Here is an 81289-nt window from a genome sequence, read left to right as displayed (position 1 = left end):
ACAGATGAGGCGGTTATGAAATCAACTTTCTTGGCTTTAAGAGAAGCTACTAAGAAATGGTCGAAACCTATTCATAATTGGGGCTTGATTTTAAATCAATTTTTAACTATTTTTGAACAAAGGGTTCAACTTTAAAAAAGTTAAACCCTCGGTAATTTTAACTTACACACTTTACGGGATAGTGTCGATTTCTTATCGTGTGGAGCGGAATGATTTATAAGAAAAGGAGATTTAATAAAACTAACTTTATCACTATTATATTTTATAGGATAATTCCAAACAACACTTTGTCATGTTGTATTACTTTAATGTTGTGAATTGCTTTCAGTTTTCATTATCTTTGCGATAGTTCACAACTTTCAAATATGAAAAATAGAATTTCAAAGCTCTTCAATATACAATACCCTATCATACAAGGTGGTATGGTATGGCATAGCGGTTGGCGGTTAGCCTCTGCTGTTTCTAACGCTGGAGGTCTCGGACTGATAGGTGCAGGAAGTATGTACCCTGATATCTTAAGAGAACACCTCCAAAAATGCAAAAAAGCCACCAACAAGCCTTTTGGCGTTAATATTCCTATGCTTTATCCTAACTTAGATGAAATCATCAATATTATTATGGAAGAGCAAGTTAAAATCGTATTTACCTCAGCAGGAAATCCGAAAACTTACACCGAAACTTTACAAAAAGAAGGTATAAAAGTAGCTCACGTGGTTTCTTCTCTAAAATTTGCAATAAAATGCGAGGAAGCTGGTGTAGATGCTGTTGTTGCTGAAGGATTTGAAGCTGGTGGACATAACGGAAGAGACGAGACTACCACTTTCTGCCTTATTCCTAATGTGAGCAAACATATCAGCACACCCCTTATTGCCGCAGGAGGCATCGCGACAGGACAACAGATAAAAGCCGCCATGATACTCGGAGCGGACGGTGTACAAATCGGTTCTAGATTTGCAGCCACAACAGAGGCAAGTTCCCACGAAGCCTTTAAACAGAAAATAGTGGAGGCTAAAGAGGGCGATACTCAGCTTACTTTGAAAGAACTCGCTCCCGTTAGGCTATTAAAAAACAAATTCTTCTACGACATAGAAAAACTTTATGATAATGGAAGAGATATAGAAACTCTGAAACAAGCCTTAGGTAGAGCAAGAGCCAAGAAAGGCATGTTCGAAGGTGATTTAGACGAAGGCGAACTAGAAATAGGACAAGTTTCTGCCCTCATAGACGACATTATCTCGGTAGATGAGGTATTTAAAAGGCTTATAAAAGAGTTCAACGAATGTAAAGAGCCTTTCTTATAGTAAATTTAAAGCTACCCTAAACAGGTAGCTTTTTTTATTTTTTAGCTAATCGTGCTTTAATATTTTGTATATTTTCTTTTGCAGTAGCCTCTAATACTAGACTTGCACTCATTAGAATTCGGTCAGGCATAATGCTATCAAAATGCTCTGCACCTTCCCAAGATACTTTTTTAATGAGAGCCAACGCATCAGTACTCCTTTCTGATAACTGTTTCAAAAACGTATCTAGTTTTTCGTCCATAGAAGTTATACTTTCCGAAATATGATGGTAGATGTGATTTCTTTCCGCCCATTCGGCACTTCTAAACTCTGTATCTAGAGACATTGCAGAAAATTGTGATTTTCCTATCTTTCGCTCCACAAACGGACCAATAACAAATGGACCAATACCTAAATTGATTTCTGTAAGTGCTAAAGCTGCCTCTTTTGTAGCGAAACAATAGTCTGCCGCACAAGCGATGCCTACGCCACCGCCTGTAACTTTGCCCTGCACTCTTACAATTATTATTTTACCGCAATTTCTCATTGCATTTAATACTTTAGCAAATCCTCCAAAAAATCTTTTAGAAGCCTCTATATTATCAATCTCTAGTAGTTCATCAAAACTCGCACCTGCACAAAATGCTTTTTCTCCGTGAGATTTAAGTAATATTGCCTTTACTTCTTCTTTCGTTCCTTCGGATAAAATCGTTTGAGCTAATTGTTCTAAAATATGCCCTGGCAAAGAGTTGCTTTTAGGCGTTCCAAAAGTGATGTATGCAATATGATTTTTTATTTCTGAGTTTACAAAAGCTTCCATTTTTTATTGACTTTAGATTTATATTCTACGCTCTGCTAATTTAAGAAAATTTATTTTGTAAATTGCGGTTTCATTTTTAATAGACCTTCAGAAGTGGCTAAATTAAAAACAGTATATTATTGTCAGAATTGTGGTTCGCAACATTCCAAATGGCACGGACAATGCCAAAATTGTGGACAATGGAACACTTTAGTGGAAGAGATTGCAGAGAAAACAACCTCTAAAAATTATGCAGGAGATTTTGGAAGACAGCACCTCATCAACATCATAGAAGTAGAAACACAAGCTGAACAACGCATTAAAACTCCAAGCGAAGAACTTAACAGAGTTTTGGGGGGTGGTATTGTTTTAGGTTCGGTAACTCTTATCGGAGGCGAACCAGGTATAGGGAAATCTACACTACTATTGCAATTAGCCCTTAAAATGAAGAAAAAAATCCTCTATGTTTCGGGGGAAGAAAGTGCCTCGCAAATTAAAATGAGAGCAGATAGACTAACGGAGCTCCAAAATCCGAATTGTTTTTTATACACCGAGACTTCAATAGAGAAAATCTTACACGAAGCCAAAAAACTTCAGCCTGATTTTATGATTGTGGACTCTATACAAACTTTACACTCGCAGGTGATGGAGAGTTCCCCAGGCACAGTGTCTCAAATTAGAGAATGTGCTTCGGAAGTTATAAAGTTTGCAAAAGCGACTAACACGCCTGTTTTTTTAGTGGGACATATTACTAAAGATGGACAAATAGCTGGACCAAAAGTGTTGGAACATATGGTAGATGTAGTTCTTAATTTTGATGGTGATAGGAACCATTTGTTTAGACTTTTAAGAGCGAATAAAAACCGTTTTGGTTCTACTGCTGAGATTGGTATTTATGAAATGATTTCAGCAGGATTGAAAGAAATTAAAAATCCTTCGGAAGTGCTTATTACCAAAAAATCCGAAGAGTTTTCAGGTAATGCGGTGGCAGTAACACTAGAAGGTAACCGCCCTATGTTGCTAGAAATACAAGCCCTCGTAAGTACAGCGGTATATGGTACACCACAGAGAAGTTCTACGGGTTTTGATGCTAAAAGGCTCAATATGCTTTTGGCAGTTTTGGAGAAACGTTCTGGTTTTCAACTCGGGGCTAAAGATGTATTCTTAAATATTACAGGAGGTATCAAAACAGACGACCCAGCTTTAGACTTAGCCGTGGTTGCCGCTATCTTATCTTCCAACGAGGATATTGCAGTGTCGGAGCATTATTGTTTTGCTGGGGAAATTGGTCTTAGTGGAGAAATTCGTCCTGTGCCACAAATAGAAAAACGCATCTCCGAAGCCGAAAAATTAGGCTATCATAAGATATTTGTTTCTAAACAAAATAAGATACCAAAGAAAAAACACAATATAAAAATTGTGGAAGTTTCTAAAATAGAAGACTTTCACGAAGAGATATTTTAAGCATTCATCTTGTTTAAAAACCTTACTTTTGCCTAAATAAAAGAAAATGAAAAAAGTTTTTTTTCTGCTTATCCTTAGTCTTATAATGCACTCTTGTGCTAGAGTAGGTGCTCCTGTGGGCGGTAATAAGGATACTTTAGCCCCTCGTTTTTTAGGAGCTAATATAGACAGTTCTAGAACCAAAGTACCTGTACTTATAAGAGAATTAAGATTAGATTTTGACGAATATGTTAATTTAAAAGATATTCAGAAGCAACTCATTATTTCACCACCTATTAAAAATATAAAGAAGATTATTCCCTCTAATCTTGCCAACAAATATGTATTGATACAGTGGGGAGATACTCTACAAGCTAATACGACTTACAGCTTTAATTTTGGTAATGCCATTGTGGACAACAACGAAGGTAATATTTTACCCTATTTTAATTTTGCTTTTTCTACTGGGGAAAAATTAGATAATCTCTACCTTGCAGGAACGGCACAAAACGCTCTATCTACGCCTAACAGTGAAGCTCAATCTAAATCTAATATAGTAGTGGGGCTTTATAAGGCTTCGGATAGCATCAATTTTAGAGAAAAACCTTACTACATTACTAAAGCTGATAAAGACGGCTATTTTGAGTTGGAGTATTTAGCTCAAGGCAAGTATAAAGTCATCGCTTTTGATGATGAAAATATGAACTCTGTATATGATAAAGGCAAAGAAAATCTAGGTTTTATTAAAGATGAACTTAATGTTACTAAAGGTGTTTCTGGGCTTAAACTCACGCTTTATCCACCTAAAAAAGAGGTGAAATATAAAGAAATAAAAGCCATAGATGGAGGTCTCCTGCTCCTTTTTGAAGGGAAACCCGAAAAAGTAGAAGTGAAGGAAATTACAGGTCTGGTACAAGATTATAAAGTTTCTCATCAGAAGTTTTCAGATTCCGTAAGGGTTTGGTTTGATGCCCAAAAGGAAAATTTAAGCTCCAACCAAGGGACTAATCTTAAATTCAGTTATGATACCAAAGTTAAAAAAGATACCGTCCAGATATTCTATCGCTACAATCCTAAGGAGGAATTTACTCTTAAAAATAATGAAGGGGCTTTACTACCACCTAATCGTCCGTTTAGAATTACGGCTAATATGGAGTTAAAAGAACTCAATACACAACAATGGGAACTAAAGGTGGATTCTGTCAGTCAGCAACCTTTCAAAGCTAAAATAGCCGAAACTTCACCCAACACCATCATTATTGAAAGTGATTTTCAAAAAGAAAAAAAATATCGCTTATTTATTCCGAAGGAAAGTGTAAGCTCTTTCTATAAGTCTAATGCTAAACCTTATGTTTTTGAATTCGAGGCAGACACACCCCAAAACTATGGTTCTGTAACAATAAGACTTAAAAATAAGCCGTCTGCTCCCTTTTGGATAGAGCTTCTAGACCAGCAAAACAAAGTATTATCTAGTAGAAAAACTACCGAAGCGGAACATAAATTTACAGAATTAAAACCTGATACTTATTATATAAGAATTTTGGTAGATAATAACGGTAACGGCATTTGGGATACCGCCGACTTAGCGACTAATACTCCTGCCGAAGATTACTTTGTTTTCCCTAAGAAAATAGAAGCCAGACAGCTATGGGATTTGGTAGAAGATTGGGAACTTCCCAAACAAGAGGTATCAACAACCGAAAACAACAATAAATAAAACCTAATGAAAAAAATATTTAAAATAGCATTGTGGGCGATATTAAGCCTGTTACTGATACAACTTATCCCAATAGACCGTACCAATCCTCCAGTAAACGAAAAGGGTAATTTTGTAAATGTAGAAAATACACCTAAAGAGGTAGAAGTGCTTTTAAAAAAGGCTTGTTACGACTGCCATTCCAACGAAACTAAATACCCTAGCTATGCCTACATTGCACCTATATCTTGGAGCATAAAACACCACATTAACGAAGGAAGAAAGCACCTCAACTTCTCCGTGTGGAATACTTATAACGAGTATCTAAAAAAAGGAGCTTTGGAAGGAAGTATAGAAACTATAAAACGCCACGAAATGCCACTAAAAGGCTATGTAGCACAACACCCAGAAGCACAACTTTCTCAAAAACAAAGACAGCTTCTGCAAGATTATTTCCAAAAGCTACTAGATGAGGAGGTTTATAAAAAATAATGTATTAGTCTTCTAACTCGATAGGATTGTAACCCTTCTTTTCCGACTCATCTCTTTTTTGTTTTTCTCTCAATGCAGTAGTTTGTTCAGGCGAGAGAACTACACCGTCATTTTTCATTGATTGTAATAGGTTCTTCCTAAAATTATCTTTCGTATCCTCTAATTCCTGCTTTGTAACAGATATAGAATTATCATAGCGTTTTTTGTTTATACCTACTATCTTTCCTTTTAAATCTCGACTAGGTAATGATTTTACTAACTCAAAATCATACTCACCTTTTTTGTCCGTCATTTTTATAATCAGACCTGGTAACCCTCCAAACTTATAAGGTCCATAAGGGAAAGGAATTTCAGTAGAGTACCAAGCAATCCAGTCTCTACCCTTAAATCTTAACTCTGCTTTTTTACAACTAAAAGAGTTAACTATCTTTGTTTCATCAACTAATTTCCAACTATTGATTTTAGGCTCTTGATAAGAAAGAACAGAAGTTCCTACAGTTCCATAGAAAATAGTTTTATCATTTTCTTGCACGACTAGAAATTTAGAATTTGTTTTTGGAAATGACTTACCACTAAAATTAATAGAATTTGAGCCACCTCTGATAGCTGTATTCATCTCACTAGTAAAAATAGAATCATACTTTAGTAAATTTTCACTAATAAAAAATGAGCGACTATCACTAACTTGAAGAGAAAATAACTCTTGATAAAGATTTTCAGGATAAAGATTATTAGGTTTCGACTTCAATAGATAAGTAAAACTTCCGCGTAATGAATCGTTTTTATATACTTGTGCATCAATGCATGCAAATAACAACAGTGTTATCGTGAAAATGTATTTTTTAAACATAAAATTAAACCCTTAATTGTTACAAAAATATATTTTATGAAAATAATCAAATACAATAATAGTTAATTTACTTTTTGTGAGTCTTTTTTGTTGAAATTCCAAATCACTAATCAGGATAGTATTCTGTTAAAAAAAAACGTTAATTCCCTAAACCTATTTTTTAACCGAGTTTTATTAACTACCTTTGTGATTGTAAAAAATAATCATTTATATCTATGAAAAAATATCTTTTGTTAGTACTTTTTGCCATTTTAATGGTATCTTGTTCTAAAAATGAAGTTCAAATTTCAGGAACGCTTAAAAATGCTTCTCCTTTAGATAGGATAGAGCTCATCAATGTATCTAGTGCTAGCTCGTTGCCTATTATGAATATAGGAGTAGATGCTAAAGGCAATTTTTCCGCAACGCCAAAAATAGAAGAAGACGGCATCTATCTAATAACCTACGCAAGACAGATGAATTTTATTTATCTTAAAAAAGGAAATAATATTAAAATTACGGCTGACGCTACAGAATTTCCTAGAAAAATGAAAATCTTAGGAGATGGCGAAAAAAATAATGAGTTCCTTACTCAAATGCAATCTTATATAGAGGACTACATGAGCAAAATAGATATGCAACTTATGTCTAAGTCTGAAAAAGAGTTCATTGCAGCAGTAAAAAAAATACAAACAGATGTAGATAAGAAAATAGAAGAGGTTAAGTCTAAAACAAAACCAGACTCCGAAGTGGTAGAATGGAAATCAAGTGAGATGAAAGTAACCCTTCTAATGATTACCGAACAATATGCGGCTATGCATGGTGCGGCTACTGGAAACCCTAATTTCAAGCCTTCGGCTGAATTTACAAAATATCAAGACGGTCTAAAAGGAGATGAGAAGAAATGGATAAAAACCTTGCCTACTTATAGAAGCTACCTACTCATTAAGAATCAAGAAGGTTTTACTAGCTTTATGAATACGCTTCAAAACAAAGAAATCTCTACTACAGAAGCCTTTGTTAAATATCTAGAAGGCAAGAAAGATATTGACCAGTACACGAAAGACCACCTAATTGCTTTCGTTGCAACACAATACGATTTACAACCTCAACATCCAAGAATTAAGCAAGTAATGGAAGTGGTTAATAAATCTATCAAAGACAGCCAGATAAAAAAAGAGTTAGAAAAAGTTAAACTCGCTATACAAGGTATTGAAGTTGGGCAGAAAGCTCCTAGCGTTGATTTAGTTAATAATAAAGGAGAAAAAGTGAGTTTATCTAAATATGAGGGTAAACCAAGCGTTTTAATATTTTATGCTTCTTGGAATCCTTATGTATCCGAAAGCCTTACTCCTTCTGTAAAGCAACTTGCAACTCAATATGGAGGTAAGGTTAATTTGGTAATGATAAATTTAGATGATACTGAAGACCAGTTCAAAAAGACCGAAGCAGCTATGTTTAAAGGATTAAAAGTGGAAAGTTTGTATGCTAAAAACGGTATGAACTCTGAAGCTGCTGATAAATTTGGTATTTATGGATTTAAATTACCGAGTGCTGTGGTAATAGATAAAGACGGTAAAGTGGCTAGCCCTGCAGCTATAGGTAATATAGATATGCAGATAGTAGATGCTTTAAACAAGCTATCTCAACCTACTGCAAAGAAGTAAAAGAATTTTATTTAAAAATAGGCAAAATCGGGCTATCTCTGTGAGATAGCCCGATTTTGCTATATAAATACATGACAAAAATCATTGGTCAAAAATTCATTGATTTTCAATAAATTAAATACAATACACTTTCTTTATTTAGAATTATCCTAAATAAATTTTGTGTAATTACTCAGATATTATACCTTTGTCAAAACTTTTAACAATTCTAAATAAAGTATAATGAAAAAACAACTTTTACCTCTTATAATGTTAGTCTCGGCGGCTTCATTCGCACAAGAAACCGATTCTATAAAATCTAGAAATATAGACGAGGTTGTTATTCAATCTCAAACTATTTTCACCAATAAAGATAAGAACGAAAAAGCGAGTTCTTTTATCTACATTGGTGCTAAAGAATTACAGAAATATAACTACTCTGATGCTAACCGTGTACTTATGGGTAAAACAGGGATACATGTGGTAGAAGAGGAAGGTTTTGGGTTGCGTCCTAACATTATTATTAGAGGTGCTTCTTCGCTTAGAAGCTCGTCTATCAATTTAATGGAAGACGGTGTTTTAGCAGCACCTGCCCCTTATGTTGCACCTGCGGCTTACTACTTCCCTACCATGGGAAGAATGGCTGGCGTAGAAATTCTTAAAAGTAGTGGACAAATTATGTATGGTCCCAATACCATCGGAGGGAGTATGAACATGCTTTCTACTCAAGTACCTAATAAATTTTCAGGCTTTTTAAATGCTTCTTACGGTAATTTCAACACCTATAAAGTGCATACTCATGTAGGAGATAAAATTGGCAAATTCGGATATTTAGTAGAATATTTCACCAATAACTCAGATGGTTTTAAAGAACTTCCGAATGGTAAAAACACGGGGTTCACACTTAATGATGGTATGATAAAGTTGCTGTATGACAATTCTAATGCAGCTATTCCTAATAAACTTCAGTTTAAGCTTCAGGCTTCTAGACAAAACTCTAACGAAACCTATATGGGAATTTCTAAAGAGGACTTCAGTAAAAATGCTTACCAGCGTTACTTATCATCAGAGTTAGATAATATAGAAATCAATCAGCGACAATACTTACTGTCTTATCAAATAGAACCTAGCAAAGAACTTCACTTAAATTTTGATGCTTATAGAAATGAGGTTACAAGAAATTGGTACAAAGTGAATGATGTTAAAGCTGGAGGTAATAAAGTAGGGCTTTCTAACGCTTTAGAAATGGCTGATAACTCTAACGAAATGTTAGCTTTAAAAGGAGCTTATAATGCAGATAATACCATCTATATAAGACATAATAATAGAGACTATATTTCACAAGGACTTCAGTTCAATGGGCATTATCATTTAGGAAAAACGGGAATGGTTCGCTTTGGAGCGAGATACCACTACGACAGCCAAGACCGTTTTCAAGCAGATGATGAATATCTTTCTACATCACAAGGTTTAGCACTAAAAAAACGAGGAAGTGCAGGCTCTCAAGATAATAGAATAGAAGATGCTAATGCTACAGCATCTTATGTTCAATATCAGCAAGAGTTTGGAGCTCTTGTTGCCACTGCAGGGGTAAGATATGAAAATATCACTCTAAGACAAAGAAACTATGGGCGTTCTGATGCAGATAGAACGGGTAAAGATTTAAAAACTACGACTAACAAAGTAGAGTCTTGGATACCAGGGCTATCCTTACTTTATAAAATAAATGATGGTTTAAAAGTATTCGGTAGTGTTCACAAAGGGTTTTCGCCTCCAGGAATTCAACAAGGACAAAAAGAAGAAAGAAGCTGGAACTACGAACTAGGAACAAGATTTAATAACAACTTTGTAGACGCTGAATTGATAGGCTACATCAACGATTATTCTAACCTACTAGGTGCAGATACCAATGTTATGGGTGGCAACACAGGGCAAGGCGATTTATACAATGCGGGAGAAGTATTGATAAGAGGTGTAGAAGCACAATTAAGATATACTATCAGCGGAAAAGATAGTGAAATTAATTTCCCTGTTTCTGTCAATTATACTTACATAGATTCTTCCTTTAAGAAAGATTTTCAATCTCAAGTATTTGGAACAATTAAAGAAGGTGATGCTCTACCATTTATTCCTAAAGAGCAATTAAGTATAGAAGCAGGAGCTAACATCAAAAACTTTAGACTTTCTGCTATCTGGAGATACAGAGGTGATTTTAGCAATAAGGTTTGGCAAGGGTCTATACCAGAGGCGAACCTAGTTCCATCTATGAACATACTAGACGCCTCTATTTCTTACAAGGTAAACAGAAATGCAACTGTTTATGCTAACGCTCAAAATCTACTTAACCAAACCTATTTATCCTCACTTAATCCTTCAGGATACAGACCAGGTATGCCAAGATTTGTAAATGTAGGTGTAAGAATCAGCTTATAATAAAACGCACTAATCTAATATAGTTTTTCATTAAAAAGGAAGATAACTCTATGGAGTTACCTTCCTTTTTTTGATTGAATCTAATCTAATGTCATTTTATCAAACTCCCAAGAATTTCCATTGAAGACATTGAGGTCTACTTTTACATTGATGCCTTTTACAATGCCTTTTTCTGTAAACTGCCAAAACAACCAATTATCTTCTTCCGAAGGTACTAAAACATGATTGTAATTAGCTAGCCATAGAGGATAACCCTCAAAATCACCTCTTAAATAGTCTTTATAAAAATGATAATAGGTGTAGATAATAGGTTTAGTTCCGTAGGCTTCTTCTACTATTTTAAGCCAAGTCTTTATGTCTTCTTTATACTGTTTTACAGATTTTCTTCTAGGTATTTTTTCTATATCTAGCACTGGGCGAAGATCTCCTTTTTCTAGCTTCACTTGGTCTAAAAAATTATTAGCTTGTAAAATAGGATCCTCATCTGGGCGATAAAAATGATAAGCTCCTCTTGTATAATTATATTTTTTTGCTTGAGTCCAAAAGTATTCAAAATGTTTGTCCTTAGAAGCATTTCCCATGGTAGCTCTTAACACAATAAAATCAATATTTATAGCATCATTTGCAATACTTAAGCTATCCCACTCTATATCTTCTTTTCTTTGATAATGAGATATATCCATACCAAATACCTTATCCTGATACTCAGTAATGATGGTGTTTATTCGTTTAGTTTCTGTAATGGAATTCTCTAGTTTTTTATGTTGATGCTTTTTAAAATACATAGCATAATAGAAAAAGACTTTATTTTTGATATAAATACCTGTACCAATAAGGGCTACAGACATTACAAGTAGTAATATCCACCTGTAAATCTTTTTTTTGTTTCTCTTGCTTATGTTATTTTTTTTTCTAACTTTGGAGTTATATCTTCGTTTTGGCATAACACTTGCAAAACTAAGTATAAATTTGTTATAATTTACAAACTTTAAAAATCATTAAAAATTTATGAAAAAAATTTTTCAAACAGCAGCATTAGCTATTTTAGTGTCTTTTACGGCAGTTTCGTGCAAGAAAAAGCCTAACGACGCAGAACTTTCTACCAAAGCTACAGAAGTAGTTAAAGCAAACCCTCAGGCTTCAGTTGAGGTAAAAGATGGGCAAGCTCATTTAAGTGGTGTATTTGCTAGTCAAGCAGAAAAAGACCAAATGATAGCGTCTTTAAAAGCGATACCTGGCATTAAAGATGTTCATGATATGACCACCATAGCAACGCCAGAGCCTGCAGTAGCAGTAAATCAAGTAGATGCAGTAGTTTTACAAAAAGTAAAAGATGCTATTAAAGATTTCCCTAGCGTAAAAGTAGAAGATGTAAATGGTGAACTTACACTAACAGGAAATGTATCTTCTTCAGATGCTAGAAAGATAAAAGAGTCTGTAGATGCTCTTAAAATAGGAAAATACAATAACCAACTTACCGTAAAATAATTAAAATACCATGTCATTAACTGATAAATATTCAAGTGTAGTAGCTGCTGCACAAAACGCAGGAGTACAAGACTTATCTGTAAAAGAGCAAGACGGAATTCTATACATTAGTGGTAGTACACAATCTACAGCAACTAAAGATTTAGTATGGAATGCCCTTGGTGCTATTGACCCAAGTTTCACAGCATCAGATATCAATATTGATGTTCAAGTAAAAGGTCTAGAAGTAGGGGCTAGCCTTACTGTAATCACAGAAAGCTCTAACCTTAACCTTCGCAAAGAACCTTCTACAGAAGCTGAAGTTGTAGGTAAAGCAGCAAAAGGAGAAGCTGTAACTTTAGTAGAGATGACTTCCAACGATTGGTGGAAAGTAAAAACTAAAGATGGTGAAGAAGGTTACGCTTACACAAGATACCTTAAAGCATAAATTTCCCATTTTTATAGAAAAAGAAAGCAGTCCAAAAATTTGGACTGCTTTTTTATTTACCATCATGATTGACTATTTCCAAGTCCAAAAACTCCATTCTGTACCATTATATACACAAAGTTGTTCTTTACCTGGTGTATCATCAAAAGCCATCATACCAGGAGCTGGATTTGTGATGCTCTTCTGTACATCTCTAAACTTTGGTAATACCAATGCTTTAGTAGTACTTTCTAAAACTAATATTCCTTTAGCTGTACTAGAAGCAGCTCCCATAACAACCTGAGCTCCCGAATTCTCTACCCTACCAGTATTGGTATTAACAGGTATTGTGTTGGTATTATCTGCTAAATAACTCAAATTTTGCCAACTATTGCTAACCTTAACTTTTACAGCTTTATCACTCCTATCTAAAACAAAAGTTCCATTTGGCGAAAATGTATTGTCTGTTAAATTAGCCTCCGATACAGCATTAACCCACGGTAATATAATTCCTTTCTTTTCCGAATTATTAAACTCTAACAATACTGATGCTGTTGTAGAGCCTGTATTTAAATTTCCTGTGCCTATATTAACCTGTGCCTTCAAGCAAAAGCTTGAAACAACAGCTATCATATATATTATCTTTTTCATATTTATATTTCTCTATTTATTAAAGGCTTCTCCTTGAGGGCATCCTTGCTTGTTCATACATTTCCAAGCTCTGATAACACTAGGTGATGATTGTGTTTCCACATAGGCTTTTAGGCAGTTTTCGGTTGTATCGTACACCATCATACCTATAACAGGATTTACTATTGCTTGTATTTCAGTTGTACTCATTCTTGTAATTGTAAAGCCTTTGGTATTTGCTTCTAGTGCAATATGCCCTCCTTTTCTAGACATAGGCCAATTATCTGCATCTATATTACCTGATCTTCCTAAAGCAGTTATACCTACTTTAGTATCTAATGGGTTTAATACTGTTGTAGTATTCTTTAAAGTACAAAAGCATCTATCATTATTTGATACATCATAAGGCGCATTATTATTAACATCTTGCCCTACCGAAAGAGCATCTACATGAGCTACACCCTGTGTTCCAGAAGTATTATTGACAGCTGTATTTACTATTTCAGGCACACCAAAAGCTGAGCTTAGTTTTGATACAATATCTGTCCCCGTAGTAGATACATTTCCTTTCGCGTTGGCTATGATAGACCATTTTCTAGCAAAAAAAGGTGTTGTCATATCTGCTGCTGCTAGATGAGTCATATTCACATTATCTGAACCTTCTACTGCATCTGGACAACCATCTCCATCTGAATCTAAATCTAAATAATTTGGTAAACCATCACCATCTATATCACAATAAGGTCTAATTGCAAAAGCAACTCCTTGTCCTCCCTTTGCATTATTCATCCATTCTAATGTAACATTTAGCATAGTTGCTTCTGTAGTAAATAATGCATTACCATTAGCAGAACCTGTATTGTTCTGCTTTTGTGTATCTGTATACACCAATGTGTTTGTACCCGCACCTGTTATTGTATAAGCAAGCCCATTGTCTTCTAAAAAAGTAAATGGTGTACCGTTTGTTACAAAAGTAATTTTTTCACTTCCCAAATAGGTAGCCTCTATATCCATAGGAATGATTTGAAATTTTATCCTAGGATCTGAACTGGTAAATGTTATATTAAAAGATGCATTTCTATTAGGAGGATTCGCATTATCTCCTTTAGAATATAACCCTTCTTGAAAATTACTACCATCTAAATTATACAAATCTTTTATACCTGAACCTGCCCATGTATTTATATCGTTACCAACAAAAGAAGCATTCCCTGTAAATCCTGAAATAGTTGCAGTATAAGTTACACCATTTAAAGTAGTAGATCTGCTTATAGTACCAGTAGTACTATCTAATGTAGTGCCAGACCAATTAAAAAACACTAACTGCCCTTTGTATAAACCTTTCCCAGTAGCACTACTAGTAGGGTTATTGGGTAAATTACAAAAAGTTTTTTCAAGAGAATCAGGAATACCATCATTATCAGCATCTAAATCTATAACATCAGCAACACCATCACCATCTGTATCTACCCCTGGAACTGTAAAAGATTGGCTAGAACTAGAGTTACATACACCCTTACTAGCAACCACAGTATAAGTTGTTTCGTAAGAAATATTTGAAATAACTCCTCCCGCTCCTACTGTAGGACCACTTGGAGAAAAAGTATAGCTATAACTAGAATCGTAATTAGATATCGTTGCACTACCGTTATTATAATAAGTAGCAGGCGTTACTGAAACCACAGGTGTAGGAGGAACCACACAAGATACTTTAATTGCTACATATATCACTGCAGTTCTATTAGCTGGAGCATCATTAGGTGGTGTATAATTAATTGTTAATGTCTTAGTAGGAGCAGACGATTTTTTCCAGCTAATCCACTCTGTACCTTTACCATCTGAGCCACGATAAGTACCTGAAGAATAAGAGGAAGTTGTAATTGTGGCTCCTGCATATCCTCCTGCAACATTTCCTCCATTAGAAACTCCAAAAGCCACACTGCTAAAAGTAGCTCCACCATCCATAGATAAAGAAAAATCATCGTCCCACAACACTCCCGTTACAGTAGATTTATCAGCATCTGTAATTACCAATTCGTCTATCATAACTGCATTTGCGAAATTGAAGGTCACAGAGTTTAAATCATTATTGTAAGCAGAGCTTTCTATTTTAAGAACCTGAGTAGCAATATTAGCCCCATTGAAGTTATTTACTAACCCTCCCGAAGGTTGTATTAACCCTGAGTTGGCAGAAAAAATATTAGATCTACCATAGACAGCACCTCTCGTAACGCCTACATTTACTGCTCCTGTTATAGGGTTATTGGAAGCACTAGCCGTTGCAGTAGGGGTCCCTTCTGTACCTGCAGGTGGTAGCGTTGTAGAACCACTCCCCAAAATATCCCATGTAATCCAACTTTGTGCATTAACAGCTCCAAAAAATAATACTAAGAATAGTTTTAGAGTTAAATGTAAAGACTTTTTCATCTATATATAATTTATTCAACATTTATAACTATCAAAAACCTTGCCATAAAATAGAGATTATTTTTAAGTCTTCAAAAAAGTTTATATTTGCATTTTAACCTAAAAATCTTCACAGATGAAAGGACAAAACAAACTTTTTATAGCAATATTACTAGGACTTATTATAGGAATAGGATTAGGCGGATTTGTTCATTTGCAATATCAAGATAGTGCAGAAGGCTTTTCCAAAAACATAAAATTGCTAGGGACCATTTTTATCAGACTTGTTCAAATGATTATTGCTCCGCTTGTATTCACCACTTTGGTGGTGGGTATTGCCAAAATGAGCGATATAAAAATGATAGGCAGAGTAGGTACTAAAGCAATGCTGTGGTTTTTAACGGCTTCTTTAGTTTCTCTAATGATAGGGCTTGTATTTGTAAATTGGCTAGAACCAGGTAAAGTAACACAACTCCCAGTACAAGATGCAAGTGCGGCGGCAGAAATCGTAAATAACAGTAAAGGCTTCTCACTAGAAGATTTTGTAAAGCATATTATTCCTAAAAGTTTATTTGAAGCTTTTGCCACTAATGAAGTACTGCAAATCGTAGTATTTTCAATAATGTTTGGAGTGGCTCTTTCTCAGTTAGGAGAAGCTCATTCTAAACCAATTATAAAGGTTTTTGATATTTGCGCTCATGCTATTCTTAAAATGGTAGGGTATATTATGTGGGTAGCTCCATTGGGAGTACTGGGTGCTATTGCTGCAGTTGTTGCCACTAATGGTTTTGAGATATTTATGGTTTACGCTGTTTACTTAAGAGACTTTTTCTTTGCATTGGGTATCCTTTGGTTAGTTCTGTGTGCCGTTGGTTATTTAATACTTGGGAACAGATTGTTTGATTTATTAAAAAGAATTAAAGAGCCATTACTTATTGCATTTTCAACGACAAGCTCTGAAGCTGTTTTTCCGAAGCTTGTGGAAGAACTAGAAAAGTTCGGGGCTAATAATAGAATAGTCTCCTTTATACTACCTTTAGGATATTCGTTTAATTTGGATGGGAGCATGATGTATATGACCTTTGCGTCTATCTTTATTGCTCAAATTTACGGGGTAGATATGTCTATTGGGCAACAAATCACGATGCTTTTGGTTCTTATGCTTACTTCCAAAGGGATTGCAGGTGTGCCTCGAGCTAGTTTAGTAATTATTGTAGCTACCTGTTCTATGTTTGGAATTCCACCAGAAGGCATCGCTCTCATATTACCAATAGACCATTTTTGTGATATGGGAAGAAGTATGACCAATGTACTAGGCAACGCACTAGCAACTTCCGCTGTTTCTAAATGGGAAGGACAACTAGAAGCACCTACAGAAAACATATAAAAAGAAAAACACTTACAAAAAATAAATCCTTAAATTTGTATTTCTAAAAAGAAAATAATGATAAAAAAAGATAGAGTTTTAGCTTTTTTAAAAGAGGTTGAGGTAGATGACTTGGTGAATAACGTCCAAGTTATGGGTAATGATGTCTACATTGATTTGACGGCACATTCTCCAGCAATGCATGAGAAAAAAAAGCTAGAAGCAGCAATGAAACAGGCTTTTGCATCTGAGTTTGGGGAAGAGGTCGTTTTAAAGTTGAAAATCGTTTCTCCTGAACCATCTGAAGCTCAGCTTAATCAAATTAAAGGGAAAGAAATCCCAGGCATAAAAAACATCATCGCTATTGCCTCTGGTAAAGGTGGTGTAGGAAAATCTACGGTAGCTGCTAACCTTGCGATATCTTTGGTTAAAATGGGCTTTAAAGTAGGTTTACTAGATGCAGACATCTATGGCCCGTCTGTACCTACCATGTTTGATACCGAAGGGCAAAAACCTATTTCTGTTGAAGAAAATGGCAGAAATCTAATGAAACCGATTGAAAATTATGGGGTTAAAATGCTATCTATCGGTTATTTTTCTGGAGCTAATCAAGCGGTAGTATGGAGAGGTCCTATGGCTGCAAAAGCTCTCAACCAAATGCTAAGAGATGCTGCTTGGGGTGAACTAGATTTCTTATTGATAGACCTACCTCCAGGAACGGGTGATATTCATCTTTCTATCATACAAGAAGTACCTGTAACAGGAGCTGTTATTGTAAGCACCCCACAACATATTGCTCTTGCAGATGTTAAGAAAGGTATTGCAATGTTCCAAATGGAAAGTATCAATATTCCAGTTTTAGGTTTAATAGAGAATATGGCTTATTTCACACCAGAAGAATTGCCTGATAATAAGTATTATATCTTTGGTAAACAAGGAGCACAATATATGGCGGAAGATTTGGGCATACCTGTACTGGGCGAAATTCCTCTTATCCAAAGTATAAGAGAAGCTGGTGATATAGGAAGACCAGCAGCTTTGCAAGATGGTTCTAAAATTGCAGAAATCTATACAGAAACCACTCAGAAAATGGTAGAGAGCTTAGTGGAAAGAAATAAAAATCTACCTCCTACAGAAGCCGTTAAAATAACTACGATGGCAGGGTGTTCTCCAAAAAAATAATTACCATATTATATTTAAAGAATTAAAATAAAGATGGAAAATAATAGTCTAGAAGTAAGAGTAGAAAATGCACTAGAAAGCATTCGCCCTTTTCTTAACAAAGATGGTGGAGATATAGAGCTCATCAAAATAGAAGACACTGTAGTCTATGTGAAATTACTAGGTAACTGCTCTGGGTGTCCTGTAAGTTTCTCTACAATGAAGCTAGGCGTAGAAAATACAGTTAAAGAAAAGGTTCCTGAAATTACACGAGTAGAAAATGTAGAATAGTTTATAAATTATAAAAAAAGGCTTATCTGTAATAAATTAGATAAGCCTTTTTGTTTTGTAATTTAATTCTTGTTCTTCACATCCATATAATAAAACATTGGAATGATGAGCAATAAAATTATAGGTTGAATAACAAATCTACGAACATAAAAAGCTAAAAGCAATCCTGAGTCAAATTCCGTATAAACTAGATAGAGATAGATAGGAAAAGTAATTAAAAAAACTAATAACATTAAAACACAAGCTAACATTGTCTTTGTTTTATCTTTAAAAAGAAAATAAACAATGATTAGCGAAAAAAATAAATTAAGTATCAGCCTAAAAAGATGTCCTGAAACAAGTTTTCCCCACTGAAAAACAGGGAATACTTTAGCTCCATCCATAGTTTTGAAATAGATTAAAAAAGGGTCATAAAATAGAGTTTCTTCTAAAAAACGAACCCCTATCAAACCAATAATACCGAGTATAACAAATACAAGATTACCTTTGAACTTCATCTTTCAGTACAAAAAATTTAATCCAAATTATCCATAATACAACCACACTTCCGTAAATAATCGCAGGGAATATATAATCATGGGCAGCTTTACCATAAGATGGATATTCAAGTAGCACCACATTTATTCCAACAATCCTAAGTATATTTATGATATACAGAAATATAACTCCTGAAAAAACAAAAATAAAAGTCTTAAAACCTCTATAAAACGCAAAAATAAATGCTATAAAAAGTATTATTACAGATACAGCATTACAACCTTCTACCATTCTAGACACATACTCTCCACCTACATAATACCACAAAGTATTATGCTCTGGTTGAGGTATGGCTTGCGAAGGATAACCTATGTTATTCTGTATCAAAGTACATTGGTTGGCCACATGTACTGACAAGCCATCTAAACCTTCTTGAGTGTTCAAATAAAACTGATAAATTCCCAGCAAGGCTAAATAAACTAATAAAAATCTTAATAGGATTTTTAGTGTGGGTTTAAAATCTTCAAACATAATACACAAAGGTAAATATTATCAGACAAAAACCATTATATATCTTCAAAATTACATTGTAATCTTGAAAGTCAACCCAACTCTAAAATATAATAAATAAATGATTATCAAAATATTAAAATAAAATTTACTTTTAAAAAGTTTTTATTATATTTGGAAACTAGAGTTTATCTCCTAAACCAAAATTATGTTTCTAACAGAATGTTCACGAGATGCAATGCAAGGTTGGAGTGAGTTTATTCCAACAGATACAAAAATCAATTACCTTAATAGTTTAATGGAGGTAGGGTTTGATGTGTTGGACTGTGGTAGCTTTGTTTCTCCTAAAGCCATTCCGCAGATGGCGGACTCTGGGGAAGTACTGGATAATATAGATAAGTCTTTATCAAACACCAAACTATCCGTTATTGTAGCTAACATAACAGGGGCAGAAAAGGCACTTTCTCATGCCAATGTAGACATTTTGGGATTTCCTTTTTCTATATCCGAAACCTTTCAATTTAGAAATACCAATAAAGATCAAGAAGAAGCGTTTAATCAGGTAAAAACCATTTTAGAAATGGTAAAGACTGAGAATAAAACACTTAACCTCTACTTTTCTATGGCATTTGGAAATCCATACGGAGAAGATTGGAAATGGGAAGATGTTGCTTTTTGGGCGAACCGATTTTCGGAAATAGGAGTAAAAAATATATTACTTTCAGATACCACAGGGGTAGCCACTACGGAAAGCATTGCACTTTTATTTGATAAAATTCCTGCTAATCACCCTGATATTAGTTTTGGTGCTCATTTTCATAACAGATACGAAGATTCTTACATTAAACTAAAGGCTGCGTATGATAAGGGCTGTAGACGATTTGATTCGGCTATAAAAGGGATAGGCGGTTGCCCAATGGCTAAAGATGACCTCGTAGGAAATATGCCTACGGAACAACTTTTCAACTTTATGAATTTAGAAAAAATAGAGATTAAGCAGAATATGCTCCATTTTGAATCTGCTTGGAATATTGCCAAATCTATTTTCCATTTTTAAATATCAATCCATTTTTATCAAATAGAATTTGATTTTACCTCAAAAATTAAAATTAAAAAAGTTATTTTTGCAGGTATATTCTAAATATTATGGCTAAGCAAGAAGACGATTTTAAGAAAGTGGTATCCCACGCTAAAGAATATGGGTTTATCTTTCCATCTAGTGAAATATACGACGGACTATCTGCTGTTTATGATTACGGGCAAAATGGTGCCGAACTAAAAAATAATATAAAGCAATATTGGTGGAAAGCCATGACTCAGCTTAATGAAAACATCGTTGGGTTAGATTCTGCTATTCTAATGCATCCTACTACATGGAAAGCTTCTGGGCATGTGGACGCCTTCAACGACCCTTTGATAGACAACAAAGATTCCAAGAAAAGATTTAGAGCCGATGTGCTTATAGAGGACTATTGTGCAAAACTAGAAGACAAGGCTCAGAAAGAAATAGCAAAAGCTCAAAAAAGATTTGGTGCTGATTTTGACGAGGAACAATTTGTAAATACCAATCCTAGAGTTTTAGAGTATAGAGAAAGGCAGAAAAGCATTCTTACTAGAATGGCTAAATCTCTTGATAATAATGATTTAGCAGATGTAAAAGCCCTTATAGAAGAGCTAGAAATAGCAGACCCTGATACAGGCTCTAAAAACTGGACAGAAGTAAGACAGTTTAACCTAATGTTTGGGACTAAACTAGGAGCTTCCGCAGAAAACGCCATGGAGCTTTACCTAAGACCAGAGACAGCACAAGGTATTTTCGTAAACTTCTCTAATGTGCAGAAAACTTCTAGACATAAGCTACCTTTTGGGATTGCTCAAATCGGAAAGGCGTTTAGAAATGAAATTGTAGCGAGACAATTCATTTTCCGTATGAGAGAGTTTGAACAAATGGAAATGCAATTTTTTGTAGCCCCAGGAACGGAGTTGTCATTCTACGAAGAATGGAAACAAAAACGACTTAACTGGCATTTGGCACTTGGATTAGGTACGGAAAATTATAAGTTTCACGACCATGAAAAGCTAGCTCATTATGCCAATGCAGCAGCGGATATAGAATTTAAATTTCCATTCGGATTTAAAGAGCTAGAAGGTATCCACTCAAGAACAGACTTTGACCTTACTGCACACGAGAAATTCTCTGGTAGAAAGCTACAATATTTTGATCCAGAGAGAGGCGAAAGCTATGTGCCTTATGTGGTGGAAACTTCTGTAGGATTAGACAGAATGTTCCTAGCGGTGTTCTCTAGCTCTCTTAAGGAGGAGGCTTTAGAAGATGGCTCTACAAGAACGGTATTGTCTTTACCTCCAGCTTTAGCTCCTGTAAAAGCGGCTATTTTGCCATTGGTGAAAAAAGACGGGCTACCAGAATTTGCAGAAAAAATCTTCAACGAGTTAAAGTATGACTTTAATGTTATATTTGAAGAAAAAGATAGTATTGGTAAGCGTTACAGAAGACAAGATGCCATAGGTACACCTTTCTGCATTACTGTAGACCATGATTCACTTAATGATAATACAGTAACTCTTAGGGAAAGAGATACAATGAAACAAGAAAGAGTATCTGTGGAAGACTTAAGAAAAATTATAGATGATAAAGTGAACTTTAGAACACTTTTATCTAAAATTTAAAATAAACAATTTTTGCATAAAAGCCTTGCCTAAATAATTTGGTAAGGCTTTTTTGTTGTAAACTTAATTCACTACCTTTGAACTTTAATTTAATCTAAATTAGTTAAAATGCTAGACATTAAATATATAAGAAGTCAATTTCCTATTTTATCTCAAAAAGTTAATGGTAAAGATTTAGTTTATTTAGATAACGGAGCATCTTCGCAAAAGCCTATTTCTGTTTTACAGGTTTGGGAAAATTATTACAAAGAAATCAATGCCAATGTGCATAGAGGCATACATACTTTGAGCCAATTAGCAACCGAAGCTATGGAAGACGCTCGTAAAAAAGTTCAAACTTTCATCAATGCGAAGCACGATTATGAGATTATTTTCACTAGAGGAACTACGGAATCCATCAATCTAGTTGCTTACGCCCTTACACCTCATATCAAGCAGGGTGATGAAATCATTATTTCCTACCTAGAACACCATTCTAACATTGTGCCTTGGCAGATGCTGTGTCAAAGAACAGAGGCAATACTAAAGGTAATTCCTATAGATGAAAATGGCATACTGCAAATAGAAGTTTTAGACGAGTGGCTCTCTGAAAAAACAAAATTAGTGTCGGTAAATCAAGTATCTAATGCCTTGGGAGTTATCAATCCAATAGAGGAAATTATAGCAAAAACGAGACGATTATCAGACGCTTTAATATTGATAGACGGAGCACAATCAGTGCCACATTTTAAAATAGATGTTCAAAAATTAGACTGTGATTTTTTCGTGTTTTCAGGACACAAAATGTACGCTCCTATGGGAACGGGTATCCTTTATGGCAAAGAAAAAGCTCTTAACTCTCTAGCTCCATTTCACGGCGGCGGAGAAATGATAGCAACTTGTTCCTTTGAAGAAACCACCTATACCGAACTTCCATTTAAGTTTGAAGCGGGAACGCCTAATGTAGGAGGCAATATTGCACTAGGAGCAGCCGTGGATTTTATGACGACAATAGGTCATAACGATATACAAAATCACGAAAATCAACTAATGCGATATGCTCAAAACCAACTAGAACAAATGGAAGGCGTACATATCTATGCAGAAAAAGCGCCTAGAGTTGGTGCTATTTCTTTCAATCTTGATGGTATAGGCATAGCTTCCGATGTGGGTATGATTTTGGACAAAATGGGGATAGCCGTAAGAACGGGACACCATTGTACACAGCCTATTATGAAGTTTTTTGATATAGCTGGTACAGTAAGAGCTAGTTTTGCGGTTTATAATACCTTAGAAGAAATAGATATTTTTATAGAAGGATTGAAAAAAGCACAAAAGATGTTGCGTTAATTTAATAGTTAGTGTAAATTTCATGAAACACTCTTATGTCCTTAATAAAATACTAAATTTATTGTTTTTTTAATTAATTTTATATGGATTTACTTAAAGGAAGTGCATTGGTTGCATTTGTTGTTGGCTTTTGGGATAAAATAAAAACATTTTTATGGATGTTGCTTTCAACATTTATTCAGAAAGCAGAAATAAAGAATGATGATACACACAATGAAGTAATTGGTTATTTAATAAAAAATTTTAAAAAAGCTCCAAGTTATGACAAAGTCTACGGAGCAAAGTATGAATCTTTTAGGAATGGAAAATATGGTTACGTTCCTTTTGAGAAATATGGTGATAATTTGATGATATTTTTTTCAAATAAAAAATATTTTTTCAATCTCATAAAAATTCCATTTTTATTTACAAAAAATAGTGTGGCGTTTCTGAATGGTGAAAATTCAAATAATATTCATAATGATACAGACAAAACAGTTTCATATATAATTTCTATAAGAGGAACAGTAAATGTATCGGAAATAGTTGAAAGAGCTATACACTTTCGTAATAAAATAAGCTGGAATTTAGATGAACAAGAAGAAAAGAATAATCGATTTAATATTTATTATTTCCCAGAACGAGAAAACTCGGGAAATGATAGACATTATGGTGGTTATAACGGATATTCTTGGTTCAGACAAAATAACTATAAATTATTAGGCGTGACATCAGAAGAGTTAGGAAGAGAAATAAAAAGTAATGGTAAAGCTCTAGATAATTTGTTTTTCCCAGATGATGTTAAAGAATTAATTAAAATTATAAGCTTGTGGGTAAAAAGCGAAAACTGGTATAAAGAAAAAAGCATACCTTGGAAGAGAGGATGGCTTTTGTATGGTCCTCCAGGAACAGGAAAAACTACACTTGCAAGAGCGTTTGCTGAAGATTTAGATTTACCTATTCATTTTTTTTCACTTGCTCAAATGTCAAATAATGATTTGAATAAAGCTTGGCAAAGTATGCAATTGAATAGACCTTGTATTGCTCTAATTGAGGATATTGATAATGTTTTTAATAAGAGAAAAAACATTGCCCAAAATCCTGCATCATTTCTTTTAGGTGGCTACTCAACTCAAAATAATTCAGTTAATAACGGAATAGCAGCCACGGGGAAAGTGATTCAAACGAGATTAGAACACCTTTGACATTTGACACTTTGCTCAATTGCATTGACGGAGTTGACAAATCAGACGGTGTATTTACAATAATAACCACCAATGATATCTCAAAAATTGATGAAGCAATCGGTCAGCCAAAATTGTTAGAAGATGGTAGTCAAGTTTTTATTTCTTCAAGACCCGGAAGAATTGATAGAGCAATTGAATTAACTTATATGTCAAAAGAAAATAAGAAAAAAATGGCGGATAAAATTCTTTCTGAATTTCCTGAAAAGTTGCAAGAAATATATACTCATATTGAAAAAGATGAGCAGGAAACACCCGCGCAATTTCAAGAATACTGTGCTCAAATTGCACTGCAAGAATATTGGAAAACAAATTAAAAAAACTTCCGCTAACATAGTATTTGCAAAAAGGAGTAGGGAATGGTAGAAAATTTAGTAATATTTAATCACAAAAACACTTTTCTCAAAATGAGAATCACTCTATTTTTTCTCGCATTTTTTCAATCCATTTAAAAGCGGCGGGGCAGATTTCTATATTTTTAATTGTAAGATGATTGATTTGGTAAATCTTCTTTCTATCCGTATGGGGAAACTCTCGGCAGGCTTTGGGGCGTACTTCATAAATCATACAAGTATTATCAGAGAACAAAAACGGACAAGGCAATTGCTGTAATACCCAATCATTATCTTCGTCTATCCTTAGATATTTTTCTTCAAACTGAGTAGGTTTTAGTTTTAAAAATTTGGAAATTCGCTCTATATCTTGTGTTGTAAAAAGAGGACCTGTAGTTTTACAACAGTTGGCACAAGACAGACAGTCTATCTCATCAAACACTTCATCGTGAATTTCTTGGGTAAGATAATCTAGATTTTTAGGTGGTTTTTTCTTAAGTTTATCTAAGATTTTTTTATGTTCTTTATGCTTCTGTTGAGCATTTTGCCTATTAAGTTCCAAATCCATAGTGCAAATTTACTAAATTTGAACATCATAATTCATAGCATTGATATCAATAATGGAAAGCTTAATCATCAGAGAATATCAAGAAGGAGACAAAGATAATCTTCTCAGTATTTTAAAATTAAATATTCCTCATTTCTTTGCAGAGGAAGAACTAAATGATTTCAAAATATATCTCGAACAAAAAATTGAATACTACTTTGTGGCAGAATACAAGGGTAAAATAGTTGGTTCAGGAGGTATTAACTTAGAACATGCTTCTAAAATTGCAAAAATAAGTTGGGATTTTATAAACCCTCAATACCACGGTTTAGGTATAGGAAGAAAACTTTTAGAATACAGAATTGATATAATAAAAGTAATGCATAAAGATTATAAAATTATAGTGAGAACTTCACAATATGTTTATCCGTTTTATGAGAAGAATGGTTTTGTATTGGAAAGCATTATAAAAGATTACTGGTCACAAGAATTTGATTTGTACTTAATGCAATACAAATTATAACTTAGTTTAAAAACTTATATAAAAACAAATAATCCGCAAATCAGTTTGATTTGCGGATTATTTAGTAGCCCGTAGGGGAATCGAACCCCTCTTGCAAGAATGAAAATCTTGAGTCCTAACCGATAGACGAACGGGCCGCTACAATTTTATTAAGCTAGCTTGTTAACATGCTTAGTTAACTTACTCTTTAAATTAGCTGCTTTATTCTTGTGAATAATGTTTCTTTTAGCAAGCTTATCTATCAAAGAAATCACCTTAGGTAATTGCTCTGATGCAACTTTTTTATCTTCTTCATTTCTTAATACTTTCACAGCAGTTCTAGTAGTCTTGTGATAGTATCTATTACGAAGTCTTCTAACTTCATTCTGTCTTATTCTCTTAAGTGCTGATTTATGATTTGCCATAACTTTCTAAAAACTTGGTTGCAAAAATATGCTTTTTTTTTTAATTGCCAAAATTATTTTAAAAAAAATTAAATTTAGTAGCCTATAGGGGAATCGAACCCCTGTTGCAAGAATGAAAATCTTGAGTCCTAACCACTAGACGAATAGGCCATTTCAATTTTGGACTGCAAAAATACAGCTTTTTTTGAAATTACAAAATTTTTATCAACTATTTTATAACTTTTTCTACAACAATATTTTTAACACCTTTATTTTCAATAGATTTCATTTCAGAAATAGCTTCTTCCAAAGTAGAGAATTTACCATAGGTATAGTAAAATTTACCACCATTTCGGTTTCTTTCAACATTATTCAATGTTTTAAGTATATAAGAATCATTCCCTAATTTTTTGTCTGTAACAGCCACTTCTAAAGTATAATACCCTTGTGCTAACTTCTGATTAGGTACAAAACCTATAGCCACAGCATTTCTAAAGCCTGCATCTTTTGCTGTTTTCACATTAGCATCTTTTATAGAAGCATAATTCGTAGTCCCATAATAATATTTATAGAAATTACCTTCCTTCATTGTAAAAACATAATTAAGCCCTTTCAAAGCAGGATCTCCATCATTAAACTTATCAGCAGAGCTCATCAGCAGAACTCTAAAATCATTTTTTAGTGGTTGCTCTTTAGGTTTCTCTGGTACATCATTAAAACTAGGTCTTCCACTTGTCTTATCATGAAGCTTTTTATATGCTACTACTGCATTATATATACTTTGAACTATAGCTTTTTGTCCAGAATCTGAAGATAAATAGGCTGCCTCATCATAATTACTAATAAAACCCATCTCTATAAGTACCGAAGGCATTGCATTCAATCTTAATACATGAAGGTTTTTCTGTTTAACTCCTCTAGAAAATCTTTTATCTTTATTTACAAAGTTATCCTCCACAAAACTTCCGAAAATAAGGCTTCTTTCCAAATATTTTTGCTGTTGAAGTTTAAGAGCTATCAAGGATTCTGGCGTTTTAGGATCATAGGAAGCAAATGTTTGTTTATCTTCTTCATCTAGAAAAATAACATCATTTTCAGACTTCGCTACCTCTAAATTAGCTGCATTTTGATCTGGTCCTTGCACAAAAGTTTCTGTACCATAGGCACTACTTTTTGCAGCGTTGCAATGTATAGAAATAAACAAATCAGCCTTAGAACGGTTAGCTAAATTGGTTCTAGAAGTTAAGTTAGGATATATATCTTCTTTTCTTGTATAAATTATTCTAAGATCTTTATTTTTTTCTAGCATTTCACCTAACTTCAATACTACTGAAAGAGTAACATCTTTTTCTCTTACTGTCCCCAAATCACTATAACTTCTGTAAGCACCGTGGTCACTCCCACCATGCCCAGCATCAAGAACGATAGTGAATTTTTTCTGAGCCGTTATAGTTACGAATAAAACACTAAAAAAAAGTGCTAAATATTTTTTTATAGGAAATATATATTTAATCGTGTTCATTTTTGATAAATTTTACTAATTTTGAAGCCAAATTTTCAATATAAGGCATTGGCAAAAAACAGCTCCAAAAATACTTTACTTATTTTAATTATCCTAATTTTTAACAATTTTTTAGCACAAAATACCCCTCGTATAAACGCTAAAAATATTGAGGATAAATCTGTAAAAAAGGACAGCCTATCCCCTCGTAAAGAATCCCTCGAGGGTACCGTAAAAATGCAATCCGAAAACCAAAGGAATGATGTTCAAAAGAAAATGACTTACCTTAATAAAAAGGCTAAAGTACAATATTTGGATATGACTATAGAAGCAGATTACATATCCATAAATTGGGAGAACGGAGATATTTTTGCGAGAGGAGAGCAAGATGAAAATGGAAAAATTATAACCCCCGCCACCTCTACCCAAGCTGGTAAAAAATACGAATATAACGAGGTTAAATTCAACTTTAAAAATAAGAGAGCTATTGCCTACAATGCTAGAACCGAAGAACAGGAAGGCGTTATTGTAGCTCAAAAAACAAAAAAAGTAAACGACTCCGTTTTCTTTATGCGAAATGGGGTTTACACTACCGATGAGTATTTTTTAAAGAAAAAAGACAGCCTTGCAGACTACCATTTAGCAGCACCTAATATCAAATTGATTAAAGGAAAAAACGCCTCAAGGGTAATTACAGGACCTATACAAATGTACATAGAGCAAGTACCTACCCCTTTGGTAATGCCATTTGCAATACTCCCCTTTTCTGACAAAAGAACCGCAGGTATCTTAATCCCAAGTTTTGGAGAAAGGCAAGATGTGGGGTTTTTCTTGAACAACTTTGGTTATTACCAACCTATAGGCGAACATTTTGATTTAAAGGTATTTTTAGATTTTTACACCAAAGGAAGTTGGAACATACGCCCTGAACTAGGCTATAAGAAAAATTATAAATACAATGGTAATTTTTCAGCCGATATAGGCACCATTGTTCGTGGAATAAAAGGACTTAGCACCTACTCCAAATCTAATACATATCGTATTACTTGGAGACATACTCAAGATGCTAAGGCTAATCCGTTTTTTAATTTTTCTGCCTCTGTAGATATGGTTAGTAATCGTTTTTATAACAATACAATCAACAACAATTATATCTTCAATCAAGATGTTCTTAGAACACAACAGAACTCAGCTATTAGTATCACTAAAAGATTCCTTACCTTACCTATAAGTATTACAGGAAGTGCTTCTTACTCTCAAAATTTTGCTACAGGAGATGTTAACATCAGACTTCCTCAGCTTAACGTAATGGTAAATCAATTCTACCTATTCAAGCCTAAAACAGGCGTAAGAACTGGTCTTCTAGAAAATATTTATGTAAACACAAGTCTATCACTAGACAATTACGTAAACACCACCCAAAAACAAGCCTTCACAAAAGATATGTGGAGCAATATGCAAACTGGCATTAGAGTTCCTGTAGCATTAACTACTAACACTTCTGTAATGAAGTATTTTACTCTCTCTTTGGGAGCAAATTTCAATAATGTTTTAACAACAAAAACTCTAAACAAAAGCTACGACCCTATTAGCAATACTACAGTAAATAACTACAAAAATAATATTGCTGGATACTCTACTTTTTCCACTTCCGCCACTTTACAGACCGTAATTTATGGACAAGCCAACTTTAGAAAAGGAGCAAGAATACAAGCCATAAGACATATGATTTCTCCTGGAGTGACCTTTTCTTATACACCTGATTTTGGCAAGTCCAATTGGGGGTATTACCGAAATTTTTACGGAGCAGATGGTGCCATAAATTCCTACTCTATATTTGAAGGAAGTGTTTTTGGTGCTCCCTCCCGTGGGCTATCTCAAACTATTGGGTTTAACATCAATAATAACATTGAAATGAAAGTTCGGTCTAAAACCGATTCTACTGGAGTTAAAAAGATTAAAATATTTGAAAACATCAGTATTTCAGGGATGTACAACTTTGCAGCTGAAAAGTTCAAATGGTCAGCTTTCAATATCAGCTCTCAAAACTCATTCTTTGATAATAAACTGAATGTAAACTCTAGCCTTTCACTAGACCCTTACAAAATAGTATTTAATTCTGACTCCGACATCGGAGAACGAGTGGATAAGTTTGGGTATTTTAATCTTCAAAATTTCAACATTCAATTATCCTACCCTTTAAGCGATGCATTATTTAAGAATAAAGACAAAAACAGCCAACCAAAGTATAAAACCAAAGGCAGTATAATGCAAGAGAAATATTCTTTTGATGATGATAACTATGCTCATTTTGAACAACCTTGGACTCTAAATATCAATGCCAATTACAGCTACTCAAAGACTCAAACAAGATTTGGTACTAGAGTAGCATCTGTAGGGCTAGATGGCAATATCAAACTAACGCCATTTTGGACCATCAGCGGAAGTACTCATTACGATTTAATCAGTAAAGAACTAGCCTACGGAAGACTAGGTTTCTCTAGAGACCAAAGGAGCTTTACTATCAACTTTAACTGGGTTCCTTTTGGAAGATTTAAGGTATATGATTTCTTTATTGGCATCAAAGCCAATATATTAAGAGACGCGGTAAGATACAGAGGACGAAGCTTCCCTCAGCAGAGCGATTTTTAATTTTTTAAACACTTCTTTTAACACCAAGAAAAAAACTTTTATATTTGCTCTCTCAAAATTTAAACTAAGACCAAACATCATAAATATCATGAAAACAATTATATCAACCAATAACGCTCCTGCTGCCATAGGTCCTTACTCACAGGCTAATATGGTAAATGGTGTTTTGTATATCTCAGGACAAATCCCCATCAATCCTAGCAATGGCGAATTGGTTACAGGTATAGAGAATGAGGCTCATCAAGTAATGAAAAACTTAGAAGCCATACTAAAAGAGGCAGGAATGTCTTTCTCTAATGTTGTAAAGTCTACTATTTTCTTGAAAAATATGGATGATTTTAGTCTCGTTAATGATATTTATGCATCTTATCTAGACAGTGCACAACTTCCAGCTAGAGAAACCGTACAGGTAAGTAGGTTACCTAAAGATGTGAATATAGAAATTTCTATGATTGCACACCAATTTTAAATGGACTTTGTTAGAAATACCATAGGAGTTTTATTAGGTCTAACCGCCGCAGGGCTTATCATCACACTAGGAGTTAGGCTGAATCCTTCGTGGATAAATTATAGCACTTTTTCTCCCTTTGAACAATGGGAAAAGGTACTATATTCTGTAAAAAATGAAAACGGATTTTTTATTGCACTGCTTTTCTCCTCTGGTTTAGCTGCCACCATAGGTGGTGTAACCACAGCCATTGTTGTAAAATATGCCAAAGTGGCTTACGCTATTCTAATAGGCTTCATTCTTTTATTTCTAGCAATGCTAGACATCATTATTTTCCCATACCACCCTACTTTTTATAAGATAACTATATTTCTAGTATTCTTTCCATTCTCTTGGTTAGGAGGAAAAATAGTTGAAGTAATTTACAACAAAGGCAAAAAGAAGCGTAGAGCTAACACAAACTAAAAACTAGCCTTAACCTCCCCTAAAACCATAAAAATAATCAAATTTATCTTCGCTTTTTTCCTTAGAATTAGCTAAATTTGTAGAGTTATTTTTAAAAATATAATACAATGAGTTACATTTCTTACATTGAAGCAAGACAAATTTTAGATTCTCGTGGTAATCCTACTGTAGAAGTAGATGTATTCACGGAAAATGGTGCTATGGGTAGAGCGGCTGTTCCTTCTGGAGCCTCTACAGGAGAGCACGAAGCCGTAGAACTTCGTGATGGTGGTTCAGAATATGTTGGAAAAGGTGTTCTAAAGGCAGTAGAAAATGTAAGGGAAGTTATCGCTCCTGAACTTATAGGTCTTCCTGTTTTTGACCAGAACTTGATAGACCAAGTAATGATAGATTTAGACGGCACTGCTAATAAAGGTAAACTAGGCGCTAATGCTATACTAGGGGTATCTCTTGCTGCTGCAAAAGCTGCTGCTACCGAACTTAGAATGCCTCTTTATAAATATATCGGTGGTGTAAACGCAAACACACTACCTGTTCCTATGATGAATGTTATCAATGGTGGTTCTCACTCTGATGCCCCTATTGCATTCCAAGAGTTTATGATTATGCCTGTAAAAGCAGACTCTTTCTCACACGCTTTAAGAAAAGGAACAGAGATATTCCACAGTTTAAAATCTATCCTTAAAGGAAGAGGATTGTCTACAGCAGTAGGAGATGAAGGTGGTTTTGCACCTACATTCAACGGTACAGAAGATGCTCTTGACACACTTCTACAAGCAATAGAAAAAGCAGGGTACAAACCAGGTGATGACATTATGCTTGCACTAGACTGTGCTTCTTCAGAATTTTATGTAGATGGAACTTATGATTACAGAAAATTTGAAGGAGACAAAGGTGCTCACAGAAGCAGAGAAGAACAAGTATCTTACCTTGCTGAATTAACTCAAAAATACCCTATCATCTCTATAGAAGACGGTATGCACGAAGACGACTGGCAAGGTTGGAAAATGCTTACAGATAAAATCGGAGATAGAGTACAATTAGTAGGTGATGATTTATTTGTAACTAATGTAGAAAGACTTTCTAGAGGTATTAAAGAAGAGGTAGCTAATTCAATTTTAGTAAAAGTAAACCAAATCGGTTCTTTATCCGAAACTTTAGCAGCGGTACAAATGGCACAGCATAATAAGTACACTTCTGTAATGTCTCACCGCTCAGGAGAAACTGAAGACGCTACTATTGCTGATTTAGCAGTAGCTTGTAACTGTGGACAAATCAAAACAGGTTCAGCTTCTCGTTCTGATAGAATGGCTAAATACAACCAACTTCTAAGAATAGAAGAAGCTCTTGGAGAAACAGCAATATTCCCAGGTCTTGATGCCTTTAAAGTAAAAAGGTAATACATAAAAACAATCATTATTATAGCATTTATCTTTTGTGATAAGTGCTATTTTTTTTATATCTTTATCGCAAATTTCAATAAAAATCTAAAAAAATAATTGAATTATGTCTGACAATAAAGTTTTATTAAAGTACGATGGAAAGGAGTATGAATACCCTATCGTAGATAGTGTTTTAGGAGATAGAGGTATTGATATTTCTAAATTAAGAGATGAAACAGGACTTATAACCCTAGATAAAGGCTACAAAAATACAGGTGCTACTATTAGTGAAATCACTTTCCTAGATGGAGACCAAGGAGAGCTATTCTATAGAGGCTACCCTATAGAACAAATCGCAGAGAAGTCTAACTTTACGGAAGTGATGTACTTATTACTTCACGGAGAACTACCTACAGAAGAGCAATTCAAAACTTTTGAAGATAGTATCAAAAACTACAACTGGGTAGCAGAAGAAATGAAAAAGCTGATGGATGCATTCCCTCGCTCTGCACACCCTATGGGAGTTTTATCTTCTCTTACTTCCGCTCTTACAGCGTTTAATCCTAGAGCAGTAGATGTTAAATCTAAGGAAGATTTAGACCACGCTGCGGTGATGCTTATCGCTAAGTTTTCTCACCTAGCTGCTTGGACTTACAGAAAAAAACAAGGGTTACCTCTTAATCACGGAGATAATAAATTAAACTATGTAGAAAACTTCTACAAAATGTGTTTCCGTATGCCAAACCAAGAGTTTGAGATGGACCCTGTTATTGTAGATGCCTTAGATAAACTTCTTATTCTTCACGCAGACCATGAGCAAAACTGTTCTACTTCTACAGTAAGAATGGTAGGTTCTGCCCACACAGGTTTATTTGCTTCTATTTCTGCTGGTGTTTCTGCTCTTTGGGGACCACTTCACGGTGGAGCTAACCAAGCCGTGATAGAAATGCTAGAGATGATAGAAAAAGATGGTGGAGATGTAGAAAAATATGTAAAGAAAGCTAAGGATAAAGAAGATAGCTTCCGTCTAATGGGCTTCGGACACAGAGTTTACAAAAACTTTGACCCTAGAGCGAAGATTATCAAGAAAGCTGCTGATGATATTCTTGGTAAATTAGGTATACATGATAAAGCTCTGGATATCGCAATGCAACTTGAGAAAGTAGCTCTAGAAGACGATTACTTTGTAGAAAGAAAACTTTATCCAAACGTAGACTTCTACTCTGGTATCATATACAGAGCTTTAGGAATTCCTACTGAAATGTTTACAGTAATGTTTGCTTTAGGAAGACTACCAGGATGGATTTCTCAATGGAAAGAAATGAGACTTATGGAAGACCCTATCGGAAGACCTAGACAAGTTTACCAAGGTGCTGGAAAAAGAGATTACACTCCAATGAACCAAAGATAATAGTCGGTAAAATATCTCTAAAATATTAAATCTTTCCTTTTTTGTAAAAGGAAAGATTTTTTTATAATACCATAATACAAATTCTACTATTAGTTTTACACCAACTTTTTCAATTCAACTTTTTTGTTTAAATTGGTTGCGTTAAAAGAAATTCACTCTCTTTGAAATTCTTTATCTCCTTTGAAATATTGATAAACAAACTCAAAAAATAATTCTATATGAAATTAAATATAAAAAACGAAACAGGTAGATTAAAATCAGTTGTTTTAGGGCAGCCACATTCTAATGGTCCAATTCCTACACTAGAAGAAAGCTATGATGCAAAATCTTATCACTCGATAGAAAATAATATTTATCCTAAAGAGGAAGACATCATTAACGAAATGGACGCTTTTGAAGCTGTTTTAAGAAAGTATGATGTAGAAGTTTTTCGTCCAGAAATTATTCAAGATTATAATCAGGTTTTTGCTAGAGATGTTGCTTTCGTTATAGAAGACAGAATGATTATCTCTAATGTAATCCCTGACAGAGCTGATGAACAAGAAGCTTACCGTAAAATATTTGAAAAGGTAGAGTGGCGTAAAATCATTAACCTTCCAGACACAGCTCATATAGAAGGTGGAGATGTTATTGTATGGGATAACTTTATCTTCATAGGAACTTGTTTCAGTGAAGACTACCGAAATTTTAAAACCGCTAGAACCAACGAATATGCTATAGAAACTCTCAAAGAGTATTTCCCTAAGAAAAGAATTCTAGATTTTGATTTAAAGAAAAATGATAGAGTTCCATATCAAGGCATACTTCATTTAGACTGTACCTTTAATCCTGTAGGAAAAGACAAATGCATCATTTACAAAGATGGCTTTGTAGATGAGAGCGATTATCATTTAATCTTAGACATCTTTGGAAAAGAAAATTGTTTTGAGGTAACATCTGAAGAAATGTTTGCGATGTTCCCTAATATTTTCTCTATATCTCCAGAAGTAGTGGTTTCTGATAAAGCTTTTACTAGAATGAATAACCATCTTCGTGACGAGTGGGGACTTACAGTAGAAGAAATTCCTTACAGAGAGATTTCTAAAATGGGAGGGCTATTAAGATGCTCTACCATGCCTCTAGTAAGAGAGTAATATACTGCAAACAAACACTTTATGTTAAAAATCATATAAAGTCACGGGAGTTTGGCACTAATTATGCATAGAATAACAAAAAAAATAAGTCTATGAATTTACAAGTAAAATTGCAAAAATTAGCCAGCGAAGTGTCAAACCCCTGTGTGACTTTATCTCTAAACACACATAGAACTTACCCTGATAACAGGCAAGATGAAATAGTTCTAAAAAACTTGGTAAGAGAAGCCAAAAACAGGTTAGAGGAAAAGTTTAGCAACTCTAGAGAAATCAAAGAAGTTTTAGACAAACTAGAGGCTGTACCTGAAAAGATAAACCATGATTACAATTTAGATGGACTTCATATTTTTATATCTAAAGATACAGAAGAAATCATAAAAACAGCCTTCCCTGTAACCAAACACGAGACCTATGTAGACAATACATTCGCGATAAGACCTTTAATACTAGCTGTAAATAGAAGTTTTGAATACCTTATCGTAGTTCTAAAAAAAGATGGAGTACCATTATATAGAGCCACAAATGATGCTGTTTTAGAGGAAATTAAAAATGAGGATTTTCCATTCCATGAAACGCCACTTCATCCTAAAAATGATAAAAGAAAAAGTGATAGCAGCCATGTAGATGATTTGGATAGAGAATATTTTAATCATGTAGATAAAGTCATTTTAGAAGTTGCAAGAACTCATTCATTAAAAGTAGTAGTAATCTCTACAGAAGATAATTACAGTAAGTTGCAACAAGTTGCTGATAATAAAGATATTTATTTAGGGCATATAGATATAAATTATAATGAGCTAAAAGAACATCAAATAGCAGAAGAAGCTTACAAACTAGTACAAGAGCATAAAATCCAGCTAAGAAAAAATGCTATTGAAGAGCTAAAAGAAGCTATTTCTCAGTCTCATGTACAAACTGACTTACAAGAGATTTATCGTTCAGCGATAGATGGTAGAGCTGAGCTACTAATTGTAAGAAAAGATTATGAACAACCCGTAAGAATGCTTAATGATAGAGAATTTGAATTAGTAGAAGACAGTAAAGAGGTAGGAGTTGAAGACGACATTATATCTAATATTTCTTGGGAAGTTCTAAGTAAAGGAGGACGAGTAATATTTACTTCTGATTCATCTTTTGATGAGTTTGGAAATATAGCTTTAAAAGTAAGATATTAGTTTTAATTATAAAAATATAGTAACAAAAAAACGCTTCCAAAAATTGGAAGCATTTTTTTATTTTAGATGAATAAATCTTTATTCTTCTACTTTCTCATCATTAGCTACAGGAGCTTCTTCTTGAGCAACTACCTCTTCTTTTTTAGTAGCAGGAGCAGCCTTTCTACGACTTCTTCTAGTCGTTTTCTTTTCTGCTTCGTTAGGATTGTAAAGCTCATTGAAATCTACAAGCTCTATCATTGCCATATCAGCAGAATCTCCTTGTCTAAATCCAGTTTTAATGATTCTACAATAACCACCGTTTCTCTCTGCAATTTTAGGAGCAATAGTTCTAAAAAGCTCACTAACAGCATATTTATTTTGTAAATAAGAGAAAACTACTCTTCTGTTATGTGTAGTATCTTCTTTAGATTTAGTAAGGATAGGCTCTACATATACTCTCAAAGCCTTAGCTTTAGCTACTGTAGTATTTATTCTTTTATGTTCAATTAGGGAACAAGCCATATTAGAAAGCATAGCTTTTCTATGAGAAGCAGTTCTACCTAAATGATTGAATTTTTTTCCGTGTCTCATTTTAAGGATTATTTATCAGCGTCTAACTTATATTTACTTACATCAAAACCGAAGTTAAGTCCCTTAGAATGAACAAGCTCTTCAAGTTCGGTTAATGATTTCTTTCCGAAGTTTCTAAATTTCATCAAATCAGATTTACTATAAGAAACTAGTTCACCTAGAGTCTCTACTTCAGCTGCTTTCAAGCAGTTAAGAGCCCTAACAGAAAGGTCCATCTCTGCTAGTTTAGACTTAAGTAATTGTCTAGTGTGTAATGTTTCTTCATCATACTGAATAGATGCCTTTACCGCTTCCGTTTCCAATGTAATTCTCTCATCAGAGAACAACATGAAGTGGTATATAAGGATTTTAGAAGCTTCTATTAAAGCATTCTGAGGAGAGATAGAACCGTCAGTTTCTATATCTAGAATTAATTTTTCATAATCCGTTTTCTGCTCTACACGATAGTTTTCTACGCTGTACTTAACCTTCTTTATTGGAGTATAAATAGAGTCAATAGCAATAGTACCGATAGGAGCATTATTTGATTTATTTTGTTCTGAAGGAACATAACCTCTACCTTTATTGATGCTAAAATTCATTTCTAAATTTACATCTTTTGTAAGATTACAAATCACCAATTCAGGATTTAAAACTTCAAAACCAGAAATAAATTTACCTAAATCTCCTGCTGTAAGCTGTTCTAAGTTAGCTATTTTAGCTGTAACTTGCTCAGACGGAGCATTCTCAGACTTAGCCTTTAAGCGAAGCTGTTTTAAGTTTAAAATAATTTCTGTTACATCTTCTATAACTCCTGGAATGGTGGAAAATTCGTGCTCTACGCCTTCTATTTTGATAGATGTAATAGCATAACCTTCTAAAGAAGAGAGCAATACTCTTCTTAAAGCATGACCGACAGTTAATCCATAACCTGGCTCCAAAGGTCTAAATTCAAACTGACCTTGAAACTCTGTGGAGTTAAGTAGGATTACTTTATCGGGTTTTATAAAATTTAAAATTGCCATAGTTTTGGGTTGAGCAAAAATTTGATGATTATTTAGAGTATAGTTCGACGATTAGCTGTTCCTTGATGTCTTCAGGAATTTGGATTCTCTCAGGTACTCCTACGAAAGTTCCTTCCTTAGTTTCATCATTGAACTGTAACCAGTCATAATTAGCTTTTGCAGAAAGAGCAGCCTCTATTACCTCAAGAGATTTAGACTTTTGTCTTACAGCTACTTTATCACCTGGTTTTAAAGAGTAAGAAGGTATGTTTACTACCTCTCCATTCACAGTGATATGTCTATGAGATACTAACTGTCTTGCAGCAGCTCTAGTTTTAGCAAATCCTAATCTATAAACTACGTTATCTAATCTAGATTCACAAAGTTGAAGAAGAACTTCACCAGTTACTCCTTTGCTAGCGTGTGCTTTTTTAAACAAGTTAGAGAACTGTCTTTCTAAAATACCATAAGTATATTTAGCTTTTTGTTTTTCAGCTAACTGTACTGCGTATTCAGACTTTTTAGCACCTCTCCTTTTGTTAGGCCCATGCTGTCCTGGCGGCTGGTTTCTTCTCTTCTCGAAGTTTTTATCATCTCCATAGATTGCTGCACCAAACTTTCTAGCAATCTTTGTTTTAGGTCCAATATATCTTGCCATTATTTTTTAAAATTTCGGGTTATACTCTTCTTCTTTTCGGTGGTCTACATCCGTTGTGTGGCATAGGAGTCACATCAACGATTTCACTTACCTCTATTCCAGAGTTGTGAATAGTTCTTATAGCAGACTCTCTACCTGCACCTGGTCCTTTTACAAAAACTTTAACTCTTCTAAGACCAGCTTCGTGAGCTACCTGAGCGCAATTTTCTGCAGCCATTTGTGCAGCGAAAGGAGTATTTTTCTTAGAACCTCTAAAACCCATTTTACCAGCAGAAGACCAAGAGATTACTTCGCCGTTTTTGTTAGTTAAAGAAATAATGATATTATTGAAAGTGGCTTGGATATGAGCCTCGCCAATCGCTTCAACTTTTACTTTTCTCTTTTTAGTTACTTTAGTTTGTTTTGCCATAATTCTAACGATTATTTACTTGCCTTCTTCTTGTTAGCAACAGTTTTTCTTTTTCCTTTACGGGTTCTAGAATTGTTTTTCGTTCTTTGGCCTCTTAAAGGTAATCCCAGTCTGTGACGTATTCCTCGTTGGCATCCTATGTCCATCAATCTCTTGATGTTCAATTGCACTTCAGAACGCAACTCTCCTTCTACTTTAATGTTTTCAGAGATGTAATTTCTGATTGCAGCCAATTCATCGTCATTCCATTCATTGACTTTCTTGTCTTCGCTGATTCCAGCGTTCTTCAAAATTTCTGACGCGGTGCTTTTTCCAATTCCGTAGATATAGGTAAGCCCTATCACGCCTCTTTTGTTTTTTGGTAAATCAATACCTGCAATTCTCGCCATAATTTAATTTTGCTAAATTAGCCTTGTCTTTGTTTAAATTTAGGGTTCTTTTTGTTAATAATGTACAATCTGCCTTTTCTTCTTACGATTTTGCAGTCTGCACTTCTCTTCTTAATTGATGCTCTTACTTTCATAATGTTTTCTTTATGCTATAGCCTCTAGCTATATAAGCTCTTAAATTAATATCTAAATGTAATTCTTCCTTTAGATAAGTCATACGGAGAAAGCTCCAATTTAACCTTATCACCTGGAAGAAGTTTTATATAATGCATCCTCATTTTACCAGAAATATGAGCTATCAAAACATGCCCATTTTCTAGCTCTACTCTAAACATGGCGTTAGATAGTGCTTCCACTATCACGCCATCTTGTTCTATATGTTTCTGTTTAGCCATAATACTTCTTTCCTATTGGTTAGATGTTCTAGACAACTTAGACTGCATTAACCCATCATAATGATGATTCAACAAATAGGTATTGATTTGCTGTACTGTATCTAGGATAACTCCCACCATAATAAGTAGTGAGGTACCACCAAAAAATAGAGCAAATCTATCTGTTTGAACCAAACTTCCATACACTAAAGCTGGAAGGACTGCAAAGATAGCTAAAAAAATTGCACCTGGCAAAGTAATTTTAGATAAAATATCATCTAAGTAATCTGCAGTCTCTTGTCCAGGTCTTACCTTTGGAATTAAACCTCCATTTCTTTTAAGGTCATCAGCCATCTGATTTACTGGAATTGTAATAGCTGTATAGAAGAATGAGAAGATAATGATAAGTATAGCAAACAATAAGTTGTATTGCCAGCTAAATACATTTTTAAATCCAGCTAGGAAAGTGTTTGTTTCATCTACTTTAGTTAAAAGCCCTGGTACAAACATCAATGCTTGCGCAAAGATAATTGGCATTACTCCAGAAGCATTAACTTTTAATGGAATCCACTGCCTTGCTCCCTGCATAAGGTTTCTTGTATTTCCTCCTCTTGCTTGAGCTCTACTTACATACTGAATAGGTATTTTTCTTACCGCAACAGAAAGTACAATAGCCAATAGAATCACAACTAACCAGAATAAGATTTCTATCAATATCATGATAGTCCCCATACCTCCTTTACCTGTTTGAGCCGTTACCTCTTGTATAAAAGCCATAGGTAAATCGGCTAAAATCCCTACCATAATTAGTATTGATATACCATTACCTATACCTTTATCTGTAATTTTCTCTCCTAACCACATTGCAAATACAGAACCTGCAACTAAAATTACAATACTAGGCAACCAAAACATAATAGAAGAAGGATCTACATAGTACGCTGATGCAAACTGAGAGTAAGGTAAGAATAGCCCCGTGATAGAACCCAAATAAGAAGGTGCCTGAACTAAACATACCGCTATTGTTAACCAACGCGTAATTTGGTTAAGAGTATTTCTACCCGATTCACCATCTTTCTGTAATTTCTGTAAATACGGAATAGCCATCCCCATCAGCTGAACAATAATAGAAGCCGAAATATAAGGCATAATACCTAACGCCATAATGGAAGCACGGCTAAACGCACCTCCAGTGAATGACGATAGTAAACCTAATAATCCTGCTCCCTGTTTACTACCACCTTGATTTTGGTATTGCTCTAAAAGAGTTCCTACCTCTGTCATGTTGATAGCTGGTAGAGATATATAGGATGCGAATCTATACACCAATATCATCCCTAAAGTAAAAAGAATTTTATCCTTTAACTCTTTAAGGCTCCAAATGTTTTTAAGTGTTTGTATAAATTCTTTCATTGTAATAATTAAAGGGTAACTACTTTACCTCCTGCTTTATTGATTAGTTCTTCTGCAGATTTAGTAAACTTATTTGCAGAGATAGACACTGCAGATTTAAGCTCTCCTCTTCCCATGATTTTAATTAAATCATTCTTAGAAGCCAAACCATTTTCTACTAAAACCTCTTTAGTGATATCACCTTTGATTCCTTTAGTATCTATAAGAGTTTGGATAGTATCTAAATTGATACCTCTGTAGTCTTTTCTGCTAATGTTGTTAAATCCAAATTTAGGAAGTCTTCTTTGTAAAGGCATTTGTCCTCCTTCAAATCCTATTTTCATAGAGTATCCAGAACGAGACTTTTGTCCTTTATGTCCTTTTGTAGAGGTACCTCCTTTTCCACTTCCTTGTCCTCTACCAATTCTTTTAGAATTATGTGTAGAACCTTTAGCTGGTTTTATGTTATTTAAATTCATTTGTTTTAAATTTAAGATTGAAGATTCAAAACTAGGAGGTCTCATTCAATCACAAAACCTCCTGTTTATTATCTAAATTTCTATTTTTGAACTTCTACTAAGTGCTGTACAGCAGCTACCATACCTAATATAGCAGGTGTAGCCTCGTGCTCTACTACTTGATGTAACTTTCTAAGACCTAAAGCTTCAAGGGTTCTCTTTTGGGTTTTAGTTCTACCAATAGCACTTCTTACTTGTTTTACTTTAATTATTGCCATTTTTTCAAAATTAACCGTTAAAAACTTTACTCAATGTTACACCTCTCATTCTTGCGATTTCTTCTGGTCTTCTGATATCTAACAAAGCTTTGAAAGTTGCTTTTACCACATTGTGTGGGTTAGAAGAACCTTTTGACTTTGAAAGGATGTCATGTACACCAGCTGACTCTAGCACCGCTCTTACCGCACCACCTGCGATAAGCCCTGTACCGTGAGAAGCAGGTCTCAAGAAGATATTAGCTCCACCATATCTAGCTGTAGTTTCGTGCGGAATTGTATGATTTACAACAGGTACTTTTACTAGGTTTTTCTTAGCGTCTTCTACTGCTTTAGAAATTGCAGAAGCTACCTCTTTAGATTTTCCTAATCCGTAACCTATAACACCATCTTCATTTCCTACCACCACGATTGCTGAGAAGCCGAAAGCTCTACCTCCTTTAGTAACCTTAGTAACTCTATTAACAGCCACTAAACGATCTACTAACTCTAAACCTCCAGGTTTTACTCTTTCTATATTATCTAATCCTAACATAATTTTTTAACTTTTAAAATTTCAAACCTCCTTCTCTAGCACCATCAGCAAGAGCTTTTACTCTACCGTGATACACAAAACCATTTCTATCAAATACTACTTTCTCATACCCTGCAGCAATAGCTTTCTGAGCGATAGCTTTACCAACAGCCGTTGAAATTTCTACTTTTGTTCCTTTAGCATCAAAACCTTTCTCTCTTGAAGAAGCTTGTACTAAAGTTTTACCTTCTTTATCATCAATAAGCTGAGCATAGATTTCTTTATTACTTTTGAATACAGATAATCTTGGTGCTGCTTGAGTTCCGGAAACTTTTCCTCTAACTCTTCTCTTTATTCTTAATCTTTTCTGTTCTTTACTTAGTGCCATTTTCTTAAATTTTAAGCAGATTTACCAGCCTTTCTTCTAATTTGTTCTCCTACAAATCTAACCCCTTTACCTTTATATGGCTCAGGTTTTCTGAAAGATCTAATTTTTGCAGCTACCATACCCAATAATTGCTTATCATAAGACGATAAAGTAATGATAGGGTTCTTACCTTTCTCTGTTACAGTTTCTACCTGAACTTCAGAAGGAAGCTCTAGTACAATACCGTGAGAAAAACCAAGAGCTAATTCTAATCTTTGTCCTTGATTAGATGCTCTATAACCAACTCCCACAAGCTCTAACTTCTTAGTAAAACCTTCAGAAGTTCCAACTACCATGTTATTGATTAGTGCTCTATAAAGTCCGTGAAGAGCTTTATGCTGTTTAGACTCAGACGGTCTGTTAACTGTAAGTACACCGTCATTTTGTTCTATAGTAATACCTCCTGTAAGTTCCTGAGATAGCTCTCCCTTAGGTCCTTTTACCGTTACCACACCGTCTTTCTCAGTGATAGTAACTCCAGAAGGAATTGTTATAATTGCTTTACCAATTCTTGACATTTTCCTTTTATTAAAAATTAATATACATAGCAGATTACCTCTCCACCTACTTTCTCTAATCTCGCTTTTTTGTCAGTCATTACTCCTTTAGAAGTAGATATAATAGCTACACCTAAGCCATTAAGTACTCTCGGAAGTTCTGCAGAACCTTTGTACTGTCTTAAACCAGGTCTAGAAGCTCTTTGGATAGACTTAATTGCTGGTTTACCAGTTTGTTTGTCGTACTTTAAAGCGATTTTAATAGTTCCTTGAACTGCATTATCTTCAAACTTGTAGTTCAAGATATAACCTTGATCAAATAAGATTTTAGTAATCTCCTTTTTGATTTTCGATGCAGGAATTTCCACCACTTTGTGGCCTGCGCTTTGTGCGTTCCTTACTCTAGTTAGGAAATCTGAAATTGGATCTGTTACCATTTTTCGTTTTTTAAAATTATTGGTTTATGATAATCAGTATTTGAAGGCTTTAAAGTTAAAGGCAAAAGCTAAATATCTTCAAAGCCCTCAAACTTAATTATCTTGATTTGTTAAAAATTATTACCAACTTGCTTTTTTAACTCCAGGTATTAAACCTTGGTTAGCCATTTCTCTAAAAGTTACTCTAGAGATACCGAAAGTTCTCATGTATCCTCTAGGTCTTCCTGTAAGCTTGCAACGGTTGTGTAATCTTACTGGCGAAGCATTTTTAGGTAATTTTTGTAATGCTTCATAATCTCCAGCTTCTTTTAGAGCTTTTCTTTTAGCAGCATATTTAGCAACTAGTGCTTCTCTTTTGCGCTCACGCGCTTTCATTGATTCTTTAGCCATTCTTCTTAGTTCTTTTTAAATGGTAAACCGAAATGAGTTAATAAGGCTTTAGCCTCTTTATCTGTTCTAGCACTTGTTACGAAAGTGATATCCATACCTTGGATTTTTTTCACTTTATCAATAACAATCTCAGGGAAGATAATTTGCTCAGTAATACCTAAGTTATAGTTCCCTCTACCGTCAAAACCATCAGCTTTGATTCCGTTAAAATCTCTAATTCTAGGTAGAGCAGAAGACGTAAGTCTGTCTAAAAACTCGTACATTTTATCTGCTCTCAGCGTTACCTTAGCACCAATAGGCATACCTTTTCTTAGTTTGAAAGAAGCTTCATCTTTCTTAGAAAGAGTACCTACAGCTTTTTGTCCGGTAATTGCCGTTAATTCTTCCACTGCATAATCTACGATTTTTTTATCCGCAGTAGCAGCTCCTAAACCTTGGGATACAACGATTTTCTCTAATTTAGGTACTTGCATTACAGACTTGTACCCAAATTCTTCCATCATTGCAGGAACAATTTTCTCTTTATATAATTTTTTAGGTCTTGCTATATATTCCATCGTTCTTTATTATAAAGTTTTACCAGTAGTTTTAGCTACTCTTACTTTCTTATCTCCTTCCATTTTATATCCCACTTTAGTTGCTTTTCCGTTTTCATCCATCAAAGCTACATTAGATATATGGATAGAAGCTTCTTTCTCTACGATACCACCTTGAGGGTTTGCAGCTGAAGGCTTAGTATGTTTTTTAACAATATTTACACCTGCTACTACAACTCTAGGATCTTTACCTTCTTTTCTGATTACCTCAAGAACTTCTCCTTTGCTTCCTTTATTTTTTCCAGTGGTAACGATAACATTATCACCTCTTTTAATTTTAACTTTTGTCATTGTTTTAAAATTTTTAAAATTAAAGTACTTCAGGAGCTAATGAAATAATCTTCATATATTCCTTATCTCTTAATTCACGAGCAACTGGTCCGAAAACACGAGTTCCTCTCATCTCTCCAGCAGCATTTAAAAGAACACAAGCATTGTCATCAAAAGAGATGTAAGATCCATCTTTTCTTCTAACTGCTTTTTTAGTTCTCACTACTACTGCTTTAGATACTTGTCCTTTTTTAGCATTTCCTGTAGGAGTAGAATCTTTGATAGTCACTACGATTTTATCACCCACAGATGCATATCTTCTTTTGGTACCTCCCAAAACTCTGATTACTAATACTTCTTTAGCACCAGTATTATCAGCTACTTTTAATCTTGATTCTGTTTGTAACATTACTTAGCTCTTTCTATGATTCTTACTAATCTCCATCTTTTATTTTTGCTCAAAGGTCTTGTTTCTTGGATAAGAACAGTATCGCCTTCGTTACACTCGTTGTTTTCATCGTGTGCGGTATATTTTTTCGTTTTCAAAACGAACTTACCGTACATTGGGTGCTTCATTTTCATAGTCTCACTAACAACAATGGTCTTTTCCATTTTATTGCTCGAAACTACTCCGATTCTTTCTTTTCTTAAATTTCTTTCCATAATAAAATGAAATTCTTATTGTTTGTTAGTTAGTTCAGTTTCAAGTCTTGCGATAGTCTTCCTCAAATCTCTGATTTGGATAGGATTTTCAATTGGGCTAATTCTGTGAGCTAATTTAAGTTTCCCATAAGTAGCTTTCACTTCTACCAATTTACTTTTTAAATCCTCTACGCTTAGATTTTTAATTTCAGCTTTTTTCATTTCTAAAAGATTTATTGAGGTTTAACAAAATCGTTTGCTACTACAAACTTAGTAACTACAGGAAGTTTCTGAGCTGCAAGTCTTAAAGCTTCTTTAGCTACTTCGTAAGGAACACCTCCTACTTCAAACATGATTTTACCTGGCTTCACTACAGCTACCCAATATTCTACAGCACCTTTACCTTTACCCATACGCACTTCCGCAGGCTTTTTAGTAACTGGCTTATCTGGGAATATTTTAATCCACAGCTGTCCTTCTCTCTTCATATATCTAGTTGCAGCGATACGAGCTGCCTCTATTTGTCTTGCAGTAATCCAAGCACCTTCTGTAGCTTTAATACCGAATGTTCCGTAAGCAAGCCTATGTCCTCTGTTGGCATTGCCTTTCATTTTCATTTTATGAACCTTACGGAATTTGGTTCTTCTTGGTTGTAACATAATTTTATATATTAGATGTTAGATGTTAGATGTTAGATTGAAAAAAATTAAATTCAGCTCTTGTAACGGAAGATCTAATTTCTAATTTCTATCTTCTAACTCTAATTAAATTATTTTCTTTCTCTTCTTTTATTACCAGAAGATTTTTTCTGAGTACCTACTAATGGAGAAAGCTCTCTCTTACCATATACTTCTCCTTTCATTATCCATACCTTAACACCTAATCTACCATAAGTAGTGTGTGCTTCTGCGATATGGTAATCTATATCAGCTCTGAAAGTAGATAACGGAATTCTTCCTTCTTTGAAAGACTCACTTCTTGCCATTTCAGCACCGTTTAATCTTCCTGAAATTTGGATTTTAATCCCCTCTGCTCCCATTCTCATAGCTCCCGCGATAGCCATTTTAACAGCTCTTCTGTAAGAAATTCTGTTTTCAATTTGCTTAGCTACGCTATCTGCTACTAATACAGCATCTAACTCAGGTCTTTTAATTTCAAAGATATTGATTTGAACATCTTTACCAGTAAGTTTCTTTAACTCTTCTTTTAGTTTATCTACTTCCTGACCACCTTTACCGATGATAAGACCTGGTCTAGCAGTAGTGATAGTTACAGTAACTAACTTAAGTGTTCTATCAATATAAATTCTTGAAATACCACCTTTAGATAATCTTGCCTCAAGATATCTTCTGATTTTGTAGTCTTCTGCGATTCTGTCTCCATAATCGTTTCCTCCAAACCAGTTAGAATCCCATCCTCTGATGATACCTAGTCTATTACCAATTGGATTTGTTTTCTGTCCCATATCTTGATTATTGATTATCTGTTTTTGAACCTAATACTAATGTTACATGGTTAGATCTTTTTCTAATTCTGTAACCTCTACCTTGTGGTGCAGGACGCAATCTTTTCAATTGTCTTGCACTATCTACATATATTTCCTTAATGAAAAGGTTAGCTTCTTCTATATCAGCTCCTTCGTTTTTGTTTTGCCAGTTAGCAATTGCAGAAAGAAGAAGTTTTTCTAATTTATTAGAAGCCTCTTTTTTAGAATATCTAAGGATATATAGAGCTTTATCTACATTTTCTCCTCTAATGATATCAGCAACGAGTCTCATTTTTCTTGGAGAAGAAGGGCAATCATTAAGACGTGCTTTTACCACATCTTGATTTGCTGCTTTACGTGCTATTGCACTATCTTGTTTTCTTTTTCCCATAATGATTATCTGCTACCTTTATTTTTATTACCTGAGTGACCTCTAAAAGATCTCGTTGGAGAAAATTCACCTAACTTATGTCCTACCATATTTTCAGTTACATAAACAGGTATGAAAGACTTACCATTATGTACTGCTATAGTTTGACCTACCATGTCTGGAGAAATCATAGATGCTCTAGACCATGTTTTAATTACCGTTTTCTTTCCTGATTCTATATTCGCTTGAACCTTCTTCTCTAATGAATGGTGAATGAAAGGTCCTTTTTTAAGTGATCTTGCCATAATTATTTTCTTTTGGATACGATGTAACGGTTAGACACTTTATTTTTCTTTCTAGTCTTGTAACCTTTAGCTGGTTTACCGTTTCTAGATCTAGGGTGACCTCCTGAAGATCTACCTTCACCACCACCCATTGGGTGATCTACTGGGTTCATTGCTACAGCTCTAGTTCTAGGTCTTCTACCTAACCATCTGCTTCTACCTGCTTTACCAGATACTGTAAGCTGGTGGTCTGAGTTAGACACAGAACCAATCATAGCCATACATTCTACTAGAATCATTCTAGATTCTCCTGAAGGCAATTTAACGATAGCAAACTTACCATCTCTAGAAGTAAGCTGTGCAGAAGAACCTGCACTTCTTGCTAAGATAGCTCCTTGTCCTGGTCTAAGCTCTATACAAGAGATAACAGTACCTAGAGGAATATCTTTTAATTTCATTGCATTACCTACATCAGGTGTAGCTGTTTGTCCAGAAACTACAGTTTGTCCTACTTTGATACCATTAGGAGCAATCATGTATCTCTTTTCTCCATCAGCATACTCTAATAAAGCGATGAACGCAGTTCTGTTTGGATCGTATTCCACAGTTTTTACAGTTGCCTTAACATCAAATTTGTTTCTTTTGAAGTCAATAATTCTGTACTTTCTTTTGTGTCCACCTCCAGTGTAACGCATGGTCATCTTACCAGTATTGTTACGACCGCCTTTCTTTGAAATACCTACAGTAAGGCTTTTCTCAGGTTTGTTGGTAGTAATCTCTTCAAAATTGTTTACAATTCTGAATCTCTGTCCTGGGGTGATAGGTTTTAATTTTCTAACAGACATTACTATTATTTATAAATTATTAATTAGTTGCAAATACATCAATAAATTCACCTTCTACAAGCTGAACCATTGCTTTTTTCAATTTGTTGGTTTTTCCAACTTGAAGTCCTTTTTTAGTGTACTTAGCAGAAACTTTAGGAGCATAAATCATTGTTCTTACATCTGCTACCTTTACACCATAAGCTTCTTCTACCGCTTGTTTGATTTGGATTTTATTCGCTTTAGTATCTACTAAGAAACTGTAAACGCCTCTCAAATCAGACAAATTAGAAGCCTTTTCTGAAATAATTGGTTTTATGATTACTGACATGATTTATTTTCTTAAATTTTCTTGAAACTTTTCTACTGCACCTTCTAAGAATACAACCTCTCCTGCATTTACTAAGTCATAAGAAGAAATTTCATTGAAATTCATTACTTTAGCCTTAGGTAAATTTCTTGAAGACAAGTACACATTCTTGTTAGCTTCTCCTAGTACAAATAAAGACTTCTTACCTTCTAATCCTAATGCATTTACCACATTGATAAATTCTTTAGTTTTAGGAGTTTCAAAAGAAAAATCTTCTAATACCTTAACATTGTTATCTCTCATTTTTTGAGAAAGAACAGACTTTTTAGCCAATCTCTTAAGTGCTTTATTTAACTTAAATCTATAATCTCTTGGCTTAGGACCAAAAACTCTACCTCCACCTTTGAATACAGGAGACTTGATATCCCCGTATCTAGCAGAACCAGAACCTTTTTGCTTCTTAAGCTTTTTAGTAGAAGCTGTAATTTCACTTCTTTCCTTAGCCTTATGAGTTCCTTGACGCTGTGCAGCAAGATACTGCTTTATCTCTAAGTAAACCGCGTGCTGATTTGGCTCTATTCCGAAGATAGCCTCATCTAAAGACACTTTTCTTCCGGTTTCTTTCCCTTGAATATTTAATACTACTAGTTCCATCTTCTGATAATTACATAAGAATTTTTAGCTCCCGGAACAGCACCTTTTACCACTAAAAGATTTTGTTCTTCATCTACTTTTAACACTTGAAGGTTCTGAACAGTTACCTGCTTACCTCCCATTCTACCAGCCATTCTTAAGCCCTTAAATACTCTTGATGGGTCTGAACCTGCACCAATAGAACCTGGAGCTCTCAATCTGTTGTGCTGCCCGTGAGTAGCCTGCATTACACCGCCGAAACCATGTCTTTTAACTACCCCTTGGAATCCTTTACCTTTAGAAGTACCTGTAACATCTACATACTCTCCTTCTGAGAATAATTTAACAGTTACCTCATCTCCTACTTGCAAATTATCGAACCCATGGTGGAATTCGTGTAATTTAGCTTTAGGAGTTGAACCAGCCTTTTTAAAATGACCAGCCAATGCCTTACCGACATTCTTCTCACTCTTGTCATCGAAACCTAACTGATAGCCTACATAACCATCTTTTTCTACGGTTCTGACCTGTAAAACCGAACATGGACCCGCTTGAATAACAGTACAAGGAATGTTTTTCCCAGACTCGTCAAACAATGAAGTCATTCCGATTTTTTTTCCAATAATACCTGACATTATTAAAAATTAAAAATTAAAATTATTATTATTTAATTAAATTTCAATTACTTAAATCAAAAAATCAATATTTACCAATGAGGAAAAGACATACTTTTCCCAAAAATTGAGTGTGCAAATATACAAAGATTTTTTTTACTGACAAACAATAAGTTAAATTTTTACTCCAACCTTAATTTATTTATTATAAAAGATTTACCTCATCGCAAAAACTCCGCTTAAAGTTCAAAAAAATCATTTATTCTGACGTGTAATTCAATTACTAAATCTCACCTTTTATAATGTTTTAGAAATCCTTATATTTGTTGAATGGAAATAGTAATTATAGGTTCTGGCAATGTGGCGCTCCACCTCAATAATGCTTTTCATGAAGCAAACATAAAGGTTTCTCAACTATTTGGACGAAACGAGGAAGCCTTAAAACTCATGTCTGAAACCACACAAGTCCCCTATTCCATCAATACTCTACGAAATGCCGGCCTATACATTATTTGTGTAAAAGATGATGTTATAGCAGAAGTTTCACAAATTATTAAAAATGAAAACGCATTGGTAGTACACACTTCTGGCTCTATGCCTAAAGATGTTTTAGAAGGAAACTACAGAAAGGGATGCTTTTATCCATTACAAACTTTTTCTAAAAATAAAGTCTTGGATTACACAGAAATTCCGTTTTTCATAGAGGCTGAAAACCCACAAGATTTAGATATTCTGAAAAATTTAGCCCTCAGAATTTCCCCAAGAGTGCAAGAGGCAGATTATGAGAAAAGAAAATATATACACCTCAGCGCCGTATTTGCGTGCAACTTTGTAAACCACCTCTATGCTAGAGCAAAAGAGATAGCTGATAGCCAAAATATCCCGTTCAATTACTTCATTCCTCTTATAGAGGAGACTATGGACAAAATCTATTACCTAGATCCACGGAAAGCCCAAACAGGTCCTGCAGTAAGAAATGATACTAGAGTTTTAGAGCTTCACAAGCAATTGATAACAGATGAAACTCAATTAGAAATCTACAATTTAATGAACCAATCTATAAAAAAAATGTATGAGTTATAAACAAAATTTAAGTAAAATAAAGGCCTTCGTATTTGATGTAGATGGTGTTTTTACTGACGGTAGTATCTATCTAATGCCCGACGGCAGCATGTGCCGTACAATGAATGTTCTTGATGGCTATGCGGTAGTAAAAGCTGTAAAAAAAGGATACAAAATAGGCATCATTACAGGCGGAGACGACCCTATGGTAAAACATCGCTTGCATTATCTAGGCATCGTAGATTATTACCCTAAATCCTCAAAAAAAATCATAGATTATGAAGATTTCAAAAGCAAACACAATTTAAAAGACGAAGAAATTTTAACCATGGGGGACGATTTACCCGATATAGAAATGATGAAAGTTTCTGCTATAAGCACTTGCCCACCGAATGCGGTGCCAGAAGTAAAAGCTATTGCAGATTATATTTCGCCTGTTTATGGAGGTAAAGGTGCGGTAAGAGACGTTATAGAACAAGTATTAAAAACTCAAGGAGATTGGCAAGAAGACGATACTCGTTCAATATAGAAATCACCTTTTGAAACATGAATTTATAAAAAACTTTAAAGTAAGTTATCAGCTAAAATATATTTAATTTTAGACGAGACCTAAAAGAGTTACATTAAAGACATATATACTATAATTTATTAATCATAAATTTTATTTCTATGAAAAAAATTATTAACACACCAGAATCGTTTGTAGTAGAAATGTGCCAAGGTATGGCAAAAGCTCACCCTGAACTAGAGTTTGTAGAAAAGTATAAAATTATAAAGAAAAAAGAAATCAATCAAGAAAAAGTGACCTTGATTTCTGGAGGAGGCTCAGGACATGAACCTGCCCACGCTGGTTTTGTAGGCAATGGTATGTTAGATGCCGCTGTCTGTGGGGACATTTTTGCATCACCTTCTCAAATACAGGTCTTTAATGCACTAAAATTAACACAATCTAAGAAAGGGACTCTTATGATTGTTAAAAACTATTCAGGAGATTTAATGAATTTTAATGATGCCGCAAGCCTTGCAAAAGATGAGGGAATAGAAGTAGAGGCCGTTTATGTAGCTGATGACATTGCAGTAAAAGACAGTTTATACACTGTGGGAAGAAGAGGTGTCGCAGGGACAGTATTAGTTCATAAAATCGCAGGTGCTAAAGCAGAACAAGGTGCTAACCTTAAAGAGGTTAAAAGAGTAGCCCAAAAAGTGGCAGATAATGTGAGAAGTTTTGGTTTTGCTTTAACCTCTTGTACTGTTCCAGCAGCAGGGACACCAACCTTTGAGTTAGATAATGATGAAATGGAGTTTGGCGTAGGCATACATGGTGAACCAGGTAGAAAACGTGAGAAAATTTTAAGTGCTAATGAACTAGCTGAAAGAATAATTCCTGATATAATAGAAGATTTGAAGCTAGAAAAAGAGGAAAAAATTGTTCTTTTAGTCAATGGTTTTGGAGGCACACCATTACAAGAATTATATTTATTTAATAACTCTGTAACCAATGTATTAGAGAAAAAAGGCATCATCATTCATAAAACAATGGTAGGAAACTATATGACTTCTATTGATATGGCAGGTGCATCAATATCTCTTTTACGACTAGATCAAGAGTTATTAGAGTTATTAGATGCTCCTGTATCTACTCCAGCCTTAAACTGGGGCAATCAAATGTCGAATTATGAAAAATCATGTGTAGATGCTATTGAAGGACTCGCCAAAGTCTTGGGCAACGCACTACCTAAAAACAAAGATACCATTCAAAAAAACACTCCCTCTTTGGAAGAAGAAAAAAATAAAGAGACACTCTATCAGGTGGAGGGAACACCAGTCATCAATAATATCATTAACACACCTGGTATGGTGAAACTTATAGACAAAATGGCTGATATTATTATCGCTCATGAGGTAGATTTTTGTGAGGCTGACAGAAATGGTGATGGAGATTTTGGTATGAGTATAGCAAAGGGATTTAAACAATTAAAAAAAGATTGGGATACCAGAAAAAAAGGAAATATAGGTGAATTTTTAATGAGCTGCTCTGAAATAATTATGGAGTATTGCGGAGGGGCATCTGGACCTCTTTGGGGCAATGCTTTTAGATATGCAGGAAAAGCCTCTATCGGCAAACAAGAAATAGGCGTTAGCGAACTGGCTGAATTATTACAAGCAGCTGTCATTGGCATACAAGAAACAGGTGAGAGATCTTTTGGGAGAGGAGCAAAAGTGGGAGATAAGACATTGATAGATGCCTTAGTTCCTGCGGCTGATAGCCTAAAAGATTCTGCAGAAAAAAACATAGATTTAATAACTGCCATGAAACTTTCTGCCGATGCCGCAAAAGAAGGTGCTGAAAAAACAAAAGGTTTTGCAGCAAATCTAGGAAGAGCAGGAACCGTGGGAGATAGAAGTATTGGCTATCCAGATGCAGGGGCTTATGGCATTGGGGTTATTTTTTCAGAATTATATGAATTTGCTAAAGATTTTAAGTAAAAGCTCCTGCAGATTACATTTCCCTATTTATGGTGGTAAAGATGCCGTGAGAGATGTTATAAAAAGGCATTGAAAATTCAAAGAAATTCTCAAAAAGACGATACATATTTAATATAAAAAACATTCAACCCTACCTAGAATTTATATTTCTAAGTAGGGTTGAGTTTAGAATTAATTAGTATTCTGTTTAGCACTTTTCTTTTTGTTTCTCCCCCACCAAACTAGAAAACCTGTAATTGGTAAAGAAGCACAAACAAGACTAACAACAAAAGCCAATACCTTACTCCAGATACCAAATATAGCTCCTACATGAATATCATAATTAGCAGCAATAGCTTTCTCTCCCAAGTTTTTATCGCTATGACGATGCACTTTTAGTAGCTCTCCTGAATTTTCATCAAAAATCACCGAATGATTTTTATGGTAAGAATACGAAAGTTCTTTCACAAAAACTGAAAAGTTAGGATGCTCGTGGTCGTCCATATGTTCGTGTCCGAAATCTAAACTATAAGCATACGCATTAGGAAATAACGCCTCCACTTGCCGAGCCATTTTGTCCAAAGTATGTTCGTTTCTCATTTCCTTAGGTGCTACGGTTTTATATTCTGTAAAATAAGGATACTCCGTTTCTCCTCCCAAAAATACAACATAAATTAACGCTTGTACAAAAAAGAAAGAATAAAACACGCCCGTAACTGCAATAATGAGAGCCACCAAAGAGGAATAAAATCCTAAAATAGAGTGTAAATCATAGTTTTTTCTTCGCCACGATTTAATATTTTTCCATCGGAACCAAATGCGTTGCTTTCTTGCTTTTTTATTTTTTGGCCACCAGAGTATAATCCCCGAAATCAACATAAAAATAAATATCAAAACAGGAATCCCCACTACATAAGTTCCCCAATCTGATTTTAGAAGAAAGCTCCAATGGATAAGTTTAACAATATTAAAGAAACTGTATTTCTCATCGTAAACCTTTAAAACTTTTCCCGTAAACGGATTAACATAAGCCGTTTTATAGACCACCAACTCATTAAAATAATGCCAAGCCTTCGGATTTTTTTCATAATAGTTGAACTTATACGACTTGGTTTTGTCTAATGGTATTTCTGCCCAATGGATAGGGTAAGGTTCTTTGGTTTGTTCGTTTACCCTCTGTTCCAATACAGACAAAGAAAGCGTGGTTTTGTGTTGAATGTCTTTCTCGTTATGATAAATAACTTCTTTTCTTAGCAAGTTCTCTATTTCATCTTTAAATACATAAATAGCCCCAGTGATGGATACAATAAATACAACCATCCCAACCGATAATCCCAGCCACAAATGCAGTTTTCCTATAATTTTTTTGAAGGTATTTTTAGATGCTTTTTTCATTCTTAAAGTTTAAAAAGGAAAAGCTAACGAGTCTAAATCTCGCTAACCTTCCCCAAAAGTATATTGATATGAAAAACTATTTTTTAAAATTTATAACTCAGAGATAATCTATAGTTTCTAGGAGCTTCTGCTTGGTAATAATAGTAGCCTCCCCAGCCATAATAAGCCCCACTATACAGATACTCATCGGATATATTAAAGGCATTGAGTGTAATTTTCACATTTTTATTTCCCCAGAAAATACCTGCATCCCATTTACGATAATCTCCTAATTGAGCATCTCCTTGATTATCCGACCAGCTCCAAGTGGTTCTATCTCCCATAAAGGTAAAACCTAATGACGCTCCAAAACCTCGTAAAATACCGTCTTGAAATGCATAGTTCAGCCAAGTATTGAAGGTGTGTTTAGCATATCCCGCCACTTTATTCCCTACTTTTAGGCTAGGCACATTGGATTGGGTTACTTCATTATCAGTCCATGCATAGTTGATGATAGCATTCATACCTTTAAAAAGTTCTCCTTTAACATCAAATTCTAATCCTTTGGCAACGCCCTGCCCTTTGACGATAGAAAATCTTTCTGAAGGACTATTACTCGGGTCTGATATCAATTCATTATTTTTGGTAATCTTGTAGATGGAAAGCGTAGAATTCCACTTACCGCCAAACCAATCTTTTTTTATCCCTAGTTCTATATTTTCACCAGTAATAGGCTCTACTTTGCCACCATTACGAAGCACACCCGATTGTGGCAAGAACGACTGGTCGTACAACCCATATACCGTCATTCCTTCCAATACCGTAGCACTAATCCCAATTCTTGGTGTAAACCTCTGTGCGTTTTTCTCTGCTCCATACTGATTTTGCTTTATATCGGTATATCGTCCTGCAAAAGTCAGCCTCAATTTATCTTCCAAAAGTCCCACTTCATCTTGAAAATATAACGACGAATAAGTTTCTCCCAATTTACTTCCTATTTGGGCTAAAGATTTAGAATGGTCATATACAGGATAACTAATATTGCCATATACAGGATTGTTAATATCAAAAGGCTTAGTGGCATCGTCTAGATTTCCACCCTGACTCCAATCCGCCATATATTTTTTATCTGCCATATCCAAACCTGTCAGAACTTTATGTGTTACATTTCCCGTCCGAACCGTTCCATTAAGAAATACTTGAGCGAATTTCATTTCATTCAATCCTTTCCAAAAGGTTAGTCTTCTCACTACCTTATCATCATCAGTTACAGCAGAGGGCCAGATACTGCTCCCCATTTGGTCGTCCCTCATATAGGAAACTTGAGAGGTTAGTTTCCAATTGTCTGACAGCTGACTTTGGAGATTGATATTCAAATAATGTTCGTCTATTCTTGTAGGATCAATCCCTGGGTCTGTTAGTGTTTTATCTCTATCGTACTTAGCAAAACCTTTCTTAGAAAAGACATAAGCAGAACCTACTTCGGACATTTTAGCCTTTTGAAAAATGTACTCCGCCGTAAGAGAGGTTTTATCAGAAAGCAAATAGGTTATAGAAGGATTAATAACATAGCGGTCGTTAAACTCATGAGGTCTAAAAGAGCCTCTATTCTGTGCCATTGTATTCACTCTAACAGCTAGCTTATCCGAAAGTTTAGCATTTACATCTGCATCTGCCCTGTACAGATTAAAACTCCCCGTAGTCAGCGTAAATTGCCCCTTAGGATTATCCGAGAACATAGGTTTTTTGGTTACTATATTGTAAATCCCGCTTGGCTCTCCATTAGAAATCATAAATCCCGCAGGACCTTTCATAAATTCTATCCTATCCACATAACTCATATCCTCCGCTAAAGGTCCCCAATTAGAAGTTACATTAACCCCATTGATAAACGCTGCTGCTCTAGCCCCTCTCATATTAACTCTAGCATACATATCACCCCAATGTTCTAGCCTCATCGCTCCACTAATATTTCTCAAAACGCCATCACTTATACCCAACACTTGCTGGTCTGATAACGCATCTGAAGTAATTACTTGAATATTCTGCGGAATGTCTAACAGTGGTGTATCTAATCTTAACGAACCTGACACATCTTTAGCTGTATAGTTTTTATAATATTTACTTTTAATAACTACACCCTCTATACCCTTTTCTCGTATAGAATCTCTTTTCTGAGTTTGAGCATTAGAGAGAATACCTCCAACTAGTGAAATGCTTATAATAATTTTTTTCATTGCTAAAAATTTCGGCAAATATAATTATTTAGAATAAATAAAAACAAATAATTTTTATCATGTCTAATTTTATTTCTTAGAAATTTACTTATTATTGCGTACTACAAACCACATCTATGAAATTATATTTAGCATCACAATCTCCAAGAAGGAAAGAGCTTTTAAGCCAACTAGGTTTTGATTTTGAGATTGTTTCTATAAATTGTGATGAAATCTATCCAAAAGATTTAGAAATAGACAAGGTAGCTGGTTACCTTTCGGAACTAAAAGCCAATGCATTCCGCTCTCTTTCCGAAGGAGAGGTTTTATTAACTGCGGATACCATCGTTACTTTTGATAATAAAGTTTTAGGCAAACCAAAAAATGAAGCCGAAGCAAAAGAAATGCTCAAAAGCCTTTCAGGGAACAGTCATGATGTTTACACTTCTGTTTGCATCAAAACTACTACGGGGTCTTTAACTCTAACCGATAAAGCTACAGTGTACTTTTCTTACCTAACCGATGAGGAAATTTCCTACTATATAAAAAACTATAAGCCCTACGACAAAGCTGGAGCTTACGGTATACAAGAGTGGCTAGGTATGGCTAAAATAGAAAAGCTAGAAGGTAGTTTTTATACTATTATGGGGCTACCTACTCACTTGGTTTATCAACAATTAAGTGCTTTAAAACACTCTCTTTCTGTTAAAAAGTAGTATTTTTACACAAATTTTCTCAAAGCCTAACAATAAAAGAGGCTTTATGCAGTTAAAACATCAAATGAAAAAGTACAGCTATTTTTTAATTATATTGGCACTTACCGTTGCATGTTCTCCTAGAAAGAATACTTTTGTTAATAGGAATTATCAAAACTTTTATGCCTATTACAACACCCTATTCAATAGTAAAGACGCTTTAGAAAGTGAACTTAACACACGTAAAAATAGTCATCAAGATAATTTCTACCAACCTTATATTAAACTGCTCACTTTTGATAACGACCACGAAGTAGAAAGTGAAAAAAGTACATCGGACGCACAAAATGCTCCATTTGCGGCAGGAGCTTCCTCTATATCTTATAGCTCTCCTAACAGTAAGAAAGGAATGTCCGTTCTTGAAATATCAGAAGCTAAAGCATTAAAAACCATAGAACAACACTCTATGCTTTTCGATGGAAAAGAAAAAAACAAAAGAATATTTGAAGCTCAAATTATGCTTGCAAAAGCAAGAATGTATCAAGAAAAATACCTAGAAGCCTTAGATGCTCTTAATTATATTTTTTCTCACATGAAAGAGGACAAAAGATTGCCTCTCGCTAAAATATACGAAGCCAAAATTTTCTCTTTAATGAAAGACCATTACAAAGCTAATGAGATTTTTATGGCTCTGAAAGAGGAAAAACTAAGCAAAAACGATAAGAAATTATTAAGTCTTTTCTATGCAGAAACTTTACTTCAATCAGGGCAAAAAGAGGCAGCCGTAGAAGAGTTAACCCAAGCCTATGCTCTAAATAAAAACAAAAACTTAAGAAGTCGTATCGCCTTTTTAAGAGGACAAATTTTATCTAAATTAGGACGCAACGAAGAAGCTAGAGAAAGCTTTGTAACTGCTTATCAAAAGGCTAATAATTTTGAATTTGAAGTAAAATCTCAAATAGAAATAGCCAAGACTTTCAACAATTCTAAAAAAGAAGACTACGAAAGTCTGAAAACTTATCTAGAAAAAATATCCAAAAAAGGAACTTACGCTTCTAGAAAAAACGAGTTCTATTACGCTTTAGGACTTATGGCAATGAAGGCAGGAAAAGAGGAAGAAGCTAATAAGTTCTTCCAAAAGTCGTTGAAAGAAAAAGTTTCCGATGGACAAATACGAGGGCTTACCTACTATGAAATCGGAAAGAAATATTTAGAAAAAGAAGATTATCTAAGTGCTGGCGTTTATTATGACAGTGCCGTTACCCAAATGACTTATGCCCCTCAAAAAGAAGAATTAAAAACGCTTTCTACAGATATTAAAAAAATCTCTAAAAACTATTACCTCATCAAAAAGAATGATAGCATCTTGGCTCTTACCAAAATGAATGAGCAACAGAGACTTGCTTACTTTAATCAACAAATAGAAAAACTAAAGGCTAAAGAAGCTAAAGAGGAAGCAGAAAAATTAAAAGCCTCTAAAGAAAAAGAGTTTAAAGTGGCTGATTTTGCTTTAGATAATACCATTGGTAATAACACGAGAGGATTTGCTGATTTTGGTACTTCTACTAAAGGTTTTTACTTTGATAATCTTACAACCGTATCTAAAGGGCAAGCCAACTTTAAACAAATTTGGGGAGAAAGAGCTCTTGCTGATAATTGGCGTTATTCATCAAAAACCACTTCCATAGAAGACCTCAAAAACGAAGCTCTCGGTAAAACCGAGGTTAAAAATCCAAGAAGATTTGAACCTGAGTTTTATATAGAGAAAATTCCTACTAACGCTCAAGACATCGCTCAACTCAAACAAGATAGAGATACCGCGTCTCTAGGGTTAGGTATGATGTATGAAAATATTTTTTCTAATACCAAACTTGCCACTAAAACACTATTTGATCTAGTAAGCGCTCAGCCAAAAGAAGATATAAAACTTCAGGCGTTGTATCAAATATTTTCTATTAACTACGAGAAAAATCCGCAAGAGGCAGAGAAAGCTAAAAACATTATTATTAGTGAGTTCCCTTACACTCATTATGCAGAATTTGTAAAAAACCCTAAGCGTGGGGGCTTGGGTGTAGCTTCGTCGGAAGTAGAGAACATCTATAAACAAGCCTACCAACTCTACACAGAAGAAAAATATGAGGATAGCAAAGCTCTTATAGAAAAAACAATAGAAGCTTATCCTAAAGATGCTCTAGTACCAAAGTTATCTTTGCTTAATGCGTTTAATACAGGGAAAACAGTGGGTAAAGAAATAATGATTTTACAGTTGCAACAGATTTCCCTAAACTACGAAAAACTCCCCGAAGGCGAAAAAGCGAAACAAATGTTAGCTTATCTTAGTAGTGATTTAAAAACACCTATCACCGAACAAAGCAAGACAGCACAACCTAGCGTGAGTGTGACAGTAACTGACGAAACGGCTAAAGACCATGAAGAGGAAGCCCCTAACCTCAATCTAGCCCCTTCTACCGTTCCACCACAAATTAATCTTAACGAACTTAGAAAACAAAAATTACAAAAAGAAGCTATCAAAGTTAGTCCTAAATAAGATACCTACTTTGCTTTCCGTTTTACACCCTGAAAATCTTTTAAATAAAAAGGTTCAAAGTAAGCAACATCTTCCCATTCTTTGTTCATAGCCTTTTCTAAGGCTTTCTTGATAAGGTATTCTGCTGAAGGGTAAACCTCTGACTTATAAGAAGCATTGGGTAAGTTTAAAACCTCTTGTGCCTTGGCTGCCCCATCTCCTACGAAAAGAATTTTGTGGTCTTTATAATCTTCAAATGAAAACTCATCTAAGATTTTAGCTTCCGTTTCTGAAACTACTGCTCCTGTATTGCCATCAAATACCGAAGTATAAACTTCCATTCTTCTAGCATCTACCATGGGGATTATAAAATCAAATCCTTGACCTATAAAAGGTTCTACCATTGTTTCTAAAGAGTTTACAGCAACTAACGGAATTTTAAGCCCGTAGCAAAAACCCTTAGCCGAAGCTGCCCCTATCCTTAGCCCCGTGTAAGACCCAGGTCCCATACCTAATGAAACAGCTTGTATGTCTTTTAATGTAAGTTCTGCTCCCTCCAAAGCCCATTCCACGAAAGTATGCAAACTTTCACTTTGTTTATAATTTTCGGATACTTCTTCGCATAAGCAAAGTAACTCTTCTCCTTTAGAGATAGCAACAGAACAATTTTTAGATGATGTTTCAAGATGTAAAATAACCATCGACTATTTTTCCTACAAATATATGAAATGTCTTTGTGAGATATAAAAAAGAGTTACCCTTTATATAAAAGCAACTCTTTTTTGTATTATAAATATATGATAAATTACAGTGCCTTTAAGAAGTACAGAACACCAACCGAAAACATATTTTGGTTGGTATTAGGCACATAAGTTCTAACCATTTTATTATGTGTCACATTAGCATTAGAAAAATATCCAAAAAATTTAAAATCTTGGCTTGCAATAGGCTTATACTCTAAACCTATCATATTAGTTTGATTCTGCCTTAAGCCATTGCCTAAACCATTTTCAGACCTATCATTTGCTCTTTCGTAAATGCTTTTGCCTGTAACAATAAATTTTGGAGTTATCTTATAATCTAATCTCAGTACAGCCGTTTGGAACTGAATGTTTTTAGAGAAATAAGGTTCATAATCTGATACTATAGCGGCTCTATATTGGTTAATAACAGAAGAAGCAATATTAGTATAATCTACAGCCATATTGGTATGATGTAAATCTAAGTAGACTTCTAAGTTATCCGTAACCAATTTATTCCCTAATGCCACTTGGAAATTTTGCTCTCCTTTAGCAATTTGAGAAGTTGCTACCGAATAGAACGTTTTAAATGTTTTATTAAAAAAATCACCTCTCCAAGTTAAGTTAAATCCCAGCGGAATTTTAGCTGCTTCCAACCCATTAGTAATGTAAGCTCTCTGCTTATGTAATGTTGAGAAGTTGTGATTACTGGTATTAAAAGCTTGAACCCTTATACTATTGTTTTCATCTATCTGGTAGGCTAACTTAGCACCCATTGTAAATATATTCTGTTGCTTATTGATATAGTCAGAGTAGACATATTCAAAGGTTGGATTATTTTCAAACTCCCAGCTACCAAAATCATTAGCTTGCTTACCCAAAACTATATTCCATTTATTTGTCTTACCAAATTTATAATCTATATAGGCAATATCTAAAGAGCTAGGTGCATTATCTAAACTCAGTTGAGCTTGAGTTCTGTTTAGTCTATATCTTACTCTATACTTTAAATTTTCTACCACATTCCCCTGTACTTCCATTCTTGCCTCATTCAACCTAAGAGCATCTTGATTTTGATGAACATCTGTAAACTCTAATGCACTTCTAAAAAGAATATTAACTTCGGTATTCTTGGTAAAGTTTTTGAGAATATTAGTAGAATCTGCTTGTCCAAATAAAAAGCTTACTGGACAAACGAGGAGGAATAAAAGCTTCTTTTTCATATTTAATTATTTTATTGTTGTCTTTCTTTCTTTTCCTTCATTTTTTTCTTGAGCCATTGGCACCACTCGTCTATTCCATCACCATTAAGAGTACTAATAGGAATTACTTCTATATCACTATTAACCTCTCTTGCATCTTTTGTAACTGCTTCTACAGAAAACGGCACATATGGCAACAAGTCTGATTTTGAAACTAACATCAATTCACTTGTAAGAAACATTCGTGGATATTTTTTAGGCTTATCATCTCCTTCTGTAGATGCAAGAAGTGTTACACGATAATCTTCTCCTAAATCAAAAGCGGAGGGACATAGTAGGTTACCCACATTTTCTATAAACAAAATATCTACGCCCGATAAATCTATGTGATCTAGAGCTTGGTAAATCATCTGTGCTTCTATATGACACATACCTCCTGTAACAATTTGTAGTGCATTTATACCTACTTCTTTTAGTCGCACAGCATCTCTTTCTGTCTCTGGGTCGCCTACTAGAACTGCTAGATTAAGCTCTTTTCCGAGGCGTCTTCCTGTTTCTTGTAATAATGTAGTTTTACCACTCCCTGGAGAGGAACAAATATTTACCACAAGCATGTCTGTTAGTCTTTCTTTGATAGATTTAGCCACAAAATCGTTAGCTTTAAGTAGATTTAAGGTTGTATTATCACACTGTACAGAACCGACAGCCATTCTATTACTTTTAGGTTTTATATTACTCATAACTATTGTTTAAAAAAATTCAACTTCACTAATTCTTAATTCTTCACCTTGTTTTATCGTGCGAGAAGGTGTCCCACAATCACATACAAACTTATGCCTCTTTACTTCAAAATCTTTATCACAGTTATTACAATAGGCTATTATAGGAAGTAAAAACACTTCCAAATCTATATTTTCTAATCGTGGATCTTCTATAATCATAGCTTCAAAGGCATTTTGAATGAGTATTGGCTGAACATTAGAAAGTAATCCTGCCTCTACCTTTACCTTAGAAATCTCTTTAAACCTATCTCCGTAATGTTCTTCTAAGTTTCTAACTATATCTTTAACAATCGGGACTTCATGCATCTTTCTTATTCTTTTTTGAAGTAGAACTTATGGTTTTATTTTTCTCCTTTGAGACAGTTTTTGATGTTTTTTTAGTACTAGTCTTCGTTTTAGGTTTTGCCTTAGACTCCTTAACCTTCGTTTCCTTTGCCTCTATCAGAACCTGCTTTACTTTAGAATCACCCTCTACATTCACATTTTGTTTATTTTTATACTTAACAAACTCCCATGCCATAGTTGCTAGACTATTCATCCATTCGTATAATGCTTCACCACTATCTCCTAAAGCTCGTATCATTAGTGCATTTTTAGCACAAGAAGTGAAGCCGTAGGTAACGTCCGTAAATTGTTCAAGCAAAATTTCGTCTAATTCTTTTTTAAACTCATCTGCAAAAGAACTTACGATAACTAAGGTAGCTTGATGAGTATATCCTTCAAAAAAAAGCATATCTTCTATAGGCTGTTCCTCTGGCTCTATTAATTGATTATCAAAAAGTATTAATTTAGAATCCCTATAAATTTTGGTTCTTGTATGATACTTCTTAAATAGAAACTTTTCTCCTGAATAGATTCTGCCTCCACTAATAATATCACCCCAAATTAGATGAGAGTCTTCTTCTAAAGTGATTTCATTATTGGCATAAAAAATTGATTTTTCATAAGGTATGGTAGGATGTGGCAAAAACTGAAATACAGCTCCAGATTTTAGTTTGAACTTAAAAAATTGTTCAGCTCCTTTACCCTTAGGCATTGGATGTATTTTATTGAACGATTGCGTAAAGAGCTTAAACTCTGTATTCTCCCCACAAATTACCTCCATATCCAAACTATCCCCATCCATCACTCCTGGAGAAGAGCACATCTGTATTACTTCTAGGTGATTAGTCCTCTGAGAGTTACCATAATGAACTAGCTTATACGGGATGTCAAAGTAGCTATCCACCAAAAAAGTTTTGGCTCCCTGCTTATTACAACTTATCTTTATCTTACTTTTGATAGAATTATCCTTATTAATATTCATCCCTGTATAGTATTTATTTATAGATATATTTTAACACTACGCTTCTAGTAATGCATATTTTTTAATCCATTCAATTACATCATCTACCCCTTCCTTCGTTTTCAAATTACTTTTAAGATAAGGCTTCTCCCCTCTCATTTTTTTTGTATCTCTCTCCATAACTTCTATACTAGCACCAACATACGGAGCTAAGTCTACCTTATTGATAAGTAATAAGTCTGAACGAGTTATTCCTGGACCTCCTTTTCTTGGAATTTTCTCACCTTCAGCCACATCTATTACGAATATAGTAACATCTGCTAAATCTGGACTGAAAGTAGAAGCTAAATTATCTCCACCACTTTCTATAAAAACAATCTGTGTATCAGGGTGATTTTTAACTAAATCTTCTACTGCTTCTAAATTCATTGAAGCATCTTCTCTAATGGCTGTATGAGGACACCCTCCCGTTTCTACCCCACGAATACGCTCGGCTGGAAGTTTAGAGTTTTTAATCATAAACTCAGCATCTTCTCTTGTATAAACGTCATTAGTTACAACGCAGATACTGTAATCCTCACTCATCTTTCTAGTGAGTGCTTCTATTAGAGCGGTTTTACCAGAACCTACTGGTCCTGCAACTCCTATTTTAACGTATGGTCTACTCATATTTTAATATTTTTTTATTTAGGAAATATAAATTCTTGTATACAGTTTCTCGTGTTGCATACATCTTATTTCTTGACCTATGCAACATAGCCCCATCATATCTTCATCTAAATCATCTTGCTTCTGCACCAAACTTTCTATTTCCTCTTTTAAGTCAAATAATATCTTCTGCCCTACTGTTTGACTAATAGGAACAATCTTAGCACAATTAGTTACTATACCATTTAATGTATTGTAATAAAATGCTCTAAGTGCATCTTCCCTTTCTATCCCTGAAAGTTGAGCATAAATACCAAATGCAATAGCGTAATGTCCATTAATCTTATTACTTTGTATTGCATCTAAGTATTTTTGAGCAAAAGGATAGGACTTAAGCTCTAAAGCTAGTTTTAAAAACCTTATGGCTAACTTATGACTGGCATTCCTTATCTCATAAGGTGCTTTAAGAGCGGTTAATAAATCATCTAACTCTTCTATTTTTTTCCACACTTTTCTTTTACTACATATCTTCCAAGCCTTGTTTAAAAAAGCCGCATCATTATAAAATACGCTATATTTTAGCATATTAGTAGCATATTTTTTAGCAGTTTCATTATTATTAACCAAGCCTTTATCTACATAAGTTTCTAATCCATAAGAATGAGTAAAACTTCCTATGGGAAACATAGAGTCATTAATCTGTAAAAGTGTGAGTAATTGTTGCATTTTTTATCTCTTTATTTGATGAATGGTAAGCATATTGGTTTGTAAAAGTTTCTTAGTTTCTATATCAATAGAATACTGACTCCTTTCCAAAAAATTAAATAAAGGTGCTTCATAGGCTACATTTACCTGATTATCATCGTCTATATAGATTGGAAGATGCATATTGCCTATTTCGAAACAAACAATCCCCATCTCTTTTATATTTCTAGGCTTCACTACAATACACTCACATGGTTTAATAACCACCTCTATATAAGACTGTTCATCACTCCAAAGAATATCTCCATCTTGAAGTGGAACTCTACTATTCTTCCGAATAGCTATTTCCTTTCCACCTACGGTTTTTCTCCTCATAATGGTTTTAGATGTTTCGTACCACTCTATCTGCAGTATATCTTTCACCAAACCCTCAGTGTTTACTCCTTTCTTTACCTCTTCTATAATAACCATTCTATTACAAAGTATTTTTAAAAATAATGGTAATATCTCTATTACCATTATTTTCATTTACTTAATTTTGATTTTTAGAACAATAAATACCTTTGTGCCATAGGAAGCTCTTTTAGAGGCTCACAAGTTTGCACTTTACCATCTACTTTCACTTCGTATGTTTCTGGATTAATTTCTATATTAGGTGTAGCGTTGTTATGAATCATATCTTTCTTTTTAACATCTCTACATCCTTTAACTGGTAAGCATTTTTTCTTAAGCCCATAAGAATCTATTACCCCACTATCCACAGAATACTTAGACACAAAGTTAAAAGAAGTCTCTGTTAAAGCATCTCCAAATGCACCAAACATTTTTCTGTAAATAATCGGCTGTGGTGTAGGTATAGATGCGTTAGGATCCCCCATTTTAGAGGCTACTATCATACCTGCTTTATAGATAATTTCTGGTTTTACACCAAACATTTCTGGCTTCCAAAGAACTAAGTCTGCTATTTTTCCAGGTTCTACTGAGCCTACATACTCTGATATACCATGAGTTAAAGCTGGATTTATAGTATACTTAGACACATATCTCTTCACTCTGTAATTATCGTTTCCTTTTTTATCTTCTGGAAGAGCACCTCTTTGAATCTTCATCTTATGTGCAGTCTGCCAAGTTCTACAAACGACCTCTCCAACTCTACCCATTGCTTGAGAGTCTGAACTCATCATACTAATTACACCCAAGTCTTGTAAAATATCTTCCGCTGCAATAGTAGAAGGACGAATTCTTGAATCTGCAAAGGCCAAATCTGTTTTACTATTAGGGTCTAGGTGGTGACAAACAATAAGCATATCTAAATGCTCTGCCGCCGTGTTGATAGTATATGGTTTTGTAGGGTTAGTAGAAGATGGTAAAATGTTAGGATACATTGCTATTTTCATAATATCAGGAGCGTGTCCTCCTCCAGCACCCTCAGTATGGAAAGTATGGATTACTCGACCATCAATAGCTTTTACAGTATCTTCTAAGTAACCTGCTTCATTTAAAGTATCTGAGTGGATAGCCACCTGCACATCATATTTATCCGCAACGGATAATGCTGCATCTATAGCTGCAGGTGTTGAACCCCAGTCCTCATGAATTTTGGTACCACAAGCTCCTGCTTTAATCATTTCAGCTTGTGCTTTAATATTAGTTACATTCCCCTTACCAAAAAAGCCAGTATTAACAGGTATCCCTTCTGAAGACTGCAACATCCTCTTAATAAAATGTTTACCTCCTGTAACTGTAGTTGCATTGGTACCATCGTTAGGTCCCGTACCTCCTCCTATTAGAGTTGTAACTCCACTATATAAGGCTGTATCAGCAATTTCTGGACAAATGTAATGGATATGGGTATCTATTCCTCCTGCGGTTACAATATATCCCCAACCACCATGTACCTCTGTTGCTGGACCAATAATCATATTAGGAGACACACCATCTTGAGTATCTGGGTTACCTGCCTTACCTACCCCCACTATTTTCCCATCTTTTATTCCGATGTCTGCCTTCACAATTCCCCAGTGGTCAATAATAACAGCCCCTAGAATACACATATCTAAGCAATCTTTATCCGTTACCGTTGATGATTGCCCCATCCCGTCACGAATAGTTTTACCTCCTCCAAATTTATTTTCTTCACCATAAGTTTGAAAGTCTTTTTCTATTTCTATAAATAGTTCCGTATCTGCTAGACGAATTTTATCTCCCACAGTAGCTCCAAAAAGAGATGCATAAGTTTCTCTTTTTACATAAAGGGCTCCGTTTTCAAACTTAACATCTGTACTATTTTGAGCTAACAAAGGACTTATACCCATAAGTGAAAGCCCTGCTGTAGCCACACCCACCACTTTAATCCACTCTCTTCTTGACCAGTTATCTCCTGATTCTAAGTTGTGGTCTGGTTCTAGATTGATTTTCTTATCTTCTGTTGACATATTTTTCTACATTTAAATGATTTGAGGTTAGGCTATTTTATAAAACCTTCTTTCTTTGCCTTATCTAAAGCCTTGTCTTTTGAGCCTTCCAACTTCCCATTAACCAAACCATTATGCCCGTAAACCACTTTATTACCTCCTAGTTCTACTAAAATCACTTGTTTCTTTTCTCCTGGCTCAAACCTAACAGCCGTACTTGCCGGTATGTTAAGTCTCATCCCATAAGCTTTTTCTCTATCAAAAGAGAGTTTCTTATTCACTTCAAAAAAATGGTAGTGAGAACCCACTTGTATAGGGCGATCTCCTTCATTTTTAACTTCAATAGATACTGTATTTTTACCTTTGTTACAAACAATATCTTCTTTTCTTAGGATAATTTGCCCAGGTATCATGCCTGAACTTTGACTTACTTTTTTTGCCATTATCTTATAGGGTCATGAACGGTTACTAATTTATTTCCATCTGGGAACAAACATTCAATTTGAACATCATGAATCATCTCTGGAACACCCTCCATCACTTGATCTCTCGTTAAAAGTTTAGTCCCCCAGTCCATCATCTCTGCTACGGTCATTTTACCGTCTCTAGCCGCTTCCATCAATTCGCTTGAAATATAAGCAATACTTTCTGGATAGTTCAGTTTCACTCCACGTTTTAAACGCTTTGCCGCCAACTCACCTGCTTGGTGAAGCAACAATTTTTCAACTTCTCTTGGTGTTAATCGCATAGTTAACCAATATTTATTGTATTATTTTTTATTAATATAACCCATTATAAATCTTATATTTACATATAAGTCCTACAATAATATTCTTTTTTTTTCAGGAAACCAAGTTTTTGAAGGCTTTATTTCCTAAATATGATAAAACTCTTATTTTTTAATCAGCTATTTAATCTAATTAAAAATCATAAGCTATAGTAAACTTAAAGTTTCTATCTCTCCCCGGATAAACCTGCATTACAGATTGATACATTTCTACCGCAGGGTCGTTACTGTACAAATCATTTCTAGACAGAGCACTTCTCATATATAGATTATTAAATAAGTTTTCTACATTAAGTGACACTTTCACATTATTCTTTGCCCTGTAATATACCGCCCCATTCACTAGTACATAGCTAGGCAAAGTTTGGTCGTTATATTGATTTTGATATATTTTATCATTATAATAAACTCCTAAACCTAAGCCTAACCCTTTTATATGCTCTTGAAACTCATAATTTACCCAAGAATTAAATGTATTTTTAGGTACCCACGGTAACGAGTTACCTACAATATCATTATTTTCATTCCCTTTGGATATAAACTTTGTATCTGTATAAGCATATCCTGCTTTAATATAAAGCCCTTTAGTTGGTGTTACCTCAGCATCTACTTCTAGACCTTTAGACTCTGCCCCACCCATTTGTGAGAGCACATAATGTCCCACTATAACATTATTTTTTCTGATAAAGAAGCCCGACATAGATACATTAAACAAGTTCTTTTTCTCTAACTTTAAACCTGTTTCTGCCTGAAAACCTCTCTCTGGAATAAATCTATTCCCCGTTCTATGATCATGAGAACGAGTAGGTTTAAAAAAGTTAGATGCTGACGCATAAATACTCAATAAGTCTTTTACTGGCTGAACTGAAAGCCCCACTCTATAAGATACATTATTAAATTGGTCTCTATATTTATTCTGAGGCTCGTTTATTCCTCTTCTTCTAGAATAGACTCCATCAAAATAATCATACCTTACTCCTAGGAGCATTTTTATTCTATCCGAAAATTCTACCCAATCATGAAAATAGGTTCCTAAGAGAAATTCATTCATTTGAAATATCCTTGCGATGTTTACTTGTCTCTCACTATAGTTGCTTATTTGGCTTGAAATAGGCACGTCTATTGGTTTTTCTAAACTAGAGATATCTCCGTACAATGTTTTTCTATTAAGAAAAGAAGCTACACTCCCCACAAGAGCTTTATGTTTGATACCGTAAGTGTTAAACTTAAAATTAAGTGTCATTTGATTGCTCCACGGCTTCGTAAAATGATTAAAATGAAACGGACCATTATAACGTGAATAAGTCATTTTTTGAGGATTGATGAATATAACCTCATCTGCTAGATAGTTAATATTATCGTCATAGTAAGATAGTGTATTAACAAACTTGGTATCCTTAGAGAATGAATGTTTGAATGATAATTGAATTTCCTTTTTTTCATTAGTTACAAAATCATTCGGATTATTAAAGTTCATAGATGAAGATAACCCTTTTAATATATGACCTTGATTATCTGCAGGAACACCAGCATCTGCTGCATAATTATCTTTATTATATTGTGCAAATAGCTCTATCTGTGTTCTACTATTAAGTAGGTACTGTAAAGTTAATGAAGCATTATTTGCATCTCCCTTTACATTTCTCCAGCCATCTGTTTTATTGCTACTCAAATCAAAACGGTATCTCATTTTTTTAGACAAAGACCCACCCACTCCAAATAGAAAATTATAAGTGTTGTAACTTCCTATGGAAGCCGATGCATTTCCTCTAAAACTTTCGGTAGGCTTTTTACGAATAACATTAATAATTCCCCCTAGTGCAGAATGCCCAAATAACTCTCCAGATGGTCCTTTAAGTACTTCTATTCGCTCTACACTAGCAATATTAGTAATGGGAGCACTCTGTGTTATATTATGTCTTTCGTCTCTAACGCCATCATATAGCAATACAAAATTATCAAACCCTCTGATATTGAAAAACTGAAAGGCTCCAAATTGATTAACAGGATTGATTCCTACAAAATTTCGTGCTGCATCTTCCATTGTTTGCACATCCATTTGTCTCATTAGTTCATTATTCAAAACACTAACCGACATGGGTGCTTCTAGGTTTTTAATATCTAGCTTATTTACTTGAAGTTTTCGCTCTCTATTCATAACTATTTCAGGAATAGAAACTGTATCATTCCATACCAGCTGAAAATCTTTGGTAAGCACTCCTGTAGCTGTTTGCTCCAACACTAAAGTTTCCGTCTGATAACGAGATGCTGTTACTGTTAAGTGATAGGTTTTATCCCCTGATAAGGTAATTCTGTATCTCCCCATTTCATCCGTTAAAGATGTTTGATTCTTAACGGATACTTTAGCGCCACTAATAGGCACTCCTTCTGGGTTAGTAATTACCCCTTCTAAAACTGTTGTGGTTTGAGCATAAGCTCCACAAAACGAAATCGCTGCAATAAAATTAAAAATCCTATTCATTAATATATGGTTTTATTATATTGATTTACATTACAATTATAGTTTCTTGTTTACTACTAAATAACCATTATTTTCTTCTTTTATATAGAGAAAGTCCACTCCAAATATGAGTTTTAACATTTCCAAGTCTGGCTTTGTATCTGTATTTTTAATAACCTTTCCACAATGCATATAAAACACCTCATCCGCATACTGAAAAGCCAATGCTGGATCATGCATTATCGCAATCACAGTATACTCTTTCTGTGTTAGATTTTTTAAAAAGGTTAATAAATGTTGTTGATAGTAAATATCCAAATGGTTAGTTGGTTCATCTAAAAGAATAATTTTAGGATTCTGAACCAAAATTCTCCCAATAAGAACCATCTGTTGCTGCCCTCCCGAAAGAGTATTAAATGATTTATGAAGTAATTCTGAGATTTTTAGTTGCTCTGCAACTTCTAAAACTCGTTTCTTATCATTTTGTGTATAGTTAAATCTTGAGAAAGCCGCCCTCCCCGTAAGCAATATATCATTAACTGTTAGCGGAAATGTTGATTCAAATTTTTGAGGTAGCACACCTATCATTTCAGCTTTTTCCTTTCTAGAAATACAACTAAAATCTTTACCAAAAAACTCTATTTCTCCATTATATTTAGAAATGAGTCCTGACAAGATATTAAACAATGTAGATTTACCACTACCATTAGCTCCTAGTAAAATAGATAGCTGATTTTTCTTAAAAGACACATTAGCTTTGCTTATAACCTCTCTATCTCTATAAGAAAACTCTAAATTTTTCACATAAATAGCATCTGTAATCAACTCCAATTCAGCTTATTTTTTTTCATTAAATAAATAAAGAAAAGTCCTCCTATTATCATTGTAAATATCCCAATAGGCACCTCAAATTCAAATAAAGATCTAGAGATATTATCAATAATCAACAAAAAAGCCCCTCCAAAAAAAATACTCCCTTTAACAACCTCTTTATTATCTGCCCCTAAAATCATTCTTACGATATGTGGAAGAAATAGTCCATACATACTAATAATCCCAGCTACTGCCACAGATGTTGCTGTCATTAAAGTAACCATAGTTATTAAAAATACTTTATCAAAAAGAGGATTAACTCCAACAGATTTAGCTGCTACATCACCTAATGCCAACAAATTAAGTCTCCACCTAAATAGATAGATACCTACAATACCTATAATAATTGGAATATAAGACTGTTGTACCTCTGCCCATGTTGCTGCATGAAGATTCCCCATTGTCCATTGAACTATTGCTGATAACTGATAAGGGTTCGCTAAGTATTGTACCACACTAAGCAGAGCTGTAAACATTCCTGAGATAATCATTCCTGAAAGAACCACTGAAACTATGCTTGCACCCTCTCTACCTTTAGCAATTAGAAATGTGGTTATCACAGCTACAGCACCCATTATAAAAGCTAAAAGATTAATATACCAACCTAAAAACATAGCCAATGCAGCACCAAAAGCTGCCGCTGATGAAATTCCCAAAATATACGAGTCTACGAGTGGATTTCTTAAAACTGCCTGTAATACAACACCCGAACTAGACAATGCGCTACCTATCATAAATGTAAGCAACACCCTCGGAAGTCGTATATTAAAAATAATATTATTGGCTATGTTGAGTTCCTGCTCTTCTACATTTGTTAAGTTTAGTGCAATGTATTTTTTGTATAAAAGAATCACATAGTCAACAAAGCCCGCTTGCTGACTGGCTCCCACAAACAAGGATATAATGATGATAGGAAAAGGTAATACATAAAATAAAATACGAACAACTTTATTACTCAAATCAATGATTATTTAATTTTTTATACAATTTATCCCCTTTATCTTTCCCATAGAGTGTTTGTAGTATATCTTCCACCTCCTTATCCAAGCCTTCTTGAGTTAATTCCCCATAAGCCCAAAAATTTATCTTCAAAGTGGTAAGTAGTACCTTAAGAGTATGCGGATTATAATAAAACATTGGCATTAGTGTATATATCTGCCTTTCTTTTATTGCGGTTACCCCTTCCAATTGTTTCTTATCGTAAAAAAGATTAGGACTATCATTCCACATAATTACCATATCTGGATTCCAACTTACAAAAGTTTCAGGGTTAATATTCGGTTGGTCTATAGGTGTTGTGCATACATTTTTAACTCCCGCTAACTCAAGGCAAGTATGCATCATACTATTGGTGCCTGTAGTAGAAAATATACGCCCATTAGCCCAAGCAAAATAAGCTGTCTTGAGAGCTTTACTATTTTTACTTCTCCTATTTTTAATAGACTCAAATTTTGCCTTTGTAAAATCCACCAAGCTCTTACTTCTTTCTTCCTTTCCCAAAAGTTTTCCTAAATCTTGTAGCTCCTTTAAAATATCATCATAAGTCTCCGACTTTACATTATAAACTGGTATATTAAGTTTACTAAGATTTTTCACAAAACTCTCTGAACTTCCTGCTAAAACTACCAAATCAGGGTTTAAAGCAACTATACTTTCTATATTTGAAGATTTTTTAGTTCCTGGCGTTGCCATTTTCTTTTCTAAAATTCGTTCATCTATGGCTGCATAATATTGGTACAATTCCTTATCAGAATACACTTCTACAGGCACTCCCACTAACTTTTCGCTCGCTCCTAACATGTAAACAGCATCTAACGAAGGGTCAAATAACACTACCACCCTTTCCGCTGGCTCGCTAAGTTCTAGCTTATTACCCGTAAAATCAGTAACCAATATTTGTTTTCCTTCCTCTCCAACTTTATCTTTATTTTCCGTACAGCCTAAAAAGAAAAGAAGGAAAACAGAAACAATATACTTTAAAAAACTCATAATTACATAATATATATGACTTAGCCACAAAGTTAGCACTTATTATTTTTATGAATACTGATTATTATCAGGAACATGGACTAACCCATCACCAAAATCCTCTTCTAATCTAGTTATTAACCTTGCGTTATTAGCTTTAACTTTCAGTTCTTCCACAAAGAAAGACGTTTCAAAAAACTGACGATGAACCCCTTCCAACAAACTCATAAAATAATCTCTTCCCACTTTATTATTGTGCAAATCCATTGCTTTCTCTAGCGGTTCATTAGGAAAAAGTTCCTCGTGCATATCTGTAAAGGCTTCGCAAAACGCCAAAGCCTTCTGTGGAGAAGACACTTTACAACAATACATCAGAACTAAACAATTCCAAAAGGCGTGACGAAAGGCATTCCCTTTACCATTAGTACCTGCTGTAAGAGGATATTTTTTCTGAGCGATACGATATGCCTTTAGACTCGCATAAACAGCCAAAACAAAAAACAACGGTTGCCTTATAAACAACCCTAAAACCTGTAATATTTTTAGGAAAGATAGTTGCCTAAAAGCACTTAAAAACAACAAAGGAGTTTTCATAATATATTTAAATATTAAAAAATAAACCTCGTTAATTTCTAAAAGTTAACGAGGTTTATCGAAAATATAAACTCTAATTCTATTTATTCATTAAGAGATTCACGGTTTTAGAAACTAGTACTTTCGCTTCTTTCCTGTTTACTATGAAATCTACAAACCCTTTTTCTTTCAGAAATTCCGAAGTTTGGAAGCCCTCTGGCAAATCTCTCCCTATGGTTTCTCTAATAACTCTAGGTCCAGCAAAACCAATTAAAGCTCCAGGTTCAGCCATAATCACATCTGCCGTCATCGCAAATGAAGCTGTAATCCCACCAAAAGTAGGGTCGGTAAGATAAGCAATGTAAGGCAATCCTGCTTCCGAAAGATGCACCAGCTTAGCTTGTACCTTCGCCATTTGCATTAGAGAGTGAGCTGCTTCTTGCATTCTTGCACCTCCCGACTGGCAAATAAGCACATACGGAAGTTTGTTTTTAATAGCGTAATCTATCGCTCTAGTAATTTTTTCTCCCATTACAGAACCTAAAGACCCTCCAATAAAAGCGAAATCCATACAAGAAACCACCATCTCCGTACCGTTTACTTTACCTACTGCGTTTCGGATAGAGTCGTTAAGTTTAGTCTTAGCTTTAGCTTCCTTAAGACGGTCAGTATAGGGTTTGGTATCTTTAAACTTAAGGATATCTATACTTTCTACCTTAGCATCTAACTCTTTAAATTTACCTTCATCAAAAAGAATATTGTAATACTCTTTACTTCCTATCCTTACATGGAAACCATCCTCTGGAGATACAAACTGATTGGCCTTAAGCTCATCATATTCTATAATTTTCCCTGTAGGTGTTTTGTGCCAAAGCCCTTTAGGAATGTCTTTTTTCTCCTCTGTAGAAGTCGTAATATTTTTAGCCTTTCTTCTGAACCAATCAAATGCCATAAGCGTTTTGTTTAAATTAAGTTTGATTTCATAACACCGTGTAGGAGTGTTTAATCATATCATTTACATTCCCACACGGTAAAATTGATGTTGCAAAAATACAAGATTTTTTTATTTCAATGTATTAACATTGTTCAAATCTTCAAATGCCTGCTCTAGACGGCTTCTGAAAGTTTCTTCTCCTTTTCTTAGCCAAACTCTAGGGTCGTAGAATTTCTTATTAGGAACATCGTCTCCCTCAGGGTTTCCTATTTGAGTTCTTAGATACTCTACTTTGTTTAACATATAATCTCTAATACCTTCGGTGTAAGCGAACTGAAGGTCAGTATCAATATTCATTTTGATAACACCATAGTCTATCGCTTCTCTTATTTCTTCTAACGAAGACCCAGACCCTCCGTGGAATACGAAGTTAATAGGCTTTTCTACTGTACCGAATTTCTCTTGTACATATTTCTGTGAGTTCAATAAAATCTCTGGTGTTAATTTCACATTACCTGGCTTATATACACCGTGTACATTACCAAATGCTGCTGCAATAGTGAATTTATCAGAAATTTGCTTTAAGATTTCGTAAGTGTAAGCCACATCTTCTGGCTGAGTGTATAGCTTAGAGTTATCTACATCGGTATTATCTACACCATCTTCTTCTCCTCCTGTAACGCCTATTTCTACCTCTAGCGTCATATCCATTTTAGCCATTCTTTCGAAATACTTAGCTGATATTTCTAAGTTTTCCTCCAAGGTTTCTTCAGAAAGGTCTAACATATGAGAAGAGTAAAGCGACTTACCATTAGCTTTATAAAACGCCTCTCCTGCATCTAGCAACCCATCTATCCAAGGTAATAATTTCTTAGCACAGTGGTCTGTATGAAGGATAACTGTAGCTCCGTAAGCTTCTGCCAAAGTGTGGATATGTTTAGCACCTGCTACCGCTCCTAAAATAGCCGCTTTTTGTCCGTCATTACTAAGACCTTTACCTGCGTTATATACCGCACCACCGTTAGAAAACTGAATGATTACAGGTGCATTAAGTTTAGCCGCTGTCTCCATAGTGGCGTTGATGTTACTAGAACCGATAACATTAACCGCTGGTAAAGCAAATTTATTTTCTTTAGCGTACTGAAAAATCTCGCTAACCATTGAACCTGTGGCAACTCCTGCCGGAAAAAGTTTACTCATAGTGTAATGTTTTTACTTTTAATTACTGATTTATTTTTAATTACTTTTTAATTTCGTTTATCTTTCCCCCACAATAGCTTTTGGCGAAGCGTTTCGTAGAAATTGATGCTTTTAGTCATCATTAGTGACACTTCAAAATTGGCTTTCTTCACTATAATTTCATCATCTATGCCTACATTATAAAGCCTAGAATCTAAGGAAAACAAAAACTCTGGCACTCTACTTTCTACCGTGAGTTTTATTTCCACATCATCTTTAAGAATAATAGGTCGCACATTGAGGTTATGCGGAGCAATAGGTGTAAGTACAAAATTATCCGCTCTTGGTGAAATAATAGGTCCACCACAACTCAAATTATAAGCGGTAGAACCTGTAGGCGTAGAAACCACTAAACCATCTCCCCAAAATACAGTAAGAAACTCATCATTGATATGAGTATCTATTGTAATCATAGAGGTAGTTTCTTTTCTTGTGATACTCAAATCGTTTAGAGCATAAGGGAAATCTATCACGGTATCTTTAGTAGAAACTTCTATCACAGACCTTCTACTGATTAGCATTTCTCCTTTTAGGATTTTATCTATATTGAGGAAAATTTCTTCTTTTGAGAAACAAGCTAGAAAGCCCAAACGACCTGTATTCACTCCAATCACTGGAATTTCTAGGTCTTGTATAAAGATAAGGGCATTAAGAATGGTACCATCACCACCAAAACTGAAAAATAAGTCTACTCCCGCATTCTTCAGACTTTCCTTATCATTAAAAGTTCTAAAGTTTTTAGAAAAAGCCAAATCTATTGATAAACCTTCGTGCAACACAGACTCTACCCCTCGTTTCTCTAACTCCGAAATAAACTTACTCAAATAAAGAAATGTATCTAAATCTTTCTTTTGGGAGTAAATGGCCGCTTTCATAGATGACTTTCTGAATTAAACTAAATTTGACCCTCCAAAAATACGATTATTTTTTTAATGATTCCTACAAAAAATAAGGCGTTTTCCTTGCGGTTTAAACTTTTTCTCTCATCTTTGTAACAAATCGTAGATGTAACGCTACTTATTATCCAACTAATTAAAACTATACACCAATGACAAGAATTTATTCACTATTTTTATTCCTGTTTTTCAGTGCCGTACTTTGGGCTCAAACCAGTATCTCTGGAAAAATCACCAATACAGAAGGACAGCCTGTCCCTAGTGCCAGTGTTACCGTGGAAGAAATAGGAAAAAATGCCATTCTTACCTATGCTCTATCAGACAGCAAAGGGGGTTACAAAGTAACCATAAACTCCTCCATAGACAAGGTAAAGCTTACTGTAAAGGCATTTAATCATCAAACCCAAGTTAAAGAAATTGCTAATAAAAGCCAAACGCTTAATTTCAGTCTTTCTCAACAAGCTACGGAAATAAAGGAAGTAAAACTAAAGACGAGAATGATTACCAAAAAAGGCGACACTATTTCTTACGATTTAAAAGCCTTTGAAAGTAAAAACGACCGTACTCTAGCCGATGTTCTAAAGAAAATACCAGGTATAGAAGTTAACAAAGATGGTACTGTACTCTACCAAGGTGAAGCCATCAATAAGTTTTATGTAAATGGTAAAGACCTTATGGAAGGTGGCTATGGAACCATAAACAACGCTCTCCCAAAAGACGCCGTACAAAAGGTAGAAGTAATGGAAAACCATCAACCTGTAAAGATTCTACAAGATAAAATACCTTCAGAGAAAGCCGCCATCAACATCAAACTTAAAAATAAAGTTACCATGACTGGTAGAGGTGAGGTAGGCGTTGGAACTTCCCCTTTATTATGGAATACCAAACTTACACCTATGTTTTTTGGACAAAAGAACCAATGGGTAGTTAATTACAAAGCCAACAACACAGGCGAAAGTGTAGAAAAAGAAGGAAGAATACTCTCTTTCGGTAATCGTTGGGAAGGCGTAAGACGCAATGTAGACCAAGAAAGCTGGATTGGCGTAGAGACCGCTGCAATCCCTGATGTTCCTGAAAGACGCTACCTCTTTAACAATGTGCATTTCTTCTCCGCTAACCTACTTACCAACCCTTTCAAAAACAAAGAATGGGAGCTAAAGGCTAACGCCAGCTACACGAATAACGCCGTAGAAAGAGAAGATTTACAAGAGGTAACCTATGGCACCGAAACTTTTAGTGCTAGAAGACTTAACCACTTTTACACCAATCAAGCGAAAGGAGAACTCATCTTCACTAAAAATGCTAAAAAAGGGTTTTTTAAGAATGTAACGACTTGGAACAGCTTCTGGAGCGATAACAATGCTGATGTAAATAAAAAAGAAATCACAGGAAGTAGATCTGCTATGCAGAATATTTATGCCCCTACCAACTCATTCCAAAACTCTTTAAGTTCTATTATTCCAGTAGGAGAAAAGTTGGTGAATGTGATGTCTTTCATTAGTGTTAAAAATGACAGACAAACATTAGAATCTAGCCCTAGCAGCTACTCTCAAAAACTTTTCAATAGCCAAAATTATCAAAGGCTACAACAGAACCTAAACATCAAAAGTACCGAAATCAACCACAGTGCTTCCGTAGGGTTTAGTGCAGGAAAATGGACTTTAACCCCAGAGGTAGGTTTAGACATCAATTTCAACCAAATGGAGTCGGAGCTTTATGGCATCAATGGTAGTACGCTGTTCCCTTATAACATCAATTACCAAAACAATATGCAGTGGAACGAGCTAAGACCTTCCACCAAACTTTCGGCAAACTATAAAGGCGAACGCTTAAATATCTACCTTAATGCACCTGTTAATTTCTATGGCATTTCCTACAAAGATTTCTTAAGAAATGGTAGAAATAGAGAGATTAACAAGACGGTGTTTGAGCCTAGTTTCTTTATGAACTACGATTTTGCTTCGTTTTGGAAGATTCGAGGCTACGGAAGCCTTAATTACAGCTTCGGAAGTTTTGGGTCTATTTACGAAGGAATTATGATGAACACGCCTGACTTCTTTGTAAACAGAGCGCCACAATCTAATGTAATGCCTGAAAATCTTTCCAAGAGCATCGGTTCTACACTAGAGTATAGAAACCCACTTAATAATTTATTTTTCAACCTAAGATACAGCTATGGCACTCTTAAAAGAAATCTCATTACTTCTGTAACTAGAAATGCAGCCTCATTTATTTCTGAAGTCAAAGAGTTTGATAATACGGCGACCTCTCAATCACAAAGTGCAGAGATAGGAAAGTATTTTCCTAAGTTCAAATCTAACCTATCTTTCAGCTTTAGAAATAGTGATTCTGAGAATATTTCTATGCTTAACAGCAACCTCATCTATAACAAAAATAACAGCCAATCTTTAGGAGCTAAGTTTAACAACACATTCTTCTCTTGGCTTAGTGTAGATTACAACATCTCTATGGGCTGGAACAAAAACCAAAATGCACAGACCAATACTACTTATAAGTTTTCTAACTGGTCGCATAATCTAGCCGCCTATATCTATCCTCTGGACAACCACACCATAGGTCTAGTTTGGGACGACAACACCTATAAAACATTGGGCGAAAGTGCCTTTAGAAACAGTTTCTACGACCTCTCTTACCAATACACTTGGGCTAAAAAGAAGATAGATTTTGAGCTAAAATGGCTTAACATTACCAACAACAAATTCTATGAAACAGTTACCATAAGTACCCAAGACAACAGTATCCGTAGAAGTTTAGTTTATATAAGACCTAGCCAAGTGATGTTTACCGTAAAGTTTAACTTTAAATAAACATTTATACCATCTTAAACAAAGAATACTGCCCTACTTTTGGGGTAGTATTTTTTTATTTTTAACATAAAACATATCCAAAAACTTGCATACTTCCGCAAAAGGTAATAAGTTTGCTTCAGTTTTATGACACACGATACCAACTACATACAAACAAATGTAAAAAAGTACCCGAATTATTTGGCTGTTCCAAATAATTTCGTAAACACACACACACACACACACACACACACACACACACACACACACAAATAGTTTCGTGGG

89 protein-coding genes, 2 tRNA genes and 1 pseudogene are annotated in these 81289 nt (G+C 34.6%); 31 read left to right on the top strand and 61 right to left on the bottom strand.

Annotated features, from left to right (window positions below; genetic code table 11):
- Positions 1–135 (top strand): annotated as a pseudogene (locus GXW81_RS10420) (IS256 family transposase); the annotation flags it as partial.
- 230 nt (positions 136–365) lie between these two features.
- The gene (locus GXW81_RS00455) at positions 366–1301 is read left to right on the top strand and encodes a nitronate monooxygenase family protein (protein WP_161530745.1); all 936 of its coding nucleotides are present in this window, start codon (positions 366–368) and stop codon (positions 1299–1301) included.
- A 34-nt stretch (positions 1302–1335) separates the two neighbouring features.
- Here the strand turns inward: GXW81_RS00455 and GXW81_RS00450 are convergent, their stop codons facing one another.
- Complete coding sequence (locus GXW81_RS00450; RefSeq protein WP_161530744.1) at positions 1336–2100, bottom strand: enoyl-CoA hydratase/isomerase family protein; 765 nt, start codon at positions 2098–2100, stop codon at positions 1336–1338.
- A gap of 93 nt (positions 2101–2193) precedes the next feature.
- Between GXW81_RS00450 and radA the strand changes: the two genes are divergently transcribed.
- From radA to GXW81_RS00435, 3 genes are read left to right on the top strand one after another with little or no spacing between them, the layout of a single operon-like run.
- Complete coding sequence (gene radA, locus GXW81_RS00445; protein WP_079206950.1) at positions 2194–3543, top strand: DNA repair protein RadA; 1350 nt, start codon at positions 2194–2196, stop codon at positions 3541–3543.
- Positions 3544–3589: 46 nt separating this feature from the next.
- The gene (locus tag GXW81_RS00440) at positions 3590–5239 is read left to right on the top strand and encodes an Ig-like domain-containing protein (protein WP_161530743.1); all 1650 of its coding nucleotides are present in this window, start codon (positions 3590–3592) and stop codon (positions 5237–5239) included.
- Positions 5240–5245: 6 nt separating this feature from the next.
- Positions 5246–5710, top strand: coding sequence for a heme-binding domain-containing protein (locus GXW81_RS00435; protein WP_161530742.1), 465 nt, complete (start codon positions 5246–5248; stop codon positions 5708–5710).
- A 4-nt stretch (positions 5711–5714) separates the two neighbouring features.
- Here the strand turns inward: GXW81_RS00435 and GXW81_RS00430 are convergent, their stop codons facing one another.
- Positions 5715–6560 (bottom strand): GLPGLI family protein, encoded by an 846-nt coding sequence (locus tag GXW81_RS00430; protein WP_161530741.1) that lies wholly within the window; start codon positions 6558–6560, stop codon positions 5715–5717.
- Between the two features lie 215 nt (positions 6561–6775).
- Here GXW81_RS00430 and GXW81_RS00425 point away from each other — a divergent pair, with 215 nt between their 5' ends.
- On the top strand, positions 6776–8206 hold the full coding sequence (locus tag GXW81_RS00425) for a redoxin domain-containing protein (RefSeq protein ID WP_161530740.1): 1431 nt from the start codon (positions 6776–6778) through the stop codon (positions 8204–8206).
- A 222-nt stretch (positions 8207–8428) separates the two neighbouring features.
- Complete coding sequence (locus GXW81_RS00420; RefSeq protein WP_161530739.1) at positions 8429–10618, top strand: TonB-dependent receptor domain-containing protein; 2190 nt, start codon at positions 8429–8431, stop codon at positions 10616–10618.
- Between the two features lie 80 nt (positions 10619–10698).
- Here GXW81_RS00420 and GXW81_RS00415 read toward each other — a convergent pair whose 3' ends face one another.
- Positions 10699–11562, bottom strand: coding sequence for a glycoside hydrolase family 25 protein (locus GXW81_RS00415; protein ID WP_409258617.1), 864 nt, complete (start codon positions 11560–11562; stop codon positions 10699–10701).
- Positions 11563–11626: 64 nt separating this feature from the next.
- Here GXW81_RS00415 and GXW81_RS00410 point away from each other — a divergent pair, with 64 nt between their 5' ends.
- Both GXW81_RS00410 and GXW81_RS00405 read left to right on the top strand, forming a co-directional pair.
- The gene (locus tag GXW81_RS00410) at positions 11627–12106 is read left to right on the top strand and encodes a BON domain-containing protein (protein WP_161530737.1); all 480 of its coding nucleotides are present in this window, start codon (positions 11627–11629) and stop codon (positions 12104–12106) included.
- Positions 12107–12116: 10 nt separating this feature from the next.
- On the top strand, positions 12117–12533 hold the full coding sequence (locus GXW81_RS00405) for an SH3 domain-containing protein (protein WP_004918173.1): 417 nt from the start codon (positions 12117–12119) through the stop codon (positions 12531–12533).
- A 72-nt stretch (positions 12534–12605) separates the two neighbouring features.
- Here the strand turns inward: GXW81_RS00405 and GXW81_RS00400 are convergent, their stop codons facing one another.
- On the bottom strand, positions 12606–13163 hold the full coding sequence (locus GXW81_RS00400) for a hypothetical protein (protein ID WP_161530736.1): 558 nt from the start codon (positions 13161–13163) through the stop codon (positions 12606–12608).
- 12 nt (positions 13164–13175) lie between these two features.
- Complete coding sequence (locus GXW81_RS10415; RefSeq protein WP_260393509.1) at positions 13176–15569, bottom strand: hypothetical protein; 2394 nt, start codon at positions 15567–15569, stop codon at positions 13176–13178.
- Between the two features lie 115 nt (positions 15570–15684).
- On the opposite strand from GXW81_RS10415, the gene GXW81_RS00390 reads away from it, so the two are divergent.
- Genes GXW81_RS00390 through GXW81_RS00380 form a run of 3 tightly spaced genes read left to right on the top strand, consistent with a single transcriptional unit; the run spans position 15685 to position 18366 of the window.
- Positions 15685–16935 (top strand): dicarboxylate/amino acid:cation symporter, encoded by a 1251-nt coding sequence (locus GXW81_RS00390; RefSeq protein WP_161530735.1) that lies wholly within the window; start codon positions 15685–15687, stop codon positions 16933–16935.
- Positions 16936–16992: 57 nt separating this feature from the next.
- Complete coding sequence (locus GXW81_RS00385; RefSeq protein ID WP_161530734.1) at positions 16993–18096, top strand: Mrp/NBP35 family ATP-binding protein; 1104 nt, start codon at positions 16993–16995, stop codon at positions 18094–18096.
- A 33-nt stretch (positions 18097–18129) separates the two neighbouring features.
- Positions 18130–18366 carry a NifU family protein gene (locus tag GXW81_RS00380; protein ID WP_004918179.1) on the top strand — a complete coding sequence of 79 codons (237 nt, stop codon included), beginning with the start codon at positions 18130–18132 and terminating at the stop codon, positions 18364–18366.
- Between the two features lie 62 nt (positions 18367–18428).
- On the opposite strand, the gene GXW81_RS00375 is transcribed toward GXW81_RS00380, so the two are convergent.
- Positions 18429–18863 carry an exosortase F system-associated membrane protein gene (locus GXW81_RS00375; protein ID WP_154137802.1) on the bottom strand — a complete coding sequence of 145 codons (435 nt, stop codon included), beginning with the start codon at positions 18861–18863 and terminating at the stop codon, positions 18429–18431.
- Positions 18847–19374 (bottom strand): exosortase family protein XrtF, encoded by a 528-nt coding sequence (gene xrtF / locus GXW81_RS00370; protein WP_154137801.1) that lies wholly within the window; start codon positions 19372–19374, stop codon positions 18847–18849. The genes GXW81_RS00375 and xrtF overlap by 17 nt, the downstream gene beginning before the upstream one ends.
- 187 nt (positions 19375–19561) lie before the next feature.
- On the opposite strand from xrtF, the gene GXW81_RS00365 reads away from it, so the two are divergent.
- The 5 genes from GXW81_RS00365 (at position 19562) to GXW81_RS00345 (ending at position 24910) form a co-directional block, all read left to right on the top strand.
- Positions 19562–20410: a hydroxymethylglutaryl-CoA lyase gene (locus GXW81_RS00365; protein ID WP_161530733.1), complete on the top strand. Its 849-nt coding sequence runs from the start codon at positions 19562–19564 to the stop codon at positions 20408–20410.
- 89 nt (positions 20411–20499) lie between these two features.
- Positions 20500–22041, top strand: coding sequence for a glycine--tRNA ligase (locus tag GXW81_RS00360; RefSeq protein ID WP_013447069.1), 1542 nt, complete (start codon positions 20500–20502; stop codon positions 22039–22041).
- A 108-nt stretch (positions 22042–22149) separates the two neighbouring features.
- Complete coding sequence (locus tag GXW81_RS00355; protein ID WP_161530732.1) at positions 22150–23370, top strand: aminotransferase class V-fold PLP-dependent enzyme; 1221 nt, start codon at positions 22150–22152, stop codon at positions 23368–23370.
- 83 nt (positions 23371–23453) lie between these two features.
- Positions 23454–24554: an AAA family ATPase gene (locus GXW81_RS00350; RefSeq protein WP_161530731.1), complete on the top strand. Its 1101-nt coding sequence runs from the start codon at positions 23454–23456 to the stop codon at positions 24552–24554.
- Positions 24551–24910, top strand: a complete 360-nt coding sequence (locus GXW81_RS00345; RefSeq protein ID WP_161530730.1) for a hypothetical protein — start codon at positions 24551–24553, stop codon at positions 24908–24910. Before GXW81_RS00350 ends, GXW81_RS00345 begins: the two co-directional genes overlap by 4 nt.
- Positions 24911–25007: 97 nt before the next feature.
- Here the strand turns inward: GXW81_RS00345 and GXW81_RS00340 are convergent, their stop codons facing one another.
- Positions 25008–25493, bottom strand: a complete 486-nt coding sequence (locus GXW81_RS00340) for a YkgJ family cysteine cluster protein (protein WP_161530729.1) — start codon at positions 25491–25493, stop codon at positions 25008–25010.
- Positions 25494–25545: 52 nt separating this feature from the next.
- Between GXW81_RS00340 and GXW81_RS00335 the strand changes: the two genes are divergently transcribed.
- Positions 25546–25995 carry a GNAT family N-acetyltransferase gene (locus GXW81_RS00335; protein ID WP_161530728.1) on the top strand — a complete coding sequence of 150 codons (450 nt, stop codon included), beginning with the start codon at positions 25546–25548 and terminating at the stop codon, positions 25993–25995.
- 65 nt (positions 25996–26060) lie between these two features.
- Here GXW81_RS00335 and GXW81_RS00330 read toward each other — a convergent pair.
- The 4 genes from GXW81_RS00330 to GXW81_RS00315 form a co-directional block, all read right to left on the bottom strand.
- Positions 26061–26132, bottom strand: a tRNA-Glu gene (locus GXW81_RS00330).
- A 12-nt stretch (positions 26133–26144) separates the two neighbouring features.
- On the bottom strand, positions 26145–26399 hold the full coding sequence (gene rpsT, locus GXW81_RS00325; RefSeq protein WP_038693773.1) for a 30S ribosomal protein S20: 255 nt from the start codon (positions 26397–26399) through the stop codon (positions 26145–26147).
- Positions 26400–26477: 78 nt separating this feature from the next.
- Positions 26478–26549, bottom strand: a tRNA-Glu gene (locus tag GXW81_RS00320).
- A 58-nt stretch (positions 26550–26607) separates the two neighbouring features.
- Positions 26608–27900, bottom strand: coding sequence for an N-acetylmuramoyl-L-alanine amidase (locus GXW81_RS00315; RefSeq protein ID WP_154137794.1), 1293 nt, complete (start codon positions 27898–27900; stop codon positions 26608–26610).
- A gap of 21 nt (positions 27901–27921) precedes the next feature.
- Here GXW81_RS00315 and GXW81_RS00310 point away from each other — a divergent pair, with 21 nt between their 5' ends.
- The 7 genes from GXW81_RS00310 to GXW81_RS00280 all read left to right on the top strand — a co-directional run bounded on the left by GXW81_RS00310 (position 27922) and on the right by GXW81_RS00280 (position 36545).
- Positions 27922–30531, top strand: coding sequence for a putative LPS assembly protein LptD (locus GXW81_RS00310; RefSeq protein ID WP_161530727.1), 2610 nt, complete (start codon positions 27922–27924; stop codon positions 30529–30531).
- An 88-nt stretch (positions 30532–30619) separates the two neighbouring features.
- Positions 30620–31000, top strand: a complete 381-nt coding sequence (locus GXW81_RS00305; protein ID WP_161530726.1) for a RidA family protein — start codon at positions 30620–30622, stop codon at positions 30998–31000.
- Positions 31001–31444 carry a hypothetical protein gene (locus tag GXW81_RS00300; RefSeq protein WP_161530725.1) on the top strand — a complete coding sequence of 148 codons (444 nt, stop codon included), beginning with the start codon at positions 31001–31003 and terminating at the stop codon, positions 31442–31444.
- 107 nt (positions 31445–31551) lie between these two features.
- Positions 31552–32844, top strand: a complete 1293-nt coding sequence (eno, locus tag GXW81_RS00295) for a phosphopyruvate hydratase (protein ID WP_013446939.1) — start codon at positions 31552–31554, stop codon at positions 32842–32844.
- A 106-nt stretch (positions 32845–32950) separates the two neighbouring features.
- Positions 32951–34237: a citrate synthase gene (locus GXW81_RS00290; protein ID WP_161530724.1), complete on the top strand. Its 1287-nt coding sequence runs from the start codon at positions 32951–32953 to the stop codon at positions 34235–34237.
- Between the two features lie 218 nt (positions 34238–34455).
- Complete coding sequence (locus tag GXW81_RS00285) at positions 34456–35370, top strand: dimethylarginine dimethylaminohydrolase family protein (RefSeq protein WP_161530723.1); 915 nt, start codon at positions 34456–34458, stop codon at positions 35368–35370.
- Positions 35371–35462: 92 nt separating this feature from the next.
- The gene (locus GXW81_RS00280) at positions 35463–36545 is read left to right on the top strand and encodes a hypothetical protein (RefSeq protein WP_161530722.1); all 1083 of its coding nucleotides are present in this window, start codon (positions 35463–35465) and stop codon (positions 36543–36545) included.
- Positions 36546–36623: 78 nt separating this feature from the next.
- On the opposite strand, the gene rplQ is transcribed toward GXW81_RS00280, so the two are convergent.
- The 28 genes from rplQ to rplC all read right to left on the bottom strand — a co-directional run bounded on the left by rplQ (position 36624) and on the right by rplC (position 50371).
- Positions 36624–37118 (bottom strand): 50S ribosomal protein L17, encoded by a 495-nt coding sequence (gene rplQ / locus GXW81_RS00275; RefSeq protein ID WP_161530721.1) that lies wholly within the window; start codon positions 37116–37118, stop codon positions 36624–36626.
- A gap of 8 nt (positions 37119–37126) precedes the next feature.
- Complete coding sequence (locus GXW81_RS00270) at positions 37127–38122, bottom strand: DNA-directed RNA polymerase subunit alpha (protein WP_004917361.1); 996 nt, start codon at positions 38120–38122, stop codon at positions 37127–37129.
- Between the two features lie 28 nt (positions 38123–38150).
- Positions 38151–38759 (bottom strand): 30S ribosomal protein S4, encoded by a 609-nt coding sequence (gene rpsD / locus GXW81_RS00265; RefSeq protein ID WP_161530720.1) that lies wholly within the window; start codon positions 38757–38759, stop codon positions 38151–38153.
- A 19-nt stretch (positions 38760–38778) separates the two neighbouring features.
- The gene (gene rpsK, locus GXW81_RS00260; RefSeq protein ID WP_004917358.1) at positions 38779–39168 is read right to left on the bottom strand and encodes a 30S ribosomal protein S11; all 390 of its coding nucleotides are present in this window, start codon (positions 39166–39168) and stop codon (positions 38779–38781) included.
- A gap of 11 nt (positions 39169–39179) precedes the next feature.
- Positions 39180–39557 (bottom strand): 30S ribosomal protein S13, encoded by a 378-nt coding sequence (gene rpsM, locus GXW81_RS00255; RefSeq protein ID WP_004917355.1) that lies wholly within the window; start codon positions 39555–39557, stop codon positions 39180–39182.
- Between the two features lie 17 nt (positions 39558–39574).
- Positions 39575–39691 (bottom strand): type B 50S ribosomal protein L36, encoded by a 117-nt coding sequence (ykgO, locus tag GXW81_RS00250; protein WP_004917354.1) that lies wholly within the window; start codon positions 39689–39691, stop codon positions 39575–39577.
- 45 nt (positions 39692–39736) lie between these two features.
- Positions 39737–39952 (bottom strand): translation initiation factor IF-1, encoded by a 216-nt coding sequence (gene infA / locus GXW81_RS00245; RefSeq protein WP_004917349.1) that lies wholly within the window; start codon positions 39950–39952, stop codon positions 39737–39739.
- A 12-nt stretch (positions 39953–39964) separates the two neighbouring features.
- Positions 39965–41344, bottom strand: a complete 1380-nt coding sequence (gene secY / locus GXW81_RS00240; RefSeq protein WP_064970417.1) for a preprotein translocase subunit SecY — start codon at positions 41342–41344, stop codon at positions 39965–39967.
- An 8-nt stretch (positions 41345–41352) separates the two neighbouring features.
- Positions 41353–41802 (bottom strand): 50S ribosomal protein L15, encoded by a 450-nt coding sequence (rplO, locus tag GXW81_RS00235; protein WP_014937952.1) that lies wholly within the window; start codon positions 41800–41802, stop codon positions 41353–41355.
- 80 nt (positions 41803–41882) lie between these two features.
- The gene (gene rpmD / locus GXW81_RS00230) at positions 41883–42059 is read right to left on the bottom strand and encodes a 50S ribosomal protein L30 (protein ID WP_161530719.1); all 177 of its coding nucleotides are present in this window, start codon (positions 42057–42059) and stop codon (positions 41883–41885) included.
- 10 nt (positions 42060–42069) lie between these two features.
- A complete protein-coding gene (gene rpsE, locus GXW81_RS00225; protein ID WP_004917344.1) occupies positions 42070–42591 on the bottom strand; it encodes a 30S ribosomal protein S5 in 522 nt (173 codons plus the stop codon).
- 13 nt (positions 42592–42604) lie between these two features.
- Complete coding sequence (rplR, locus tag GXW81_RS00220) at positions 42605–42958, bottom strand: 50S ribosomal protein L18 (RefSeq protein WP_004917342.1); 354 nt, start codon at positions 42956–42958, stop codon at positions 42605–42607.
- A gap of 11 nt (positions 42959–42969) precedes the next feature.
- Complete coding sequence (gene rplF / locus GXW81_RS00215; RefSeq protein ID WP_161530718.1) at positions 42970–43515, bottom strand: 50S ribosomal protein L6; 546 nt, start codon at positions 43513–43515, stop codon at positions 42970–42972.
- 17 nt (positions 43516–43532) lie between these two features.
- Positions 43533–43931, bottom strand: a complete 399-nt coding sequence (gene rpsH, locus GXW81_RS00210; RefSeq protein ID WP_004917338.1) for a 30S ribosomal protein S8 — start codon at positions 43929–43931, stop codon at positions 43533–43535.
- 120 nt (positions 43932–44051) lie between these two features.
- Positions 44052–44321 (bottom strand): 30S ribosomal protein S14, encoded by a 270-nt coding sequence (rpsN, locus tag GXW81_RS00205; RefSeq protein WP_004917337.1) that lies wholly within the window; start codon positions 44319–44321, stop codon positions 44052–44054.
- 5 nt (positions 44322–44326) lie between these two features.
- Complete coding sequence (rplE, locus tag GXW81_RS00200; protein WP_004917335.1) at positions 44327–44878, bottom strand: 50S ribosomal protein L5; 552 nt, start codon at positions 44876–44878, stop codon at positions 44327–44329.
- A gap of 9 nt (positions 44879–44887) precedes the next feature.
- Positions 44888–45208, bottom strand: coding sequence for a 50S ribosomal protein L24 (gene rplX, locus GXW81_RS00195; protein WP_004917334.1), 321 nt, complete (start codon positions 45206–45208; stop codon positions 44888–44890).
- Between the two features lie 19 nt (positions 45209–45227).
- The gene (rplN, locus tag GXW81_RS00190; RefSeq protein WP_004917332.1) at positions 45228–45596 is read right to left on the bottom strand and encodes a 50S ribosomal protein L14; all 369 of its coding nucleotides are present in this window, start codon (positions 45594–45596) and stop codon (positions 45228–45230) included.
- Positions 45596–45850, bottom strand: coding sequence for a 30S ribosomal protein S17 (gene rpsQ / locus GXW81_RS00185; RefSeq protein WP_004917330.1), 255 nt, complete (start codon positions 45848–45850; stop codon positions 45596–45598). The genes rplN and rpsQ overlap by 1 nt, the downstream gene beginning before the upstream one ends.
- Positions 45851–45865: 15 nt before the next feature.
- Positions 45866–46051, bottom strand: coding sequence for a 50S ribosomal protein L29 (gene rpmC / locus GXW81_RS00180; protein WP_004917328.1), 186 nt, complete (start codon positions 46049–46051; stop codon positions 45866–45868).
- Between the two features lie 11 nt (positions 46052–46062).
- The gene (gene rplP / locus GXW81_RS00175) at positions 46063–46488 is read right to left on the bottom strand and encodes a 50S ribosomal protein L16 (RefSeq protein ID WP_004917326.1); all 426 of its coding nucleotides are present in this window, start codon (positions 46486–46488) and stop codon (positions 46063–46065) included.
- A 110-nt stretch (positions 46489–46598) separates the two neighbouring features.
- Positions 46599–47294: a 30S ribosomal protein S3 gene (gene rpsC / locus GXW81_RS00170; RefSeq protein ID WP_004917324.1), complete on the bottom strand. Its 696-nt coding sequence runs from the start codon at positions 47292–47294 to the stop codon at positions 46599–46601.
- 7 nt (positions 47295–47301) lie between these two features.
- Entirely contained in the window at positions 47302–47706 is a 405-nt protein-coding gene (gene rplV / locus GXW81_RS00165; RefSeq protein WP_014937948.1) for a 50S ribosomal protein L22, read from the bottom strand.
- Positions 47707–47711: 5 nt separating this feature from the next.
- Positions 47712–47990: a 30S ribosomal protein S19 gene (rpsS, locus tag GXW81_RS00160; protein WP_004917321.1), complete on the bottom strand. Its 279-nt coding sequence runs from the start codon at positions 47988–47990 to the stop codon at positions 47712–47714.
- A gap of 2 nt (positions 47991–47992) precedes the next feature.
- Complete coding sequence (gene rplB, locus GXW81_RS00155) at positions 47993–48814, bottom strand: 50S ribosomal protein L2 (RefSeq protein ID WP_064970422.1); 822 nt, start codon at positions 48812–48814, stop codon at positions 47993–47995.
- 19 nt (positions 48815–48833) lie between these two features.
- The gene (rplW, locus tag GXW81_RS00150; protein ID WP_004917317.1) at positions 48834–49124 is read right to left on the bottom strand and encodes a 50S ribosomal protein L23; all 291 of its coding nucleotides are present in this window, start codon (positions 49122–49124) and stop codon (positions 48834–48836) included.
- A 3-nt stretch (positions 49125–49127) separates the two neighbouring features.
- The gene (rplD, locus tag GXW81_RS00145) at positions 49128–49757 is read right to left on the bottom strand and encodes a 50S ribosomal protein L4 (RefSeq protein ID WP_004917315.1); all 630 of its coding nucleotides are present in this window, start codon (positions 49755–49757) and stop codon (positions 49128–49130) included.
- Complete coding sequence (rplC, locus tag GXW81_RS00140) at positions 49748–50371, bottom strand: 50S ribosomal protein L3 (RefSeq protein WP_004917312.1); 624 nt, start codon at positions 50369–50371, stop codon at positions 49748–49750. The genes rplD and rplC overlap by 10 nt, the downstream gene beginning before the upstream one ends.
- 309 nt (positions 50372–50680) lie before the next feature.
- Between rplC and GXW81_RS00135 the strand changes: the two genes are divergently transcribed.
- The 3 genes from GXW81_RS00135 (at position 50681) to dhaK (ending at position 53899) form a co-directional block, all read left to right on the top strand.
- A complete protein-coding gene (locus GXW81_RS00135) occupies positions 50681–51433 on the top strand; it encodes a Rossmann-like and DUF2520 domain-containing protein (protein WP_161530717.1) in 753 nt (250 codons plus the stop codon).
- Positions 51423–51941, top strand: a complete 519-nt coding sequence (locus tag GXW81_RS00130) for an HAD family hydrolase (protein WP_161530716.1) — start codon at positions 51423–51425, stop codon at positions 51939–51941. Before GXW81_RS00135 ends, GXW81_RS00130 begins: the two co-directional genes overlap by 11 nt.
- A 140-nt stretch (positions 51942–52081) precedes the next feature.
- Complete coding sequence (gene dhaK, locus GXW81_RS00125; RefSeq protein ID WP_161530715.1) at positions 52082–53899, top strand: dihydroxyacetone kinase subunit DhaK; 1818 nt, start codon at positions 52082–52084, stop codon at positions 53897–53899.
- A 171-nt stretch (positions 53900–54070) separates the two neighbouring features.
- Here dhaK and GXW81_RS00120 read toward each other — a convergent pair whose 3' ends face one another.
- Entirely contained in the window at positions 54071–55273 is a 1203-nt protein-coding gene (locus GXW81_RS00120) for a PepSY domain-containing protein (protein WP_161530714.1), read from the bottom strand.
- 83 nt (positions 55274–55356) lie between these two features.
- Complete coding sequence (locus GXW81_RS00115) at positions 55357–57489, bottom strand: TonB-dependent siderophore receptor (protein ID WP_161530713.1); 2133 nt, start codon at positions 57487–57489, stop codon at positions 55357–55359.
- 116 nt (positions 57490–57605) lie between these two features.
- Here GXW81_RS00115 and GXW81_RS00110 point away from each other — a divergent pair, with 116 nt between their 5' ends.
- Together GXW81_RS00110 and GXW81_RS00105 are read left to right on the top strand one after the other, a co-directional pair.
- A complete protein-coding gene (locus tag GXW81_RS00110; RefSeq protein ID WP_161530712.1) occupies positions 57606–58184 on the top strand; it encodes a nucleoside triphosphate pyrophosphatase in 579 nt (192 codons plus the stop codon).
- Between the two features lie 46 nt (positions 58185–58230).
- Positions 58231–60711: a tetratricopeptide repeat protein gene (locus GXW81_RS00105; RefSeq protein ID WP_260393508.1), complete on the top strand. Its 2481-nt coding sequence runs from the start codon at positions 58231–58233 to the stop codon at positions 60709–60711.
- Positions 60712–60716: 5 nt separating this feature from the next.
- On the opposite strand, the gene tsaB is transcribed toward GXW81_RS00105, so the two are convergent.
- From tsaB to GXW81_RS00010, 19 genes are all read right to left on the bottom strand, one after another.
- A complete protein-coding gene (gene tsaB / locus GXW81_RS00100) occupies positions 60717–61391 on the bottom strand; it encodes a tRNA (adenosine(37)-N6)-threonylcarbamoyltransferase complex dimerization subunit type 1 TsaB (RefSeq protein ID WP_161530711.1) in 675 nt (224 codons plus the stop codon).
- 104 nt (positions 61392–61495) lie between these two features.
- Positions 61496–62653: a porin gene (locus tag GXW81_RS00095; protein ID WP_161530710.1), complete on the bottom strand. Its 1158-nt coding sequence runs from the start codon at positions 62651–62653 to the stop codon at positions 61496–61498.
- Between the two features lie 11 nt (positions 62654–62664).
- Positions 62665–63372: a hydrogenase nickel incorporation protein HypB gene (gene hypB, locus GXW81_RS00090; RefSeq protein ID WP_004917299.1), complete on the bottom strand. Its 708-nt coding sequence runs from the start codon at positions 63370–63372 to the stop codon at positions 62665–62667.
- Between the two features lie 9 nt (positions 63373–63381).
- Entirely contained in the window at positions 63382–63720 is a 339-nt protein-coding gene (locus tag GXW81_RS00085) for a hydrogenase maturation nickel metallochaperone HypA (protein ID WP_161530709.1), read from the bottom strand.
- Positions 63713–64720 (bottom strand): urease accessory protein UreD, encoded by a 1008-nt coding sequence (locus GXW81_RS00080; RefSeq protein ID WP_161530708.1) that lies wholly within the window; start codon positions 64718–64720, stop codon positions 63713–63715. The genes GXW81_RS00085 and GXW81_RS00080 overlap by 8 nt, the downstream gene beginning before the upstream one ends.
- A gap of 36 nt (positions 64721–64756) precedes the next feature.
- A complete protein-coding gene (gene ureG / locus GXW81_RS00075) occupies positions 64757–65368 on the bottom strand; it encodes an urease accessory protein UreG (protein ID WP_004917295.1) in 612 nt (203 codons plus the stop codon).
- 18 nt (positions 65369–65386) lie between these two features.
- Positions 65387–66073 carry an urease accessory protein UreF gene (locus GXW81_RS00070; RefSeq protein WP_004917292.1) on the bottom strand — a complete coding sequence of 229 codons (687 nt, stop codon included), beginning with the start codon at positions 66071–66073 and terminating at the stop codon, positions 65387–65389.
- Positions 66074–66076: 3 nt separating this feature from the next.
- Positions 66077–66580, bottom strand: a complete 504-nt coding sequence (locus GXW81_RS00065; protein ID WP_161530707.1) for an urease accessory protein UreE — start codon at positions 66578–66580, stop codon at positions 66077–66079.
- Positions 66581–66597: 17 nt separating this feature from the next.
- Positions 66598–68487 (bottom strand): urease subunit alpha, encoded by a 1890-nt coding sequence (gene ureC, locus GXW81_RS00060; RefSeq protein WP_161530706.1) that lies wholly within the window; start codon positions 68485–68487, stop codon positions 66598–66600.
- Positions 68488–68519: 32 nt separating this feature from the next.
- Positions 68520–68909: an urease subunit beta gene (gene ureB / locus GXW81_RS00055; protein ID WP_004917286.1), complete on the bottom strand. Its 390-nt coding sequence runs from the start codon at positions 68907–68909 to the stop codon at positions 68520–68522.
- Positions 68909–69214: an urease subunit gamma gene (gene ureA / locus GXW81_RS00050; RefSeq protein WP_004917284.1), complete on the bottom strand. Its 306-nt coding sequence runs from the start codon at positions 69212–69214 to the stop codon at positions 68909–68911. Before ureA ends, ureB begins: the two co-directional genes overlap by 1 nt.
- A 172-nt stretch (positions 69215–69386) precedes the next feature.
- Positions 69387–71735, bottom strand: coding sequence for a TonB-dependent receptor (locus GXW81_RS00045; protein WP_161530705.1), 2349 nt, complete (start codon positions 71733–71735; stop codon positions 69387–69389).
- Positions 71736–71771: 36 nt separating this feature from the next.
- Complete coding sequence (locus GXW81_RS00040; protein WP_161530704.1) at positions 71772–72545, bottom strand: ABC transporter ATP-binding protein; 774 nt, start codon at positions 72543–72545, stop codon at positions 71772–71774.
- Positions 72536–73546: an iron ABC transporter permease gene (locus GXW81_RS00035; protein ID WP_161530703.1), complete on the bottom strand. Its 1011-nt coding sequence runs from the start codon at positions 73544–73546 to the stop codon at positions 72536–72538. Before GXW81_RS00035 ends, GXW81_RS00040 begins: the two co-directional genes overlap by 10 nt.
- A gap of 1 nt (position 73547) precedes the next feature.
- Complete coding sequence (locus GXW81_RS00030) at positions 73548–74576, bottom strand: ABC transporter substrate-binding protein (RefSeq protein ID WP_161530702.1); 1029 nt, start codon at positions 74574–74576, stop codon at positions 73548–73550.
- A gap of 48 nt (positions 74577–74624) precedes the next feature.
- A complete protein-coding gene (locus GXW81_RS00025; RefSeq protein WP_161530701.1) occupies positions 74625–75149 on the bottom strand; it encodes a DUF6973 domain-containing protein in 525 nt (174 codons plus the stop codon).
- A 79-nt stretch (positions 75150–75228) separates the two neighbouring features.
- The gene (accD, locus tag GXW81_RS00020; protein WP_161530700.1) at positions 75229–76080 is read right to left on the bottom strand and encodes an acetyl-CoA carboxylase, carboxyltransferase subunit beta; all 852 of its coding nucleotides are present in this window, start codon (positions 76078–76080) and stop codon (positions 75229–75231) included.
- A gap of 111 nt (positions 76081–76191) precedes the next feature.
- Complete coding sequence (gene fbaA / locus GXW81_RS00015; RefSeq protein ID WP_064971212.1) at positions 76192–77262, bottom strand: class II fructose-bisphosphate aldolase; 1071 nt, start codon at positions 77260–77262, stop codon at positions 76192–76194.
- A 47-nt stretch (positions 77263–77309) separates the two neighbouring features.
- A complete protein-coding gene (locus tag GXW81_RS00010; protein ID WP_004917271.1) occupies positions 77310–78176 on the bottom strand; it encodes an NAD kinase in 867 nt (288 codons plus the stop codon).
- A gap of 173 nt (positions 78177–78349) precedes the next feature.
- Here GXW81_RS00010 and GXW81_RS00005 point away from each other — a divergent pair, with 173 nt between their 5' ends.
- Positions 78350–81025, top strand: coding sequence for a carboxypeptidase regulatory-like domain-containing protein (locus tag GXW81_RS00005; RefSeq protein ID WP_161530699.1), 2676 nt, complete (start codon positions 78350–78352; stop codon positions 81023–81025).
- The last annotated feature ends 264 nt before the right edge of the window (positions 81026–81289 follow it).

Source organism: Riemerella anatipestifer (assembly GCF_009932355.1).
Classification (GTDB): domain Bacteria; phylum Bacteroidota; class Bacteroidia; order Flavobacteriales; family Weeksellaceae; genus Riemerella; species Riemerella anatipestifer_E.
This window is presented reverse-complemented; position numbering and strand designations above follow the sequence as displayed.

What these genes read in the sequence shown, in the direction of transcription:
- rplQ (WP_161530721.1), bottom strand. Translation starts at nt 37,118, where the DNA reads ATGAGACACGGAAAAAAATTCAATCATTTAGGTAGAACTGCTTCTCAT.
- GXW81_RS00400 (WP_161530736.1), bottom strand. Translation starts at nt 13,163, where the DNA reads ATGAAAAAGATAATATATATGATAGCTGTTGTTTCAAGCTTTTGCTTG.
- GXW81_RS00270 (WP_004917361.1), bottom strand. Translation starts at nt 38,122, where the DNA reads ATGGCAATTTTAAATTTTATAAAACCCGATAAAGTAATCCTACTTAAC.
- GXW81_RS00065 (WP_161530707.1), bottom strand. Translation starts at nt 66,580, where the DNA reads ATGAAAATAATGGTAATAGAGATATTACCATTATTTTTAAAAATACTT.
- GXW81_RS00415 (WP_409258617.1), bottom strand. Translation starts at nt 11,562, where the DNA reads ATGCCAAAACGAAGATATAACTCCAAAGTTAGAAAAAAAAATAACATA.
- rplB (WP_064970422.1), bottom strand. Translation starts at nt 48,814, where the DNA reads ATGTCTGTTAGAAAATTAAAACCTATCACCCCAGGACAGAGATTCAGA.
- secY (WP_064970417.1), bottom strand. Translation starts at nt 41,344, where the DNA reads ATGAAAGAATTTATACAAACACTTAAAAACATTTGGAGCCTTAAAGAG.
- rplV (WP_014937948.1), bottom strand. Translation starts at nt 47,706, where the DNA reads ATGGGAAAAAGAAAACAAGATAGTGCAATAGCACGTAAAGCAGCAAAT.
- GXW81_RS00450 (WP_161530744.1), bottom strand. Translation starts at nt 2,100, where the DNA reads ATGGAAGCTTTTGTAAACTCAGAAATAAAAAATCATATTGCATACATC.
- GXW81_RS00030 (WP_161530702.1), bottom strand. Translation starts at nt 74,576, where the DNA reads ATGAGTTTTTTAAAGTATATTGTTTCTGTTTTCCTTCTTTTCTTTTTA.
- ureA (WP_004917284.1), bottom strand. Translation starts at nt 69,214, where the DNA reads ATGCGATTAACACCAAGAGAAGTTGAAAAATTGTTGCTTCACCAAGCA.
- GXW81_RS00045 (WP_161530705.1), bottom strand. Translation starts at nt 71,735, where the DNA reads ATGAATAGGATTTTTAATTTTATTGCAGCGATTTCGTTTTGTGGAGCT.
- GXW81_RS00385 (WP_161530734.1), top strand. Translation starts at nt 16,993, where the DNA reads ATGATAAAAAAAGATAGAGTTTTAGCTTTTTTAAAAGAGGTTGAGGTA.
- GXW81_RS00360 (WP_013447069.1), top strand. Translation starts at nt 20,500, where the DNA reads ATGGCTAAGCAAGAAGACGATTTTAAGAAAGTGGTATCCCACGCTAAA.
- rpsT (WP_038693773.1), bottom strand. Translation starts at nt 26,399, where the DNA reads ATGGCAAATCATAAATCAGCACTTAAGAGAATAAGACAGAATGAAGTT.
- rpsN (WP_004917337.1), bottom strand. Translation starts at nt 44,321, where the DNA reads ATGGCTAAAGAATCAATGAAAGCGCGTGAGCGCAAAAGAGAAGCACTA.
- GXW81_RS00115 (WP_161530713.1), bottom strand. Translation starts at nt 57,489, where the DNA reads ATGAAAAAAATTATTATAAGCATTTCACTAGTTGGAGGTATTCTCTCT.
- GXW81_RS00455 (WP_161530745.1), top strand. Translation starts at nt 366, where the DNA reads ATGAAAAATAGAATTTCAAAGCTCTTCAATATACAATACCCTATCATA.
- GXW81_RS00300 (WP_161530725.1), top strand. Translation starts at nt 31,001, where the DNA reads ATGGACTTTGTTAGAAATACCATAGGAGTTTTATTAGGTCTAACCGCC.
- rplX (WP_004917334.1), bottom strand. Translation starts at nt 45,208, where the DNA reads ATGACAAAAGTTAAAATTAAAAGAGGTGATAATGTTATCGTTACCACT.
- GXW81_RS00130 (WP_161530716.1), top strand. Translation starts at nt 51,423, where the DNA reads ATGAGTTATAAACAAAATTTAAGTAAAATAAAGGCCTTCGTATTTGAT.
- ureC (WP_161530706.1), bottom strand. Translation starts at nt 68,487, where the DNA reads ATGTCAACAGAAGATAAGAAAATCAATCTAGAACCAGACCACAACTTA.
- GXW81_RS00135 (WP_161530717.1), top strand. Translation starts at nt 50,681, where the DNA reads ATGGAAATAGTAATTATAGGTTCTGGCAATGTGGCGCTCCACCTCAAT.
- GXW81_RS00390 (WP_161530735.1), top strand. Translation starts at nt 15,685, where the DNA reads ATGAAAGGACAAAACAAACTTTTTATAGCAATATTACTAGGACTTATT.
- infA (WP_004917349.1), bottom strand. Translation starts at nt 39,952, where the DNA reads ATGGCTAAACAGAAACATATAGAACAAGATGGCGTGATAGTGGAAGCA.
- GXW81_RS00420 (WP_161530739.1), top strand. Translation starts at nt 8,429, where the DNA reads ATGAAAAAACAACTTTTACCTCTTATAATGTTAGTCTCGGCGGCTTCA.
- GXW81_RS00080 (WP_161530708.1), bottom strand. Translation starts at nt 64,720, where the DNA reads ATGAATATTAATAAGGATAATTCTATCAAAAGTAAGATAAAGATAAGT.
- rplO (WP_014937952.1), bottom strand. Translation starts at nt 41,802, where the DNA reads ATGAATTTAAATAACATAAAACCAGCTAAAGGTTCTACACATAATTCT.
- rpsQ (WP_004917330.1), bottom strand. Translation starts at nt 45,850, where the DNA reads ATGGAAAGAAATTTAAGAAAAGAAAGAATCGGAGTAGTTTCGAGCAAT.
- rplW (WP_004917317.1), bottom strand. Translation starts at nt 49,124, where the DNA reads ATGTCAGTAATCATAAAACCAATTATTTCAGAAAAGGCTTCTAATTTG.
- GXW81_RS00350 (WP_161530731.1), top strand. Translation starts at nt 23,454, where the DNA reads ATGGATTTACTTAAAGGAAGTGCATTGGTTGCATTTGTTGTTGGCTTT.
- rpsM (WP_004917355.1), bottom strand. Translation starts at nt 39,557, where the DNA reads ATGGCGAGAATTGCAGGTATTGATTTACCAAAAAACAAAAGAGGCGTG.
- GXW81_RS00085 (WP_161530709.1), bottom strand. Translation starts at nt 63,720, where the DNA reads ATGCATGAAGTCCCGATTGTTAAAGATATAGTTAGAAACTTAGAAGAA.
- rplR (WP_004917342.1), bottom strand. Translation starts at nt 42,958, where the DNA reads ATGGCACTAAGTAAAGAACAGAAAAGATTAAGAATAAAGAGAAGAGTT.
- GXW81_RS00340 (WP_161530729.1), bottom strand. Translation starts at nt 25,493, where the DNA reads ATGGATTTGGAACTTAATAGGCAAAATGCTCAACAGAAGCATAAAGAA.
- rplD (WP_004917315.1), bottom strand. Translation starts at nt 49,757, where the DNA reads ATGGAACTAGTAGTATTAAATATTCAAGGGAAAGAAACCGGAAGAAAA.
- tsaB (WP_161530711.1), bottom strand. Translation starts at nt 61,391, where the DNA reads ATGGTTATTTTACATCTTGAAACATCATCTAAAAATTGTTCTGTTGCT.
- GXW81_RS00010 (WP_004917271.1), bottom strand. Translation starts at nt 78,176, where the DNA reads ATGAAAGCGGCCATTTACTCCCAAAAGAAAGATTTAGATACATTTCTT.
- GXW81_RS00440 (WP_161530743.1), top strand. Translation starts at nt 3,590, where the DNA reads ATGAAAAAAGTTTTTTTTCTGCTTATCCTTAGTCTTATAATGCACTCT.
- xrtF (WP_154137801.1), bottom strand. Translation starts at nt 19,374, where the DNA reads ATGTTTGAAGATTTTAAACCCACACTAAAAATCCTATTAAGATTTTTA.
- dhaK (WP_161530715.1), top strand. Translation starts at nt 52,082, where the DNA reads ATGAAAAAAATTATTAACACACCAGAATCGTTTGTAGTAGAAATGTGC.
- rplE (WP_004917335.1), bottom strand. Translation starts at nt 44,878, where the DNA reads ATGGAATATATAGCAAGACCTAAAAAATTATATAAAGAGAAAATTGTT.
- GXW81_RS00110 (WP_161530712.1), top strand. Translation starts at nt 57,606, where the DNA reads ATGAAATTATATTTAGCATCACAATCTCCAAGAAGGAAAGAGCTTTTA.
- ykgO (WP_004917354.1), bottom strand. Translation starts at nt 39,691, where the DNA reads ATGAAAGTAAGAGCATCAATTAAGAAGAGAAGTGCAGACTGCAAAATC.
- rpsE (WP_004917344.1), bottom strand. Translation starts at nt 42,591, where the DNA reads ATGTTAGGATTAGATAATATAGAAAGAGTAAAACCTGGAGGTTTAGAG.
- rpsD (WP_161530720.1), bottom strand. Translation starts at nt 38,759, where the DNA reads ATGGCAAGATATATTGGACCTAAAACAAAGATTGCTAGAAAGTTTGGT.
- hypB (WP_004917299.1), bottom strand. Translation starts at nt 63,372, where the DNA reads ATGAGTAATATAAAACCTAAAAGTAATAGAATGGCTGTCGGTTCTGTA.
- GXW81_RS00430 (WP_161530741.1), bottom strand. Translation starts at nt 6,560, where the DNA reads ATGTTTAAAAAATACATTTTCACGATAACACTGTTGTTATTTGCATGC.
- GXW81_RS00120 (WP_161530714.1), bottom strand. Translation starts at nt 55,273, where the DNA reads ATGAAAAAAGCATCTAAAAATACCTTCAAAAAAATTATAGGAAAACTG.
- GXW81_RS00285 (WP_161530723.1), top strand. Translation starts at nt 34,456, where the DNA reads ATGAAATTAAATATAAAAAACGAAACAGGTAGATTAAAATCAGTTGTT.
- GXW81_RS00365 (WP_161530733.1), top strand. Translation starts at nt 19,562, where the DNA reads ATGTTTCTAACAGAATGTTCACGAGATGCAATGCAAGGTTGGAGTGAG.
- GXW81_RS10415 (WP_260393509.1), bottom strand. Translation starts at nt 15,569, where the DNA reads ATGAAAAAGTCTTTACATTTAACTCTAAAACTATTCTTAGTATTATTT.
- rplN (WP_004917332.1), bottom strand. Translation starts at nt 45,596, where the DNA reads ATGTTACAAACAGAATCAAGATTAAAAGTAGCTGATAATACTGGTGCT.
- rpsH (WP_004917338.1), bottom strand. Translation starts at nt 43,931, where the DNA reads ATGGTAACAGATCCAATTTCAGATTTCCTAACTAGAGTAAGGAACGCA.
- rplP (WP_004917326.1), bottom strand. Translation starts at nt 46,488, where the DNA reads ATGTTACAACCAAGAAGAACCAAATTCCGTAAGGTTCATAAAATGAAA.
- GXW81_RS00335 (WP_161530728.1), top strand. Translation starts at nt 25,546, where the DNA reads ATGGAAAGCTTAATCATCAGAGAATATCAAGAAGGAGACAAAGATAAT.
- rpmD (WP_161530719.1), bottom strand. Translation starts at nt 42,059, where the DNA reads ATGGCAATAATTAAAGTAAAACAAGTAAGAAGTGCTATTGGTAGAACT.
- GXW81_RS00435 (WP_161530742.1), top strand. Translation starts at nt 5,246, where the DNA reads ATGAAAAAAATATTTAAAATAGCATTGTGGGCGATATTAAGCCTGTTA.
- GXW81_RS00095 (WP_161530710.1), bottom strand. Translation starts at nt 62,653, where the DNA reads ATGAAAAAGAAGCTTTTATTCCTCCTCGTTTGTCCAGTAAGCTTTTTA.
- GXW81_RS00375 (WP_154137802.1), bottom strand. Translation starts at nt 18,863, where the DNA reads ATGAAGTTCAAAGGTAATCTTGTATTTGTTATACTCGGTATTATTGGT.
- GXW81_RS00410 (WP_161530737.1), top strand. Translation starts at nt 11,627, where the DNA reads ATGAAAAAAATTTTTCAAACAGCAGCATTAGCTATTTTAGTGTCTTTT.
- rpmC (WP_004917328.1), bottom strand. Translation starts at nt 46,051, where the DNA reads ATGAAAAAAGCTGAAATTAAAAATCTAAGCGTAGAGGATTTAAAAAGT.
- eno (WP_013446939.1), top strand. Translation starts at nt 31,552, where the DNA reads ATGAGTTACATTTCTTACATTGAAGCAAGACAAATTTTAGATTCTCGT.
- GXW81_RS00315 (WP_154137794.1), bottom strand. Translation starts at nt 27,900, where the DNA reads ATGAACACGATTAAATATATATTTCCTATAAAAAAATATTTAGCACTT.
- rplC (WP_004917312.1), bottom strand. Translation starts at nt 50,371, where the DNA reads ATGTCAGGTATTATTGGAAAAAAAATCGGAATGACTTCATTGTTTGAC.
- GXW81_RS00105 (WP_260393508.1), top strand. Translation starts at nt 58,231, where the DNA reads ATGCAGTTAAAACATCAAATGAAAAAGTACAGCTATTTTTTAATTATA.
- GXW81_RS00280 (WP_161530722.1), top strand. Translation starts at nt 35,463, where the DNA reads ATGAATTTACAAGTAAAATTGCAAAAATTAGCCAGCGAAGTGTCAAAC.
- ureG (WP_004917295.1), bottom strand. Translation starts at nt 65,368, where the DNA reads ATGAGTAGACCATACGTTAAAATAGGAGTTGCAGGACCAGTAGGTTCT.
- rpsC (WP_004917324.1), bottom strand. Translation starts at nt 47,294, where the DNA reads ATGGGACAGAAAACAAATCCAATTGGTAATAGACTAGGTATCATCAGA.
- GXW81_RS00355 (WP_161530732.1), top strand. Translation starts at nt 22,150, where the DNA reads ATGCTAGACATTAAATATATAAGAAGTCAATTTCCTATTTTATCTCAA.
- GXW81_RS00380 (WP_004918179.1), top strand. Translation starts at nt 18,130, where the DNA reads ATGGAAAATAATAGTCTAGAAGTAAGAGTAGAAAATGCACTAGAAAGC.
- GXW81_RS00005 (WP_161530699.1), top strand. Translation starts at nt 78,350, where the DNA reads ATGACAAGAATTTATTCACTATTTTTATTCCTGTTTTTCAGTGCCGTA.
- rpsK (WP_004917358.1), bottom strand. Translation starts at nt 39,168, where the DNA reads ATGGCAAAACAAACTAAAGTAACTAAAAAGAGAAAAGTAAAAGTTGAA.
- GXW81_RS00025 (WP_161530701.1), bottom strand. Translation starts at nt 75,149, where the DNA reads ATGAAAACTCCTTTGTTGTTTTTAAGTGCTTTTAGGCAACTATCTTTC.
- GXW81_RS00290 (WP_161530724.1), top strand. Translation starts at nt 32,951, where the DNA reads ATGTCTGACAATAAAGTTTTATTAAAGTACGATGGAAAGGAGTATGAA.
- fbaA (WP_064971212.1), bottom strand. Translation starts at nt 77,262, where the DNA reads ATGAGTAAACTTTTTCCGGCAGGAGTTGCCACAGGTTCAATGGTTAGC.
- GXW81_RS00305 (WP_161530726.1), top strand. Translation starts at nt 30,620, where the DNA reads ATGAAAACAATTATATCAACCAATAACGCTCCTGCTGCCATAGGTCCT.
- ureB (WP_004917286.1), bottom strand. Translation starts at nt 68,909, where the DNA reads ATGGCAAAAAAAGTAAGTCAAAGTTCAGGCATGATACCTGGGCAAATT.
- rplF (WP_161530718.1), bottom strand. Translation starts at nt 43,515, where the DNA reads ATGTCAAGAATTGGTAAAGCAATTATAACAATTCCTTCTGGAGTTACT.
- GXW81_RS00405 (WP_004918173.1), top strand. Translation starts at nt 12,117, where the DNA reads ATGTCATTAACTGATAAATATTCAAGTGTAGTAGCTGCTGCACAAAAC.
- accD (WP_161530700.1), bottom strand. Translation starts at nt 76,080, where the DNA reads ATGGCATTTGATTGGTTCAGAAGAAAGGCTAAAAATATTACGACTTCT.
- GXW81_RS00070 (WP_004917292.1), bottom strand. Translation starts at nt 66,073, where the DNA reads ATGCAACAATTACTCACACTTTTACAGATTAATGACTCTATGTTTCCC.
- GXW81_RS00425 (WP_161530740.1), top strand. Translation starts at nt 6,776, where the DNA reads ATGAAAAAATATCTTTTGTTAGTACTTTTTGCCATTTTAATGGTATCT.
- rpsS (WP_004917321.1), bottom strand. Translation starts at nt 47,990, where the DNA reads ATGGCAAGATCACTTAAAAAAGGACCTTTCATTCACCATTCATTAGAG.